Here is a 114,813-nt window from a genome sequence, read left to right on the forward strand (position 1 = left end):
GCCTCCTGAAGGGCTGTTCGAGACTAGAACGTTGATAGGCAGGGTGTGTAAGCGTTGTGAGGCGCTCAGCTAACCTGTACTAATTGCCCGTGAGGCTTAACCATACAACACCCAAGGGGTTTTACGGACTCCATGAGCACTTGAATGTCGTGCTGAGAACACTAGTTAACTTTCCAGAATTGTGAAAATATCCCACCTGCTCAGGTAGCGCCGGGATAAAGCTTGATAGCAAGGCAAGTTGTGAGTCGAGGGAGGGAGTTTAGTACGCTAAATGACCGAACGAGAGAGCCACTTAACGCCGATAGCGAGCTTTATAACCAGCGGGATGTTTTCAAACAGAATTTGCCTGGCGACCATAGCGTTGCGGACCCACCTGATCCCATGCCGAACTCAGACGTGAAACGCAGCAGCGCCGATGGTAGTGTGGGGTCTCCCCATGTGAGAGTAGGTCATCGCCAGGCTTTAATTGCCAATTTGTCTACTGTAGCTTGCCGCTTTTGAGTGTTGAGATGCTCATGTACTGAATGTACACTGCGCTTCTCGCATTAAAATCGTCATCGCACAGCGACAAATTACTCAAACAAAGCATTGTAAGAGTAAGACTTTGTTTGAAAGATATTTCCTGGGAAACGCAGGAATTTTTGATGCGCTCAAGGCATTCAAAAGATGAACGAAGGAGCATACATAAAGTATGTGACTGAGTGAAGAATGCAGAATAACGACGAGCACATTGAAAATAACCAGTTTCGGAGCGGTAGTTCAGTTGGTTAGAATACCGGCCTGTCACGCCGGGGGTCGCGGGTTCGAGTCCCGTCCGCTCCGCCACTTATTAGCTAGAAATAGCTTGCAGGGGATTAGTTCAGCCCGGTAGAACGTCGGTCTCCAAAACCGAATGTCGGCGGTTCGAATCCGTCATCCCCTGCCACTTATAAAAAGCCTCGTCTTCGGACGGGGCTTTGTCGTTTCTGAGAGTCAGCGTGTTACGCTGATGTCGGCGGCTGGATCGTCAGCCCGCTGAGGCGCCTGTTCGATCGTCCGTCATCCTTTGCCACTTTGAAAAGCCTCGTCTCCGGACGGGGCTTTGTTGTTTCTGATATGTCCGGTCAGTGTATATGGATACAGATTTGTGAGTCGTATTTGGGTGTTATCTTCTAAGTGGATCTGAGTTACAGAAATTGCGCTTAGGTGTGGAAAATGTCTGATGATAATATGGTCAAATCAGAGATGGATGCAGGTGCAGAATGTTCAGAAAGCTCGCCATTGTTGTTGGTTTAACCCTGCTGGTCGCCGGAGGCGGAACCTATTACTCATTTGATATCCCTGATCAAGCGCAGGTGACAGACGCAGTGCAGGGAAAACAGTATAGTATTCATTGTCTTGATGCTAAGCCGAAAGCGGCCATTGATCGGAATGGAATGCTTCAGGTTACAGTCTGGAATATCTATAAACAGCAACGTGACACTTGGCAGACAGCACTGGAAACATTCAGTGCAGACAGTGATCTGGTGTTGATCCAGGAAGCCAAGCTGAGTGAGTCTTTTCGTCACTATCTGGCGCAGAGTCCATGGCAGGTCACGATGGCAAATGCGTTTGCTTTTCTGGATACGCCTGCGGGCGTGATGAACCTTTCGCGCCATCAGGCGGCACAGACATGCGCTTATCTGGCTGTTGAACCCTGGTTGCGTATTCCAAAGTCTGCGTTGCTAGCCAGATTCCCGCTGACGAATGGGCAGCAGCTGACGGTGGTGAATCTGCATGGGATAAATTTTGCGTGGGGACTGGACGAATACAGGGCACAGTTTAACGCTTTGTCAGAACAGCTTGAACAAGCCAAGGGACCGGTATTATTGGCAGGCGACTTTAATACCTGGCGGCAAGAGCGTATGGCTGTGGTGACCCGTTTTATTGAAGAGTTGGGTCTGCATGAAGTTACCCTTGATAAAGACCTGCGTACCCGGGTTCTAGGTTGGCCACTTGATCATTTATTTTATCGTGGCCTTAAACTGGAACAGGCTGAGGCACCGGGAACCGATGCCTCAGATCATCATCCAATCATCGCCCGTTTCAGGCTGTTAGAATCAAAAGGGGCCAAACAGTAACGACCAGTAACCAAGGTAATGTAGCAATAACAATGGCTTTGGCACGCTCGATACCACACCACAGGCTGACTGCTATATAACTAAGCGCAATATACCAAGGTGCAAGCAAAGGAATGCTAGAGGCAAAAGCGGCCCAGGGATGATTCATCGGCAGTTTGATGAAAGCGTTCAGGCTGTTCAAATCAGCGGCGTTTGGCAGTACTTGCGATGGGTTGAACAGCACATTCAGATAGCTGGCCAGATCGCCAATCAGAGTTGGTAGCATAATAAAGCAGCTTGCAGCCAGCCACTTGCCGAAACTTTGCGGTGCTTTACTGTTCTTGGTCGCCAGGTTCAACCAAAGTGCCAGAAGCAGGAGGTTGGCAGTGCGACCGAAAATATCACTGAACACTTCTCCTGCAAGCAGCACTTCCCGTGATAGCCAATCAAGCTGATTTTCTTCCGTAAGCTGGGCTAACTGGTTGCGAAGTGTGTCTTGCAGCCAGGCCAAATCGACCTGATTAAAGTAACTGCCCCACAAACCAAAGGGGGTGAGTATCAATAACAGATAAGGTAACAGCGCCCATTTAGGGCGCTGGTGCAATGCAGTAAAGCAATCTACCGGTGAGCGAAACAAGTCCAGTAAAGCGATAAATGGATTGCTGGACGGCATCATACGCTCACCTTAGTGACATCAACAAACAGCTTCAGTTTTTGACCCGGCTTGAGGTACTTTTGGCTCCCCAGTTGATTCCATTTAATCACATCTGCCAATTTTACATTGAACCGATCCGCGATAGCACTGAGGTTGTCACCGGTTCGGACTTCATAATAAACCGTTCTGATCACACCGCCGTTTTGGCTGGTTTTCCAGATGTTCAGCTTCTGTCCGACGCGAAGCGTTGATTGCTTGCTTAAGCCGTTCCACTTCATCAGCTCTTTAATACTGACTTTCTGCTTTTTCGCGATGGTCCACAAACTATCACCGGATTCCACCTTGTAAATCGTGCGGTATCCGCTGCCATGGCTAACCTGGGAGCGAACTTCGGTCAGGCTTGGAAATGCATTTTCACCATTCATAGCAACAGGGATAAGAATATACTTACCCTCTCTGATGCCTGAACCTGCCATTTTGTTAGCCCGCTGAATAAGATCAACCGAGGTATGGTGCTTCTTGGCCAGTACGCTCAGGCTGTCCCCGGCTTTGACCTGGTAGCGCACGACTTTCATGCCCTGTCGGCCATTCTCTTCAAAGGATTGATTGAACGTCGCGACATTAGCGACCGGTAGCAGGAGATGCGTTTGACCTTCGGGGGCTGTTGCCCACTGATTATAAGCAGGATTGAGCGATTTCAGTTCCGAAAGAGAAAGTCCTGCATATTTAGCGGCCATGGCTAGATCCATTTGGGTTTTTGGATCGACGGTTTCAACCGCAGGCTCATTGGCAATGAAGGGAATATCGACGCCGTATTTGCTTTGATGACGGACAATGTCAGCAACAGCTAGCAGCTTGGGAACGTATCCGCTGGTCTCTTTGGGCAGATCCAGTGACCAGAAGTCTGTAGGTTTACCGGCTTTCTTATTTTCACGAATCGCCCGGAATACTCTGCCTTCTCCTGAGTTATAAGCGGCCAGAGCATGAAGCCAGTTACCATCGAAACGGCGGTTGAGGTACTCAAGCAGGTCAAGGGCAGCTTCGGTTGACTGGACGACATCACGACGGCCGTCGTACCACCAGTTTTGCTTCAGGCCAAACTGACGGCCAGTACCTGGGATGATTTGCCACAAACCGGCCGCGCGGCCATGTGAATAGGCAAACTGATCAAATGAGCTTTCTACGATAGGCAGCAGTACCAATTCCAGCGGCATGCCACGTTTTTCGACGGCGTCAGTAATGTAGTAGAGGAAGGGTTCTGCACGTGAAGCGACAATAGTGAGATGCCCGGGGTGGCGAAGATACCAGTTGCGGTAGTAATTGACACGTTTGTTATCCGGGACATCGAGCTTGAGCTGCATGGCAATGCGTTGCCATGCATCATCCTGTTCCTGTGGTGTCACCACGGGTGCCGGCGGCGCAACATCAGCCATTGGTGTATCCAATGCGGTCACTGGCTTGTCTGCTGTGCCTGTATCTGTATTGTTATTATTTTGCGCTGCAGCTGAACTTTCCTGATTAGTTGCCACAGGCTCTTGTTGAGAATTTCCTGTTATTTGGCAACCAGCCAGAAGCAGCGCACTCGCTAAAAAAAATCGGTATTTCATGTAACCTGCCTTTAGCCAAAATCGCAGGTGATAATACTTGGCGAAAGGTGCTGGTTACAAGTGACCGTCCTTCAAAAATTGTCCTTCCAACGTCTGAGGGCTGCGAAGGTTTCCAGGTCACTGTCGTTAACCGCTTTATCTGAAACAGCTTTTTTGATACTTGGCTGATCACAACGTAAAAACGGATTGACGCGTTTTTCCAGCCCTAAAGTCGTTGGAATCGTACTTATTCCACGGGCACGTCGCTGACTGACCTCTTCACGGTAACGCTGCAGGTGAGGATTATCCTGCTCAGCAACTAACGCAAAGGCCAGGTTACTACTGGTATATTCATGCGCACAGAAAACTTCAGTTTCGTCTGGCAATGCGGTTAATTTTTGTAACGAACTGTACATCTGGGCTGCTGTGCCTTCAAAAAGGCGGCCACAGCCAGCCGAGAACAATGTATCGCCGCAGAAAAGTTTGCCATCGCCAACGTAGGCAATATGTCCCGAGGTATGGCCGGGCAAGCCTAACACCATGAAACGTTCGTCGAAAATATCGACCTGATCGCCATCTTCGACAGACTGTGTCAGTCCGGGAATGGCCTCAGATCCGGGGCCGACTATTTTACAGGCAGGAAAAGCTCGCTTAAGTTCACTGATTCCGCCAACATGATCATGATGGTGATGGGTAATCAGGATTGCTTCAAGTGTCAGATTGCTGGTGTTTAAGCAATCCAGAACAGGAGTGGCGTCACCCGGGTCAACAACAACGCAGCGATTATCCGGCCCTTGAACTAGCCAGATGTAATTGTCGTTAAATGCAGGTATGCTCTTAATAGTTAGCATGAAATTGTCTCCAGTCCTTGATGTGTGAGTCATCATTTATGAAGCCAGCCCGCACGATAAAAGAAATCGACACACCCTATTCCTGGTCTCAGCTGGTTCAGGGAGAATGGGCGGCACAAATGCTTCAGGCTCAGCTGGATGAATGGTGGCCGAGACTCTTTGGCTACCACATGCTGAAGTTGGGCGGCCTGAGCTGCGAATTTGTCAGTGGCCATTGTAACATCCGCCATCAGGTTTGTATTGATCGCGATAATCCGCTTCGGAATCTTGAAGCCGATCCGATGGCATTACCTTTTCTGGAAAAGTCCTTTGATGCCTGTGTGTTAGCGCATCAGCTGGATTTCTGTGGTGATCCCCATTCACTGCTTCGGGAAGTTGACAGGGTACTGGTCGATGACGGCTATCTGCTGATCACAGGTTTTAATCCACTGAGCTTGCACGGTATGCGGGGGCTGCTGCCCTGGAACCGGAAACGTGCGCCTTGGTCGGGACGCATGTTCATGCCTATCCGGGTCAAAGACTGGCTGGGGGTGCTGAATTACGAAGTCGTGTTTCATGAAAACCTGGCGATATTACCGCCCACCCGATATCCGGCGTTTTCTGCCTGGGCAGAAAGTATGCTATCGGGCTCCTTCTCCGGAGTCGGCGGAATTTATCTGATTGTGGCCAGAAAGCGAACCTTTCCACTCAAGCCGATCAAGCCAAGCTGGAAGCTGCGGCGACAACTCACGCCAATCAGTGTGAATTGCCGCACTCAGGCTAATAAGAAGCAGTCGGGATAATACCGACTGAGAGCAGTCAGCTTTCCTGGTAACCGGTATCGTCTTTCGAGGGGGATTCGGCCGCCTGGCGGGCCAGCTCGTCACAGCGTTCATTTTCGGGATGGCCGGCATGGCCTTTTACCCAGTGCCAGCGGACTTGATGGCGTTGCGTTTCCTGTTCCAACTGCTGCCACAGATCAGCATTTTTGACCGGTTTTTTATCTGCCGTTTTCCAGCCACGCTTTTTCCAGTTGTGGATCCACTGTGTGATACCCTGACGCACATATTGGCTATCAGTGGTCAAATCAACGTCGCAAGACTCTTTGAGGCTGGCCAGTCCGACTATGGCTGCTAACAATTCCATGCGATTATTGGTGGTCATGAAGAAGCCATCATTGAGCTCTTTGACATGGCCTTTATAACGTAAAATTGTGCCATAGCCGCCTGGGCCTGGGTTGCCGAGGCAAGAACCGTCGGTGAAAATCTCTACCTGCTTGGTCATCTTTGGTAGTATTCATCTTTATTAAAACTCTAGTCTGACATAACCGATACTATGAAAGCCACCAATGAACGCATAATTGTATTTGATACCGAAACCACAGGTATGAATATGACCGGCCCTCACTATGAAGGGCATCGCATCGTTGAAATCGGTGCTGTGGAAATCGTTAACCGAAAATTCACCGGACGGACTTTTCACGTCTACATCAAACCGGATCGGCCGATTGATCCAGAAGCCGTTGCCGTTCATGGTATTACGGATGATTTTCTGCGCGATAAGCCGTCTTATGCTGACATCCATCACGAGTTCATGGATTTTATCCGCGGTGCTGAGCTGGTCGCACATAACGCCCCCTTCGATATCGGCTTCATGGATTATGAATTCAGGAAGCTGGATCCTTCTATCGGAAAAACCACCGACTTTTGCTCGGTGACCGATACCCTGGACATGGCGAAGAAAATCTTCCCGGGTAAACGCAACAATCTGGACATACTTTGTTCGCGCTACGGTATTGATAACTCTCACCGTACGCTGCATGGCGCTTTGCTCGATGCTGAGATCCTGGCCGACGTTTATCTGATGATGACGGGCGGGCAGACCTCACTGGCATTAAATGCCGCCGGTGAAGAAAGTGACAGCGGTTCAGAAAGCGGGATACGTCGTCTTGCCTCGGGAAGGAAAACATTAAAGATTATCCGTGCTTCTGCCGATGAACTAGAAGCGCATGAAGCGCGTTTAGATATCATCGAGAAAAAAGGTGACGTCACACTCTGGCGTCGATAGGAGAAGCATGCGAAGGCTAGCGTTACTGTCTACATTGATCCCGGTGCTGCTTGGTACGCAAAGCGTGCAGGCTGCGTCCTGGCTGGACAACCGATTCCGGGTTGATCCTACCATCAAGCAAGTGGCCTTCGTGGTAGAAAGAGAATCCGAGAACCAGAATGTGGTCTTGGTCAGGCCGGACGGGGAGAAATACTATCCGTGGCGGCATCCGGATAATGTCGCCTGGCACGAAGAACCGGGCAGGGACATCATTACGATTGAAAACCCGATGCCGGGCCCCTGGCAGGCGGTTGGCCGGGTCAGTGATAAGAATCAGGTCAAGGTGCTTTCAAACCTGAAGCTGGATGTGGCACCGTTGCCGGAAAGATTATATCAGAGCGAATCTTACAAATTCACTGCTCGCCTGACACAAGATGGTGAGTTGCTCACTGACCGGGATTTTCTCGACAGCGTCAAGATGTCGGTGAACTTCTTTGAATATGTGGACGAGCCTGAAACGCAATCTGAAGATGCTTTGCCCACCCCTCTGTCATTGGGCGAGTTTGCCGATGATGGGCTGAATCTTGATGAAGCCCCCGGAGACGGTGTGTTCACCGTCGCCCTGCCGGTACATATCCAGCCGGGGCGATACCGGGTGAATATCACCTCTGGCAATGGTATTTTTCTCCGTACTCATGAGCAGCAGGTCATGGTTTACCCGCCACCGGTATTATCCACCTTCATTCAGGCGAGAGCGCAGGAAGATTCCCATAAGTTGGTGGTGACCTCTGATGAAGGCATGATTGAGCCGGGCTCTGTGTCGGTGCATGTTGAGCAGGATGCACCGGATGGCAGCGTGACTATCAGCCAGGAACAGTCTCAGCCAGAGACAACCAATGTGGACGTTGCCGTTCCTAACCTGCAACAGCCTGGAAGCTATGCCTGGTCTGGGTGGGTGTATGCTACGGATACTTATCAAAAGCGGCCTTTGGTTTTCCCGTTAGAGAAAAGTCATTTTGCCATTACGTCAGTTCTGCAATTAGATAAGAACCTGGCAGAGTACCGTGCCCGACAAGAAGAAAAAGCCAGACTTGAAGCTGAAAAACAGCGACTTGAGGAACAACTGGCCGCCCGCAGTCAGGCATGGAAGGTGATTCTGGCGGGTAACGGTGTGATGGTATTGATGGCGCTTGTCTTTGTGATGCTGAGAAAAAGGCGAACAAAACCGGTTGCTGCAGAACCGGAAGCGCCTAAATTGGAAATACCACCGGATGTCAAAGTCTAGCCGCGTAAAGGAAAGGTGCGGTGAATCCTGAACTCGGCTTTATACTAATCAGGCCAGCGAATCAGATGAAAAGAAAAAGGGAAGCGCAATGCTTCCCTTTTGGTTTGTGCTTTCAACAAGCAGATGTGTTTACGCAAGCAGGCAGATACGTAAGCAAATAGTTACGCAGCATTTTCAATGTTTTTCTGCGTATCGGCCATGCCTGCGACTAAACGCTGGGGGTCGAAGTCATCCACATTGATGGTGCGCAGACGACCAGTTTCAGCACGTCGCAGCAGCTCAGCTTCATCTTCGTTGATAGCTTTCAACTCCAGGCCGGTGTCGGCCACTTTATCCAGCTGCATGAACGGCAGTTTTTTACCTGCAGCCTGGCACACTCGGTCGTATAAAGGCTCAGCAGCCAGAATGTCTTTCAGCGCTTCTTCCATCATACCCACGGGGTTAGTCTCAATGGCTTCAAGGAACTGGCCGCGGCCTAACCGGTCACGGGTTTCACTTGGTGTTTGCAGCATAACGGCCAGCTTGTGATCCAGTTTGTCGCTAGGTTGAACACGAGACAGACCACGTGGCAAGATCAGCACGCGTAGCAGCCCGGCAACGGCACGGTTAGGGAAGTTGCGCAGGAACTGGTCGATGGCTTGCTCGGTCTGATACAGCGCATCCTGCAGGCCCCAGTGAACCAGCGGCAGATCTTCTTGCTTACTGCCGTCATCGGCATAACGTTTCAGGGTTGCAGAAGCCAGATACAGCTGGCTCAGGATATCACCCAGACGCGCCGACAGGCGTTCTTTACGCTTCAGTGAGCCACCCAGAACAGCCATGGACATATCAGACAGCAAAGCCATGTTGGCACTGTAGCGGTTCAATTGCTGGTAATAACGTTTAGTGGCGTCTTTACGCGGCGAAGAAGATCCGCGACCGTCGGTCAGGCCCAGCCAGAATGAGCGCATCAAATTACTGATCACAAAGCCAACATGCCCAAACAGCGCATCGTCAAAGTCGATCAGTGCCTGACGCTGGTCTTCGTTGTAGGCGGCATTCATTTCTGTCAGCACATAGGGATGACAGCGAATGGCACCCTGACCATAAATAATCATGGAGCGGGTCAGGATATTGGCGCCTTCCACAGTGATCGCGATAGGTGCCCCCTGATAGCCACGCGCCAGGAAGTTACTTGGACCCAGGCAGATGCCTTTACCGCCGATGATGTCCATCGCGTCTATGATTCCGCGCTGGCTGCGGTGAGTACAGTGGTATTTCACGATGGCAGAAATAACCGACGGCTTTTCACCGAGATCAATACCGGAGACAGTCAGGCTGCTGGCAGCGTCCAGCACATAAGCATTACCGGCAATACGTGCCAGCGGCTCTTCAATACCTTCCATCTTACCGATAGGCAGCTTGAACTGACGACGGATACGTGAGTAGGCGCCGGTTGCCAGGGCTGTTGTTTTCAGGCCACCTGTGGTGTTTGATGGCAGTGTGATACCGCGGCCAACCGACAGGCATTCCACCAGCATACGCCAGCCTTGCCCTGCCATTTCCTGACCACCAATGATGTAGCTCAGCGGAACGAAGATTTTATCGCCCTGAGTCGGACCATTCTGGAACGGCACGTTGAGTGGGAAGTGGCGGCGACCTATCTTCACGCCGTCTAAATGCGTCGGGATCAGGGCACAGGTGATACCCAGCTCTTCTTCATCGCCCATCAAATGCTCTGGATCGTACAGCTTGAAAGCCAGACCCAGAACCGTGGCCACGGGAGCCAGCGTGATATAACGCTTGTTCCAGGTCAGCTCCATACCCAGGATTTCTTCGCCCTGCCACTGGCCTTTTTTGACAATACCGAAATCTGGAATCGCGCCGGCATCAGAGCCTGCTTCCGGACTGGTCAGAGCAAAACAGGGAATTTCTTTGCCTGCCGCGAGGCGAGGAAGGTAGTGATTTTTCTGCTCTTCTGTACCGTAGTGTTGCAGCAGCTCGCCCGGACCTAATGAGTTAGGCACGCCAACGGTTGATGACATCACCATAGACACACTGGACAGCTTTTGCAGCACCAGTGATTGCGCATAAGCCGAAAACTCCAGGCCACCAAACTCTTTTTTGATGATCATGGCAAAGAATTTCTTGTCTTTCAGGTATTGCCAGACTTCCGGAGGGAGATCGGCCATGTCATGAGTGACTTCAAAGTCATTGACCATGCGGCAGACTTCATTGACCGGGCCTTCCAGGAAGGCTTTCTCTTCTGCACTCAGGCGTGGTGCAGGAATATCATGCAGCTTGTTCCAGTCCGGCGCGCCGCGAAACAGATCCGCTTCCCACCAGACAGTGCCGGCGTCGATCGCTTCTTTTTCCGTCCGCGACATTTCCGGCATCACGCCTTTGAAGGCTTTCAGTGCCGGTTTGCTGAGTAATTTCTGACGGATTGCCTGCAGATTCAGCGGCAATGCAATAATCAGGAAAGCCAGCCAGCTGTATTCGCCGGTGATATCCAGCACAGTACCAACAGCAAGCGCTACGGCGAAAACAAGGGTGAAGGTTCTGAGGCTGGCTCTGTGATAAGCGAGCACTCCGGTTATCCCCAACAACCCCAGCAGGTACACGAGTGTAGCCATTGTTTCTTCTCCTTATTAGAGATATTCCCTTAGGGTATTTTTAGTGAGTTCTGTATTCGGGTAAGAGGTCATACCACTTGATTTGATTGTAAGGTAATCTTTAGCGAAATGTAAAAATCTTTTTTTGATTTTGCTGAGTAGGTTCTCATCGCCATTGGAGGACAGGGGCGACAAAAAGGCGGAAAAAGTGGCAGGAAATCGGTTTCCCTGTTCGCCGGGACGCTGATATGAGGGGAAAATCACTGCAATTGCTGCCCGGTCAGTCGACACTTCCTAGTGTTTGTGGGTAAACTGCCTGTCAGGGCATATCCGGCAGGGAATTCCTTGCTTTACACAACAAATCACAGAGAAAAGCCTATGTACCAAGATCTCATTCGTGCCGAACTGACTGAAGCGGCGGACGTACTGAACCGATTCATCAGCGATGAAAAAAATCTGGCGGATATTCAGGCTGCCGCGAAGCTGCTGGCAGATTCTTTCAAACAAGGCGGTAAGGTTTTGTCCTGCGGCAACGGCGGCTCGCACTGTGATGCGATGCATTTTGCCGAAGAGCTGACGGGCCGTTACCGGGATAACCGTCCTGGCTATCCGGGCATTGCGATCTCTGATCCCAGCCATCTGTCTTGTGTCAGTAACGACTTTGGTTATGAATATGTGTTTTCCCGTTACCTGGAAGCGGTTGGTGCGAAAGGCGATGTACTGTTTGGTTTGTCAACGTCCGGTAATTCAGCGAATATTTTGAAGGCCATAGAAGCGGCAAAAGCGAAAGGCATGAAAGTGATTGCACTGACAGGCAAAGACGGCGGCAAAATGGCCGGTATTGCGGATGTGGAAATTCGTGTGCCGCATTTTGGTTATGCTGATCGTATTCAGGAAATTCACATTAAGATCATCCATATTCTTATCATGCTGGTTGAAAAGGAAATGGAAGGGGCCGAGTAATTCGGTAACCTGACTGAGGGACAAGGAAACATGTGTGAATTGCTTGGCATGAGTGCCAACGTACCTACTGATATTTGTTTCAGTTTCACCGGTCTGATGCAACGCGGTGGGCGCACAGGCCCGCACGCAGACGGCTGGGGCATTACCTTCTATGAGGGTAAAGGGTTTCGTACATTCAAAGATCCCAAACCCAGTTGCCATTCTAAAATTGCTGAGTTGGTGCAACAGTATCCGATTAAAAGTTGTGCAGTGATCAGCCATATCAGACAGGCGAACCGGGGTGGGGTGTGTCTGGAAAATACCCATCCCTTTACCCGTGAGCTATGGGGACGCTATTGGACCTTCGCACATAATGGCCAGCTGACAGGGTATGAAACCCTGGAAGCGGGGCGCTATCAGTCAGTCGGAGATACAGACAGTGAAATTGCCTTTTGCTGGTTGATGAATCAGATTGACAGCAAATTTCCTCAGCCACCGGATGACTGGAGCCAGATTTTTGAGGTGGTGGCTGAGTGTTGCGATGAGCTGAGGAAGCTCGGTGTATATAACATGCTGCTCAGTGATGGTGAGTTTGTACTGGCTTATTGTACTAATAACCTGCACTGGATCACCCGGCGGGCACCTTTTGGCAAAGCTTCGCTGATTGATGAAGATGTCACCATTGATTTTCAGAAAGAGACCACACCGAATGATGTGGTGACTGTGATTGCGACTCAGCCGCTGACTAATGATGAGCGCTGGCACAAAATGGCAACGGGCGAATTTGCGGTATTCCATTATGGCGAACTGATCAATAAGCGCGTGCTGGACGTACCGGAAGATCCCCCGCCGTCACTAACTTAACCTTGTTTTCTGGATATAAAAAATGCGGCTCTATAGCCGCATTCTTGTATTCAGCACCTGAAAGATCACTCTTCTGAGGCGTAACCCTGTTGTGGCAGACGTTTGCCGTCCAACAAGGCAGCATCATCTTGCATGATCACTCGTCCTTGCAGGAACCACTGACACACCAATGGGTAAATTCTGTGCTCTTGCTGCTGAACCCGCGCCATAACATCTTCAGCCGTATCATCTGAAAAAATCGGCACTTTGGCTTGCAGAATAACCGGGCCACCGTCTAACTCTTCCGTGACAAAGTGCACACTGGTGCCGTGTTCCTGATCGCCGGCATCCAGCGCACGCTGGTGAGTGTGCAGACCGGTATACTTAGGCAGCAGGGAGGGGTGGATGTTCAGCATACGGCCATGGTAGTGACTGACAAAGTCGCCACTCAGGATACGCATGTAGCCAGCCAGCACCACTAAGTCCGGCTGATACCCATCGATGAGATCTGCCAGCGCGCGATCAAAGCTGTCGCGGTCGGCGTAATCTTTTGCAGCGAGATGGGCCGTCGAAATACCGGCCAGTCGCGCACGCTCCAACCCGTAGGCGTCCGATTTATTGGAGATAACGGCTGCAATGCGGCCGTTATCTATCACGCCGTTTTCACAGGCATCTATGATGGCCTGTAAATTAGAGCCGCTGCCTGATATGAGGACAACAATGTTTTTCATTGTTTAGCGAATCTCCACCTGGGCTTCACCCTCGGCAGCATCCGCAATGGTTCCCAGCAGCCAGGCGCTCTCACCTTCAGCGTTGAGCAGGGCAACAGCTTGCTCCGCCTGTGTCTGAGGCAGGGCAATGACCAGGCCAACACCACAGTTAAAGGTACGGTACATTTCATGCGTTTCCACATTGCCCGCGGTTTGCAGCCAGTTGAATACAGCCGGCCACTCCCAGCTTTTGCCATCAATGATCGCTTTTGTACCTTGTGGCAGTACGCGTGGGATGTTCTCCCAAAAACCGCCACCGGTAATGTGAGAGATGGCGTGCAGTTCGCAGCTTTCCATCATCTTCAGTACGGATTTCACGTAAATGCGGGTTGGCTCCAGCAGGTGGTCAGCTAAAGGTCTACCTTCCAGATCCTGAGTCAGATCGGCTTGAGACACTTCAAGGATTTTACGGATCAGAGAATAGCCGTTTGAGTGCGGGCCACTGGATGCGACGGCAATCAGTGCATCGCCTGCTTTCACTTTGGTGCCATCGATGATCTCAGACTTTTCCACGACACCGACACAAAATCCGGCTACGTCGTAATCTTCACCATGGTACATGCCCGGCATTTCTGCCGTTTCACCACCGATCAATGCACAGCCAGACTGTACACAACCTTCACCGATACCGCTCACTACGCTTGCTGCTGTGTCTACGTCCAGCTTACCCGTTGCATAGTAGTCGAGGAAAAACAGTGGTTCTGCACCCTGTACGATCAGATCGTTCACACACATGGCGACCAGGTCGATACCAATGGTGTCGTGCTTTTTCAGATCCATCGCCAGACGCAGCTTGGTTCCTACCCCGTCTGTGCCAGAAACAAGTACAGGTTCTTTGTACTTGGTCGGCAGTGAGCACAGGGCGCCAAATCCACCCAGACCACCCATGACTTCAGGACGAGTTGTGCGTTTGACTACACCTTTGATTCGATCAACCAAGGCATTCCCTGCATCAATATCGACACCTGCATCTTTGTAACTAAGAGAAGAATGATTACCGCTCACAACAGATCCTCACCGGTTAAATCGCAAAATCCGCAGTATGATAACAGCAGTCAGGGCGGAAAGGAAAACGTTTGCGTCAAATATTCCTGGTGGAGGAATGCTAAGCAGATAAGCTGCTATTCCCTACCTGTAAGACTATGGACTAGTGTATAATAGATCGATTTTTTTGAAATTTTGTTGTGTAGGAGTCCAAGATGAAAGTCGTTGAGGTAAAACATCCGCTGGTGAAGCATAAAATTGGCCTGATGCGTGAAGCCGACATCAGCACCAAGCGGTTCCGCGAGCTGGCGACAGAGGTGGGAAGCCTGCTGACTTATGAAGCGACGTCTGACTTCGAAACAGAGACAATTACCATTGAAGGTTGGAATGGCCCGGTTGAGGTTGATCAAATCAAAGGTAAGAAAGTGACAGTGGTGCCGATTCTGCGTGCCGGCCTGGGTATGATGGACGGTGTGCTGGAACATATGCCAAGTGCCCGCATCAGTACTGTCGGTATTTATCGTGATGAGGAAACGCTGGAGCCTGTGCCTTATTTCCATAAGCTGGCATCAAACATTGATGAGCGTATGGCGCTGGTGGTTGATCCTATGCTGGCGACCGGTGGTTCTATGATTGCCACTATTGATTTGCTGAAAGAGCACGGCTGTAATGCCATTAAAGTGCTGGTGCTGGTGGCAGCGCCTGAGGGCATTGCGGCTCTTGAGAAAGCGCACCCGGATGTAGAGCTGTACACAGCGGCTATCGATCAGAAGCTGAACGATAAAGGCTATATTGTCCCAGGTCTGGGTGATGCCGGTGACAAAATCTTTGGTACTAAGTAACAGCAGTTAACGCGCATAAAAAAACCGGCAGTTCGCCGGTTTTTTTGACTCTGTCTATTGGCTCAGAATAATGGGATCAGACGTCGTTAGAACCCATTTGTGCATTATCCACCACTTTGCTTTCACCCAAGTCTTTCGGCAGCACCAGGTTCAGGACAATGGCAACGATACCGCACAAGCTGATGCCCTGCAGGCTGAATTCGCCAATGCCAAACGCCATACCGCCAATACCGAACACCAGAGTCACAGCCACAATCACCAGATTGCGTGATTTGTGCAGATCGACCTGATGCTTAATCAGAGTATTCAGCCCTACTGTCGCGATAGAGCCGAACAGCAAAATCATGATACCTCCCATCACAGGCACAGGTATGGTTTGCAGTGTGGCGCCCAGCTTACCGACAAAAGCCAGAATGATGGCAGTGACAGCGCTCCAGGTCATGATGGCCGGGTTGAATGCTTTGGTCAGCATAACGGCACCTGTGACTTCTGAATAAGTGGTATTAGGCGGCGCGCCAAACATGGATGCGGCAATGGTTGCCACGCCGTCACCGGCCATGGTGCGGTGCAGACCCGGTTTTTTGAGATAGTCTTTGCCCGTCACATTCGAAATGGCCAGCATGTCACCGACGTGTTCAACAGCCGGGGCAATCGCCACAGGGATCATGAACAGAATGGCATTGATATTGAATTCTGGCATGGTGAAATTCGGCATGGCCAGCCAGCTTGCTTGCTGTACCGGTGTGAAATCGACCACACCGAATGCCAGGCTGGTGGCATAACCGGCCAGAATACCTGAGATGATAGGCACGAGCTTGAAAATGCCTTTGGCGAGTACGCTGACCAGAATAGTCACGAGCAGCGAGATACTGGCAATCCACAAAGCCACATCGCCGTTTACAATCTGGATGGCGCCATCACCACTTTTTCCCAGCGCCATGTTGACTGCCGCAGGTGCCAGCCCTAACCCGATCACCATGATGACGGGGCCGACCACCACAGGCGGAAGCAGTTTATGGATAATGCCGACCCCGCGGACTTTAATCACACTGGCCATGATCAGGTAGATCACCCCGGCCATCATCAGGCCACCGAGTGTCGCAGGGATCCCCCAGGTTTGGACGCCGTAAAGGATGGGAGCAATGAAAGCAAAAGAGGAAGCAAGGAAGATGGGGACACTGCGTTTGGTGATGACCTGGAAAAGTAAGGTGCCGATACCGGCGCCGAACAGCGCGACGTTGGGATCCAGTCCGGTTAAAAGCGGCACCAGAACCAGCGCACCAAATGCTACAAAAAGCATCTGCACACCTTGTAATATCTGCATCATTGTCACGAATCTCCCTTGGTATAAAAAAATCGCGCAATGCTAGCACAAGCGCAAACGTTTCCCCAATGATCCTGAATATTAATTTTATAGTCTTGTTATTAGTGTGGCGTGAAAGGCTAAAGCTGGCGGACTGTCTATGATTTCATCTTGCGATACGCGTAGTAAGTTTGTTCAGGACGAGAACCTCTGATGCAAGGTTAATCTGTCTGAAGAAAGAAAGCTAACTTGTCCCCGTTTTTGGTATTTTTTTATGGTAAATAACGTCATTTGTCGCTAGCTAAGGTATAGTGAGCCCTGTCAATTTGCTGACGTCAGGTTATGGCTCACTGCAGTCATAACTCTCACAACAGGATGATTCTCATCCTTTATTTACAATGATATTCGACGAGTGATTTATGTGGCGTGTTGCTTTTTTTCTTGTAGCGCTCATGGCTTTGCCGCTGCAGGCGGCTACAGTGAATACTTTATATCAGGCGCAGGTGCCTCTGCCTGATTCCGACCGGCAAACGGAGCGAACCGCACGGGTTGCCGCCTTACAACAAGTGCTGGTGAAAGTGTCCGGGCAGCGAGACATCGTCAGCAATGACGTCATCCGGAAAGCGCTGGAAAACAGCAGCTCTTATGTCAGCCAGCTGGGTTACGGCAATGAGCAGGGACAGCCGGTGCTGGAAATCAGTTTTGACAGCGAGAAAATCCGTACACTGCTGACTCAGGCCAGTGCCACGTTTTGGTCCGAGCAACGACCCACTGTGCTTGTCTGGCTGGTGGAAGAGGCTAATCGTGATCGCGCGATAGTGTGGGATCAGTCCGGTAATAGCCTGCAAGCTAGTCTGAACCTGGCGGCGGCGCACCGTGGTGTGCCAGTGCTGCTGCCCATCGGTGATTTTCAGGACGTGACCGCTATTAGTGTGCCGGATTTGTGGGGCGGATTTTCGCAGCCAATTGCGAATGCCAGCACTCGTTATCAGCCCGATGCAGTACTGATTGCGCGTGTTCAGCGTCGCAGCGACAGCATGCAGCTGGCCTGGCAACTGTATCCGAGTTCACCGGCAGCCATGCTGGATGGCAACTCAGCATCACTCGAGGGGCGTAACAGTGGAGACAGTGTGGCGGCCATTACGGCGATGATGGATCAGGTTGCCGACAATCTGGCATCACGCTATGCCGTGCAGCTGGGTGGTGCCACCGAAGGCGGTTTTGCCATTGACGTGGCTAATGTGCGCCGGGTTGAAGACTTTTTTCAGCTTGAGAAACTGCTGAAAGATCTCAGCTCAGTGGCCTCTGTGAATGCCAGCCATTTGCAGGGTGATAAGGTCCGCTTTGCGATTCAGCTGTTGAGCAACGAACAGGTGTTTGCCCGCGAGTTGAGTATGGAACCCAGGATTCAGGCACAGCCGGCTGCGTCGCTGGTGCGTGATGTCGCCTTTGATAATCAATCCGCAGAGGATACAACTCCAGCGAAGCAGGAAGGTATGATAGTGCCGACCTCCAGAGAAGGATCGGCGTCTGAGCCCTTGTCTCAGCTGGATGTGTCTGGCACTCAGGCTGCAACATCCAGCATCGGTTTGTATTACTGGAACCCAAACGCCTGATACTATTGCAGAAAATTATCGTAAAAAAGCCCCCAGGCTGAGTGCCGGGGGCTTTTTTCATCTCATTGTCTTTACTTATCGCCGTGGGCTTCCCGCTCTTCCCGCTCAACCTGAGACAGTTTTTTAAGCTTGTTGCCCAATTCCCGGCTCCGTGTCCGTGCAAACAGAATGTTGGCGAAAAAAGCCGCGGTGGCCAGTCCGAGTTCAATCAAGGCCAGCCAGCGCTCTCCGCCGTCAATCCAAAGCAGCGTCAGGGCATGCAGAAAATAGAACATCAGAATGAAGTTTGCCCAGGCGTGGGTGTAAGGCTTACCTTGCAGCATTCCTTTGAGAGGCAGCAGCAAAGGCAGTATCCACATCCCGGCAACCACATAGTTGTTCAGGTGCGGGTGGGGCGAAATCACGCTCTGCCACAGAAAAACCCACAGTAGCAGAGACAGGTTGGCTGTCAGTGCGAAGTAGCGTAATTTCTGTGTTGAAGGGCTCATCGGTTTCATATTGGTATCCGTATCCTAAAACTGCGCAGGTGCGACTGGATAATACTTATTGATGTAATTGCCTGGCCGTTTGTGCCAGCCTTTTGCCTAACGCTTGCGCCAGAGCGGCTTCATCTGGTGTCAGTCCGTCGTTCTGATTGAGGTGTGAGGCACCATAGGGAGTACCGCCAGACTGGGTGGTATGCAGCAGTGGTTCGGAGTAAGGCAGTCCTAATACCAGCATGCCGTGATGCAGAAGCGGTAACAGCATGGACTGCAGTGTTGTCTCCTGTCCGCCATGCATTGAAGACGATGCGGTAAACACGCAGGCAGGTTTGCCAATCAGGCTGCCCGAGAGCCATTGCGCACTGGTACTGTCGATGAAGTGTTTCAGTGGCGCGGCCATATTGCCAAAGCGAACAGGGCTGCCCAGGGCCAGCCCCTGGCACTGCTCCAGATCAGCGACAGTCACAAAGGGATCGCCGTTGTCCTGAGCGTTTTCCAGCTCGCCGTTTGCACGTATCTCAGGGACGGTACGCAGTACCGCCTCACACCCCTCAATCTGGCCAATGCCGCGTGCTATCTGTCTGGCGAGCTGGCGGGTGCTGCCATGGCGGCTATAGTAGAGCACCAGAATGGGCAGCATCAGAGGATATCCAGTACTTGCTCAGGCGGACGGCCAAGCGCCGCTTTGTCACCTTTGACCACGATAGGGCGCTCAATCAGTTTGGGGTGGGCAACCATAGCGTCACGCAGCGCCTGCTCAGAGACTGAGTCGTCGGCCAGATTCAGTTCTTTGTAGATGTCTTCTTTGGTGCGCATCATCTGGCGGGCAGAGTCAAATCCCAGCTTTCGCTGCAGCTCGGCTAATTGCTCAGCGGAAGGCGTCTCTTCCAGATACTTAATAATGTCTGGCTGGATGCCTTTGCTTTCAAGCAGGTTTAAAGTTTCCCGGCTTTTTGAGCAGCGTGGATTGTGATAAATAGTGACAGACATAATAGCTCCAGGATTGTCGGTATCTAATTGTTAGGTAAAGTTGTTAAGGTAAAGCCCGCCAGAATCAGCGGGCTAAATAACGGATATTAAGGTGACGTGCCGCTTTGATCAGAGATCGGCAAATCTGGCTCGTGCCAGACGCAGCTGATCGATGCGTGCGTCATATCTGGCCTGATCCAGCGAGCCGACATCGACTATCTGGCTGGCCTGAATATAATTCTGGATCGCTTTTTCCCAGTCGCCGCGTAATGCCATTACTTCCGCACGTGCTGCCAGCTCACCGTCTCTGCGTCCGATGCCGGCATAAGCCTCGGCCAGCATCCCCCAGCCGTTGATATCGGCTGGATTATCATAGGTAAAGCGGCTTAACAGCGACAGGCTGTCTTTCGCCCGGCCTGCTTCAAGGAGGGCGTGGGCCAGGTTGAGCCTGAGGACGGCATTTTCCGGGTTGGACTTAAGCGCGTGCTGTAACCGGTTAATGGCACTGTCATAGCGTTTCTGGAACAAATCTAAATCGGTTGCAGAATCAATAAAGAAACGGTTACCTGGCTCGGCCTGCAGCAGCGGCATCAGCAATTCACGTGCCTGGTCATATTTTCCGCTGTCCATATACACTACAGCCTTGCCGTAATTTACTGCCATCAGGGTGGCGCCGCGTGCCTCTTTTCCTTTGCGGTTGAACCAGTCCAGCGCATTTCGGCTGTCCAGATTGGCATATCGCGCGATGATTCTGGCCTGAGCCAGCAGATAGTTTTCCGAAACGGCTACACGGCGAGGCGGATACTGAGCAGCGCGGCTTCGGGTATCAGCAATACGGGATTCCGGTAATGGGTGAGTCAGCAACATAGCAGGTGGCGTACTGGCGTATCGGTACTGGTCGGCTAAACGGCCAAAAAAGCCCGGCATAGCCTGAACATCAAACCCGGCTTTGGCTAAGGTCGCAATGCCAATGCGGTCTGCTTCCATCTCATTGCTGCGAGTATAGTTTATCTGGCCTTGCACTGAGGCGGCGGTGGTCGCCTGCATGGCAGCAATACCTGCTTCCGGTGAGGCAATCGCCAGCATGAGTGAGCCAATCAGAGCAGCCATAGTGGCAGGTGATTTCTTGGCTTGATCTTCCATGCTTCTGGCCAGATGGCGCTGAGTGATGTGGGCAATTTCGTGCGCCATCACAGAGGCCAGCTCACTTTCACTTTGGGCATGCAAGAACAGTCCGCTGTGCAGGGCAACGTGGCCGCCAAAAAAAGCAAAGGCGTTCACTTCCCGGTTCTGAATCAGAAAAAACTCAAACGGAGTGCGCACATCCTGCGCATTGGCCACTAATCTGTGCCCCAGATCTTTGACATATTCGGACAGTAAAGGGTCATTAATGATAGGTTTACTGGCTCGCAGCAAGCGCATATAAGCATCACCGTACTCCAGCTCTTTTTCGATGGTCAGTGTCGCGGCGGCCGTTGTTCCGATCTCGGGCAGATCTTCCAAAGAAGCCTCAGCCCAGCTCACTGGCACTGTGCTAAGCAGAGCACACAGCAGCAAACAAACTGGCTTTTTGACAAATCGAAGCTTAGAAAAGGTGATCATCTTCATTCGTATGTTGATATTCCGGTTGCTGCGGGATTTGCAGTTAATCAATCTGCGCGCTTACAGGTATGACAACAAAAGCTCCAGGGTGTTTCTTTCTTGTCGTCATAATGTTATTTACAATAACTTGTTGGATAATAACCGCCTGTGCCTGAGAATGGAAATACCTAAGCTGGATTTAACCGATACCCGTTGCCCGCTGGCCTTACTGACGGCAAAGCGCACTTGCCGTCTGCTCAAAGCCGGGCAGCCGTTGGAGATACATATCTGTGATGCCGGCTCAAGAAAAGATATACCACGCTATTTGTTGAATCATGGGTTTCAGGTTCATATTCAATCAGATAACCCACAGTTACTTGTGATTACCGTTACTAGAAGGTTGTGACGCTCATATGCTCGAAATGATTAGTCGCTGGTATCAGCGCAGATTTTCTGACCCCCACGCGGTCAGTTTGGTGGCGATCCTCTTGGTGGGCTTCATCACCATCTATTTTTTCGGCAACCTCATCGCGCCTTTGCTTGCTGCAATAGTGCTCGCTTACTTACTGGAATGGCCGGTGATGTATCTGACCCGGATGAAAGTGCCACGAACGCTGGCCGTCACTCTGGTCATATTGCTGTTCGCCGGGTTAATGGTGATGGCCGTTTTCGTGTTGATTCCTGTTATTTGGCATCAGATCAGTAATTTGCTTTCTGATATGCCGAGTATGTTTAACGATCTGCAGCATTATGTGTCCAGCCTGCCAGAGCGATACCCTGAACTGGTTCAGCCGGAGCAGATAACGACTGTGATGACCAGCCTTCGTGCAAAAGTGCTGGGTATGGGCGAGAGTGCTCTGAAAGGCTCAGTGGCATCGCTGTTGAGCCTGGCGACACTGGCTGTCTATCTGATTCTGGTGCCCTTACTGGTCTTTTTCTTGCTGAAAGACAAGGATGAGATGCTCAGTGCTTTCAGCCGCATACTGCCTCGCAACCGTCGCCTGGCCAGTAAGGTCGGCGCTGAGATGAACCAGCAGATTTCGAATTATATCCGCGGTAAGGTCACTGAAATTTTTATTGTCGGTACTGTCAGTTACATCACTTTTGCGCTGCTTGATTTGCGTTATGCCTTGTTACTGGCTGTGCTGGTGGGTTTCTCGGTATTGATTCCATATATAGGCGCGGCAGCGGTGACTTTGCCTGTCGCTATGGTCGGGCTGTTCCAGTGGGGGCTGACGCCAGACTTCTGGTGGCTGCTGGTGGCCTACGGCATTATTCAGACGCTGGATGGTAATGTGCTGGTGCCTGTCCTCTTTTCTGAAGCGGTGAATCTTCATCCGGTCGCTATCATTATTTCCGTGCTGGTCTTTGGCGGGTTATGGGGCTTCTGGGGGGTGTTCTTTGCGATTCCGTTAGCCACACTGGTGAAGGCCGTTTGGAATGCATTACCGGCCACAGATCATGGCGAAGAAACCGATTAACCATCACTTAGCTAGTCAGCGCACAGCTAGTCATCGCACAGGGAAGTTACGTGAATATATCCGTGAAGATATTACTGCTGACCGGGCTGGCGATGCTGGCCTTTGCTGCCAATTCACTGCTTAACCGGGTGGCCTTGTCTGACACGACAATTGATCCCGCCAGTTTTACTCTGATTCGTTTACTGGCGGGGGCTCTGTTTTTATGGCTCATTCACGCTTACCGTCATTCAAGTAAGAAACACAGAGCGAGTGTGGGCGGCAACTGGCTGTCTGCGCTGGCACTCTTCATCTATGCAGCCGGCTTTTCTTTTGCTTACCTCAGTCTGACAGCAGCGACTGGTGCATTACTGCTGTTTGCCGCGGTGCAAATCACCATGATGGCCGTTGCGCTGAGCAAAGGTGAAAGGCTGACCTCCTTGCAAGTGATTGGTTTTACACTTGCCTTGGCAGGGCTGGTGGTACTTTTGTTACCCGGGGTGTCAGCGCCTTCCTGGCAGGGAGCTGTTCTGATGCTGATGGCGGGGGTGGCTTGGGGAGCCTATACCCTGCGAGGTAAAGGTGCCACAGATCCGCTCCAGACGACGGCAGGGAACTTTTTGCGTGCTGTGCCATTTGGTCTGGCATGCTGGTTGATATGGGGGAAAACTGAGCTGGATGTGCTCGGGGTGTGGTATGCCGTGCTTTCTGGTGGGCTAGCCTCAGGCGTCGGTTATGCGATTTGGTATACTGTCTTACCTTCGCTGAGCGCAATGATAGCGGCTACCGTTCAGCTCAGCGTGCCTGTTTTGGCGGCTGTCGGTGGTGTGCTGATGTTATCGGAGCCCGTGACACTACGATTGCTGGTCGCTTCGATGGCGATTCTGGGAGGGATAGCCATGGTTATCGGGGCCCGAAAAGTGACCAATTCAGGGCAATGACGCTGAAAGCACAAAGGCCGAGCTGACGGCCTTTGCTGAGTGTCCGCAGGACTAGCTGTTACCGTTCAGATAAGCCAGCACGACTTCGTGGTGATCTTTGGTTTTGAATTTATTAAAGACATGTTCAATGACACCGTCTTCGTTAATCAGAAAGCTGATACGGTGCAGGCCATCGTACACTTTGCCCATGAACTTTTTCTCGCCCCATACGCCAAACTGTTCGGCAACAGCATGATCTTCATCAGAGAGCAGAGTGAAGTTCAGGTTGTCGCGCTCAATGAATTTAGGCAGGCGTTTGACCGGATCAATACTGATACCCAGTACAGCGACGTTCAGCGCATCCAGCTCCGATTTGCTGTCGCGTAATCCGCAGGCTTGTACGGTACAGCCCGGGGTCATGGCCTTAGGATAAAAATAAGCGAGTACTTTTTTACCTTTGAAGTCTTTCAGGCTGACAGGCGCACCATTCTGATCTGGCAGAGTGAAGTCAGGCGCAGGAGTACCTGCAGTCAAGGTTTGCATGTGTCGTTCCTTATCATTCGGAGGTTACTTGGGTAAATGGCCGGTAAATGTCACTGTGCCTGTGACTTGCACTGTCTGGCACAGGGCTTCAAATTCTTCCTGCAAAGACATCAGATTGCAACCTTCAGGCAGATTAGTACTGAGCTGTAAGGTGAGCTGGTCTTCTTCACCTTTACCTACTTCTTCCTGGGAGTGAGCACTGAGTGCTGAAATGTCTATTTGGCGGCTGGCACAGAAATGGGTGAACTTTTCTATCAGACCCGGGGCATCATTGCCTTCAATGTGGAAGTCGGCGGTATAGGGATAAAAGCGGTGCTCGTGCTTGGTGGTTCTTTTCATCACGGTCAGCAGATCAAACTGCTGGGCCTGAAGCGGCAGGGTTGCTTCAACCTTGGCTATCGATGCTGCCGTTCCTGACAGTAAAAGTATGAAGGTAAATTCACTGCCAAAAATAGCCAGTCGGCTGTCTTCAATATTGCAGCCGCTGAGTGAGATATGTCGGGTAATTTCATCAGTAATACCCGGGCGATCTGAGCCGATTGCGGTGATGACGAGGTAGTGTTCCATACAGTTTCACATTGATGACCTTTATGTTTGCATGGTAGCACAGCCAACTTATCTCCTGCCATGAAGTTACCTGCGCAAATGATGATATTGTTATGATTGGTATATTTTGTTGTTAAATTCGCTGGCAATGGTGCAAGCCACTGGTTTAATCCACTTTTGACAGGGGATCACAGGACAGAATTAACGAACAGGATATGGCCAGCCATGACAGCTATTTTACATTCTACTTGCTTGTGTTTACTGCCACTGAAAAGTACCATGAGAAATCAATAAAAAAGGGAGATCGACATGTTTACTGGTAGCATGGTAGCGCTAGTTACGCCCTTGGATGAAGTCGGCGAAGTTGATTACGCCAGCCTGAAATCCTTGGTTGAATATCATATTGCAGCGGGTACAGACGCGATTGTCGCTGTTGGTACCACAGGTGAGTCAGCGACTCTGACTGTTGAAGAGCACGTCAAAGTCGTGCTGAAGACAGTCGATTTTGCTCAGGGACGTATCCCTGTTATTGCCGGTACAGGCGCTAATGCCACCCATGAAGCCATCACTTTTAGCAAACTATTCTCGGGTACGGGCGTAGCAGCTTGCCTGACCGTCACACCGTATTACAACAAACCGACTCAGGAAGGTTTGTATCAGCATTTTAAAGCGATTTCAGAAGCCACCGATCTGCCTCAGATTCTGTATAACGTACCAGGTCGTACGTCGGTAGACATGTTGCCTGAAACGGTTGCCCGCCTGTCTAAGCTGGATAACATTATCGGCGTCAAAGATGCGACAGGTGATTTAGCCCGAGTGGAAAAAACACGGGAACTTTGTGGCAAAGATTTCCTCCAATTCAGCGGTGATGATGCAACAGGTCTGGAATTTGTGGCACGCGGCGGTCACGGCGTGATTTCTGTGACGGCGAATATTGCAGCACCAGATATGGCAACTATGTTCCAGTTGGCCTTAAAAGGAGAACTGGACGAGGCGAAAGCCATTGATGCTAAACTGATGCCGCTGCACAAGCACCTGTTTGTTGAGTCCAATCCCATTCCGGTGAAATGGGCAGCACAAAAGCTTGGACTGATTCAGCACGGCACACTGCGTTTGCCATTAACGCCACTGAGCAAAGAGGCTGAACCTGTGGTGTTGCAAGCGTTGAAAGATGCGAAACTGCTGCCTTCACTGGCTACCGCATAGGAACGTAAGAACTCTACATGAATGTGAATTACAGGCTGGCAGTTACAGCTGTCATGGTGGCTGCTTTGGCTGGCTGTTCTGGCAGTGCAGAGCGACGCCGACAGGCTAACCAGGATTTTAATTATCTGGAAACAGCGCCGTTAAGCAGCTGGAACAGCCCTAGCGGCTCAGCAGCGACGCTGTCGAACGAGTATGCGATACCGTCTAAAGAATACCCGGGCGCGATTGGCAGGGCTGTAGATATTCGTCCTCCTCAGCAAGTTCTGGCCCTGATCCCTGGTGCCAGAACTGTGCACAACAGTGATGGTACCGTTAGTTTGCAGTTAGTGAATTCGGCTGAACTGGACGAGTTGTGGACTCTGACCAAACGTATGGCAACTGAGCGTAATATTGCTCTTGATGTGAATACGGCCCGGACGCTTGAAACCGGGTGGGTGAACTGGAACAACGAAGATGAAGATACTGAGATAAGCAGTCGCTATCGGATTTCTCGTGACAGTGCCAACGACCAGAACCTGTATACCATCAAACTGCTCGACTGGCGTGAAGCCGGTGTAGAGAAACCTGTCAGTATGGTTAATCAGGAGCGTTACAGCATTCTGATGACCAACCTGGTGATGGCCAAGTACGATGCTTATGAGCGAGAGAAAGCAAGATTACGTGCCGAGGAGCTGGTGAAGCAGATCCCAATCACTATGGGCCAGGATCGTAGCGGCTTGCCTGTGATTATCGCCCGCGCGCCTTACAACGTGTTCTGGGAACGCCTGCCAAGTCTGTTGCAGACCCTGGGCTTTACTGTCGACGGGCGCAATCGCTCACAAGGCACGATCGATGTGAGCTTCCGTAACCCGGATGACAGCTTCTGGGTCGATTTAGGCATTCAGCCTCTGCAGTTGGAAAACCGCGAATATAAGTTGCAGCTGGGGGATTTGGGTAACCGGACTTCGATCACAGTGACAGATGAAGACGGAAAACCGATCACAGACGAGGCATTAGAAAGTATTGCTCCGGTATTAGCCGCTGTGATTGACAAAGATAATCAGAAGTAATTTTTTTCTGATTCTTATCGCGACAAAAGTTAACTGACAAAACGAGAACGACAAAAAAACGCTTCGGCATCTGAAAGGATTGCCGAAGCGTTTTCTTATGTACGGATAAGAGAAAGGGTATTCTCTGCTATCACGCGTTTTATTTCACTACTTCGCCTTTTGCCTGCAGATCGGCATGGTAGGAAGAGCGAACAAACGGGCCACAGGCAGCATGAGTAAAGCCCAGTTCCAGCGCGATTTCTTTCAGCTCATCAAACTCTGACGGCGGCACATAACGCTCAACCGGCAGGTGATGTCGGCTTGGTGCCAGGTACTGACCCAGTGTCAGCATGGTGACACCGTGAGCGCGAAGATCTTTCAGTACTTCCACAATTTCTTCTTTGGTTTCACCCAGTCCCATCATCAGGCCTGACTTGGTCGGCACTTCAGGATGCATCTCACCAAACTTTTTCAGCAGATCCAGTGACCACTGGTAGTTGGCACCCGGGCGGGCCTTGCGGTACAGGCGCGGTGCGGTTTCCAGGTTGTGGTTGAAGACATCCGGCGGGTTATCGCGCAGGATCTCCAGTGCATGATCCATACGACCACGGAAGTCGGGTACCAGAGTTTCGATTTTGATGTCAGGGTTTTTCACCCGAATCTCACGGATACAGTCAGCAAAGTGTTGGGCACCACCATCACGGAGATCATCACGGTCAACCGAGGTGACAACCACATAGCGTAGTTTCATGTCGGCAATGGTCTGAGAAAGCTGTACCGGCTCTTCGGCATTCGGAGGCAGAGGACGGCCGTGGGCCACGTCGCAGAACGGACAACGACGAGTACAGATAGCACCCAGAATCATGAAGGTCGCAGTACCGTGACTGAAACACTCTGCCAGGTTAGGGCAAGAAGCTTCCTCACACACGGAGTGGAGGTTGTTCTTGCGCATCGCCGCTTTGATTTCCTGAATACGCTGAGTGTCGGCCGGGAGCTTGATCTTCATCCACTCTGGCTTACGCAGCATTTCGCGAGGCTTTTCCTCTGCTTCCATGTTACGTACAGGAATCAGGGCCATTTTATCGGCGTCACGGTATTTGACACCAGGTTCAATTACGATCGGTTTGCTCATGATTAATTGCTTTCCGTTGTCCACTCTATGCTCTGGTAATCGAGCAGTTTCACTAACTCATCGACAAGTACAGGTTGCACGTCAGCCAGTTCTGTAGGGCCATTTAGCCTGGCCAGCTGAGTCATTTCCATACCCGCATAACCGCAGGGATTAATACGCAGAAAAGGTGTTAAATCCATGTCGACATTAAGAGCCAGACCATGAAAAGAACAGCCGCGACGGATACGTAGGCCGAGTGAGCAGATTTTTTTACCGTCGACATACACGCCAGGTGCATCAGGACGGGCGTTGGATGCTACACCGAAGCGGGATAGCGTGTTGATTACGGTGTTTTCAATGTGCGTGACCAGTTCGCGGACGCCAAGTTTATGGCGACGCAGGTCAATCAACAGATACATCATTTGTTGTCCGGGACCATGATAGGTCACCTGTCCGCCACGGTCACTCTGAAAAATCGGGATGTCGCCGGGATTGAGCACGTGTTCAGCTTTGCCAGCCTGACCCTGTGTAAAGACGGGAAGGTGCTCAACCAGCCAGATTTCGTCGACAGTGTCGTCATCACGGTTGGCGGTAAAGTGATGCATGGCCTCATAAGTAACAGAATAGTCTGTCAGGCCCAGATTGCGGACAATGAGATTTCGTTGCACATTTCACCCATGTTGTCTGTCGGTCTCAGTTGAGAGCCATTCGAGACCAATAATGGTGCATTATAAATCGTGGCGGCTAAAATTTCAGCCGCCAATTGCTCGGTAGGACCAGGTATCAGAGCACGACACGAACAATGTCGATTTCACCCAGCTCTTTATACAGGGTTTCAACCTGCTCAATATGGGTCGCTGTGATAGTGATAGACACGGCACTGTAGGTCCCTTTTCCGCTTGGTTTAACGGTTGGGGTATAATCGCCAGGCGCATGACGCTGGACAACTTCCACCACCAAATCAGGCAGCTCAGGCTTGTTAAAGCCCATTACCTTGAAAGAAAACTGACAAGGGAACTCGAGTAAATCTTTAAGTTTTGGCTGTTCTTGCTGTTGCATGCTGAACTCCCAGGAAGGTATGCGGTATATCACAATTTAGGGCAGCATATTAATGGCTCGCAGTCCATAACACAAGTCAAGCATAGGGGCTGGGAAGCAGGCCGCAGCGGCAAAAAGAAAAAGGACAGCGAGGCTGTCCTTTATCAAAAGCGGTGACTTAGCTTAGCCAGCCTTTAAAGAGTAAGACTACGTAGTCAATTAAGCGGCTGAAAATACTGCCTTCGTTAACTTCGTTGAGCGCCAGAAGCGGGTATTCAGCCACGTCTTCATCGCCCAGACGGTAGTAAAGTTTACCTACCACGTCGCCTTTACGGATAGGCGCTTTTAACTCTTTTTCCAGCACAAAGTTAGCTTTCAGATCTTTGGCGGAACCGCGAGGCAAGGTCACGAAAGTATCCTGATTGACGCCCAGGGAGACTTCATCGTTGTCGCCCATCCAGACTTTTTCGGTGACAAAAGTTTCGTTCGCTTTATGCGGCGAAACGGTTTCGAAGAAGCGGAAACCGTAGTTCAGTAACTTCTTACTCTCAGCCTTACGGGCATTGGCGCTTTTGGTGCCCATCACAACCGCAATCAGGCGCATCTGACCTTCAGTGGCGGTACTGACCAGGCTGTAACCCGCATTGTCCGTGTGGCCGGTTTTCAGGCCGTCAACATTCAGGCTTTTGTCCCACAGCAGGCTGTTACGGTTAAACTGTTCAATGCCGTTGTAACGGAATGATTTTTCTTTATAGATGGCAAACTCATCCGGCACATCACGGATCAGACCCTGTGCCAGCAAGGCCATATCATAAGGTGTGGTGTACAGTTTGTCGTTGTCCAGGCCGTGTACATTGGCGAAGTGTGTTGAATCCATGCCCAGCGATTTCGCCCAGCCATTCATCAGATCAACGAACGAGTCTTCTGAACCGGCGACATGTTCAGCCATGGCCACACAGGCATCATTGCCGGACTGAATAATAATGCCGCGATTAAGGTCAGCGACTTTTACTTCGCTGCCCACTTCAATGAACATTTTTGATGAACCCGGGAAATTTTTTGCCCAGGCATTTTTGCTGATCACAACAGTATCATCCATAGAGATGTTACCGCGTTTGATTTCCTGACCGATCACATAACTGGTCATCATTTTAGTCAGGCTTGCAGGTGGAATCTTATCGTATTCTTGTTGCCCGGCAAGAATTTTACCTGAATGGTAATCCATCAGGACATAACCTTTAGCGGCTATCTGCGGGGCTTCTGGAACAACGGCGGGCGCCGCGGCCGCTGAAAGACTAGTCAGTAAAGCGGTTGAAACAGCGACAGAGCGAAAAAATGCAGCAGATTTATTCATGATATATGTTACTTGGGTTACGGATATCAAAAAATTGGAACCACTATATCAGATTGAGCTTGTTTAAACAGTTCTCAACCAGAGGAATAGTGGTTCATTGAGGGATCTTGTGAAATTTTTACATTCTTTTGTCAGACTTTGCCCTGACAAATTAGTTCAACTCACGTTGTTCAGAAACGACAAATGCTTCCGGGAATTGGCTCGCCCTGGCTTTATTTCTTTGTATCTCGGCTTCACCTGAGTCGAGGTACGGACCCAGGCGAAGCCGATAGACGGCGGCGGACTCGGCTTTTTTTACATCAACCTGGGTGTTGAACTCTGATTTGAGCTTCTGAGCGGCGAGTTGGGCTTTATTGAGATCACTGAATGCTGCCAATTGCACAAAGAACCATTTGGGATTTGCGCTTTGCCATTCAGCAGTAGAGTCTGGTTTGGGCATCTGCAGCAGCTCAATTTTGACCGGCGCCGTGCCGTGACCCACCACATCCAGTTTGGTGGCCGCTGCCATGCTGAGATCTATGATACGCCCTTCATGGAACGGGCCGCGGTCATTGACCCGGACAATGGCACTTTTGCCATTGCTGGTGTTGGTGACTCTGACATAGCTGGGTAACGGTAAGGTTTTATGCGCCGCTGTCATCGAATACATGTCATAAATTTCGCCGTTAGACGTTTTGTGACCATGAAACTTTTTGCCGTACCATGAGGCCAGCCCTTCTTCGCTAAAAGGCTGCTCGGCCGGTACAATGGCGTAGGCCTGGCCTCTCAGCGTGTAATCTTTATTGCCGGCCAGACTTTTGGGTTCGTACCTTGGCTGTGCATCTTCAATGTGATCCAGGGTGGGGGAACTCTCTGGCGCGTGGTCATCTTTTATCTGATAGCGATCGGAGTGAGTCGTGCTGCACCCTGCCATGAGCAGGGTGACACTGAGTGAAAAAGCGAGTGATTTGGACACTGTGTGCATCAGTTAGCCTTGGACAACATTTTTCTGTGGGTGTGGATAGACATCAGGATACCGAAACCTGCCATCAGGGTGACCATGGAGGTGCCGCCGTAGCTGACCAGGGGCAGCGGAACGCCGACCACAGGCAATAAGCCACTGACCATGCCAATATTGACGAATACATAAACAAAAAAGCTCAATACGATACTGCCTGCCATCATACGGCCAAAGGCGGTTTGTGCCCGGCTGGCCAGTAGCAGCCCGCGGCCGATAACGAACAGATACAGGGCCAGCAGGCCGATGACCCCGGACAGTCCCCATTCCTCTGCGATGACAGCAAAAATGAAGTCGGTATGGCGTTCCGGCAAAAACTCCAGCTGTGACTGGGTGCCGTGGAGCCAGCCTTTACCGGTAATACCGCCTGAACCAATGGCAATTTTCGACTGAATGATGTGATAACCCGCGCCGAGTGGATCGGACTCAGGGTTAAACAGTGTCAGTACCCGGGTGCGCTGATAATCATGCATCAGGAAGAACCAGAGCACCGGGATGAACGCACCGATCAGCATGCCGGCAAAAATAATAATCCGCCAGCTGATGCCGGACAGAAAAAGCACAAATACCCCGGATGCGGCGATCAGGATCGATGTGCCCAGATCGGGTTGTTTGGCAATTAGAATGGTTGGCACGAAAATCATCAGGGTTGCGATGATAATATTTTTCAGGCTGGGGGGCAGCGGGTGGTTTCCGATAAAACGGGCCACCATTAAGGGGACAGCCAGCTTGATCAATTCAGAAGGCTGGAAACGGACGACGCCCAGATCCAGCCAGCGCTGTGCCCCTTTGGAAATTTCGCCCACCAGCAGTACTCCCACCAGCAGCAGTAAGCCGACCCCGAACAGATAGGGAGCCCAGGCTTCATAGTGGCGAGGGGCAATCTGGGCCAGGATGAACATCACCGCCAGAGACAGCAGCATACGGACCGCCTGGCGTTCCATCATGTCAAGGTTCTGGCCGCTGGCACTGTACATGACGACCAGGGCGAATCCCATCAGCGTTAGGATCCCCAATAATAAAGGAACGTCGATATGCAGGCGATCACTCAAGGTGGCTTTGCTGCCTGCCGCAGCCATGATACTCATTGCGAAACCTCAGCCAATGTCGATTTATCTTTGTCATCTTGATTGAGCAGCATATGGTCAAAAATCTGCCTTGCGACCGGGCCACCATTACTGGAACCGCCACCGGCATTTTCAAGCACCATTGCCACTACGTATTCAGGGTGCTCAAAGGGGGCAAAAGCGGTGAACAGCGCGTGGTCTCGCAGATGTTCTTCAAGCTCTTCGGCATTATATTCTTCATCTTCAGCCAGTCCGAAAACCTGGGCTGAACCGGATTTACCGCCAGCTTTGTATTCTGCGCCGTAGAAAGAGCGTCTTGCCGTCCCGCGGTTGCCATGCAGTACCCGGTACATACCATCTTTGGCGACCTGCCAGTATTTAGGATCGACACCGGAAATGGGCGGAAAAACTTCGTACTTGGCGGGGATTTCTCCATCGGCATCCATAATGCTTTTCAGCAAATGCGGCGCCCGGACAACACCGTCATTGACCAGTACTGTGGTCGCTTTGGCTATCTGCAATGGCGTTGATGTCCAGTACCCTTGCCCGATCCCGACAGGAATGGTGTCGCCCTGATACCAGGGCTGGCGGAAACGTGCCTGTTTCCATTCGCGGGTAGGCATGTTTGCTTTGCTCTCTTCCGCAATATCAATCCCGGTATATTCACCGTAGCCAAACTTGCTCATCCATGATGATAACCTGTCGATCCCCATGTCATAGGCAATCTGATAGAAAAAGGTATCGACTGACTCTTCAATGGCTTTGTGGATACTGACTTTGCCGTGACCCCAGCGCAGCCAGTCACGGAATGGCCGGCTGTTGGTGTTCGGGATTTTCCAGTAGCCAGGATCGTTGCGTGTCGTCCGTGTTGTGATGACGCCTTCGGCTAAGGCTGCCACAGCAATCGCCGGTTTGACGGTTGAGGCCGGCGGGTAAATCCCCAGAGTAACCCGGTTCACCAGCGGCCTGTCTTTGTCATTGAGTAATTCGTTGTACTGTTTCGAAGAAATGCCATGTACGAACAGGTTAGGGTCATAACTCGGGCTGGAAACCATCGCAAGCACGGAGGAATCTTCTGGATCCATCACCACCACAGAACCCCGTTTCAGCTTGGTGTATTCTTCACCGGTTTCCGGGTCGATTTTCTTTTCAGTCAGCAGCTCTTTAACATACAACTGCAGACCAATATCCAGATTCAGGCGCAGATCTTTGCCCGGCACAGGCGGTACATATTTCAGGGTGCGGATGATACGGCCGCGGCTGTTGACTTCGACTTCCTGGTAGCCAGAGGTGCCGTGCAGCAACTCTTCATAGTATTTTTCAATGCCCAGCTTGCCGATATCCCGGGTGGCCTTGTAGTTGTTAAGGCGCTCTTCCCTGTCCAGCATCTCTAGATCCCTGTCATTGATTTTTGCCACATAACCAAGCACATGGGTGAGCGCGTCGCCGTAAGGGTAGTAACGTTTCAGGTAGGCTTTAACTTCCACACCCGGAAAACGGTGCTGATTAACGGAGAAAAGGGCGACTTCTTTTTCGGTCAGCTGGTTACGCAGCGGTACAGAGTTAAAGCGCCGGGTACGGCGACGCTCTTTGTCAAAGCGTTCAACCTCTTCCTCTGTGATCCCCAGCAGTGATTTCAGACGGCCAAAGGTATCATCCAGATCCGGGACTTTCTCTGTGACCACTTCCAGCGAATACACTGGCCTGTTTTCGGCCAGTAATACACCGTTACGGTCGTAAATCATGCCGCGGTTAGGCGAGACAGGGACAATTTTGATGCGGTTGTCATTGGAGCGGGTCTGATAATCTTCAAACTCACGAACCTGAATGTGATACAGGTTCGCAATCAGCACACCAATCAAAGCAAAGATACCGACAAAGGAGAAGACCGCTCGTCTGAAAAACAGAGACGATTCGGCCTGATGATCCCGGATCTGAAGTCGCTTTCTGCGCATGCCGTCTATTCCCTGTGGTATGGGTGGTTGGCTGTGATGCTCCAGGCCCGGTAAAGGCTTTCGGCCATCACAATACGCACCAGCGGATGTGGCAGCGTTAACGGAGACAGGGACCAGCTTTGTTCTGCAGCGGCTTTACAGGCCGGTGCCAGACCTTCAGGTCCGCCAATCAGTATAGACACATCCCGGCCGTCCAGTTTCCAGCTTTCCATCTGATCGGCCAGTTGTTCTGTGTCCCAGCGTTTACCCGGAATATCTAAGGTGACAATGCGGTTGCCTTTGGCAACGGCAGCCAGCATAGCCTCGCCTTCTTTTTGCAGAATACGGGCTATATCCGCATTTTTACCCCGTTTGCCGGCTGTAATTTCAATCAGTTCCAGCGGCATATCTTTAGGAAAACGGCGGCGGTATTCCTCAAAGCCGGTTTCTACCCATTTAGGCATTTTTGTGCCGACCGCGATCAGTTGCAACTTCATCCGTCAGTTAGCCCCAAAGCTTCTCCAGTTGGTAAAGCTGACGCGCATCTTCTTGCATGATGTGCAGCATGACGCTTCCCATATCAACCACGACCCATTCAGCGTCTTCTTCGCCACTGATACCAAACGGCGGGAAGTCTATCAGTTTGGAGGCAGTGTTGACATTGTCTGCAATCGAAGCGACGTGGCGGTTTGAAGTACCGGTACAAACGACCATGAGATCAGTAATGCTGGATTTGCCGCGCACATCCAGAGTGACTATGTCCAGGGCTTTCATGTCATCAATTTTGTCAATGACGAAGTCGTGTAGTTCTTGTAGCTGCAAAGGGGTCTCCCTCAATTCAGTCTTCTCTTGTTATTAGAGTCAGGTGGGCCGATCGGGTTCACATTTTAACGCTGGAGTATACCATGCTCAATTCTGGCTGACGCTTGCGTGGTGCAGTGATGTACAGATTTTTTGAGCATCAGCCAGTTTTAACAATAATTTGCCAGCGGTGTCAGTGGGACTGCAAAGGTAAGCCCTTACTCAGTCCGCACATCATGGCGCATAATGTGCTTAAACCGGGCCAGATACTGGTGTCATAGTCGGTTTTAGCCTGGCGTTCAAGCTGACTGAGTTGTTGGATAGCTGTTAGCAGAGCAGGTAAGGGTAATCGGTGCAAGGCGCCCACATAGAGTTCACGCCGGTTTTGCCAAACCCGAAAATTTTCGAGGATCCGGTTCAGGGGGATTCCCTGTTTACCCATTTCCTGCATGCGGTACAGCTGGGTCAGTTCACGTTGCAAGGTACGCAGAATAATAATAGCTTCCACCCCTTCGGCTTCGAGCTGACGCACAATGCGCTGACTGCGTTTTGCCTGACCGGCCAGTAAGGCATCCAGCAGCTGAAACGGGGTGTAGTGGTTATGGCGGCTAAGCGCCTCCTGAATCCGGGGCACGGTCAGGGTGCCGTCAGGATAAATCAGGGTGAGTTTGTGCAGACTCTGTGCCAGTGCCAGCAGGTTACCTTCATGCCACTGAGCCAGTATCTGTATGGTTTCTGCATCGGCATTCAGCCCCAGTTGCTGACAACGCTGCTGGATGAAGCGGGGTAGCTGACGGGCATCAGGCGTATTGCAGGGCACATATATCCCCTGAGTCGTGAGCGCTTTAAACCAGGCGCTGCTTTCTTGTTTTTTATTGAGACGCGGGCCCTGCACCAGCAACAGGATATCCGGATGTAAAGCATCAATCACTGTTTGCAGTGATTTGGCCTGAGTCGCCGTGATACCGCTGTCCGGCATGGTCAGTTCGATGATCTGGCGTGAAGAGAACAAACTCAGCGCCTGGCAATTATCCAGTACTTCATTCCAGTCCAGCTGATTATCTATGCTGTGGCTGTGTCGCTCGAGAAAACCGGCGTCTTTGGCCTGTTGCCGCACCCGGTCAGCCGTTTCCTGTAACAGCAAAGGTTCGTTGCCAGCAAGCAGATAAGCGGAGGCTAACCCCTGTTTTAATCGCTCAGCCAGCTGTTCCGGGTAGATCCTCATTGCGCCGCGCTGTCCATGGTGTCGAACATCCGATCTGCGGCCTGTTTATCGGCATCGGTTTCTGTCTCAATTGTTGTGACACTGCCATTGGCGTCGCTGGCAGAACGCTCTGCATTGTCAGAGTCTGACTGGTTCAGGTCGGCGGTCAGACGGGCAAGCTGACGCATAATCTGGCGCGAGGCCTGCTGGCGCATTTCATCGAGCAACATATCGCGTTCCACCGACTTTGCCAGTGCGGTTAACGGGTTATCCAGAAAGCTGCGGTTAACTTTAGTGGTAAAGCGCTTGGCCCCTTTTTCAGGCACCACCACCTGATAGTTGACGGTATAGGTCAGTTCGTACTCGGCGGCACGGCTGTTCTGGTATAAGGATAAGGTACGCTCCCCCTGAGATTCACTGATCAGATGCAGATTGGGCACCTGAGACGATGGCGGAACGGCTTCAATACCGTGCAGTTTGAACTGGGATTTCACCATACGGGTCAGCGGGCCGTATTTATCAAAGCTGGTCAGAGACAGGCGGGCAATATCGTCGGGCAGCATGTAGTTACCACGTAAATGGAAGCCGCATGATGCAGTGGCCAGCGCCAGTACGACGACAAAGACCAGACGGAAACGGGACAGTAGGGATGACGCTGCGCTCACCGTGTCTACTCCTTAGTAACAAATTCGAGAGTGAAAGAGAAAACGCCTTCCCACTGGGAAGGCGTTGTTGGTATGCCTGTTAGTTGGCAACAATGTTCAGCAGCTTGCCCGGCACGTAAATCACCTTGCGAATAGTTTTATCGTCGGTGAATTTGGTGACGTTCTCGTCTGACAGTGCCAGCGCTTCTACCTGATCTTTACCAGCATCTGCCGCGACAGTCAGTTTGGCGCGCAGTTTACCGTTAACCTGAACTATGATGAGCTTCTCATCTTCCACCATAGCGTTGTCATCGGCAACCGGCCAGTCAGCATGATCCACCTTAGACTCACCCAGTGCATGCCACAGTTCAAAACAGATATGCGGGGTGATTGGGTACAGCATACGGACAACCGCTTTCAGGGCTTCGTCCAGCAGGGCACGATCCTGGGCGCTGTCTTGTGGTGCTTTACCCAGCTTGTTCATCAGCTCCATGATAGCCGCAATAGCTGTGTTGAACGTCTGACGACGGCCAATATCATCGCTGACTTTGGCGATGGTTTTGTGAACATCACGGCGCAGCGCTTTCTGATCGGCGTTCAGTGCTGAAGCATCCAGTGCTTCGACCACACCTTTTGCCGAATGTTCAAAGACCAGTTTCCAGACTCGTTTCAGGAAGCGGTTGGCACCTTCCACGCCAGATTCCTGCCACTCCAGCGTCATATCAGCCGGCGAGGCGAACATCATGAACAGGCGAACGGTATCCGCGCCGTACTTGTCGACCATTTCCTGCGGGTCGATGCCGTTGTTCTTCGACTTCGACATCTTGGTCATGCCTGAGTGCACCAGTTCGTTACCTTGCTCGTCAGTGGCTTTGGTAATGCGGCCTTTTTCGTCACGCTCCAGAGTCACCTCTGTTGGCGATACCCAGACTTTGGCGCCTTTTTCGCTGGTGTAGTAGAAGGCATCTGCCAGTACCATACCCTGACATAAAAGCTGTTTGAATGGCTCGTCGCTCGTCACCATACCGCTGTCGCGCAGCAGTTTGTGGAAGAAACGTGAGTACAGCAGGTGCATACAGGCATGTTCAATACCGCCGATGTACTGGTCAACCGGCAGCCAGTAGTTGGCGGCATCAGAATTCAGCATTTCGTCCGCCTGAGGTGAGCAGTAACGCGCGTAATACCAGGACGATTCCATAAAGGTGTCGAAGGTATCGGTTTCGCGCAGCGCCGGTTCACCGTTAAAGGTGGTTTCTGCCCAGCTCTTGTCTGCTTTGATCGGGCTGGTCACGCCGTCCATCACCACATCTTCCGGCAGGATCACCGGTAGCTGATCGGCAGGGACAGGATGGACTTCGCCGTCCGGGGTGGTAACCATAGGAATCGGTGCACCCCAGTAACGCTGGCGGGAAACCCCCCAGTCACGCAGGCGGAAGTTGACGGTTTTCTTGCCTTTACCTTCGGTTTCCAGCTTGGCGGCAATCGCATCGAACGCCGCCTGGAAATCCAGACCGTCGAATTCGCCAGAGTCGAACAGCACGCCTTTTTCGGTGTAAGCTGCTTCACTGATATCCAGTTCGCTGCCGTCGGCCGGCTTGATAACAGGAACGATATCCAGCCCGTACTTGGTGGCGAATTCAAAGTCACGCTGATCATGGGCAGGTACGGCCATCACAGCGCCTGTTCCGTAGTCCATCAGCACAAAGTTAGCGACATAGACAGGCACGCGGCGGCCATTGAGAGGGTGAACGGCATACAGGCCAGTGGCCATGCCTTTCTTCTCCATGGTAGCCAGTTCGGCCTCTGCCACTTTGGTGTTCTTACACTCTTCAATGAAGGCAGCCAGTGCAGGATTGTTCTTGGTGGCCAGATCAGCCAGAGGATGACCGGCGGCAATGCCGACGTAAGTCACCCCCATCAGGGTGTCCGGACGTGTGGTATAGACTTCCAGTGGTGTGTCCTGGCCTTCAACGGCGAAGGACAGCTCAACACCTTCAGAGCGGCCAATCCAGTTGCGCTGCATGGTTTTGACCATCTCAGGCCAGCCTTCCAGGTTGTCCAGATCGTCCAGCAGCTCCTGGGCGTAAGCCGTGATCTTAATAAACCACTGCGGAATTTCTTTTTGCTCTACTGGTGTATCACAACGCCAGCAGCAGCCGTCTTCAACCTGCTCGTTGGCCAGCACTGTCTGGTCATTCGGGCACCAGTTTACGGAAGAGGTTTTCTTGTAGACCAGGCCTTTGCTATACAGCTTGGTAAAGAATTCCTGCTCCCAGCGGTAGTATTCCGGGGTGCAGGTAGCAAACTCACGGTTCCAGTCGTAACCAAAGCCCAGTAATTTCAGCTGGTTCTTCATGTAGTCGATGTTTTCGTAAGTCCACGGCGCAGGGGCGGTGTTGTTCTTCACCGCGGCATTCTCTGCTGGCAGACCGAATGCGTCCCAGCCGATTGGCTGCATTACATTCTTGCCCTGCAGGCGCTGATAACGGGAAATCACATCACCGATGGTGTAGTTACGCACGTGGCCCATGTGCAGACGTCCACTTGGGTACGGGAACATGGAGAGACAGTAGAATTTTTCTTTATTAGGGTCTTCACTTACAACAAAGGTTTGGTTGTTGTCCCAATGTGCTTGAACTTTAGGTTCAATGTCCTGTGGACGGTATTGTTCTTGCATCGATGACTTCCGGAATCGTTGTGAGTTAATACAAACACAGTCAAAATAATCGACATAGAATAACTAAAGGTAAAGGTAGCAACAATAGCTGAGGCCGAATAGGCCGGTTATTATCATTATTCAGCCACGGATTGCCCGTGCCGGACTGGTTACTGACCCGGCGCTATGTGTCAGGGTGCCTATGTCCGGCGGATCAAGCCTAGGAGAAACTCACATGGCTAAAGAAAAAGATGCGTATGAATCCATGTTGGAAGAGATCACGGAAGCCCTCAAGCATAGCCCTGATGAACTGAAACATTGGATTGATACCAGTGAAAAGTATCGCACCGCGGCCAGTGACATGACCAAAGATGAACTGGCGCTGATACGTGCATATTTCAAACGGGATCTGAAAGAATTCGGGCAAAACGTGCAGGAAAGCCCGACCCCTTTCTCTGAAAGTCCGTTTTACAAACTGGTGACCGAGACGATTTGGGAAGGGTTGGCTGAGGTGACAGATAAGACACAGCTGGAATGGTTAGAGGTCATGGACGATATCAAGCATCAGGGCATCTATAAAGCCGGTGAAGTGGTTGGCCTGGGTAATCTGGTCTGCGAGCAGTGCGGACATCATGAACAGTACACGCACGTGCGGACGATTGAGCCCTGTACTAAGTGTGGACACACCCAATTCACCCGTCAGCCTCTGGCGCCGTAAAGCAGCTGCCGCTGACAAGCGACAGGGAGCCTGTTGCTCCCTGTCTGGTTGGATCTGTGTTTGATTTAATGGACGCCTTCTTGCGGGGTGGTGTCTCTGAAATCGCCCCGGCGGCGTTTAAGCAGTAGCCAGGAAACAGCAACGGACCAGAGTAAATACAAGTACAATGGCCAGCTGCCCAGCGTCGTGTAGGGCGTCAGACCCTTGGTCGGGGTTACAGTGGCACGCAGTACGCCGGTTTCGAACTGTGGCAGCTCTGCAATGATCTGACCCTGGTGATCGACAACGGCTGTCACGCCCGTGTTAGTGGCACGCAGTAAGGGTTTACCTGTTTCCAGAGCCCGCATCTGGGCGATTTCCATGTGCTGGTGCGGGCCAATGGAGCGGCCGAACCAGGCATCATTGGACAGGGTCAGCAGCATGTCGGTGCCCATGCCCACATTCTGGCGAACCTGCTCGCTGAAGGCGATTTCATAACACAGAGCCGGAGCCAGGGCATAACCCTTGGCTTCCAGATTGGTCTGGACAAAACTGCCGCGGCTGAATGATGACATCGGCAGGTTGAAAAACGGGGCAATCGGACGCAGTAAGTCGCCGAAAGGTACAAATTCACCAAACGGCAGCAAATGGTGCTTGCTGTACCGGCTGGCAGTATCGTAGTGGTATTGACCGTCACGGTTGATACCCAGCGTCAGTATATTGTTGAAAAACTCACCCTGTTCGGTTTTATCTAGCACACCTGTAATTACCGCACTTTGATTTAAACGGGCGGCTTCATCGAGATGACTGAGGAAGGTCTCTACCTGTTTTTCCAGCGCGGGAATTGCTGCTTCCGGCCAGATGATAATATCAGCATCCCAGTTTTCACGGGTGAGATCTAAGTATTTCATCAGGGTTGGCCAGCGTTGCTCAGGTTGCCATTTCAGTGCCTGCGGGACATTGCCTTGCACCAGCGCGACCTTGACCGGTTTATACGGTTCAGTCTGAACCCATTCAATGCCTTTCGCCTGATACGCCAGCAGCAAGACAAGAACCGGCACGGTCAGGGGGCGCCAGTTACGGTAATAGCCGGCGGCAACCAGCGCACCACAACTCAGCACCAGTGCGAGCGTCAGACCTTCAACCCCGAGGATCGGCGCGAAACTGGCCAGCGGGCCGTGAATTTGCCCGTAACCCATCCACAACCAGGGAAAACCGGTAAACAACCAGCCTCTGACCCAGTCCAGCAGCAGCCAGAACACCGGGCCCAGCAACATCAGCTGGTGGAAAGGCCGACCCAGTCCGAACCGGGCAAATAAGGCGCCAAATAAGGCAGGGTAGAGCGCCAGATAACCAACCAGCAGCGCCATAAGGAACAGACCCGCAATGACGGGCATGCCGCCAAAGTCGGCAATGCTGACATGTACCCACCAAACGCCACTGCCGAATAATCCTAACCCCCATGATAAACCTGTCCAGAAGGCGGTTTTAGGGCGTTGATTCTGCAGCAGGGTAAAGAAAATAATCAGGGAGAGCGGGGCGAGATACCAGAGCTTATAAGGGGCGAAAGACAGGGTTGCCAGTGCGCCGGAAGGGACGGCCAGTAGCAGCCGTCCTGTCAGGTTTAGATTGTCGATTCGTCTCATCAGGGCGTCATCGTTGGTTGGTGTGCCTCCTGCGGCACTGTCACTTGTAATTGTATGACCCGGCGGCTGTCTGCGGCGGTGACTTTGAACGCATAGCCTTCCAGTTCGACCACTTCACCACGGGCTGGCAGGTGACCAAAGCTGGTCATGACCAATCCGCCTATGGTGTCGATATCGTTAGCACTGAAGTTGGTCTGGAACAGTTTATTGAAGTCATCGATAGTGGTTAATGCCTTCACATTCCAGGTGTGCTTACTTAACTGACGGATGTCCTGTTCTTCTTCATCGTCGAATTCATCTTCGATTTCACCAACGATTTGCTCCAGAATATCCTCGATAGTGATCAAGCCGGATACGCCACCAAACTCATCGACCACTATGGCCATGTGGTAGCGTTCTTCCCGAAATTCTTTCAGCAGGCGATCTACCCGCTTGCTCTCCGGCACAACAACTGCCGGGCGCAGAATGGCGCTGAGGTCAAATGGCTCGCTGTCCGGGCGCAGGTAGCGCAGCAGATCTTTAGCCAGAAGAATACCTTCAACGTGGTCTTTATCATCACTGATGACCGGGTAGCGAGAGTGCTGGGCATCAACAATGATATCAATGAGGTCTTCAACCTTCTGTGAACGCTCTATGGTGGTCATTTGGGAGCGGGGAATCATGATATCCCGAACCCGCATCTCAGAAATCTGGATCACACCTTCGAGCATGTCGCGTGTGTGGTGATCAATCAGATCATTTTCTTCGGAATCACGGATCACATCGACCAGTTCTTCCTTATTCTGAGGTTCGCCCTGAAAGAGCTGGCCAATACGTTCAAAGAAGGTCTTTCGACTCGGACCGTCAGAATTTTGGGGGTTATCTTCGTTCATTGCTTTCTATTCAAATATGTGGACAGAGCCACGGAAGGTCGGCGTCGCCACAGGCGCAGCCGACAGTATCTTAGCCAAAGACAGCCAGAAGCTGATGTTAGTATTGGTCAGCTTCGTAAGGATTGGCAAACCCTAAACCTTGCATTATCTCGGTTTCCAGGGCTTCCATTTCTTCGGCTTCTTCGTCATCAATATGGTCATAACCTAGCAGATGAAGTGAGCCGTGTACAACCATATGTGCCCAGTGGGCAAACAAGGGTTTACTCTGCTCCCGCGCCTCACTTTCAACCACCTGACGACAGATAATCAGATCGCCCAACAGCTCCAGTTCTACACCCGGAGGCGCTTCAAACGGGAAAGACAGCACATTGGTGGGCTTGTCTTTCCCCCGGTATTCACTGTTGAGTGCCTGGCTTTCGGCTTCATCAACCAAGCGCACAGTCACTTCGGTTTCGGTTTGAAACGGAGTCACCGCCGCTTCCAGCCAGCGCTGAAAGTCAGCCTCAGTCGGCATGCCACTCTCATCAGCGGTGGCAAGCTGTAAATCCAGATAAATAGCCATCTGTATGATTATTCCGTTTCAGGACTGGCCTGACGCGCTTCCTGCTGGTCGCGACGGCGTTGTTCAGCCAGTTTTCGTTGTTTCTGATCTTCGCTCTCCCAGGCTTCATACGCCTGGACGATACGAGCTACAACAGGGTGACGTACTACGTCAGTTGCCTGGAAGAAGTTAAAGCTGATTTCATCCACATCGGCCAGCACTTCAATGGCATGGCGCAGCCCGGATCGCGCCCCGCGCGGCAAGTCGATCTGGGTCACGTCACCTGTGATCACGGCACGCGAGTTAAAGCCGATACGGGTCAGAAACATTTTCATCTGCTCTACTGTCGTATTCTGGCTTTCATCGAGAATAATGAAGGCATCGTTCAGTGTCCGGCCGCGCATGTACGCCAGCGGTGCCACTTCAATGACATTACGCTCAATGAGCTTTTCTACCCGCTCAAAACCCAGCATTTCGAACAAGGCATCGTAAAGCGGGCGCAGATACGGATCGACCTTCTGGCTTAGATCCCCCGGCAGGAAGCCCAGTTTTTCACCGGCTTCTACGGCAGGGCGGGTCAGCAGAATACGGCGGATTTCCTGGCGCTCCAGCGCATCAACCGCAGCGGCAACAGCCAGATAAGTTTTCCCCGTACCGGCAGGACCAATACCGAAGGTGATATCGTGACCAACCATATTGGCAATGTACTGCGCCTGGTTTGGTGTCCGCGGCTTGATGACGCCTTTCTTGGTCTTGATATGAATTTCTTTGCCGTAAGGGATACTTGAGCTCACATCTTGTTCCAGCACACCCGATTCTTTAATGGCGAGATGAATCTGCTCAGGCTCAATATCCGGGATCACGTTGCGTACCGGAGCGGTGTCAACATACAGATTCTTAAGGATATTGGCTGTGGCTTCGGCAGTGTGCGGCTGACCGACTATGCTGAAATTGTGACTGCGGTGGTTAATTTCAACGCCCAGACGGCGTTCCAGCTGCTTGATATTGTCGTCGAAAGGACCGCAAAGGCTGGCCAGGCGGTGGTTATCGGCGGGTTCGAGATTCAGTTCAACAGTAATAATTTTGCTCAAGATTTGCCTCTCTGTGGGCCACCCACTGTGACGGGTGGCCGGAATAGTTGGGCACAGGCAGAAATTTCTGTCCTCTTATTAAGGAGTATAAACGCCTACACCTATTTCATCTTCTTTACGGGTTTTCTCTATGACCTCGCTGGGAGACATAGCGATCCGCAGATTCATGTCTGCTTCAGTACGGACAAGTTCACCACGCAGGGAATTATTGAATACATCCGTGATTCTGACATCAACAAATTGGCCGATCAAATCCACTGAACCTTCAAAGTTCACCACACGGTTGTTCTCGGTACGGCCGCGCAGCTCCATGATGTTCTTTTTCGATGGCCCTTCCACCAGAATGCGCTGTTCAGTGTCCAGCATCTGGCGGGAGTAGCGCATTGCCTGCGCATTGATCTGCTGCTGCAGTTCATACAAACGCGCTTTCTTCACGTCTTCAGACAAATCACAAGGGTAATCGGCCGCTGGTGTCCCGGGGCGGGCTGAATAAATGAAGCTGAAACTCATGTCAAAGTCGACATCGCGGATCAGTTTCATGGTGTCCTGGAAGTCCTGATCGGACTCACCCGGGAAAGCGACGATAAAGTCGGAGCTGATGGTGATGTCCGGGCGAGCTTTACGCAGCTTGCGGATCTTGGATTTATACTCGATGGCAGTATGAGGCCGCTTCATCATCGCCAGGATACGGTCGGAACCGCTCTGAACCGGCAGGTGCAGGAAGCTGACCACTTCCGGCGTGTCTTCATAAACGGCAATAATGTCGTCGGTGAACTCAATCGGGTGGCTGGTGGTATAGCGAATGCGATCGATACCGTCAATTGCTGCCACCAGGCGCAATAACTCAGCAAATGAAGCGATCTCGCCATCGTGTGTCTCACCGCGGAAGGCATTCACATTCTGGCCCAGCAGGTTTACTTCACGTACGCCTTGCTCTGCCAGCTGAGCGATTTCAAACAGTACGTCATCCAGCGGGCGGCTGACTTCTTCACCACGGGTGTATGGCACCACACAGAAAGTACAGTATTTGGAGCAACCTTCCATGATAGACACGAACGCGGTAGGGCCTTCGGCCCGTGGTTCAGGCAGGCGGTCGAATTTCTCGATTTCCGGGAAAGAAATATCCATGACCGGCGCATCGGAAGACTGTGATGTGCTGATCATTTCAGGCAGACGGTGCAGCGTTTGCGGACCAAAGATCACATCGACATAGGGAGCACGATCCCGGATGGAATCCCCTTCCTGAGTAGCAACACAGCCGCCAACGCCAATCACCAGGCCTGGCTTTTTGTCTTTCAGCGTTTTCCAGCGGCCCAGCTGGTGGAAGACTTTTTCCTGTGCCTTTTCGCGAATAGAGCAGGTGTTAAGTAGCAGTACATCGGCTTCTGCTGGTTCTTCTGTTAATTCATAACCGCCATTGGCGTTGAGAAGATCGGCCATCTTGGATGAATCGTATTCATTCATCTGACAACCCCAGGTTTTGATAAGCAGTTTCTTCGCCATGTCTAACTCTTCACTCGTAGTGTTAATTCAGTGCATTTACGTTGCGTTTGCAGCGTCAGAGATCGCCTCTGGGGCCGCCTTAAATAGCAAGCCGCGTATTGTACTGCTTTCGACACGGCGTGACCAGATCATCCATGCTGATTATAAAATCAGCAGCAGGCGAATCTCTGGCCGGTGGCTATTGGCACAGATCAAGCTTCAGTGCCAAAGATGACAGAAAAGCGAGCGCAGAAAGTGTTGAGTGTAGTAAACCCGCGTAAAGCCGTTAGAATGTCGGCAGAGTAATGAGATGAGATACCTGCATGGAACAGTTTGATATTGTGATTGCTGGCGGCGGCATGGTGGGTGCGGCGGCAGCATTGGGAATGGCCCGGCAGGGACGCAGAGTGGCGGTGATTGAAGGTCAGCCTCCGGTGGCTTTTGACTCCGCACAGGAGATGGATCTGCGTGTGTCAGCCATTTCTGCCCAGTCGGTCACCCTGCTGAACCGTCTGGGGGCATGGCCACATATCCAGGCCATGAGGATGTGTCCTTTTCGGCGTTTGGAAACTTGGGAGCACCCGGAATGCCGCACCCGTTTTCATGCCGCTGACCTTGGGTTAGCTGAGCTGGGCTTTATGGTGGAGAACCGTTTGATTCAGCTGGGTCTGTGGCAGGCGTTTGACGCATATTCCAATCTTTCACTGATTTGTCCTGCCCGTTTAGCGCATTTTCAGCGTGCTGATGAAGGGTACCAGGTCACATTGGATAACGGTCAGGTGCTGCAAACCCGCTGGTTGGTTGGGGCCGATGGTGCCAATTCCCGCGTTCGTCAGCAGGCCAATATCGGCATTACAGCCTGGGATTATCGTCAGCATTGCATGCTGATCAATGTTGAAACCGCTTTGCCCCAGCAGGATATTACCTGGCAGCAGTTTACGCCGCATGGTCCTCGCTCTTTTCTGCCGATGCCGGGTCACAACGGATCGCTAGTCTGGTATGACAGCCCTCAGCGGATCAAACAGTTATCAGCCATGTCGGCGGAGCAACTGGAAAAAGCGGTGCGGAGTGAATTTCCTGTTGAACTCGGTGCGGTTCGTGTGCGGAACAAAGGCAGTTTCCCGCTGACACGACGCCACGCCCAGTCTTACTATAAAGACGGGATTGTTTTGCTGGGAGATGCCGCGCATACCATTAACCCGCTGGCGGGGCAGGGAGTGAATCTCGGTTTTAAAGACGTTGATGTGCTGCTTGATGAAATGGCGCACGGTGGAGAACACTGGTTCGGAGAGCCGGTTCTTCAGCGCTACCAGAGGCGGCGCAGACCCGATAACCTGATGATGCAGACCGGGATGGATGTGTTTTACTGTGCCTTTAGCAATGATCTTAAACCCGTTGCTTTGCTGCGAAACCTTGGCCTTAAACTGGCCGAGCATACCGGCCCGCTGAAACACCAAGTGCTGAAGTATGCGCTAGGGTTGTAAGCTTTTTGTTTTTATTCGATTTTATAAGCCACCAATAGCGTGGCTTTTTTACTGCGTGTGTCCCGTCCTAAATAAGGTGACACTTTTCCAACCCATTTCAGGACGGTCAGTGTGAAAAGAGACGTGTTAGGGCGGGCTGTGTTTTTCAGGTATAAAAAAACCAGCAAAAAGCTGGTTTCTTAACAGATATTACAGCGAGTAATACCCAAGTGTTTTACAACTTCTGCCTGAACAGTAAGTTGGTGCGGAGGGAGAGACTTGAACTCTCACGTCCTTGCGGACACTAGCACCTGAAGCTAGCGCGTCTACCAATTCCGCCACCACCGCAACATGGTGAAAGAGACTCAGTCTCTAACTTTTTGACACTCTTGGTCAGCATCAAGATGGCAGGGCTACCTGGATTCGAACCAGGGAATGGCGGCATCAAAAGCCGCTGCCTTACCGCTTGGCGATAGCCCTAAAGTCTCAGATTAATATCAAAAGTCAATTGGTGCGGAGGGAGAGACTTGAACTCTCACGCCCTTGCGGGCACTAGCACCTGAAGCTAGCGCGTCTACCAATTCCGCCACCACCGCGTGTATTGACTCTTTTCCATTTTCAACCATGGTAGGGGATGAAAATGGTGGCTACGACGGGATTCGAACCTGTGACCCCATCATTATGAGTGATGTGCTCTAACCAACTGAGCTACGTAGCCATTTTCAAAACGCTAATTAAACAGCGTGTTGTTAATGGCAGGGCTACCTGGATTCGAACCAGGGAATGGCGGCATCAAAAGCCGCTGCCTTACCGCTTGGCGATAGCCCTGCTGGTGATCTTTTCAGATCTAAGTTGTGTTAACTTTCACTCACAACTAAAAAGTTGGTGCGGAGGGAGAGACTTGAACTCTCACGTCCTTGCGGACACTAGCACCTGAAGCTAGCGCGTCTACCAATTCCGCCACCACCGCACGTGGTATTTCGTTTGCAATATAACTCTGTATCACAGCACCGGCTGACACCCATACTGTAAAATTTGGCAGGGCTACCTGGATTCGAACCAGGGAATGGCGGCATCAAAAGCCGCTGCCTTACCGCTTGGCGATAGCCCTAAAATGGTGCGGAAGGAGAGACTTGAACTCTCACACCTTGCGGCGCCAGAACCTAAATCTGGTGCGTCTACCAATTTCGCCACTTCCGCAAATTGTTTGATGTGTAAACATCTGAAAAGTCACTGGTGCGGAGGGAGAGACTTGAACTCTCACGTCCTTGCGGACACTAGCACCTGAAGCTAGCGCGTCTACCAATTCCGCCACCACCGCATGTGTGACTTTTCTTTCAGGGTGAAATTCACCCGGGTCCCTTGTTACAGGGGAGATTCCGACACATTTATCGAAACCTGAAACATGGCAGGGCTACCTGGATTCGAACCAGGGGATGGCGGCATCAAAAGCCGCTGCCTTACCGCTTGGCGATAGCCCTAAATGGTGCGGAAGGAGAGACTTGAACTCTCACACCTTGCGGCGCCAGAACCTAAATCTGGTGCGTCTACCAATTTCGCCACTTCCGCAAATTCTCTGCCTGTCAAGGCAAGGATGTCATTGGTGCGGAGGGAGAGACTTGAACTCTCACGTCCTTGCGGACACTAGCACCTGAAGCTAGCGCGTCTACCAATTCCGCCACCACCGCGTGGAATGACATCTTTTTCTCACATTGTTGTGAGATTGGTGGCTACGACGGGATTTGAACCTGTGACCCCATCATTATGAGTGATGTGCTCTAACCAACTGAGCTACGTAGCCACTTTGTGTTAAACGCCGGCGTTGCCTACGTCAAGTAATGTGGCAGGGCTACCTGGATTCGAACCAGGGGATGGCGGCATCAAAAGCCGCTGCCTTACCGCTTGGCGATAGCCCTGCAGAATGTCACAAAGAATTGTGCAATTCAAGCAAGAAATGGTTACTTGTCCACTTCTTAACTGTTCACCTCAGAGATTGGTGCGGAGGGAGAGACTTGAACTCTCACGCCCTTGCGGGCACTAGCACCTGAAGCTAGCGCGTCTACCAATTCCGCCACCACCGCAATACGCTGGGTGAACCATTCATCGTCGAATGATGAATTTATGGTGGCTACGACGGGATTTGAACCTGTGACCCCATCATTATGAGTGATGTGCTCTAACCAACTGAGCTACGTAGCCATTCAATTTTTATAACGCCGACAAACATGTCCACGCTGAGTAAGATGGCAGGGCTACCTGGATTCGAACCAGGGGATGGCGGCATCAAAAGCCGCTGCCTTACCGCTTGGCGATAGCCCTAAAATGGTGCGGAAGGAGAGACTTGAACTCTCACACCTTGCGGCGCCAGAACCTAAATCTGGTGCGTCTACCAATTTCGCCACTTCCGCATCTTACTGTTTTTTATCACCATTTCAAGTGGTGATATGGTGGCTACGACGGGATTCGAACCTGTGACCCCATCATTATGAGTGATGTGCTCTAACCAACTGAGCTACGTAGCCAACGTGTCCGAAACAGCCAGCGCAGGCGCTGTCCAATACAGGGTTGCTGTCTCGGGAACGGGGCGCATTATGCGTATACCAGCTTTGAGCGTCAATAGTTTTTTTAATTATCCCCGTAAAATCTGCCTGTTCGATGGTTATTTGGACGAAATGGCCGAATGCCATGCTAGATGTGTGATTTCAAGGGTAAAAAAGAAGTAAGCGGGACAGTGAAAATAAAAAAGCCGGCAGAAGCCGGCCCTTTATCAGATGTTTTGCAGAGGTTTTGACTTCAAGTTATACATTGAAGCGGAAGTGGACGACGTCGCCATCTTTAACGATGTAATCTTTACCTTCCAGACGCCACTTACCGGCTTCTTTCGCGCCGTTTTCACCGTTAAACTCGATGAAGTGCTCATAACCGACTACTTCGGCACGGATAAAGCCTTTTTCAAAGTCGGTGTGGATCTTACCGGCAGCCTGAGGTGCGGTTGCACCAATAGGGATAGTCCAGGCGCGAACTTCTTTGACACCTGCCGTGAAGTAAGTCTGCAGATTCAGCAGTTCGTAGCCCGATCGGATAACACGGTTCAGGCCCGGCTCTTCAATGCCCAGATCTGCCAGAAACTCTTCACGATCCGCATCATCCAGTTCAGCAATTTCAGACTCGATAGCCGCACAGACTGGCACAACAACGGCGTTTTCTTTGCTGGCGTGCTCAGTCACCATATCCAGGAACGGATTGCCTTCAAAACCGTCTTCGCTGACGTTCGCGATATACATGGTCGGTTTCAGAGTCAGGAAGTTCAGGTAATCAATCGCGGCTTTTTCTTCTTTGGCCAGCTCGACTGAACGTGCCATGCCGCCTTCAGTCAGTGTTGGCAGCATTTTTTCCAGCACTGTGATTTCGAATTTGGCTTCTTTATCACCGCCTTTGGCGCGTTTGGCCTGGCGCTGAATGGCACGCTCACAGGTGTCCAGATCTGCCAGAGCCAGTTCCAAATTGATGATTTCGATGTCTGCTAATGGGTTGATCTTGCCCGCAACGTGCACGATATTGTCGTTTTCGAAGCAGCGAACAACGTGGCCAATCGCATCGGTTTCACGGATGTTGGCCAGGAATTTGTTACCCAGACCTTCACCTTTGGATGCACCGGCAACCAGACCGGCGATATCCACGAATTCCATAGTGGTAGGCAGGATACGTTCCGGGTTGACGATGGCAGCCAGCTTATCCAGACGCAGATCCGGTACAGGAACCACACCCGTGTTCGGCTCAATAGTACAGAACGGGAAGTTAGCGGCTTCGATACCCGCTTTTGTCAACGCATTGAAAAGTGTGGATTTACCTACGTTCGGCAGGCCCACGATACCACATTTAAAACCCATGGCTTGAAACCCTTTAGTGATGTTTCCGGCATCCGGCATAGTGCGGGATGATGAAAAAGTCTGTATTAACTTATTCGGCTTTGAATGAATGTAGCCGGTTTTGCGCCTTGGTCAGGCCGTCTTTCAGCCAGATATCAAGACAGCGAACGGATTCGTCTACTGCAGCGTCAATCTGAGATTGTTCGCTGGCGGGGGCTTTACCCAATACGAAGCCAGTCACTTTATTTTTGTCGCCGGGATGACCAATGCCCACCCGAAGACGGTAAAAGCTTTTGTTGTTACTCAGTTTGCTGATGATATCCCTTAACCCGTTATGGCCACCGTGACCGCCGCCTTGTTTGAACTTGGCGACGCCTGGGGGCAGATCCAGCTCATCATGGGCGACCAGAATTTCTTCCGGGGTGATCTGAAAAAAATTCGCCAGTGCCGAAACGGATTTACCAGACAGGTTCATAAAGGTGGTGGGGATCAGTAAACGCAGATCATCACCATTCAGCTGGATCCTGCCGGTTAAACCAAAATATTTGGGATCGTTTTTGAGGCTGATGTTGTGGATCCGTGCCAACTCTTCCACGACCCAGGCCCCCGCATTGTGGCGTGTTTTGGCATATTCCGGACCTGGATTTGCCAGGCCAACCAGTAAACGGATTTTTTGACTCACGCTGGTCTCTCTATGTCATCGGGATCAAATCGCGCGCTATGTTAACATTGCTGCAGAGATAAATAAAAACAAACACGCCCCGCACAGGGCGGGGCGTGTTGACTGTCATCGCGTTTACTGAGCTATCAGTGCTCGAACATCGCAGAGATAGACTCTTCATTGCTGATGCGGCGAATGGCTTCAGCCAGCATGCCTGACAGAGTAAGAACAGAGACTTTGCCTGTATCCAGCATTGCCTGAGACAGTGGGATAGAGTCAGTGACGATCACTTCATCAATCACAGAGTTTTTGATATTTTCCGGCGCGTTGCCTGAGAATACCGGGTGTGTTGCGTAAGCGAATACACGTTTAGCACCACGCTCTTTCAGTGCTTCGGCAGCTTTACACAGGGTGCCGCCGGTATCGATCATGTCATCAACAATGATGCAGTCACGGCCTTCAACATCGCCAATCAGGTGCATAACCTGTGACACATTGGCGCGTGGGCGACGCTTGTCGATGATAGCAATATCTGTGTCATCCATCAGTTTGGCCGTTGCACGAGCACGGACTACACCACCGATGTCTGGAGAAACGACGACTGGATCTTGCAGCTCTTTTGCCAGCATGTCTTCCAGCAGAACGGGCGAACCAAAGATGTTGTCTACCGGCACATCAAAGAAGCCCTGGATTTGCTCGGCATGCAGATCGACAGTCAGCACACGGTCAACACCCACATTGGACAGGAAATCAGCAACAACTTTCGCTGTAATAGGCACACGAGCAGAACGGACGCGACGGTCTTGGCGGGCATAGCCAAAGTAAGGGATAACCGCTGTGATACGACCAGCAGAAGCGCGGCGCAGTGCGTCGATCATAACGACCAGTTCGATCAGGTTATCGTTGGTTGGGGCGCAAGTCGATTGAATGATAAAGACGTCGCTGCCGCGAACGTTTTCATTAATCTGAACACAGACTTCACCATCGGAGAAACGGTTCACTGTCGCGTCTCCAAGTGAAATGTAAAGACGGTCAGCGATGCGTTGGGCTAGCTCTGGTGTAGCGTTACCAGCAAACAGCTTCATATCAGGCACGGGGTAAACCTCAATTGCGTCCAAGTTGTATTTACTGACTTTCCGCAGTATGTCCGCTCAGGGCGGTCATCAAAGGTGAATGATTCACCCCTTTGGCGACAAAACCTTGGAGCCAGTCGGGTAATTTTTTCAGGGTTGCAGTAGCCGCTTGCTGAGAGCTAAATTCAGCAAAAACACAAGCGCCAGTGCCGGTCAATCTCGACGGCGCGTATTCTAACAGCCACGAAAGCGCCTTATCAACCTCAGGGTAAATTCTTCTGACTATTTTTTCGCAATCGTTTTCGTAATTGCCGGCTAATAACACAGATAAAGGCCGTATTGGTGTGTTTCGGGTTAAGTCCGTCGCAGTGAAGATATCTGCGGTTGCAATGGCAACATCAGGCTTGGCGACCAGATACCATTTCTCTTCTGGTTGAGCGGGTTGAAGCTTTTCGCCGATCCCTTCGGCAAAGGCACTAAAACCACGGACAAACACGGGCACATCTGCCCCCAGCGTCAAGCCAATCTCGGCCAACTCGTCAGCGCTTAGTCCGGTTTGCCACAAATAGTTTAATGCGACCAAAGTTGTCGCCGCATTCGATGAACCGCCGCCCAGACCACCACCCATAGGTAAAATCTTTTGGATGTTGATATCTGCTCCGGCCTGCAGACCGGCTTTTTTGCGCAGGGCATCTGCGGCGCGGTAAATCAGATTTTGCGCTAATGGTACGCCTTCGATGGCCGGACTCAGGGTTATCTGATTGTCGGCTCGCGCCGTTATGGTCAAGGTATCACCGTAATCTAAAAACTGAAACAGGGTTTGCAGTTCATGATAACCGTCCGGACGTTGCCCTGTGATGTAGAGAAACAGATTAAGTTTAGCGGGTGCTGGCCAGCTTGTAGTGTGTGTGATCATTTTTTGAATGCGCGTCAATTATTTTTGGGTTTGCCAACGGTTGATTATCAGGGTAACTCGCTGTTTGCCTTGCGAAAGGACTAACCGGGAAGGCAAAGCGGGCGACGTTGTTTCATCATAGGCGTTATAGTCCAGTTGCCATCGCTGATTACCCACTTGTTTGACTAAGTAAGCCACGCGGTTTTCTGCATTTAACTGATAGGTATCTGCGCCTGTTGGCAGGCCGAGCAGCCAGTCCCGCATCTGGTTAACGGGTAAGGCAATATTGGTCAGAGATAAGACCAGCTGAGCCGCATCGCTGCCCTGATGGCGTTGGCCTTCATTATCAATCAGCACCGCACGTCCGGGTTGGGTGTCCAGTTTCAGCAATGTGGTGCCGAGAAAGTTAGTCAGCAGCAGATGATCGGCACCAGGATCGGTTTTCCAGTTCAGGTTAGCACTGAAACGTTGCGCCGGGCTGATGTAGCCCAGCTTGCCTGTTGCCTGATAGGCAGTGACTGCGGACAATGCTTGCCTGTGGCTGTTCCAGTCGGTGACTTTACCCGTGTGCGGCGTCGTGGTACAGCCTGCTACCCACAGAGCCAGCAAGGCCAGAAGTTGTGTTTTATGCTGCTGACATTTTCGCGCCAAGATAGGCGGTAACTGAAACGAGAACAGAAAAAGAGGCGCAAACGCCATTCGCATAACATGTCCTTATTCGACAGGTAAGTGAATAATGTGAAAGTAAAAGAATAATAGCATGACTTGTCTGATGAAATCTCTTTCATGAACGAACGGCGGAATCAGTAAGGGGAAGCAAACTGATTCATGACATTTCCGGTATTTGTCTGTAAAGTCAGGATTTGTTTTGACGTCAGCGCGATAAAATGATGCGCTGGCAGACAGAATCGAGTCATATCCTTTTATTACGCAGGGTCATCAAGTAAAATGACCTGCTGGATCTTTATCATCGGGTAGTAGGTAACACCATCTCCATGACCTTGCTTGCATTAGGAATCAATCACAAAACAGCGTCTGTAGACCTGCGCGAGCGTGTTGCCTTTTCGCCGGAAAAACTGACCGAAGCCTTGCAGACTCTGGCTCAGCATCCGGAAGTCAACAGTGGTGTGATCGTCTCTACCTGCAACCGTACTGAGATCTATTGTGATGTCAGTCACAGCGGGCCAGGTGTGATGATTGATTGGTTCAGCCGCTTTCATAATCTGTCAGCGGAAGAGCTGATGTCCAGCCTCTATTTCCACGAAGAACAGGCCGCGGTGCGTCACTTGATGCGGGTGGCATGTGGTCTGGATTCACTGGTGTTAGGTGAGCCGCAGATTCTGGGACAGGTCAAGCAGTCCTATTCTGAATCCCGCGATCATGACACTATGGATGGCATGCTGGAGAAACTGTTCCAGAAAGCCTTTTCAGTGGCAAAGCGCGTCAGAACCGAAACGGATATCGGTGGCAATGCGGTGTCGGTTGCCTTTGCCGCCTGCACCCTGGCCAAACAGATTTTTGAGTCGATGAGCGAGGCAAGAGTGCTGCTTATCGGCGCCGGTGAGACCACAGAGCTGGTAGCCCGGCACATGGTTGAACACGGTTGCCGCAGTCTGATGATAGCCAACCGCACCCCGGAGCGTGCTCAGGTGCTGGCTGATGAATTTGGCGCTGAAGTTATTAGTTTGCCGGAGATTCCGGACCATATTCATAATGCAGATATCATTATCAGTGCAACGGCGAGTCCTCTGCCGATTGTGGGCAAAGGAATGGTTGAGAAAGCGCTGAAAAAGCGCCGTCATCAACCCATGTTGCTGGTCGATATTGCTGTACCCAGGGATATCGAAGCTGAGGTCGGCGAGCTTGATGACGCCTATTTATATTCAGTGGACGATTTGGAAAGTATTGTTGAACGCAATCGCGAGCAGCGAAAAGTGGCGGCGATCCAGGCAGAAGCGATAGTCAGTGAAGAAAGTGCCGCATTCATGCGCTGGTTACGCTCACTGGAAGCGGTAGACAGTATCCGCCAGTACCGTTGTTACGCCGATGACATTAAAAATGATTTACTGAGCCGCAGCCTGCAAGCGCTGGCTAACGGCAGTGCACCGGAAAAAGTGCTGGCAGAGCTCAGCAACCGTTTGACGAATAAGCTCATTCATGCGCCGACCAAGGCCATGCAGCAAGCCGCCCATGATGGCGAGCCTGAAAAACTGGCCCTTATTCGTGAAACGCTTGGCTTAGGTGCATTGAAAGACCAGTCGGCTGACTGACTCAGCGTTTTTCACATGCATTAATTTTTATGATCGCGCCTTGCCGAACCGGTTTAAGGCGGATCCTTGTTAGGATCTGATGTTGTACACATGATGAAACCGTCCATTTTAGCGAAATTAGAATCCCTGGTTGAACGCCACGAGGAAGTGCAGCATTTGCTGGGTGATGCCACTATCATTGCCAATCAGGATAAATTCCGGGCTTTGTCTCGTGAATATTCGCAGCTAGAGGAAGTGAGTCAGTGTTTTCGTGCTTACCAGCAGGTGCTGACTGATCTGGAAACCGCGGAAGAAATGGCCGGGGAAGAGGATCCTGAATTGCGCGAAATGGCGCAGGAAGAAATCAAGCAGGCGAAAGAGACTATCGAGCGTCTGGAAGACGAGTTGCAGGTTTTGCTGCTGCCCAAAGATCCCAATGACGAGCGCAACTGTTTCATCGAAATCCGCGCCGGTGCTGGCGGTGATGAAGCCGGTATTTTCGCCGGTGATTTGTTCCGCATGTACAGCAAATTTGCTGAAAGCCGCCGCTGGCGGGTGGAAGTGATGAGCTCGAATCAGGCTGAACACGGTGGCTATAAAGAAATGATCGCCAAGATCAGCGGGGAAGGAGCTTACGGTATTCTGAAATTTGAGTCAGGCGGACATCGTGTTCAACGTGTTCCCGCGACGGAATCCCAGGGCCGTGTTCATACTTCTGCCTGTACTGTGGCAATTTTACCTGAAATCCCGGAAGCGGAAATCCCGGAAATTAATGCCGGTGATTTGAAAATTGATACTTTCCGCGCCTCCGGTGCCGGTGGTCAGCACGTTAACACCACGGATTCTGCCATTCGTATTACCCACTTACCAACCGGCATTGTGGTTGAGTGTCAGGATGAGCGCTCGCAGCACAAAAACAAAGCGAAAGCCATGTCTGTGCTGGCGGCCCGTATTATCAAGGCCGAGGAAGAGAAGCGTCATGCTGAAGAAGCCAGCACAAGACGTAACCTGCTGGGCTCTGGCGATCGCTCCGATCGCATTCGTACCTATAACTATCCGCAAGGCCGGGTATCTGATCATAGGATCAACCTGACCCTCTATCGCTTGAACGAAGTGATGGAAGGCGAGCTGGAAAGCCTGATTGATCCTGTTGTGCAGGAACACCAGGCGGATTTGCTTGCTGCCATGGCTGATCAGCACTGATGAATCCCGCCATCGACGTTGCACTTAAGCAAGCGGTAACGCAACTGATGAACGCCGGCTCTGACAGTCCGCAGCTTGATGCTGCGGTCTTGTTGTGTCATGTGCTGGATAAGCCCCGCAGCTACCTGCTGACCTGGCCTGAAAAAGTGCTGACTGACGAGCAGTCCGCTGCGTTTTCAGCGCTGCTGGCGCGTCGTGAATCGGGCGAACCGGTCGCCTATATCACAGGTGAACGTGAGTTCTGGTCACTGCCGCTGAAAGTGGCGCCCCATACTTTGATCCCGCGTCCGGATACGGAACGACTGGTGGAAGCGGCGCTGGAGAAAATGCCTGCAGCGGCGTCGGTACTTGATTTAGGTACGGGAACCGGGGCGATTGCTCTGTCTCTGGCCTCTGAGCGCCCGGATTGTCAGTTCACTGGCATCGACTTGCGCCCGGAAGCGGCGGCACTGGCGGAAGAAAATCGGCGTGCGTTGCAATTGCAGAATGTACGTATTTTATGCGGCAGTTGGTTTAATCCATTGCCGGAAAATGCACGTTTTGATGTTATTGTCAGCAACCCCCCTTATATTGATGCCAACGATCCGCATCTCGCAAGAGGGGATGTGCGATTCGAACCCCGAACCGCATTGGTCGCAGAAGACGCTGGCCTGGCGGACATTCGTCATATTTGTTCACAAAGCCGGACATTTTTAACGCCTGGTGGCTGGTTACTGCTGGAGCATGGCTATCAGCAGGGCGAGGCCGTACGGGGCATTTTTTCTAATTTAGGTTATCAACAAGTGATAACCGTTCAGGATTATGCAGGACAAGACAGGGTAAGCTTAGGCTGCTGGTCTGTCTGAGGCCGTCTGGCCATTCATGATTCGAAGGAAACGATAAAGAGAAAAACCAGATGTACATAGCATTAAAACATTTTCACCTGACCATTATCGCCATGAGCGTGTTGTTATTTGTAGTGCGATTTGGCCTGATGATGGCAGATTCAGCACTGATGCAGAAAAAAGCCCTGAAAGTAACACCCCATGTGGTCGATACCTTTTTGTTGCTGAGTGGCGTCGCACTGGTGGTGTACACTGGCTTTACTCCTTTCACGGCAGGCGCAGGCTGGCTGAATGAAAAGCTGACCTGTGTGCTGGCCTACATTGCGCTTGGCTTTTTCGCGCTGAAATACGGCAAGAACAAAGTGTTTAAAACCTTTGCTTTTTTCGGTGCTTTAGGTTGGCTGGCAATGGCCGGCAAACTGGCGGTGACTAAAATGCCGTTGCTGGGGTAAAGACATGTATTTCTCAGATGAAGACAGAGATTTCGAAGCGTCTGCGCTGGTAGAGGGAGCCATTGAGATCATGGTGGATCTGGAGCCGGATTTTCCGGTTGCCTGGGTACGCCATCAATTACAAAAAATGGCAAAAGATGTCGAGGCGGCACTGATGTCAGAAACCAATCCCCATCTGCGATTAGAAGGGCTGCTGCGCCTGTTTTACCGCGAGTGGGGGTTCTGTGGTGATCGCCATCAGTACTATGCGGCTGAAAATGCCTATCTGGACAAGGTGATTGAGCGTCGTAAAGGCATTCCGGTCAGTCTGGGAGCCATTATGATTTATCTGGCTCAGCATCTGGAGTTACCTGTCACCGGTGTGGCTTTTCCCACTCAGTATATTCTGCGTGTCGACTGGCCCAACAGTGAGCCTCAGTTTATTAATCCGTTTGACGGTGAATTTGTCAGCCGCCAGACACTCAGTGCCTGGCTGCGTGGGCACAAAGGCCCGCTGGCACCCTGGCGCGAAAGCTATCTCACCACCACCAGCCATACGGATGTGCTGGCACGATGGCTGACGGTGCTAAAAAGTGCTTTGCTGCGAGAAGAGCAATACGCTGATGCATTACGCTGCAGCGATCTGGCCCTGTCGCTGCGGCCGGGTGATCCCCATGAAATTCGCGATCGCGGCTATATTTATCAGCAATTAGAGTGTAGTCATGCCGCTGCTATGGACTATGCCTATTTTATTGAGCAGTGTCCGGAAGATCCGGCCGCAGAATTGCTGAAACTGCAAGTGAAAGTCTTGAATGCAAACCCGCAGGTCCTTCACTGATAGCCTGCGGAACAGACTAAATGACAGAGAAGAAGAGTAGCATCATGGAACAGAAAGTGGTTCGTATTGGCGACATTGATGTCGCTAACGACAAAGCCTTTGTGCTGTTTGGTGGCATGAATGTGCTGGAGTCGCGTGATCTTGCGATGCAGATCTGTGAGCACTATGTCAAAGTAACGGAAAAACTGGGTATTCCTTATGTATTTAAGGCTTCCTTTGATAAGGCGAACCGTTCTTCGGTCCATTCTTATCGTGGTCCCGGTATGGAAGAAGGCCTGAAAATCTTTCAGGAGCTGAAAGATACCTTTGGCGTGAAAATCATCACTGATATTCATGAACAATATCAGTGCCAGCCTGTTGCCGAGGTGGTGGATGTGATTCAGCTGCCGGCATTTCTCGCTCGTCAGACCGATCTGGTTGAAGCGATGGCAAAAACCGGTGCCGTTATCAACGTGAAGAAACCTCAGTTTATGAGCCCGGGTCAGGTGGGTAATATCGTTGAGAAGTTTGCTGAATGTAACAACGACCAGATTATTCTCTGCGAGCGTGGTGCGCTGCACGGTTACGATAACCTGGTCGTGGACATGCTGGGCTTTGATGTCATGAAGAAAGCCTCGAAGGGCAGTCCGATCATTTTTGACGTCACCCACGCACTGCAGTGCCGTGATCCACTGGGTGCCGCCTCCGGTGGTCGCCGTGAGCAAACTGTTACGCTGGCGCGTGCAGGTATGGCGGCGGGAATCGCCGGTCTGTTCATGGAAGCGCATCCCAACCCGGATGCCGCTCGCTGTGATGGCCCTTCTGCATTCCCTATGGATAAGCTGGAGCCATTCCTTCACCAGATCAAACAGCTTGATGATCTGGTGAAAAGTTTCGAAGCCATCGACATTGCATAAGGCTGTTACTGGCAGAACCTGATCAGGGTGACTACCGGAGACGACCTGAGACAAACGATCAGAGAAAAACGAAAGGGGGTGTCATGACTGACACCCCCTTTTTTGTTTTCTTTGTTCTATTTGTTTTATCCGCTTAACGGCTCTTATAACTTAAAGCGGCTGATTTCCTGCTGTAGCTCGTGAGACAGCTCTGACAGCTGAGAAGCCTGCTGTGCCGCTTCACTTGCTTCCTGAGCCAGCTCGTTAGAGACATCCCGGATGCCCTCAGTGTTACGCGTGATCTCAGAGGTCACAGAAGACTGTTCTTCTGCGGCAGAAGCTATCTGAGTTGCCATGTCACTGATATTGGTAATTGCCGAGATGATTTGCGCCAGACTGGCAGAAGCGGCATTGGCATCATCCACACTGGTTTCAGCTAAACGGCGACTGTCGCCCATAATGCCGACAGCACGTCCTGTCGTTTGTTGCAGGGTTTCAATCATTTGCTGAATTTCCTGCGTAGAAGCATGGGTACGCTGGCTCAATACCCGCACTTCATCTGCCACTACGGCAAACCCGCGACCTTGCTCACCTGCACGGGCGGCTTCAATGGCAGCGTTGAGCGCCAGCAGGTTGGTTTGTTCAGCAATATTCTGAATGGTCGACAGAATCGTGGTAATGCTCTGCGCATGGGTATTGAGCTCACCAATGACGTCTGTCGCTGTTTCCACTTCGCCGGCCAGATTGGTAATAGAATGCTGGCTTTGGTCGACCTGCTCGGCACCGTGCTCTGCCGCCTGAACCGTTTCGGTCGAGGTACGTGCCGTGTTATCAGCATTACCGGCAATTTCCTGTGTGGCAGCCGCCATTTCATTGATGGCAGTTGCCACCATGTTGATTTCATCCTGCTGGTGGCGGATTCGAGTGCTGCGCTCTTCTGCTTGTGAGGCCGTTTGATGTGCCTGCAACGTCAGAGAGTGAGAAACATCGCGCAGACGCGTTACCATGCCATGCATGTTACCGACAAAGCGGTTGAAGTTATGTGCCAGTTGGCCGACTTCGTCGTCGCTGCGTGGTTCAAGGCGCTGGGTCAGATCACCTTCACCCGTTGCAATCTCGGCCAGTGCATCAGACACACGGCTCAGGTCGCGGAACAGGAATCCGACCAGCCAGGCAACAGCTGCCAGAACGATCAGAGTAATAAGGATGGAGGTGATGATCAGGCGGCTCAGCAGTTGGCTCTGGCTGGCTTCTTCGGTGGCCTTGTCCATTTCCAGGCCAAGAATCCATGGCGTGCCGGGAACTTGCGCAAAGTACAACAGTTTATCCGCACCCTGAATCGTCTGATTCAATACCGTTCTGTTGCTTACCGAGCGTTGAATCTGGCTGATGCTCAGGTCTTCAGTGTAACCATTGATAGGTTTCAGTAGCAAAGACTGGTTAGGGTGGGCCAGGAACGTATTATCCTGGGTGTTGATGAGCATGGCGTAGGCATTTTTACCTGCATCCAGGCTGATCACATCGGAAATCAGTTGATCAATCAGTACATCGGAGCCAATAACGGCTGCAAGCTGGCCATTCTTTTTGACAGGCTCAGCCAGAGTCACCAGTAACGCGTTAGTAATGGCATCACGATAGGCGGTTGTAATAATAGGTTTGTTAGCCGATTTGGCATCTATATACCAGGGACGCTGGCGGGGATCGTAACCTGCCCGGTTTCGCTCAGGGTAGGAGCGGAACATTTCACCGGCGGACGTGCCGAAATACATTTCATCAAAGCCACCGGCAATGCGAGCCTGCTGCAGGTATGGCACAGGATCTGAGGTTTCCAGGTAAGGTTTGATAGCACTGGTGATACTGCGACGGATCTCAATCCAGTCACTGATCCCTTTAGTCGCTGTTTTGCTCAAGCTGTCGGCACGGCTAAAAATGCTGTTTTGTGTCTGTTGATAAAGTTGGTTTGCGGCCAGCCATGTCAGCGCGGTTGCCATAACCACGACGGCAGATAAGCTGGCTCCTATGAGTTTTTGTTTTAGGGTCAGTTTCATGATGAGTCTCAATGGATGGAACAGAAGCTGATATCAATGTTTTTACTTTTCGTTGCACAAAAAATGTGACAAATGAGGAAAAACAGTACGGAGAATTCTATATAGCTATACGACGGTTGTATATGGAAATTTAACTTTTTAACATGACTGATTATTGACGCTTTTTTGGTTGAAAATTTGTCACTTTGAGGTGCTTGCAGCGGGTGTTAAGACGGAAAGGATAAGATGAAGGAGAATATTTTGTTTAACATGAGCTTACAGTTGTAACAACTATTGCATCTGATAAAAAACGTAAAAATGAAACAATATATTATCGGAGCTTTATTAGTGACATGAAACACAGCAAAGTAACTTGTGTTTAAATATCTGATTTCCATGATTATAGTTATTTAATATTTAAATTGTTATCAATGGGTAAAATAACGTCTTAATTATCAATAAGTGCACTCTGTTGACTATTGTCATAGTTGAATATAGCATCCGTTGTTTTGGTCATATAACAAGGATGTAACAATGGATATAAAGACAAATTATGAAGACGGGAAACGCCCACAACTCGTTATGTTTACCGGTGGAAGAGACAGTACTCTTGCCGCCAGTTATTTAATGTTAAACGGCATTCCGGTTCACTTATTTACTGCCAATAGTGGTTGTGGGCTACATAGAAAACTATTGCCTTTACGTGTGGAAGAATTAAAAAACAGATTTGGTGATTTGGTAGTAACACATCAAGTGGTTGATATTAGTGGTAGTTTCAGAAGTATTGCGATAGAGAATATTGAAAGCGATTTTGCCAGGTACAAGAAGAACCTGATATTACTGGGTGAAAAAATGGCGATTCATGCCCACGTTATTGATTATTGTACAAGGAATGGTATTGAAGTGATCAACGATGGCATCGTTGAATATCAAAAAGAATTTCCAGAGCAACGTTTAGTGGCGAAAGACTATTTCGTTGATTATATGAAACGGTTTGGTATTACGTATAACAGCCCTATTTATCATATGGCTCAGTCACAAGATGAAGTAAAGTACCGTTTACTGCAATTAGGACTGTCGACAAAATCACTGGAAGGTGTGTCGATTTTTGGCGATTCAGCGACCATTGCTTCCGATGAAACGATTTTGGAATATTTGGCTGAAAAGGAAAGTCTGTGTGATGACATCATTCATTTTCTGTCAGGTAGCCTTAAAAACTACCAAGAATTGAGACAAGCTTCCTGAATGTATTGATACATCTGTATCCATATGTTTAACAATGCATTATCCATCTAAGAGTGTTGTTAATACAGCACTCTTATTGATTTGCGAAAAGTGACGCTGAAAATGAAAACGATAAGAAAATATGCTGCGGCTATATGCCGGGCAGGACAAATATTACTGGTCAGAAAAAAAGGGACAGATATGTTTATCTCTCCAGGGGGTAAACCCGAAGCCGGTGAAACAAAAAAGGAATGCCTTGAGCGGGAGTTAGGTGAAGAGCTTGGCGTAAGCCTGGTGAGAGCTGAGTATTTGGGTACTTTTACACGAAAGAGTGCTTTTGAAGATGCCTTGGTGGAGATTGATGTTGATACTGTGACAATATTTGGTCTGCCAAAGCCATGTTCTGAAATTGAAGAGATAGCCTGGGTTGATGGAGAACACTTGGCAAATGGCATGGCGGTGGGCAGTATTTTTGCTATTGATGTTATTCCTTCTTTGATCAGAGATGGATTAGTCAGGCAATCAGCAAAGAAAATCAATAAGGCACTTCCCAACATGCTGGTGTTTGATATTGACGGCACGATTGCCGACGGCGGAGTCGTCAGTAACAAAATGAAAGCAGCGCTCCAAAAAATCAAACAAGATCCGTCATCCCGTTTGGCATTTGCTACATCCCGTGCTCCCAGAGGAGCCAGAAAAGCATTAGGCGATCTGATCAGTGAAGTCCCTGTTATCTGCTGTAATGGTTCTATCATATTAGATGAAACACAGAAGCAGACTTTTGTGTCCGGTTTGTCGCAACAAGACGTGAATACAATTGTTCAGTTCCTGGAAGAAAATGGTGTGAGCTACTTTCTGGAGTACGGGGATAAGTTTGCGATTCATGGTGACGAGTCATTGTATCCGGAAATGCTTGCCTATGAAGATAAACTGACGCTGGACAAAGAGAGCCCGTGGTGGGATCAGGGGGTGATAAAAATATCTTGTCGCTCAGCGAATATTCAGAAAAAAATCATGCCACTGTATAAAGATATCAGAGATGGGGTCGCATTTAATTTTCATGGTGATGATACCGCAGAGCTGAATTGCTACTTTACAGATAAATACAAAGCACTGAGTTTAGTCAGCGGAATCGAGCACTCTAACCTTATCTGTTTCGGCAATGATGACAATGATTTTACTTTGTTATCGAATGCTTCTGAAGGTTATGTCATAGGCGATGAGCTGGTTGGATTAGAAAACAGCATGAACGTGTCACGTTTGAGCCGAAATGATGACCTAATTATTGATATTATCAGTCAGCGCTTAGAAGGGCATAAATAAAGTGACTGAGACAATCATGTTGCCAGACTCCTCGTCAGTACACCCGGATCTCGTCAAATCGTTTAGAGCGGATCTGAAAGGAAAAGCATACTATAAAACGTATTACCAACTGAAATTGGATGTTAAGGAAAAACTGAAAAACATATATTGCCCTGAGCATGATGTATTCATGTTTACCAATACAACGGAGTGTCTGGTCAATTTGTTATTTGCTTGCCAGTTAAATAATCTTGGGATCAATATTGATACTAAGGGTGAGCAGCACTATCCGCAATACCATCATTTATTTCAATTGTTCTCTGAAATGAATACGAGCAGTGAGTGTCCTGAGATACAGCTGGTGACGCATCTGTCGCCAGTGACAGGCAATCTTCTGGATTTAAGTCAGTTGAATGGTCATTCAATACTGGCAGTAGATGGTGCGCAGACATTTGCTACCGTGCACCATAGCGATCTTATTAAACACTCTGATGTCTTCTTTGCACCTCTTCATAAGCATGCCGGGTTACATATTGGTATTGCTTTGATAGGTATTAAACGTTCCCATCCGTTAAATCAGGTTCTTAGCAGTACGCTGGAAACAGCCAGCTCAGGGGCTCGTTCATTGCTGGATTTAATCGCGCTGGAAAAGCGGCTGTCCTCCACTTCGCCGCAATGTTTCAATAAGGCTTTTATCCATATCTCACCCAGAATCCAGGCCCTGCTCAATCTGAACGGTGTAACAGTGATTTCTTCCGATAACAGCCACATGGTCGTGATTGAGTGCCAGTCGGCAGTATTAAGGCAGAAGCTGGCTGCATTTTTTTCATGTCAGCCGATAAAAAACACCGATCGCCTTCGTATTTCAGTCAACCACATGACGGATGACAGACATCACAGTGTTGATTTTTCTGAGTTGTTTTATCAGTCACTCAGGTTAATCCTCGATGAGGATAACCATGTTAAGTAAAGGACATTATCTGGGGCAGGCCTGATGCAGCCGACACCTTTTCCATAGCGGTGATTGGCTATCTCATCGCAGACCAAAGCTCAGTCTGTTTGCTCATCTTGATTTATTGCTGATTGTTATCAGTGGATTAATGAATGTAAGGCATAGGACGAGAATGCTAGCTAGACGGGCAAGGCACAGGTGACAGGGATCAGGATAAACATTCTGACTATTAATTGCATATAGATGTTTAGACGTCTGGATGTTGACACGTTTGGATGTAAGTTTTAGGCTATGCGACCAATTCGGAACAATACCCTGTAGAGATAATGTCGCACGCCAAACCACACACACTTTCAGACTCACCGTCTCCTTCTGCTCTGGCACTGCTGCCTTTGGCTGTTTTTCTGTCTCTCTTTATTGGTGTAGGCAGCTACCTGACCTGGCAGGGTGTTGATTTTGCCTTCTATCAGTTACCGGCCCCTGTTGCGGCTTTGCCTGCAATACTGATTGCTATTGTGTTGAGCAAAGAGGCGCTCAATAAAACTATTGAAGATTTCATGCGTGGTGTGGGTCACAGCGATATCATAGCCATGTGTATGATTTATTTGCTGGCCGGTGCGTTTGCGGCAGTGGCGAAAGCAACGGGTGGGGTTGATGCCACCGTCAATCTCGGTTTGTCCTTATTACCACCCAGCCTGATATTGCCGGGTATTTTTGTCATCGCGGCCTTTATTGCCACGGCAATGGGTACCTCTATGGGCACGATTGCAGCGGTGGCGCCTGTGGCGTTGGGTATTGCAGATACGGCCGATCTGGATATCGCTCTGACAGCCGGTGTGGTGCTCAGTGGTGCCATGTTCGGCGATAATTTGTCGATTATCTCTGATACCACTATCGCCGCAACCCGCTCTCAGGGCTGTGCGATGCGCGATAAGTTCCGCGAGAACATCGCGATTGCGCTGCCAGCGGCGCTGGCGGCCATCTTGCTGTTTCTTTTCCACTCCTCACCGTCTGAAGCACCGACTGTCACCAGCATAGAATGGCTCAAGGTCTTGCCCTATATCACGATTCTGGTACTTGCTGTGTCCGGCGTTAATGTTTTTGTTGTACTGAGCCTGGGCATTATTCTGGCTGGCGGTGTGGGTTTATTGTCAGTGTCTGATTACAGTCTGGCTAGCTGGAGCAAAGATATCTATACCGGGTTTGGCAACATGCAGGAAATCTTCCTGTTATCTCTGCTGATTGGCGGTATGAGCGAACTGATGCGTCGTCAGGGAGGGCTGGCATTTCTGACGCTGTTAGTCAGTAAACTGATCGGCGGTTTCAGTAAAAAATCAGGCGGTGATCAGTCGCAAAGAGCGAGCGAAATGGGCATTGCGGGGCTGGTCAGCCTGACCAATGTCTGCACGGCCAACAACACTGTGGCTATTATCGTCGCAGGCGGCGTTGCCCGTGAACTGGCAGAACAAAATGCAGTGACGCCACGTCGCTCTGCCAGCTTGCTGGATATATTCTCATGCGTTATTCAGGGTGTGCTGCCTTATGGTGCGCAGGCGCTGTTGCTGGGTTCTGTCTTTGGGCTGTCGCCATTAGCGGTTGTCAGCCATTCCTATTATTGTTTCTTTCTGGCTGCCAGTGCGCTGATCGCAGTGTTTGTGAAGCATCAGCAGCGCCAGGCCGTAACCGCCTAAACGCAGGCGTATCCTCAAATAAAAACACCCCGATTCGGGGTGTTTTTTTGGAAAGCAACTGAGTCGCAGACTACAGCTTAAAGCGGCTGATTTCCTGTTGTAGCTCATGCGACAGTTCAGATAACTGCGCGGCCTGTTGTGCTGCGACACTCGCTTCCTGAGCCAGATCGTTAGAAACGTCCCGGATACTTTCAGTATTCCGGGTGATTTCTGATGTCACAGAGGATTGCTCTTCCGCAGCCGATGCAATCTGTGTTGCCATATCACTGATATTGGTAATCGCAGAAATTATCTGTGCCAGGCTGGCTGAAGCGGAATTAGCGTCATCCACACTGGTTTCCGCCAGACGGCGACTGTCACTCATAATACCGACGGCACTGCCTGTTGTTTTTTGCAGAGTTTCAATCATTTGCTGAATTTCCTGTGTCGAGGCATGTGTACGCTGGCTCAGCACGCGCACTTCATCGGCAACCACAGCAAAACCACGACCTTGTTCGCCGGCACGGGCGGCTTCAATCGCGGCATTCAGTGCCAGCAGGTTTGTTTGTTCAGCGATGTTTTGAATGGTTGACAGAATCGTGGTGATGCTCTGCGAGTGATGATTCAGTTCACTAATGACCTCTGTTGCCGTTTCTACTTCGCTGGCCAGGCTGGTAGTTGAACTCTGACTCTGATCGACTTGCTCGGCACCATGCTGTGCAGCCTCAACGGTCTCTGCCGATGTTTTGGCCGTATTATCAGCATTGCCGGCGATTTCCTGTGTGGCTGCAGCCATTTCGTTTATGGCGGTCGCAACCATGTTGATTTCATCCTGCTGGTGGCGAATGCGGGTGCTGCGCTCTTCCGCCTGAGAAGCCGTCTGATGTGCCTGAGAGTTCAGTGACTGAGAAACATCCCGCAGGCGCATTACCATGCCGTGCATGTTGCCGACAAAACGGTTGAAATTATGGGCCAGCAGGCCGACTTCATCATCGCTGCGCGGCTCCAGACGTTGGGTCAGATCGCCTTCACCCGTCGCAATTTCAGCCAGTGCTTCAGACACCCGGCCCAGATCACGAAACAGGTAACCGACCAGCCAGGCCACAGCCGCCAGCACAGCCAGCGTAATCACGATTGAAGCAAGGATCAGCCGGGTCAGCAGCTCGCTCTGGCTGGCTTCTTCCGTCGCTTTGTCCAGTTCCAGACCTAAAATCCACGGTGTACCAGGGACTTCGGTAAAGTAGAGCAGCTTCTCCTTCCCTTTGATGGTTTCATTGATAAGGGTTCGGGTGCTGACCGCTTGATGAATGATGCTCATGCTTAATGCCGAATCGTATTTGTTGATGGATTTAAGCAGTAGCGTTTTGTTTGGGTGTGCTAAAAATGTGTTGTCCTGAGTATTGAGCAGCATTGCATAAGCATTATCACCGGCATCCATGCTGATCACATCTGAAATCATCTGATCAATCAGGACATCAGAGCCGATGACAGCAACCAACTGCCCATTTTGCTTCACAGGCTCAGCCAGTGTCACCATAGGCGCATTGGTAATCGCATCCAGATAGGCCGTGGTAATGATCGGTTGATCTGCTTTTTGAGCATCCGTGTACCAAGGGCGGACGCGGGGATCATAGCCAGCGCGGTTGCGCTCCGGATTAGAACGAACCATGTCTCCGGCTGGCGTACCGAAGTAGGTTAAATCAAAGCTGCCGGCATCCCGGGCCTGTTGCAGGTAAGGGACAGGTTCTGCAATGGTTACATAAGGTTTGACGGCACTGGTAATATCACGTCGAATATTAATCCAGTCGCTGATCCCTTTGGTTGCTGTTTTGCTCAGGCTGTCAGCCCGGTCAAAAATGCTGTTTTGGGTTTGTTCATGAAGTTGGCTTGCAGCCAGCCAGGTCAGAGCGGTAGCCATAACAACAACGGCAGATAAGCTAGCGGCTATGAGTTTTTGTTTTAGGGTTAGTTTCATGAGTGGTCTCAATGGATGGAACAGAATCTGATCACCATGGTCTTTCATTATGTTGCATATAAATGTGAAAGATGGGGCAGGGAAACAACATTTGAATTCAATATCTTTAAACGACGGCCATATCCATAAACTTAAATATTAGGTGTGACTAATATTACCGTTTTTTTGGGTTAAAAGTTTGCCGGGAAAGCTTAAATGATAAATATGTGATTAATTATCTTGGTTGATGGCCTGTTTGGTGAATAAAAAGCGGTTCAAACATTTTCGTTTTATTTAGGGGCGTGATGTATGGAAGCCTGTGTTTTTTGGAGAGGTGGGCATGTTTCCTTAGATAGGAGGTATTTATCAGCAATCCTGTAACGTCATGATGCCGGGTTCTGTATGTTATCTCGATTCCAGTGTTTGGGTCAGATACTGAAAGTCGCGTTTTCTGATATGAACCTGGTGTATGCCATTCAAAAATAAAAATGATATCGATTGCATAGTGATCCAATTAACACTATGGTGAAATCGCCTGCCACCTGGCATTTGATTACTTTACACTGAGCACTGTTTTTGGCCACAACCACCGCCAAGGAAAGGAGGTGAGCCATGAGAGTTGACTGTGTAAGGTGATGAAATGAAAAATAAAATGTTTACCCGCACTGCCTTGTCAGCGGGATTGCTAATGGTATTGGCTGGCTGTGCGAGCCAGGAACAAGCCGACACCTGGCAATCAGACCAGACCTACAAGCTGACAATTCTTCATACCAATGATCATCATGGCCGTTTCTGGCACAACCGTGACGGTGAATACGGTATGGCTGCCCGCAAGACCTTGCTGGATGACCTGAGAGAAACCGTGACAGAAGAAGGCGGCACCAGCCTGTTACTGTCTGGTGGCGATATCAACACAGGCGTGCCTGAGTCGGATCTGCAGGATGCGGAGCCCGATTTTAAAGGCATGAACATGCTTGGCTATGATGCGATGGCTGTGGGTAACCATGAATTCGATAACCCGCTTGATGTGCTGCGCAAGCAGGAAGGATGGGCAAACTTCCCTATGCTGTCAGCCAACATTTATGACAAGGCGACAGGCAAGCGTTTGTTCCAGCCGTACCAGATTTTCGAGCAGCAGGGGATCAAAATTGCCGTTATCGGTCTGACGACAGAAGATACCGCGAAAATCGGTAACCCGGAATACATTGGCGGCATTGAATTTCGCGATCCAAAAGCCGAAGCTAAAGCTGTCATCGCCGAGCTGAAAGCAACGGAAAAGCCGGATCTCATTATTGCGGCTACCCACATGGGCCACTATGCCAATGGTAAGCATGGTGTCAATGCGCCGGGTGATGTTGCCCTGGCGCGTTATCTTGAACCGGGCGATCTGGACTTGATCGTCGGTGGTCACTCTCAGGAGCCTGTCTGTATGGAAGGGCCGAATGTGGCGAACCCATCTTTCAAACCGAGTGACGATTGCAAACCGGATCAGCAGAATGGCACCTGGATTGTGCAGGCGCACGAGTGGGGCAAGTATGTGGGCCGGGCGGATTTTGAGTTCAGAAACGGTGAGCTGAATATGGTCAGCTACGATCTGATCCCGGTTAACCTGAAGAAGAAAATCAAGCTGGCTGACGGCCAGTCAGAGAAAGTCTTTATTGAGCAGGAGATCCCTCAGGATGCCACGGTGAAAGCTTTCTTAACGCCATATCAGGAGCGCGGACAAGCGAAACTCAATATCAAGATTGCCCAGTCAAACGGCAAACTGGAAGGCGACCGGAGCGTAGTGCGTTTTCAGCAGACCAATCTGGGACGTTTAATTGCCGCCTCTCACATGCAGCGTGCCAAAGCTGATTTTGCGGTCATGAACTCAGGCGGCGTCCGTGACTCTATTCCTGCCGGTGATATTACTTATAAAGATGTGCTGAAAGTACAGCCATTTGGCAATATGGTGACCTATACCGATATGACAGGGGCCGAAGTGCTGGACTACCTGGGTTCTGTTGCGACTAAGCCCGTCGACTCGGGGGCATATGCGCAGTTCTATGGTGTCACTATGGATATCCGGGACGGTAAAGTCAGCAATGTTAAGATTGGTGGCAAAGCTTTGGTACCAGGCAAAACCTACCGGTTTACTGTGCCCAGTTTTAATGCCGCCGGTGGCGATGGATACCCTAAACTGGTTGATCATTCCGGTTACGTGAATACCGGATTTGTTGATGCAGAAGTGCTGAAAGACTACCTGGAAGCCAGCAGCCCGATTAATGTTCATGCGTTCGATCCTAACGGCGAGATTGTGTACCGTTAATCGGTACTGAAACTCTGCGTTGAAGACTAAAGCTCACTTGTTCTGGCAGGTGAGCTTTTTTATTGCTGTCTGTGCCGGTACTGGCTTGGCGTGAAGATACCTGTTAGCTATAGTGGGTAACGATAATTATGCCGGAGGACAGGATGACACCCGCTATAAATCTCGCGAAAAAGCACAAAATTGCCCATAAAGTCCATCAGTATCTGCATGATCCGAACAATACCAATTTCGGCCTGGAAGCGGCAGAGGTGCTGGGGCAGGATCCGGCCCGGGTGTTCAAAACCCTGCTGTTTTCCTGCAATGGCGATCCCAGGCAACTGGCGGTGGCTATAGTCCCGGTAGCGGGCATGCTGGATCTGAAATCGGCGGCAAAAGCCGCAGGGGCCAAAAAAGCCGAAATGGCCGATCCGGCCATAGCCGAAAAAACAACTGGCTACATTGTGGGGGGGATCAGTCCCTTAGGCCAGAAAAAGCGCTTGCCCACTTTTCTTGATGACTCGGCCAAGGACTATGACACTATCTGTGTCAGTGCGGGTCGGCGAGGATTGGAAATAGAATTGGCGCCCAAGGATCTGTTGCAACTGACCTGTGGTCAACTGGCGGCGTTAGCCCGTTAATTATTCCAGCCACTTATTTAATTTACGACAGGCTGAGTATTGGCCGCAGGAGACAAGGATGACGTTCAGTATCTGGCTTTCATTACTGATGATTTGTATGTTGGGGGCAATGTCGCCCGGACCCAGTTTAGCGGTTGTGGCTAAACACAGTCTGGCGGGCGGGCGCTTACATGGTATTGTCACCTCCTGGGCCCATGCATTTGGCGTTGGCGTGTATGCGTTACTGACTCTGCTCGGGCTGGCTGTTGTCCTCAAACAGTCGCCAGCACTCTTTCAGGTCATGACCTATTCAGGAGCGGCTTACCTGGCGTATTTGGGGATCAATGCCCTGCGTTCGAAAGGGGGAGTGGCGGCAAAACTGGCGGCAGGCGAATCTGCAAGCATGGCTAGTGCAGCCCGGGACGGACTGATGATCTCTGTGCTGAATCCCAAACTCGCGCTGTTTTTTCTCGCCTTGTTCAGCCAGTTTGTGGCCGTTGGGAGTGCTATGAGCGATAAAGTGATTATTGTCGCTACACCATTATTGGTGGATGGCCTCTGGTACACACTGATTGCCCTGGTTCTGTCCCGACCAGCGGTGCTGGAAACGCTGAAAACACGCGCCCAGCTGATCGATCGTTTGTCCGGCGTGGTGCTGATTATGCTGGCACTCAGAGTGGTGTGGCAGGGATAGGCACACTGCCACCCGTTGCTAATGTTAATATTAATGTCAGCTTTGACGCTTCTGATGCCGCTCCCGGTTTTCCAGTTTACGTTCAGGGCTTTTCTTTAGCATGACATACAAGGCTCCGTTTCCGCCATGTTGTCGTAACGCTGAATGATAGCCCATCACATCGCTGATTTGAGTCAGCCAGGTCGCGACATAGCTCTTCATTAAAGCCGGAGGCGTTGAACGTTCACCTTTACCGTGAACGATCAGCACGGTACGAATATCCATTCGCTGACATTGCTTGAGAAAGTGCAACACGTCATCTCTGGCTTCCCTGAGCGTTTTGCGGTGCAGATCAAGCCTGGCCTGAATATCGTACTTGCCCAGTCTTAACTTGCGGATGACGCCATCCTGAACCCCGTCACGTTTGTAATCCAGCATGTCATCCGGCTTGACCATAGTGACATAATCTAGCGATAAATATTCCGGGTCACTGTCAGCCAGGCTCTGCGCTGCGGCTTGTCGGGCGAGCTGGGCGTCAGTAATCTGATGCTTCTTTTCCGGGGGCACTTTATCCTGCTCCAGCGGGGCCACATCGGCCATCATTTCTCGGAACAGGTCCAGTTCATCTTGATCGGACATGGTGTGTTTTTCTACTGCGGACGGTAGGGAAGATTATACGTGGCTAGGCAAGAAAAAAAAGAATCCCGAGCCTGTCAGAGTTCTCAGGATTCAAAGAAGATTGGAGATAACGGAACGGCTAATCTTGTGGCTTTGCATTCATAGCTTTATAGACAAAATAACCACCATAGAAGAGCATTAGCCCCAATGCACCGAAAATCACTATCATTGATGATAGGCCAACCGGATTACCAAAGAGTAAATCTAGCCAAAAATCCATGTGATGTCCTCTGCCAGGGAAACTGAATTCAAGCTTAATGGACCTTGGCGAACGAGCTGATGATCTGGATCAATTCATACTCGAATCATCACTATTGGTGTGTTTTTTTGCGGATCTCAGCAAAATTCTGTGTTAACTGGTGCATTCCTAAGCAAGTAGCAGCAAGGAAAGGAAATTTTCTGTCCATCCTCTTGCGTTCAGTAAATTAGCCAGTATTATAGGCCACCTCGAATCGCATCAGCGTTTCGTTTTTGTCGGCGAATAGCGCAGTTTGGTAGCGCATCTCCGGCTTTTGAGAATAGCGGACCAGAGGGACCCTCTGGAGCAAGTCTCAAAGCGAAACAGAATTATCGGTGAATAGCGCAGTTTGGTAGCGCATCTGGTTTGGGACCAGAGGGTCGGGGGTTCGAATCCCTCTTCACCGACCACTATTTTAAGACGCGGTTTGAGTAACTCAGATAACAAGAGTTATACTTTCAAAAGAAGCAAATCTCGTTTTTAAGACTGTAGTCAGTCTGAACAAATTTCGGTGAATAGCGCAGTTTGGTAGCGCATCTGGTTTGGGACCAGAGGGTCGGGGGTTCGAATCCCTCTTCACCGACCACATTACAGAAGCCCGCTCATCGAGCGGGTTTTTTTATGTCTATTAGCTTTTAATCGCTAGAGAGCGACAGGTTTGGTCCCGTCGGGTCGGGTGCGGAAGCCCGCCGCGTTGAATCCCTCTTCACCGACCACATTACGGAAGTCCGCTCAATGAGCGGGCTTTTTTGTGTCTATTGACTTTTAATTGTCAAGAGAGCGGCAGTTTTAGTCCCGTCGGGTCGGGTGCGGAAGCCCGCCGCGTTGAATCCCTCTTCACCGACCACATTACGGAAGTCCGCTCAATGAGCGGGCTTTTTTGTGTCTATTAGCTTTTAATCGCTAGAGAGCGACAGGTTTGGTCCCGTCGGGTCGGGTGCGGAAGCCCGCCGCGTTGAATCCCTCTTCACCGACCACATTACGGAAGCCCGCTCAGTGAGCGGGCTTTTTTTTGTAAGTGCATAATTTGGCTCTTGTGCCCAGTAACCCCCTCCTGACCTCCCCCTTGAAAAGGGGGAGGGATCGTACAGAGCTTGCTGAAACCACGGATAATCCCTCCCCTTGGCGAGGAAAGAATTAGACTCGGCGACTCATGGCCGATGGCCAGAGGTTTTTTTTGCGATACCGGATTGGCAGGAGGCAGGCTGTGCGCTGTTAATTTGGTGCACTGTGAATCCCTGCTTTTGCAGCAATGCCGGTAGCCCCTCCTCGCCCATCATGTGGTAAGCGCCGACTACCACCAGGAAAGTCCCTTTTTGGTACTGAGGGGAGATGGTGAGCTGTTTAGCCCAGTTGTAATTACGCTGTATCAGCAAGTGCTGTTCGGTCTCTTCAGACAGGGCAACTTGCTGGCTGAGCTCTGTCAGTACGGCATTATTGCCCTGCTGCCAGGCGGTGAGCAGGCAGGTCATTTCTTCTTCCAGCAGAGGCCATTCGTTGAGCGTCGTTTGCAGCAGGTTTAATCCGTGATCAGGCAGTGAAGACAGCAGGCGGAACTGCGCTTCTATCCCTTCCAGCTCGAAAATGGGCAGATTCTCTTTTAGTGCCCGGTTAAACACCACCTGATCAATCCCTTTGTCCGGAGTGAGGCCAAGCGCTAGTGACTGGGCCATTTGCAGATGCATGGCGGTGAGCCAGGGAGGGCTTTCAAGCAGGCTGAAAGGAGACAGTTTGAGCTGAGCGACAAGCTCTCTGAGTGTCCGGATATCAGATGGCGGCAGCAGTTTACGGGTAAAGTGAGCCTCGTCGATGGCCGGCATACTGAATTGTTTTTGGATATTGGCTTCTAAAATCAGACCATCCGCTTGAGGCCAGTAACGGTTAAAGGCATCAGGCAGCGGGTAGAGTGCATCGCTGCCGACATGGATAGATCCCATCAGCACAAACTGTCGCTGGTTGTCTTTGGCCAGCCAGACCTGAGGTTCTGCAGAGGCACCTGAACTGAAGATTGTCAGCAGGATACCGGCTTTGGTGAGCAAGGATTTGAACATGCTGTTTCCATTGGCGGTAGGATGCATACAGCCTATGGAATCTGGTGTGGGCTGGCAAGAAAAAGCGGCTGTAGAAAGCAGCCGCTCAAAAGTCATTATTTTTTTGGATGCAGCCAGAACCACCAGACAATAAAGCCAATGGCCAGTGCAGCAAGTATAGCCATCATATCAGGCCTCCTTCTTCAATTGAGCGTTGTCCTGACTACCAGGGCGGAAAAGTCTCAGTCTGTTGGCATTGCTGACCACAGTGATGGACGAGAGCGCCATTGCTGCTCCGGCTATCACAGGGCTGAGCAGGCTGCCGGTGAAAGGGAACAGGATACCGGCGGCCAGCGGAATCCCTAATGTGTTATACACAAAGGCACCGAACAAGTTTTGCTTCATGTTACGTAACGTCGCTGATGAGAGCTCAAGTGCATCGGCGACGCCGTGCAGAGAATGGCGCACCAGGGTTAATTGCGCGCTTTCAATGGCGACATCGCTGCCGCTGCCCATGGCAATACCAATTTCTGCCTTAGCCAGTGCAGGAGCGTCATTAATGCCGTCCCCGACCATGGCTACGTGTTTCCCGGACTGCTGTAATTGCGCCACCTGCTCGGATTTTCCATCGGGCAGGACACCGGCAATGACGCGGTCAATCCCCGCCTGACGGGCGATCGCTTTGGCTGTTCGTTCGGTGTCACCGGTCAGCATGATCACCTCGATCCCTTTCGCCTGAAGTCTCTCTACTGCCGCTTTAGAGTCTGAGCGCAGCGGATCACTGATGCCTAACAGTGCGGCCAGTGCTCCGTCTACGGCAATGAAAATAGCCGTTGCACCTGCATCGGCCAGCGAGTGGGCATCGTTTTGATGGGCAGAAATGTCGATATTTTCTTTTTCCATCAGCGCACGGTTGCCCAGCAGAACACGCTGTCCGTTAACCTCGCCGCTGACGCCATAGCCAGCCTGAGCGTTAAAATCTCGGGCTGATTGCAAAGACAGTCCTTTTTCCTGTGCCGCCGAGACGATAGCTTTTGCCAGCGGGTGCTCTGCACCCCGTTCGAGGCTGGCCGCCAGAGTCAGCACAGCGTGTTCAGTGTGATCACCATAATAATGGCTGTGTGTGAGCACAGGCTTGCCTTCGGTCAGCGTACCGGTTTTGTCCAGCACCACTGTATCTATGTTGGCGGCCAGTTGCATCGCATCGGCATGACGGATAAGGATGCCGTATTCTGCAGCGCGGCCAAGACCGACTGTCACCGACATGGGGGTCGCCAGTCCAAGTGCACAGGGGCAGGCAATGATGAGTACCGTTGTTGCGGTGATCAGCATGTAAATCGAGACGGGATCCGGGCCAAAGTAATACCAGAGAGTGGCGGTAACAATGGCAATGATCATCACGGCCGGAACAAAAATGGCAGAAATGGTATCCGCCATTTTCGCCAGCTCAGGCTTGCTGCTCTGCGCCTGACGAACCAGACCTATGATCCGGGCCAGCAGGGTTTGATTACCGACCTGCACCGCTTTAAACAGCAGGCTGCCGCTTTGGTTAATGGTACCGGCATGGAGTTTGTCTCCCGGCTTCTTGTGGGCCGGGACGGGTTCACCGGTCAGCATGGATTCGTCAAGATAGCTCTCACCTTGCTCAATCACGCCATCGACAGGCACTTTGGCACCCGGACGTAAACGCAGCACCATACCCGACTGAACTTCAGCCAGAGGGACTTCACGCTCGCCTTGCTGATCCACCAGAATGGCGGTCTGCGGCTGCAGATCGATCAGTTTTTCCAGTGCCCGTGAAGTGCGACCGCGCGCTTTGGCTTCAAGTGCATGGCCCAGTGTGATCAGCCCCAGAATCATGGCTGATGCTTCAAAATAGACATGCCTGGCTTGTGCCGGGAACCAGTCTGGCTTGAGCACCACAAACATGGAATAAAACCAGGCAGCACCTGTCCCCAGGGCGACCAGGGTATCCATACTGGCTCTGTGATGTAAAAAAGCTTTCCAGGCATCGCGGAAAAAGTGGCCGCCACAGTAAATGAGCAACGCCAGCGTCAGCACACCTATGATGCCCCAAGCCCACTGGCTGGTGGCCGACTCTATCATCATACTGCCACCGAATACGCCCCAGGCCATGAGGGGCACACCCAGCGCTAATGCCAGCCCGGCATTGAGCAGATGCTGTTTGTAAGTTGCTGTATTCTGGGCTTGCTGGCGCTCACGTCTTGTCGCTTCATCTTCACTGAGCTCTGCACCATACCCGGCATCAGACACAGCTTGGATCACAGATTCAGGACTGATATCCCCCTGAACCAGCGCTGTCCGTTCGGCCAGGTTGACACTGACAGCTGTAACCGCTGCCACGCCCTGAATGGCTTTTTCAACTGAGGACACACAACTGGCGCAGGTCATGCCTGAAAGCAAAAAGTAGTGGCTGTTATCGGATGATGGCGCGGTTTCAGTAGCGGCTGATGGTGACGGCTCGGGTTGCTCCGTTTTCGCTTGTTCAGGTGCAGTTGCGTCGTGCAAGACAGCTTCTGCCGCATTCGTTTCAACCGCACCAGCTTCAGCCGGTACCTGATAGCCTGCAGATTCAATCAGGGCTATCAGCGCGGATTCGGTCAGTGAGCCCTGCACCTTTGCCCGGGTTTTGCTGACTTCAAACTGCGTGATTTCCGGCTCGTTTGTGAATATGGCCTCCAGCTTGCTGACACACTTGCCACACGACAGACCCGACAGCGGCAAGTCATGGTGGTAACCCCCTTGGTAGCCAAGGCTTTCGATAGTAGCAATCACTTCATTCAGATCGACCTGCCCTGTGATATGGGCTTGCTGGGTATTAATGTCCAGAGATTCGATACCATCAAGCTTGCTCAGTGCCTGTTTAATTTTTCCGACGCAGTTCATACAGCGAACCTTGCCAAGTGGCAGCCTGATATCCATGTTGGCAGCGGAATGGCTGGCTGGGGTGGCGGCGTGATTTGAATTATCCATGGGCTTCCTCTACACCACAGTTATGAGATATGCTAACCCTAAAGCTTCCAGTTAATGGAAGGTCAAGCGGTATTTTAATGAGGTAATGATGAATATCAGCGAAGTGGCAAAACAGACGGGCCTGACTAACAAAACCATACGATTTTATGAAAGCAAGGGCATGATTAGTGAGCCGCAGCGGGGTGAGAATGGCTATCGCCGTTACAGCCAAAAGCAGGTGAACGAACTGTTGATGATAAAACGATCGCGGCTGGTCGGATTCAGTCTGGATGAAAGTCGTGAGCTGCTGGCCTTGTCTCGGGATCCGGACAGAAAAAGTGCTGACGTAAAAGAAAAAGCTGAGCACAAACTGGCTGAGATTGATCATCAGATCCAGGAATTACTGGCAATGAAACAAAGCCTTCAGAGCCTGATCAGTCAGTGTCCGGGTAACAATCAGCCGGGTTGTCCGATCATTGATGCCCTGACCATAGGGGAGGCTGCGGCAAGATAACCGCAGGCAAAGTGGGATTGCCTGCGGCGTGGATGAGATCAGTACAGCAGAGAATAAAGCTGACGACGATACTGACTGGCAAGGGCATTGCCCTGACCGAGTGAGGCCAGGATATCCATCATGGTTTTCTTGGCATTACCGTCGGCGAAGTTCAGATCTTTACGCAGCAGATTCAGCAGGATATCCAGAGATTCCTGATGACGATTGACCTGGCTGTACTGCACCGCAAGCTCATAAGCGAGCTGTCCGTTGCCCGGATCGGTGGCCAGTTTCTCTTCTAACTGGCGGATCTCCGGAGAATCGCTGGCTTGGCGGTGGAGCTCCAGCTTTGCAACCAGCCCTTTGTAATAACCGTCCTGATCCTGCATCGGAATCTGCCCAAGCAGGGTTTCCGCTTCGTCAAACTGTGCCGTTTCCAGCAGGCATTCGGCGGTGGCAAGCAACACCTGGCTGTTACCCGGCAGGCTGCCTGCCAGTTCGCGCAGAATGGGCAGTGCTTCGTTGAAGGCTTGCTGGCTGACTAATTGAATGGCCTGTTCCAGCTGCATTTCTTCCTGGCTGGGTAAATGCTTACTCAGCATCTGACGCAGGCTGTCTTCGGTTTGCGGACCTGCCGCGCCGTCAACCGGCTGACCATTGCTGAAAATGGCGACGGTCGGAAGACTGCGCACACCAAACTGGGCTGCCACCATCTGCTGTTCTTCACAATTGAGCGTTGCCACCACAAACTGGCCAGCATACTGGGCCGCCAGACGCTCAAGCAGGGTGTTGACTTCTGCTGTTTCTGGCATGGATGGAGCCCAGAAGCTGATCACGACCAGCTGTTGCATTGACTGCTCTATCACCTGATGCAGATTGGTTTCATTCAGTTCAATTGCTAATTTGTCATTCATACCGGGCGTTTCCGTGATCGTTTAAGAGTGATGTTCAAGATGTTGGGCTGATTGGCTGGAAAATCAAGGGAAAAGACAGAAAAACGCGGCTGGTAACGGGTCTAAGAGAAAAAAACGGAGAGCAGGGCTCTCCGTTACAGATGGAAGGTCAGAAGCAGAGCAATAGCGACACAAAGACAGAGCGCATTTATCTGGCGTAATGTCATGCCGATCTCTCCGAAAAATGTAGCACGTTTATTTAGGGGGATCGCTGGTTTACCCCTTCTAGCAGGTAAGGACCAACTTACCCTGAAGCCTAGAGTGCTCAGATGACACAATCATGACAGCTGGCTAAAAAAAGCGCATTTTTCCGCTGAGGTTTTGACTCTCGGATCAAGATCAAAGTTTGCCCATTATGAGTGCCAGTTAATCGCTTTTTCCCAGCAGATGATCGAGCCAGCGAACGGGCAACACTCTGCGCAGAAAGCCAAAGATATAGGTCGGCTGGGTGACATAGTACCGGGCTGATGGCCGATCACTGTTGATAATGTGCATCAGCGGTTTGAGTACGGCCTCCGGGGTCAGTGTGAACTTATTGGACGGGGAGGGCTTGCCCAGTCTGTTCAGTGTGTTCTGATAACTCTCTTTGTGCCGTGATGCCGTCATATCAATATGGGCTTCAAACTGACGCTTGGCATTGGCCCGGAACTGACTTTCAATTGGCCCTGGCTCTATCAGGCTGACTTTAATCGGGGTGTTAGCCAGCTCCAGCCGCAGTGTATCTGTGTATCCTTCCAGCGCAAATTTACTGGCGTTATAGGCGCCGCGGTACTTCATGGCAACAAGACCGAGTACAGAGCTGTTTTGCACGATTTTGCCGCCTCCCTGAGCCAGCATGACAGGAATCACAGCTTTAGTGAGCGAGTGCCAGCCAAACAGGTTGGTTTCGAACTGCTCGCGAAGGGCATCGGTGGGGAGATCTTCAAGGGCGCCGGGCTGGCCGTAGGCGCCGTTGTTAAACAGCACATCGAGTTTACCTTCAGTGATACTCAGTGCTTTTGCCAGTCCTTGTTCAATAGACTGGTTGTCGGCGAGATCGAGCCTCACGCAGTGAAGGCCTTCGTCACGCAGGCGTGCGACATCGTCATCGTGCCGGCAGCTGGCCACCACCAGATAGCCAGCCTGATGAAGCGATCTGGCACAGTGGTAACCGATACCGCTGCTGCAGCCGGTAATAAGAATGGCAGTGCTCATTGATAGTCCTTAAATCCGGGCATCATCGCGCCCGTAAAATCTGGTTACAAAAAAGGTGTGATAGTGTCCGTTATGAATTCAGCGATCCAGGGCTGAGCATCGGCTTTGGGGTGCAGGCCATCATCCATCATCCAGCCGTCACGCAGAATGACTTGCTCCAAAAAAAAGGGAAGCAGAGGCAAAGCGTAGTCTGTGCTGAGTCTGGGATAGATAGCTTCAAACTGGCTGGTATAGCGCTTGCCGTAGTTGGGCGGGATGCGGATTTGCATCAACATCGGCTCACCGCCGCTATCCTTAATAAGGTCAATAATGGCTTTGAGGTTATTCTCTATGGTCGCCGGTGGAAATCCGCGCAGACCATCATTCGCACCCAGTTCAATTATGACGTAATCTGGAGCATGCTGTTTCAATAGCTTAGGCAGACGGGCAAGACCATTTCCTGTGGTGTCGCCCGATATACTGGCATTAATGACGTCAATTTTCAGCCCGTTGCCGTTAAGCATGGGTTCCATCAGGCGGGGCCAGCTTTGTTCGGCACGCATCTGATATCCTGCACTCAGGCTGTCGCCAAGCACCATTAAGGTGGCGGCAACACTGCTGAGTGGGGTCATAACAAGTAATAACAGTGCAAGGATCCGCATCATGTCTACATCCGTGATAAAAGCGCAATCAGTAACTAAACAGGTGACAACGGCCACCACGACTCTCACCATTCTGCAGGATGTTTCGCTTGAGGTCGAGCAGGGTGAAAGCATTGCTTTGGTTGGGGTTTCCGGGGCGGGTAAATCGACACTGATGACCTTGCTGGCCGGGCTGGACGTACCCAGCAGCGGCGAAATTGAGTTGCTGGGGCAAGTTTTGTCCCACATGGACGATGAGTCCCGTGCCGCGTTGCGCAGCCAGGCCGTTGGGTTTGTGTTCCAGAGTTTTTTGCTGATCCCGTCGCTGACGGCGCTGGAGAATGTGACATTACCGGCCATTATCAAAGGGGAAACCGGTGATAGCGAGCGGGCAGCAGAGTTGTTGCGCCAGGTCGGACTGCAGGGGCGCGAAGAGCATCTTCCTTCCCAGTTATCGGGCGGTGAGCAGCAGCGTGTGGCACTCGCCAGAGCATTCATGACCGCCCCACAGGTGCTGTTTGCCGATGAACCGACGGGCAATCTGGATCAGCAAACCGCTGCGACCATCATAGATTTACTGTTTGCGCTCAACCGGGATCACGGCACTACCCTGGTGCTGGTAACGCACGACCCGCAACTGGCAGAACGTTGTGATCGGGTAGTGCGTATTCATGGCGGACGGGTGGAGGCGGCATGACAGAGATGAGTGAAAGCCAGAGTCCGGTTAGGCCAAAGGGCCATTCCCTGTTGCTGAAATGGAGCTGGCGTGAACTGTGGCAAGGGCAGTTGTGGCCCGTTGCGGTGGCACTGACTTTGATCATTGCCTGTGTATTTGCACTGGCCTCGCTGGTGGTACGGGTTGAGAAGATCATGATTAACCAGGGGCGCAGCATGATAGCCGCTGATCTGGTATTGAGATCGGCCAATCCTGTGCCTGATAACCTTGTCAGGGAAGCGGAGCGTCTGGGGCTGACGGTCACAGAGCAAACGCGGTTTGGCACCATGGCGTTCAGCGATAATGCCATGCAGCTGGTTAGCGTGAAATCTGTCTCCAGTGATTTTCCATTGCGGGGAGAGCTGGTGCTGCAGGGCACCCGCCGGACCCAGCAACAGGTCAACCCGGGTGAGTTATGGCTGTCTGAGCGGTTATTCTCTCTGCTTAATGTCAGCAATGGTGATCAGGTGGCTATTGGCAACGCTGAGCTGACAGTAGCCGGCACCATAGTGCAGGAACCGGAACTGTCGTTTAACCCTTTCAGTCAGATGCCGGCCGTGTTGATGCATGAAGCCGATCTGGCCGCCACTGAGGCTATCCAGCCCGGCAGCCGGGTACGTTACCGGGCTTATTTTAATGGTACTGAGACCCAGTTAAAGCAACTCAGGGAGCAATCACAGCTGACACCGGATCAGCGCTGGATCAGTGAAACCACCCAAGGCCGGACCGGCGAGATGATCGAGCGGGTGCAGCAGTACCTTTCGCTGACCCTGATACTGGTGATCATGATGGCCACGGCCACTCTGGTGCTGACCTGTATGCACTATACCTCCAGCCGGACGGAAACCGTGGCCATGATGAAAAGCCTCGGTGCCGGTAAAGCCTTCTTGTGGCGGTGGCTGGCGAGGCAGCTGGGGCTGTTGTTTGCCATTGCCGCCTCGGCGGGCCTGGCGCTGGGGCTTTTTCTGGAGTGGTTGTTGCGTCTGCCGCTTACTGATGTGTTACCGCAGCCGCTGCCCGAGATGGGAGCCATGCCCTGGCTGGTCAGTCTGCTGGTGGCGATCCTGGTATCGGTACCGGGCATCGGGATCGCACTGTGGCGCTTGCTGGATGCACCGGCTCTGGCTGTGATGCAGCGCCAGACGGCGGACACCAGTTCTAAGAAACGTTACCTGCTGATTTTGCTGCCTGTTGTTGCACTATTACTCTGGGTCGGTAATAACCCTATGATGTGGCTGACCCTGGCAGGTTTGTTTGTGTTGCTGGTGCTGCTGGCGGGCATGGGATTATTGCTGGTGGCCGGGTTGCGTCGTCGTCAGTGGGGACCGGCGATGACACTGGCTCTGAGTCGTATCGGTCGCAGTCCGCTGGCAAGCGGTGCCCAGTTGGCCGCCCTGACCAGCTCGCTGATGCTGCTGGCGGTTATCTGGCTGCTGCGTACCGATTTGCTGGCGGACTGGCAGCAGACATTGCCGCCGGATGCCCCCAATGTGTTTGCGCTTAATATCAGCCCGGTTCAGCATCCGGCCTATCTCAATGTGCTGGATGAGAGCGGCTTAATGCGTTCCGACAGTTATCCTATAGTGCGCGGCCGGCTGGTAACCATAAACGGCCAGAATCCAAGGGCTGAAGGCGCTGAAAACGGCAGTGAGAGTGATGAGCGTCAGGAAGGGGATGAATCCTTGCGCCGCGAACTGAATTTTACCTGGCGAGATTCCATGCCAGTACACAACACCTTAGTGGCTGGCGAATGGAGCAATGCCCCCGGTGGTGTGTCGGTAGAAACCGGTGTGGCAGAACGGCTGGGGATAAAACTGGGTGATACCCTGGGCTTTAACGTGAACAGTCAGGTGTTCAGTGCAACAGTTACCAGTCTGCGGGAGGTGGAATGGCGCAACATGCGGCCTAATTTCTACTTCATCTTCACACCGGATGTCATGGCTGATTTGCCTGCCACCTGGCTGGTCAGTTTCAGAGTGGCGGCAGAGCAGAGTGAGCTGGTGAACAAGCTCGGCCGAGATTATCCGACAGTCACCTTGCTGGACTTGAGAACCATGGCAACCCGTATTCAGGCCATACTACAGCAAGTGTCCTTGTCATTGTCTGTGCTGGCTTTTCTGGGGGTGTGCAGCGGCTTGTTACTGGTGCTGACTTTGTTACGCCTGAGCCTGTCACAGCGGCAGCAGGAAATTAAGCTCTACCGCACCTTAGGCGCCAGCCGAAGCCGGATCCGTGCCACCATCTGGAGCGAATATGGCCTGATGGCGGTACTGGCGGGGGTGATCGCCGTACTCGGGGCTGAAGCACTGGTGGCTTCTTTGATCAAATGGGGATTTGAGCTGCCTGTCAGCTGGCATCCGGGGTTGTGGCTGGTATTACCGCTACTCTCAATCGTGCTGATCCTGCTGATCATCAGTACCATGATGAAGCAACTGCTGCGTCCTTTGGGCCGATAGCGTTGTTGTGCCGGGTTACTCTACACGGGTAACCCGGCTTTCCTGATCGCTCAGGGCACTTTTCAGCGCACCTTCCAGCTCCGGGTAGCAGAAATGGAAACCATGGGCTTCCAGCTTAGCCGGCAGAGCACGCTGGCTGTCGAGCAGCATCTGGGCCGATTCTCCCATACCGAGGCGCAACAACCATTCCGGTGTGCTCATCACATGCGGACGATGCAGCACTCTGGCCAGTGTCTGGCTGAACTCTTTATTGGTCACAGGTTTGGGGGCCGTGAGGTTATAGGGGCCCTGAGCATTAGTTTGCTTGATCAGAAACAGTATGCCTTTCACCATGTCCTGCAGATGAATCCACGGGAAATACTGCTGTCCATTGCCAATCGGGCCACCCAGGCCCATTTTGTACAGCGGGACCAGTTTTGCCAGCGCCCCGCCGCCTTTGCCCAGTACAATGCCGGTGCGAAGCACACACACGCGGGTTTTTTCTGACTGCGCCGCCAGTGCCCGCTCCTCCCAGGTACGGCAAACCGTATGGGCAAAATCGTCGCGCTTAACATCGAGTGACTCGTCAAAGCCGTTGTGCTGTTGATCGCCGTAGTAGCCTACAGCAGAGCCGCTGATGAAGGTATGCGGCGGGCTCTCACCGGCCTGCAATCTGACCACCAGATCCCGGGTGAGCTGCCAGCGGCTGCGGCAAATCTCTTCTTTCTGTTTCTCTGTCCAGCGCTTATCAGCAATCGGTTCACCGGCCAGATTGATCACCACATCAAATTCATCCAGATTAACCAGTGAATCCAGGCTGGTGATGACTTTAATATGATGGCCCAGACGTTGATAAGCGCGGTTGGGGTTACGGCTGAGAACAGTTACCTGATCATGATTCAGATGAGGAAGTAGCGCTTTGCCAATAAACCCGGTTCCGCCGGTGATCAGAATATGCATGTCTCGTCCGCCTGTCTGACTGATAATTTATCCTTGTTTTGTCTAAATTATAATCAATCGGCGAGCTGTTCTCTGTTTTTCCAGCGCTTTCGGTTTTGACGTCAGTCAATAAACGAGGATCAGCGATCAACATGACCCAGATCGCGAGCGGGATCCAGAATATCCCTGACCCTTTGTTTGAGTTGTTTGGCATCAGGAAAACCGCCATCGATTTTGCGTTCCCAGATGCGAACGTTATTGCAGAAGACTTCAAACCGGCCACCTGTGTCCGGGTGCAGGCTGACGGCGTCCAGATCTTCGCTGAACGTATGCAACAGCTCCTGACACATCCAGCTGGCCCGAAGCATCCAGTTGCACTGGCGGCAGTAGTAAATATCAATCACGGCTTTGCTGGCCGTTTGCGGTGTATTGTCAGACATAAGAATTCTCACATTCCGAATAACAGTTTGGCCCCGATCAGAAACGTCAGGGCTTCGAAACAGCGCTTGATCAGCTTATTGCTCTGCCTGATAGCCAGATGCGCCCCGAGGTAGCCCCCCAGCAATGAACCGGCAATCAGAATCGGCAGCCAGGGCCAGAATATTTCCGCGCCTGCCGCGTACATGGCGACCGCGCCTGTGCCGTTCCAGAATAAACCGACACTGATCATGGTTAACGCGACGGCCTGTTTATAGTCATACCCAAACCAGCGTATCAGAAATAAGGTCACAAACAGACCGCTGCCTGCGGTCAGCGAGCCATTGATCACTCCAATCCCAGCCAGACCCAAGCTGCCGGTGATCAGCCCTTTGGTATCCCGTCGGCGTGCATTTTCGCTCTGGCCCAGGCTGGGTTGATACAGGGAGTATACGCCAAGGCCAATGATGAGGATGCCAAGGGCGGACTCGGCTATTCGGCCCGGTACAAAGAGAATGGCATTTGCGCCCAGGATGACACCTAAGGTACCGGATGCAATGACATAGCCTGTCATTGACCAGTTCAGCTTACCGGATCGGATATGTTTGACGGCTGCACCCAGCCCCAGCGCGACGCTGGCAATTTTATGGGTAGCCAGCGCCACGGAAAAGGGCAGGCCCAGAAAAATCAGCAGGGGAAACTGGATCAACCCGGCACCACCGCCGGACAAAGAGGCCAGAGTGTTGGCAAACAGGGAGCCAATGAAAAGTCCGAGAGAATTCAACCAATCCATGTATCTTGCTGCAATCCTTAATTATTCAGACTTCACAGCATACGGATTATGAATAGTCTGGCAATGAGAATAGGGTGCTGCAAAAAAAATACCCCGGCAATGCCAGGGTATTTTCTTCGTTCGATTAAGTGGAGACTTAAGCGTTTTGCTCTTCAGCCTGCTTGGCCTGAATCGCGGTCAGAGCGATGGTATAGACGATGTCGTCTACCAGCGCGCCACGAGACAGGTCGTTCACCGGCTTGCGCATGCCCTGAAGCATTGGACCGATAGACACCAGCTCGGCAGAACGCTGTACCGCTTTGTAGGTGGTGTTACCTGTGTTCAGATCCGGGAACACGAAGACAGTTGCTTTACCGGCAACCGGTGAGTCCGGCGCTTTAGATTTTGCCACGTTTTCCATGATGGCGGCGTCGTACTGCAGCGGACCGTCGATGATCAGATCAGGACGTTTTTCCTGCGCAATACGTGTTGCTTCACGGACTTTATCAACGTCTGCACCCTGGCCCGAGTTACCGGTAGAGTAAGAGATCATTGCTACGCGCGGTTCAATACCGAAGGCTTTGGCAGAGTCCGCCGACTGAATGGCGATTTCAGCCAGTTGCTCAGCGTTCGGATCCGGGTTGATGGCACAGTCACCATATACCAGAACCTGATCAGGCAGCAGCATGAAGAAGACAGAAGACACCAGTGACGCACTTGGCGCGGTTTTGATCAGCTGCAGCGGCGGGCGAATGGTGTTGGCTGTGGTATGTACCGCACCCGAGACCAGACCGTCCACTTCGTTTTGTTCCAGCATCATGGTACCCAGTACAACTGTATCTTCCAGCTGTTCACGGGCAACCACTTCGGTCATGCCTTTGTTCTTACGCAGCTCAACCAGACGAGCCACATACTGCTCGCGCACAGAGGCCGGATCGATAATGTCAACACCGGCACCCAGTACCACACCTTGCTGTTCGGCAACGCGTTTGATTTCCGCCGGGTTACCCAGCAGCACACATTCAGCAATACCGCGTTCTGCACAGATAGCAGCCGCTTTTACTGTACGTGGCTCATCACCTTCAGGCAGCACGATGCGTTTTGCCGCGCGGCGGGCATATTCTGTCAGTTGGTAACGGAAAGCCGGCGGGCTCAGGCGGCGTTCACGGGCAGAACCTTCGCTCAGGGATTCGATCCACTGGCCATCAATGTGGCTGGCCATGTACTCGTTGACCATCTCGACCCGCTCTTTATCGTCAGCCGGTACTTCCAGGCTGAAGCTCTGCAGGTTCAGAGAGGTCTGCCAGGTGTTCCCTTTGGCAATCATCACAGGCAGGCCGGTTTCGAAAGCACGCTTGCACAGTTTTTCAACGGTAGCAGGCAGTTCATAGCCACCGGTCAGCAGCAACGCGCCGATTTCCACACCGTTCATCGCCGCCAGACAGGCAGCCACAACCACATCAGGACGGTCTGCTGAGGTTACCAGCAGTGAACCCGGACGGAAGTGCTCAACCATGTTAGGGATAGAGCGGGCACAGAAAGTGATGCTCTTAATGCGACGGCTGTCGATTTCACCCGGGTTGATAATGTCAGCATTGAGGTGCTTCGCAATATCGGTTGCACGGGTAGCGATCAGCTCGGCATTGAAGGGCGCACAGCCCAGCACGCGAATCGGGCTGGAGTTGAACACTTGCATCACTTCAACGTGAGTGGGCATCACAGAGTCAGAACCGTCGAAAATTTCAGACAGATCCGGACGGGTGCGGCCTTCAGCATCCACAGGGGCATTGAGTTTGTTCACAATCACACCTGAGATGTGTTTGTTCTTAATACCGCCAAAGTTAGAGCAGGCAATTTCAATGCGCTCTTTCAGCTGGGCTGGGTTGTCTGTACCCGGCGAGACCACGAACACGATTTCCGCGTCCAGTGTCTTGGCAATTTCGTAGTTGATCTGGTTCGCAAACGGGTGCTTGCGGGTGGGCACCAGACCTTCAATCAGGGCCACTTCAGCGCCTTCAGTGGCTTCTTTAAAGCGTGCAACGATATCTTCCAGCAGCACGTCGCTCTGGTCGCTGCGTATCAGCTCATCGGCTTCAGCCATGGACACCGGCTGAGCAATTTGCATGTCGCTGTTGGCACGGATAATCGACGTTGTCAGATCCGGCTGATCGCCGCCGTGACGAGGCTGGGCGATAGGTTTGAAAAAGGAAACACGGACGCCTTTGCGCTCCATAGCGCGAAGCACACCCAGGCTGACGCTGGTCAGGCCGACTCCGGCACCGACCGGAATGAGCATTATGGTACGTGACACAGTCAATTCCTCAAACTGTTAGCAAACGGTAGAAAGGGAGGTCAGGCTGTCGGACAGCAACTCCCGATTATTATCATTCTTGATAGAAAAAGGCCGACTAAGTCGGCCAATTGGTGTTGCTTAGATGTTGGTCAGGCGTGCTGTATCTTCAGCAATCACCAGCTCTTCATTGGTCGAGATAACCATGGCCGGTACGCGGCTGTTGTCTGTCGTGATCACACCTTCGCCACCGAAACGGGCTTTCAGGTTCTTTTCACTGTCGACTTCGATACCGAAGAACTTCAGGCGGTTCAGCACCATTTCACGGATTGGGGCAGAGTTCTCGCCAATGCCGCCGGTGAAAGTGATCGCATCCAGCTGACCGTCCAGCGTCGCTGTGTAGCTGGCCACGTATTTCGCCAGGCGGTGGCAGAATACGTCCATCGCACGGGTCGCTTCTTCTTTCTGACCGTAGTTGTCTTCAACGAAACGGCAGTCAGAAGTGACTTCTGTCAGGCCAGCCAGACCGGATTCTTTGGTCAGCATGGTGTTGATTTCGTCAACAGAGTAGCCCAGAGAGTCGTGCAGGTGGAAGATGATAGCCGGGTCGATGTCGCCACAACGCGTGCCCATCACCAGGCCTTCCAGCGGAGTCAGACCCATAGAGGTATCAACAGACTTACCATTCTTGATTGCGCAAACAGACGCGCCGTTACCCAGATGGCAGTTAATGATGTTCAGTTCGCTTTCTGCTTTACCCATGCGGTTAGCCGTTTCACGGGTGATGAACAGGTGCGAAGTGCCGTGCATACCATAACGACGAATGCTGTGGTCTTTGTACAGCTTATATGGCAGCGCGTACAGGTACGCTTCTTCTGGCATAGTCTGGTGGAATGCGGTATCGAATACTGCAACGTTCTGCAGAGCCGGGAAGGCTTTCTGAGCGGCTTTGATACCAATGATATGTGCTGGATTATGCAGCGGTGCCAACGTAGCGCACTCTTCAATGCCTTTCAGCACGGCTTCATCAATCAGAGCTGATTGTGTGAACTTCTCGCCACCGTGAACCACACGGTGACCAATCGCTTTCAGGTTTTCAGCCAGCTCAGGCTTGGAAGCCAGAATAGTTTCTACCATGAAAGCCAGTGCTTCTTCGTGTGCTGCACCATTACCCAGTTGAGCTTCGTGTTTGGCACCATCAAGTTTCCACTTGATACGGGCTTCTGGTAGGTGCAGACATTCTGCAAGACCTGTCAGGTGCTCATCACCTGATACTGCGTCGACGACAGCAAACTTCAGAGAAGAACTACCGCAGTTAAGAACTAAAACCAGCTTAGACATGTGAGTGACTACCTATATAATCTGTCTGAAAGTTGATATTCAATTGAATAAGCGTTAACCATAGAATAGTCGACCCAGTGTATGGCGAGACTAAACCAGGTATTTTTGCTTCTGTCCGTAGAAGTGAAATGCAAACCTGAGGAGTTAACTTATCCTTAATTTATTGCGATAACAGGGTTATCGGCCAACAATTACCTAAGGCGTGCATAGGATAGCCCTTGTTGGTCGATATAACAAAAAAATTTTTAAAAATTAATTCATGGTAGATTGATTGTTGTTTGTTTTGAAAATTTACAGTATTTGTTGAGGCTGGTGCGATATGAATCAGACAAAAATCTGGAAACAGGTCCAACACGGCCAGCATTACATGTCGGTATGGCCAATGCGCAAAGAGCTGGCTGTATTGTTTCCTGAACAACGCTATATCAGGGCCACCCGATTTGCGGTGCGTGTGATGCCCGCTGTGGCCGTGATGAGCGTTCTGAGCCAGATGGCTTTTCATAATTCCTCTGGTTTGCCACTGGCGATGGCAGTGGCCTTGTTTGCGCTCAGTATGCCGTTGCAGGGCCTGTTGTGGCTGGGGAAACGCAGCCGGACAGCCTTGCCGCCCTCACTGGCGAGCTGGTGCCGTGAAATACACGGCAAAATTTTAAGTGAAGGCTATTCCATGCAGCCGCTGAAAGAGCGGCCTCGCTATCTGGAGCTGGCACAGGTGCTGGACAGAGCCTTTAAGCAGTTGGATAAGGCCTCTCTCGAACGCTGGTTCTGATTGCCGTTTTGCGGGGTGATGTGCTGCGGATTTGCCCTGTGTTCAGTCTGCAAAGGCGATTAGGAAAGGCGAAAAACGGTTAAAGTGAACATGTGGCAAACAAAAAAAACGGACAGGGATATTCCTGTCCGTTTTTTTGTTTGCTATCACCGGCGATTCAGCTGGCCAGATAGCGGCGGATTTGGGCCTCTATGCCCGGACCATCGATTTCCAGTTCAGCATGCAGTTCAGCTTGAGTGCCCTGATGGACAAATTTGTCCGGCAGGCCGATTTGCAGCACAGGCTTAATGCGTTTGTCTTTCATCAAAAACTCGATCACACCGGAACCGGCGCCGCCGGCGATGGCATTTTCTTCCACCGTGACCAGCAGATCATGGTTGTCGGCCAGCTCGCGAATCAAGGCTTCATCCAGTGGTTTGACAAAGCGCATGTCAGCAACAGTGGCATCCAGGGCTTCTGCCGCTTCCAGCGCATAGCTCAGTGTGGTGCCGAAGTTCAGGATCGCCACTTTTTCACCCTGGCGGCGGAGTATCCCTTTGCCCAGTTCCAGCGCCGTCATGGTGGCATCTGGTGTTACACCGGTTCCGCTGCCTCGCGGGTAGCGCACTGCGCTGGGCCCCTGATGCTGATGACCGGTATAGAGCATCTGGCGGCACTCGTTTTCGTCACTCGGTGTCATGATCACCATGTTAGGAATGCAGCGCAGGAAGCTCAGATCAAAGGCGCCCTGGTGGGTCTGGCCGTCAGCCCCGACCAGTCCGCCACGATCTATCGCGAACATCACAGGTAAATCCATAATGGCGACATCGTGGATCAGCTGATCATAACCGCGCTGCAGGAAAGTCGAGTAGATAGCGACAACCGGGTGATAACCGCCAATAGCCATACCGGTCGCCAGTGTTACCGCATGCTGCTCAGCGATGGCGACATCAAAATACTGATCCGGGTATTCTTTGGAGAACCGGACCAGGCCGGAACCTTCACGCATTGCCGGTGTGATGGCCATCAGCTTGCTGTCTTTCTCTGCCATATCACATAGCCAGTCGCCGAAGATTTTCGAGAAAGTCGGTTTGCTGTCTTTGGCTTTCGGCAGCGGGTTCTGGCTCAGATCAAACTTTGGTACGGCGTGATAATTGATCGGATCGGCTTCCGCCGGCGCATAGCCTTTGCCTTTTTTCGTCATGATATGAAGAAATTGCGGGCCTTTGAGGTTGCGCATATTTTTAATCGTACGCACCAGCTCCTGCACATCATGGCCGTCGATAGGGCCGATGTAATTAAAGCCCAGTTCTTCAAACATAGTGCCTGGCACGACCATGCCTTTGAGGTGCTCCTCGGCCCGGCGGACCAGTTCTTTAATCGGTGGTGCGCCTGAGAGAACCTTCTTGCCGCCTTCGCGAATGCTGGCATAGAAATTACCGGACAGCAGACGTGCCAGATGATTATTGAGCGCACCTACGTTCTCGGAGATCGACATTTCATTGTCGTTGAGGATCACCAGCATGTCGCTGTGTACATCACCGGCATGGTTCATGGCTTCGAAAGCCATGCCCGCGGTAATGGCCCCGTCACCGATCACGCTGACAACTTTGCGGCCCGCGCCTTCACGCTCGGCGGCAATCGCCATGCCCAGGCCGGCACTGATTGAGGTAGAGGAGTGGCCGACAGACAGCACGTCATATTCACTTTCTTCCCGCCAGGGGAAGGGGTGCAAACCGTTTTTCTGGCGAATGGTATTTAAACGATCGCGACGCCCGGTCAGGATTTTATGCGGGTAGGCCTGATGACCGACATCCCAAATCAAATGATCGAAAGGTGTGTTGTACACATAATGCAGGGCAACCGTCAGTTCTACGGCGCCCAGACCCGAAGCAAAATGCCCGCTGGACTGACTCACAGAGTTGAGCAGATACGTCCGCAGCTCATCGCAGAGCGCAGGTAAACTGTCCACCGGCAGTAAACGGAGTTCGTCCGGTGTATTGGCTAAGGCCAGATGTGGGTATTTAGAAATATCCAATGTCATAACAAGTCGGCGCTTATACTGTTTTAGTTGTTGCGCTCGATAACGTATCGGGCGAAAACTTCTAATGAATCTGTATTGTAGGGTATAGCTTCCAGGGCGTGTAGGGCTTCCTGGTATAGCTGGCGAGCTTTATCCTGTGCGCCTGCTAATCCTAGCAGGGCAGGGTAGGTGCTTTTTTCCAGAGCGGCATCTGATCCCTGGGGTTTCCCCAGTGTCTGAGTATCGCTGATCACATCCAGAATGTCGTCCTGAACCTGAAAGGCCAAGCCAATCGCCTCTGCGTACCTGTCCAGCTGTGGCAGGATGGCGACCCCTTTTTCACCGGCCGCCAGAGCGCCAAGGCGCACCGCACAACGGATCAGTGCCCCGGTTTTGTGTCTGTGTATCGTTTCCAGCTGCGCCAGACCGACACGCTTGTGCTCTGCAGCTAAATCCAGCATCTGTCCGGCACACATACCGGATGCGCCGGCAGCCTGAGCCAATTCGCGAACCATGGCGATGCGCTGGCTGTTGCCCTCGGCACTCAGCCGGCCAGAAGCCAGTATTTCAAAAGCGAGTGTCTGCAAGGCATCACCGGCCAGAATGGCAGAGGCTTCATCAAAGGCAATGTGACAGGTCGGTTTGCCCCGACGCAGTTCGTCGTCATCCATAGCAGGAAGATCGTCATGGATCAGCGAATAGGCATGAATACACTCTACTGCCGCCGCCGGGGTATCCAGATCATTGATATCCGCTCCCAGCATGCTGCCTGTGACATAAGTCAGGAAAGGCCGGGCACGCTTTCCGCCCAGCAAGGTGCCGTGCCTCATCGCCTGAACCAGAGGCTGATCGGTAAAGGGCAACTGATTCAGCCAGTGTTCCAGCTGATCATTATTACGGGCCGCGTACTCGGCCAGTTGTTGAGAAAGGCTGTTAGTCATCGCTCGGTTCAAAGTCCGTTAGTGGCGCATTGTCGTCAGCTTGCAGCAAAATCTCAACCCGTTGCTCGGCCTGGGTCAGTTTTTGCTGGCTGTTGCGGGCCAGGGAAATGCCACGCTCAAATTTTTTCAGCGCGTCTTCTAAAGGGATATCACCGGATTCCAGCTCGTTGACTATCACATCGAGTTCATTCATGGCCTCTTCGAAGGCCATCTTTTCTGGTTTTTTAGTCGCCATATCCGGTCCATTGATGGGTTGTGAGCGCGTTTGGAGGTGCGCCCGAAAATGAGGGGAAAATAGCGCACAGGCTATGCCGGGTCAAATTATGGCACAGGGAAGTGTGCGCATTACAGTGTTATTTTTATGGTTTTTATACCCTGTGCTGCTTTCTATCGCCCATTGCAAGAGGAATGCAATCACAGATGACAGGCGGAAGTTCGGTTTTTCCCAGCAGAGCACAAAACCAAGGGTTAATCAGTGCTAAACCAAAATCCAAAGGTGCCGATACAGGGTGAGTAAGTTAGAATAGCGCCAGTTTGAGCTGGCCAGAGTAACCCGGACATCCTTGATGTTACTTGGGTTGATAAGAAAAAATTACAGAGGAGTGATCCGTGGATTTGGCAACCCTCATAGGCTTAGTTGGTGCCTTTGCTTTTGTCATTATGGCGATGCTGCTGGGTGGCAGCCTTGATATATTTTTTAATGTGCCCTCTATTTTGATTGTATTGGGCGGGACATTATTTGTTGTATTAATGAAGTACAGCCTGTCGCAGTTTTTTGGCGCCGCCAAAATTGCGGCCAAAGCCTTCATGTTTAAAACAGACGACCCGGAAGATTTGATCGCCAAGATTGTTGAAATGGCGGATGCGGCACGTAAAGGCGGCTTTCTGGCGCTGGAAGAAATGGAAGTCAATAACAGCTTCCTGCGTAAAGGGATTGATTTACTTGTCGACGGTCACGACGCCGACGTAGTGCGTTCGACATTGCAAAAAGACATCGGGCTGACCAACGAGCGTCATGAACGGGGTGTCGGTATTTTCAGCTCATTAGGTGAAGTTTCACCTGCGATGGGGATGATAGGTACCCTGGTGGGACTGGTCGCCATGCTGACCAACATGGACGATCCGAAATCTATCGGCCCGGCCATGGCCGTGGCGCTGTTAACCACCTTATACGGTTCGATCCTGGCCAACATGGTCGCTATCCCTATTGCTGATAAACTGTCATTACGTAAAAACGAAGAGCGCCTTAACCGCCGCCTGATTCTTGATGGGGTACTGGCCATACAGGATGGTCAGAATCCGCGTGTGATTGACGGTTTTCTGAAAAATTACCTCCATGAAAAACAACGCCGTACTGACGTTGATGAATAAGGAGGCTGGTGATGGATGAGACCGAATGCAATTGTAAGAAAGGGACACCGGCCTGGATGGCAACGTTCGCCGATCTGGCGACCCTGCTGATGTGTTTCTTCGTGCTGCTGTTGTCATTTTCTGAGCTGGACGTCCTGAAGTTCAAGCAAATTGCAGGTTCTCTGAAATTTGCCTTTGGTGTGCAGAACATGGTGGAGGTGAAAGACATTCCAAAAGGCACCAGTGTTATTGCACAGGAATTTCGTCCGGGGCGGCCTGAGCCCACCCCGATTGAAGTCATCATGCAGCAAACCATTGACATGACGCAGCGGACGCTGGACTTTCATGAAGGTGAATCGGATAAGGCCGGCGGTACGAAACGCGAAGCCGGTAAGCTGACTGGTGGGCGCTCCGAGCATACCGCCACCCAGATGAACCAGAATACTCAGTCGGAAATGACCCAAGCTCAGCAGCAACTGGCTGATGTCTTGCAAACGGCCCTTGAGCGAGAAATACAGGAAAATCTGATTGAGGTTGAAAACCTGGGTCAGCAGGTGGTGATCCGTATTCGTGAAAAAGGGGCATTTCCGGAAGGGTCGGCTTTTCTGCAACCCAAATTTCGTCCGCTGGTGCGCCAGGTGGCTGATCTGGTCAAAGACGTGCCTGGCGTGATTACCGTTTCTGGTCATACTGATAATCAACGTCTGGATTCAGAGTTGTATCGCTCCAACTGGGACTTGTCGGCACAGCGAGCTGTGTCCGTTGCTCAGGAAATGGAAAAAGTGCAAGGCTTTGATCATAACCGGATGCGTGTGCTGGGACTGGCAGATACCTCGCCGCTGGACAGCAATGACACCCTGGATGGACGTAAACGTAACCGCCGGGTAGAAATTGCCATCATGCAGGGTAAACCGCATTTTACCAATGAACTGACCAGCGACCCGGCAGGGGAATCTGCCGTCCCGTCAAATTAAGCCTACAATCTGAATAAGGACATGATGCGCGTTCGCCTGACAGGGCGAACACGCATCAGGCGGCGAGGGCAAGAGCCATGATGGACCGCGTGTCTGTGAATCTCTGCAATCGCCGTTTTTCTGATAATCCTTTGTATTTCAGCGACCGCTTGCTTGCTGTATAATCCGCGCCTTTAGTTAGGCCCTGTGAAGCGAAGCATGTTATGAAATTTATTGTAAAGCCCCATCCAGAGATTTTTGTAAAGAGTGAATCAGTGCGGAAGCGCTTTACCAAAATCCTGGAGTGCAATATCCGCATTATCCTTCAGCGCCTGTCTGATCAAGTGGCTGTGTACAACCGACGCAGCTACATTGATGTCACAGTGAAGGACGACAGCCTCCGTGATCAGGTTCTGACCGTACTGACCCAGACGCCTGGGATTCATCATGTGCTGGAAGTCAAACAAACCGGTTTTACCGATATGCACGATATCTTCGAGCAGACTCTGGCCCATGTCGGCAACGAGCTTGACGGCAAAACCTTTTGTGTGCGCGCCAAGCGGGTTGGTAAACACGATTTCACCTCCATTGAGCTGGAACGTTACGTCGGCGGTGGTCTGAATCAGGCCTTTGAAAGTGCGAAAGTGCAACTGAAAAATCCGCAGGTGACGGTCAATATTGAAGTGGACGGCGAGAAACTCAACCAGGTGCTTGCCCGCCATAAAGGGCTGGGTGGCTTCCCGCTGGGTACTCAGGAAGATGTATTGAGCCTGATCTCAGGCGGTTTCGATTCCGGTGTGTCCAGCTATCTGCACATCAAGCGCGGCAGTAAAGTGCATTACTGTTTCTTCAATCTTGGCGGTCCGGCACACGAAATTGGTGTGAAGCAGGTTGCTCACTATCTGTGGAAGAAATTCGGCTCTTCGGCCAAAGTGAAGTTCATTGCCATTGATTTTGAACCTGTTGTGGCAGAAATCCTGGAAAATGTTGATGACGGCCAGATGGGCGTGGTGCTCAAGCGTATGTTCATGCGCGCGGCAGGCCAGGTTGCTGAACGTTTTGGTATTCAGGCACTGGTGACCGGCGAAGCACTGGGTCAGGTTTCAAGCCAGACGCTGACCAATCTGCGTCATATCGACAACGTGACAGATTCGCTGATCCTTCGTCCGCTGATCAACTGGGACAAAGAAGATATTATCAATATTGCCCGTGATATCGGTACGGAAGACTTTGCCAAGACCATGCCTGAATTTTGTGGTGTGATTTCGAAAAGCCCGACCGTGAAGGCGGTGAAAGAGAAACTGGAAACCGAAGAAGCCAAGTTTGATTTTGCGGTGCTGGATCGTGTGGTGAGTGAAGCCCGTATCCTTGATATCCGCGACATCGAAAAAGAAAGTCAGGAGCAGGCGCCTGAGATTGAGTTGGTGGATCAGATTGACGGCAACAGCACAGTGCTGGATATCCGCAGCCCGGATGAAGAAGATGAAAGCCCGCTGCATATCGAAGGGGTTGAAATCAAGCATTTGCCGTTTTACAAACTGGCGACCCAGTTTGGCGATTTACCTCAGGATAAAACCTACCTGCTGTATTGCGCTCGCGGTGTGATGAGCCGCTTACAGGCCCTGTACCTGAAAGAAAATGGTTTCGATAATGTGAAGGTTTATCGCCCGTAATCTTCCATTGCTTTTCGTTCCCTCCCCTTGGTAAGGGGAGGGCTAGGGTGGGGTTCGTGAGGCGATCTAGACTTTGCATTTGTGCCTTTTAACCCCCTCTTAACCTCCCCCTTGAAAAGGGGGAGGGATCGTACAGCGATGACTGAAACCACGAATATTCCCTCCTCTTACGAATTATGAAGGGGAGGGAATATCAGCTTTTCCCAAGCACGTCATAACTCATACTTGGCCACATCACCATAGGTTCTGCCACTTTGGCGGTTGTTGCTTTCCCCAGCAGCAGGGTGATGATTTCCAGTGCAAACTCTTGCGAAGTGCCCGGTGCCTGGCTGGTCAGCAGATTATTGTTCACATCAAACATCACGCGACGACCTTCACGGCGACGGTGCTCAGGAATACGATTAACAAAGGCCGGGTGAGCCGTCATCAGCGCGTCCGGATACAGCTGGTGATGTTCCAGCACCACAGCAGGTGCGGCACAGATCGCCGCCACAAGCTTACCGTCGTATTTATGCTGTTTAATGAATTCAACCGTCAGTGTGCTGTCTCTGAGATATTCTGCGCCAGGCAGCCCGCCGGGCAGTACCACGCAGTCGAACGGTTCATCCGCAATCTCAACCAGCGGGCAGTCCGCTGTCAGTGTAATGCCCTGCGAGCCTTTCATCGCCAGTGCCCCATCCTCAGCCACGCTGGCAATGGTGACTTGCATGCCGGCCCTGATCAGAATATCAACCGTGTTGATGACTTCCATTTCCTCACTGCCGGGGGCAATACAGACCGCCACTTTGGGGGGCCGGACTGAGGATTGTTGTGGGTTAGCCATAGTTTTGCTCCAAATGTTTTATCTGTTGCCACAAGGCGACGTTCGCCGGGGTGGCAAGCTGAAAGTGGTGTGCCTGCTCAATCAGAAAGCCGGTAATGGCGTCGATTTCTGTCGGCCGCCGGTTGGCAACATCCTGCTGCATGGATGAGCAGTTGGCCGCCGTGGCTTTGATCACTGTCAGGGTACGTTGCCAGAGAGCGTCTGCGCTGGTGGTGTAGCCGACGGCTGTCATGACAGCCGCAACTTCGCGGCAGACAGCCGTCAGTTCGGCACTAAAATCCGGCGCAGCCAGATCGCCATTGCGGCATTGGTGGATGGCCGTCAGCGGATTGATGGCGCAATTGATCGCCAGTTTCTGCCATTGCGGATAGTGAATATCATCATGCCACTGGCAGGGAGCCAGAGCCGTGTCCAGCATCCCAGCCAGTGCCTGCCACTGATTGCCGGCTGCATTTACAGCGCCCAGCCAGGTCGGGCCAGATCCTGTATGGCGTACGCTGTGGCTGTCGACACGTAACGCCGCCTGAGAGGTGGTTGCATACAGTACCGGGTTATCTGGCAGCAGTTGCAGCACCTCGTTTTCGGTACCCATGCCGTTGTGCATCACAATCACAGGCGTTGAGGCGTCCAGCCAGGGGGCGATGCTCTTTATTGCCTCGGAGACCTGAAAGGCTTTTACTGTGATCAGAACGATATCGCTGCGGCTGAGCTGGTCGGGCTGATTGCAGCAAAAGGTGAAAGCGTCCAGATTCGTCGTATCAATACCTTGCCAGTTCAACGTATAGGTACTGTCAGTCTGGCGGCGCCAAAGGTGTACGGTGTGGCCTTGTCTGGCCAGAGCTCCTGCCCAGAGGCTGCCTATGGCGCCAGCGCCGACTAAGGTAATGTTCACGGTATTGCCTTTTGGGAAAGGGATCACTGAAGCCTATTGTAGCGGCTGTGAAATCAAGGGGTAAAGCAAAAGTCCGGATACCTGAGTACCCGGACCGGATGTTATTCAGAATTTATAGGTGACAGAGAAATAATGGGATGGGCCGGTTGACTCAAAGCTATCTGAATCTTCAATCAGGTAAACATCATAGAAGAGTTTCAGGCCGTATCCGACGGAAAAGCGATCGGAGTGCCAGTAAAGCCCGTTGAACCAGTTCCCGCCATGTGTGGCCTGGGAATTGCCGTTAAACTCATCATCTGCCCCGAACTGGTAATCAATATAGCCCTGATAGGAAATGAATGAGCCATTATCAAAGGTATAGAAGGGTTTAAACCAGTTGGTGGATATCTGGTAGCCGTTCCAGTCTTTCGCGTTGACATCATACAAGCCATACAGATTCAGGCCCACTTTACCAAACCAGGGCACAATGATATCGGAGCCAATCCCCCAGAAGGAATTATTGACGTCATGCGCACCGCCTCCCCAGTTGAACAGGGTGGCAAAATAGAGTTCCTGCACCGGGCCGAATGAGAGATCGGTTTTGGTTAATGCATCGAGCGAAACCCGTGGTGCAAACTTCATGAACATTTTGGGTCTGTCTTTCTTGTCACTGGCATCGCTTTCTGTCAGATCGAAGAAATCCACATAGCCGTAAAGGTCAAAAATACCCGACCGACCACCAAATTCCATTTCCAGATAGTCATGACCGGATGGATCGCTGGGCGCACGGGGATACTCTTCCAGTGCGTACATCAGATTGAACTGAAACCATTTATAGTCATTTTTATGGATATCGCCGTCAGTGTAGTCAGCGGCAAAAGCGGTTCCGGGACATACCAGTGCTGCTCCAAGAGCCAAAGCTAAACGAGTCTGTTTCATGTTGGCGTTCTCACTTATCGTTGCCATTGCTTAGTAACACTTCTGCCAAGAGGCTTGTTTCTTAACAGAAAGACAGTGTCTAACTTAAAAGATTAGTGGATTGCGGATGGGATGCCTTAGAAGTAAGAAAATAATCTGTGCTCTGGAGAGTGATACAGATCGTAACTTTAGAAATCAGTCAGAAAATCAGTCAGATGAGAGGGTTTGGCAGGAGAATAAAATCGTCTCAGGAGTTAGAACGAAAACAAAGGCGCCGGGAAGGCGCCTTTGCAGGATTCAGAGTGTTGCTCAGGGCAAGCCTCAGAACTTGTAAGTCACGCTGACATAGTGGCTGATACCGGTCGATTTGAGGGAATCAGAGTCTTTAATACCGTACACGTCTTTGTAGGCTTTCAGGCCGTAACCCACCGCATAGCGCTCAGAGTGCCAGTAGATACCGTTGAACATGACGCCGCCGTTGCTGGCAGAAGAGTACTCTTCTTTCATCTCAAACTGGTAATCAATGTAGCCCTGGTATGACACGAAGCTGCCGTTGTCCAGGGTATAGAAAGGTTTGAACCAGTTGGTCGAAATCTGGTAACCGTTCCAGTCTTTTTGGTTCATGTCATATAGGCCGTACAGGTTCAGGCCGATTTTGCCCAGCCAAGGTACGTTCACATCTGAGCCAAGACCAACGAAAGAGTTGTTTACGCCGTCAGCGCTGCCATCCCAGTTGAACAAAGTTGCTACATAAAGTTCTTGAACTGGACCAAAAGACAGGTCGGTCTGGGTCAGAGCATCCAGAGAAACACGTGGCGCAAACTTCATGAACATTTTTGGTCTACCAGCTTTATCGCTGTCTGGATCGCTGGTCAGGTTGAAGATGTCGACATAACCGTACAGATCGAAGATACCGGAACGGCCGCCGAATTCCATTTCCAGATAGTCGTGGCTGGATTCGCCTGGCAGCTCGTCAAATGCGTACATCAGGTTGAACTGAGACCATTTGTAGTCGTTCTTGTGGATATTACCGTCGGTGTAATCAGCAGCATTTGTAGCAGCAGACAGGGAAGCTGCCAGTACACTCAGTGCAACAAGGGATTTACGCATCGTCAACTCTCGCTAATTGAATTAAAACACCGGACTTTTTTGACTAGTCCGTATCAATGGCGGGAAGTATATTGTTTGATGTCACTAATGTGAATGTAACAAAAGACCAGTTGTTTTTTGATTGTGAGTTTGATCTTGTGTAATGGATTGCAAAAAAAATCAAAAGTGATTTTGATCTCTTTTTGTTCGCTATTGGATGTAATTTTTCTGATCTAAATGAGTAATAGGTCAGTTATTGCCCATGTCTGGTATGCGGGAAAGTTAACTGAGATCAAATAAAGTCAACTTGAGAGTCAAAATTATCAACAGATATAGAAACAGAGGGGAGAGGGGCAAGCTATCTGGCCTGACATGTTGGAACGCTCAGGCCAGATAAAGTTCCCGGACAAGGTTATTTAGTTCTGATGAGGGGCGTATTTCGCCACCGCTTTGATGAGGATCAGTACAGGTAAGCCGATCAATGCGGTACTCAGAAAGAACATGTTATAGCCCCAGTGATCAACAAACAGGCCTGAAAAACCGGCAAGAAATTTCGGGAACAGCAACATGATGGAGCTGAAAAGGGCATATTGGGTAGCAGAGAACGCCACGTTGGTCAGGCCGGACATAAAGGCAATAAAGGCAGCGGTGGCAATGCCCGCACTCAGGTTATCAATCGAGATCACCAAAGTCAGCATAGGCAGGCTGTTGCCGATATAGGTAAAGGCCATAAACAGCAGGTTAGTGAATGCGGCCAGCACAGCGCCCAGAGCCAGAATCCGCAGCGTGTTATAGCGGTAAATTAATATACCGCCCAGGCCCGCACCAGCCAGTGTCATGATTACGCCGTATATTTTCGAGACAGAAGCTACTTCGGTTTTGCTGAACCCCATATCAACATAGAAAGCATTGGCCATCACGCCCATGACGACATCTGAGATACGGTAACAGCCGATCAGCGCCAGCAGCAGCAGGCCGGCTCTCCCATAGCGCGAGAAGAAATCGATAAAAGGCATGATCGCAGAGGTATAAAACCAGGCACACATACGGGCCAGCCAGTGCGGCATGTTCCCGGCTGCCAGTCTTTGGCGGATCTCCGCTTCCAGCGCATCCATTTCTTTGCCGTTACGTGCTGGTTCATGAATGCAAAGCGCGGTGATCAGGCCGACGGCCATAAAGCCGGCCATGATGAAATAGGCAGTTTTCCAGCCGATAGGGTCATAGCCGGTGTCTGAACCGAATAAAGCGGCAAAAGCCAGTGCGCCAGCGCCAGCCATGATCATGGCCAGTCGGTAGCCTGTCATATAAGCGGCAGCCAGCGCGGCCTGCAAGCGTTCCGTTGCCAGTTCTATCCGGTAAGCATCAATCACTATGTCCTGCGACGCGGAAGAAAACGCCACTATCACAGCAAATACCGCTAACTGGTATAAATCAATCTGCGGATTACTTAGCGCCATACCGCACAGTGAGGCGATGATCAGCAGTTGCGAGAATACCATCCAGCCACGGCGACGGCCCAATAAGCTGGACAGTACAGGTACGGGGAAGCGGTCAATCAGTGGTGACCATATCCATTTAAAGCCGTATGCGAGCGCGACCCAGCTGAAATAGCCAATGTCAGTACGGCTGACTTCTGCTTCACGCAGCCAGAATGACAGGGTACCAAAAACCAGCAAAATGGGCAGACCGGACGAAAATCCGAGTGCCAGCATGATGAGAACTTTTTTTTCGAGATATACGCGCCACCCGGTGTTCGGGCGATCGTCGACGGTATGCTCCATGTGGAGTGGCCTCTGCTACTGATTACTATCTGGTTCCAGATTTAGCGCTATAAGGTAACAGCAAGCGCGGGTGAGAAAAACCATCGGAAAGTCAAAGTGTGGTGAGTTTGGGGGCAAAGTACTGCTTTAGGGGCGAATGCCCTGCATTTTGTCGGGTGCCTCACCGATACCCAGCAGGAATTTAGCGCCGGCAGTGACACGAAACTGGATAAAGCAGTTGCCCAGCAACTGGTGTTCTTCCAGCGACTCCATCAGATGCAGCAGATACCAGTACACGGACTCATAGGTATTGTCAGGCGTACCGCTGGGGATCGACAGCAGCCACCAGTCATGCAGATGCTCTGTGCAGGTTTTTTTTAAGGAGTCGTAGCTGGTATCACCATTAATGGTGCCCAGCATAGAAACAGCCAGAGCGGGTGCGTAATCAGTAATGTGACTGGCAATTTGCTCTGTCGGCACATCCGGCATTGAGGAAACAAGTTTGAGCATAGGCACCACCCTGGCCGAAGATTAACGGCCAGGGGCGTCAATCTACTTGTTGATTAGGTTAATAGCTTTAATAACTATAGGCTGCTGAGGCACATCTTTCATACCTATTGAGCGGACTGTTGTTGTAGGAATCGCGGCCATTTTTTCAATAACTGAGAACCCTTTCACAACTTTTCCGAACACCGCATAACCCGGCTTGCCCGAGCGGCCGTCAAGAAAGGTATTGTTCTGGTAATTGATGTAGAACTGACGAGTGGCTGAATCGGCCACTTGTGTCCGCGCCATTGCTAGGGTGGCTCTTTGGTTGCTCAGGCCGTTATCTGATTCATTCTTGATAGGCTCGTAACTCGGGCGCTGCTGTAAATCGGCATCAAATCCACCACCTTGCGCCATGAATCCCGGAATAACCCGGTGGAAAATGGTGCCCACATAGCTGCCGTCTTCGACATAGCGCAGGAAGTTTTTGGTGGTGACTGGCGCTTGCTCTTCATTCAGCTCAACCACAAATTCGCCCAGACTGGTTTCAATGGCAACCTGAGTGGCGGCAGAGGCTGAAAACGAGAGTGCCAGCAGGGTGGCAGTGATAAAATGTCGCATTACAGGTTTTCCTCCATGTAGCTGTTCAGTTCAGTATCAGACTGGATGTCACGAAGTACGGCATCCATCAGACCCGTCATCGCCACTTCCATTGACTCTGTTGACGCTGTCATCGCGCCTTCCCGGGATGATTTACCCGCATAACGTTTAATGAATTTTCCGTTGGGGGTTGTCAGAACCAGCTGCAGCTGCAACTTGCTGTTCAGGGTGTGGCTGAAGGCGCTCTGTTTGACATTGACTATGGCTTCAAGAATATCCAGTCGCATTGTGTTCTGGCTTTCGTGACCAATTTGAAGGCCCTGAGAGGTCAACTGACGAGAAAGTGCGTCTTGTAATGTCAGGCGCAGGTTTTCTTTCGCGTGCAAGGGGTGAACGTTTTGATTGCCGTTATCTACCACTGCAACGAACTGGGCGGTGCGCAGGTCGCGGCTTTCAAGGGTCAGGCTTTGCCCCTCCAGGTCTGATTGTTTGGCCAGAGAAGGGGAGGGTTGGATAGAAAGCTGGGAGTCAGTCGGTGCCGTACAGGCAGTCAGCGCCAGCAGTGATACGGCGAAAATGAAGGGTTTCATCCGGTTTGTTCCTTATTAAACTGGCTGTCGTCAGCCGCAATGAGCAAAATTATGGGCTTATTTTTCAGCTTGATAAACCACAAATTTATGGTTCTGAGCAATTTTATGTACTTTAGCAAACAGGCGCTTAAGCTTTCCATCATAGCCAAGATGACGATTACCGATCACAATCAAACGTCCATGTTGCCTTAGGCTTTGCTTTGCATCACAGAACATTTGCCAGGCAATATGATCGGTAATGGTATTTTGCTGGTGGAAAGGTGGGTTGCATAACACCAGGTCTGCGTTGCTATTTGCCATACTTTCCAGGCAGTTATCTACTTTAGCCTCGAGTTGAGCCGGGTTAGTCAGATTCAGGTCAGCATTTTCCCGGCAAGACGCCACGGCCATGTAACTTTCATCGACACAAGTCACTGTTGCTTGTGGATTGAGTCTGGCTGCCTGCAAGCCAATGACCCCGTTTCCGCACCCTAAGTCGATAATGTGCTTCAGTGCCTGATCCTGAGGGATATGCTCCAGCAATAATCTGGCCCCGATGTCGAGACTTTCACCAGAAAACACATTGGCATGGTTGGTTAAGGTGAGTTTGTACTCAGGTACCTCCCAGCGCTGGGTTTCCGGCAGCGATGCCGCCAGATTTTTATCCGGCTGACAGAAAATCAGTCGTGCTTTTTTCATTGCCAGTGACGTACTGGTCGGGCCCAGATGTTTCTCGAACAGTTTGAGTGTGGAGGAATGTATGTCCCTGGCTTTAGCGGCAGCAATCACCACACAGTCTTCAGGTAAAGCGGCACAAAGCTGGGTAAGCTGCCAGATGAGCAGCCGGTTATTTTTGGGCAGCTTCAGCAGTACCAGCTGGGTCTGGGGTGGCACAGGAGCCAGGCAGTCAGCGAATTTGACGTCCGGCAGCGTGTTTGCGGCCAGATTGTGCTGGCTGGCCGTTCTTGCAATGTATGAGTCACCAACAGATACCGTCTGTCCCTGGCGGGCGAACCAGCATGCTAAGGCACCAAAGCTGTCATTCATGATCAAAACGGGGCGCTCAGCATCCAGAGTGAGCGCCTGCTTCTGCTTCATGTCTTCAACCTGGTTGATCAGGTATTCATCCGCCGCATCCCAGGCTTGCAAAGTTTCATTTTGACGAATCGGGTATCGGTTCAGTTGCAGGGTCTGGCCGTGCAGGGTGAGCTCAGGTTTCATTCAGGCTATCTTTAGGGTATGTTGTCGGGTTGAATATTTTCGCAGATGCTGACGTAGCTGCAAAGACTAACAGTGAGAAGTGTGTTGTTATGGTGAGCATAACACAGCGATTTTCAGGATATCGCCGAATTTTCATTCGCTACTCTTGCACAGACACCTAGCATGCCAGCGTCAGGAGGCCATATGATCCAGGAACGCATTGAACAGAAACTGCAAGCCGCATTGTCACCGACCCATCTGGAAGTGCACAATGAAAGCTATATGCATAATGTGCCAGAAGGCGCAGAAAGTCATTTTAAAGTGATAGTGGTCAGTAATGAATTTGAAGGTCAGCGTCTGATTGGTCGCCATAGAGCAATTAATACAGTACTGGCAGATGAGCTGGCCAATCACATTCATGCGCTGGCGATTCACACTTACACACCGGATGAATGGCAGGCGCAGCAGTCTGCACCGGCTTCTCCCGCTTGTTTGGGTGGTAGTAAGTTTGGTTAAGATATGATGACTACATCAAGTGATTGAACAGTGGTGAATCGCTCGTTGATCAAAAACCGCATCTTGTTGCGGTTTTTTACAGTCCGAAGTTTGAAGTTGATAGTCATCAATAATTGAGCCATGGCGTAGTATACGCACCGTTAAGTCACAGAGTGTCCTGTGATTGTCCCGCTGCTGGTCTTGTGGCGCAGGGCTGCTTAGTTAGCAAGCCTATTCTCATTTCAGGCGACTATAATGAGTCCCGAATGTGGTGAAATGTTCGGTGATGCCTTAGCTGCCGGATGAAAACATATGTTGCAAATTCGATGCGGTTTTGCGTCGAATTTTACTGTTTTATGACCATCGAATGCGTTAGTTTTACCGACTGTCCTTTGGTGTTGACGTTTTGATACCAATTTGTAAATAGCAGAAAAATACAATTTTCGAGGCGACAAGCAGAAGATTCAGCGCAAGTGTGCGTTGGGTCAAATTTATCTGTTCTCGTGATTATTAGCACATCAGCTATCGCTGAATTTCAGTTCGATTAGCGAGGTTTGCCATAGTAAAAACCTGTTGATTAATGCTAAAATCCGGCCCTCGAAAAAACTCGTCATCTTAATGTGTGATGGAAGAGTTAATAGGATGTTGCGGCGCTGGTTGCTGGAAAACCGGCCTCGGACCAAGGAAAGTCGTGTCTAAGTTGCGCAATAACAAGTTCTTTTTCCCGTTAATGTAGTGCAAGTGCGTATGATTACAATAAAGAAGGGGCTGGATATCCCAATTGCAGGGACTCCTACCCAGGCGATAAATGATGGTAAGTCCATCTCTCGAGTCGCCTTGCTTGGCGAAGAATACGTGGGTATGCGTCCAACCATGCATGTCCGCGTAGGGGATGCAGTAAAAAAAGGTCAGGTGCTCTTCGAAGATAAGAAGAACCCAGGCGTTAAATTTACTGCTCCAGCCAGTGGCAAGGTTGTGGAAGTCAACCGTGGAGCTAAGCGTGTGCTTCAGTCTGTTGTCATTGATGTTGAAGGCGATGATCAAATCACCTTTAACCGCTATGACAAAGCTGGGCTGGCTCAACTGGATCGCTCTGTGATTGTAGAGCAGCTGGTTGAGTCTGGTATGTGGACAGCGTTACGTACCCGTCCATTCAGCAAGGTCCCAGCGATCGATTCTGAAACACAGGCGATTTTTGTCAATGCGATGGATTCCAACCCATTGGCAGCCAACCCAGAAGTGATTATCAACGAACAAGGCGAAGCCTTTGTTGCTGGTCTGTCGCTTCTGTCTCGTCTGAGCAGTGGCAAGGTGTATGTGTGTAAGTCAGGTGCAAGCCTGCCGCGCAGCAGCGAAGCCAATGTTGAAGAACACGTATTTAACGGACCGCACCCTGCCGGTCTGGTAGGTACGCACATCCATACTTTGTTCGGTGCTGACGCTCATAATGTTGCATGGCACCTGAACTATCAGGATGTGATTGCTTTCGGTCAGTTATTCCTGACTGGTGAGCTGTACACTCAGCGTGTTGTTTCTCTGGCAGGTCCTGCCGTTAACAACCCTCGTCTGGTTCGTACTGTTATCGGTGCGTCTGTCGAGCAGTTGACTGAATCTGAGCTGTTAACCGGTGAACTGCGTGTGCTGTCAGGTTCTGTCCTGAATGGCATTCCGGCGACTGGCCCTCATGCTTATCTCGGCCGTTACCACCTGCAGATTTCTGCGCTGCGTGAAGGTCGTGAGAAAGAGTTCATGGGCTGGATCGTTCCTGGTAAGAACAAATTCTCTGTAACACGTGCTTTCTTTAGCCAATTTTTCCCAGGCCAGCTGTACAACATGACAACCACTACCAATGGTAGTGAGCGTTCCATGGTGCCAATCGGTAACTATGAGCGTGTCATGCCGCTGGACATCGAGCCTACACTGCTATTGCGTGATCTGTGCGCCGGCGATACTGACAGTGCCCAGCAGTTGGGTGCGTTGGAGCTGGATGAAGAAGATCTGGCACTGTGTACCTTCGTGTGCCCAGGTAAGTATGAGTACGGTCCAATGCTGCGTGCATGCCTGGACAAGATTGAGAAGGAAGGATAATTCATGAGCCTCAAGAATTACCTCGAGCAGATCGAACACCACTTTGAGCCAGGTGGTAAGCATGAGAAATGGTTTGCACTGTATGAAGCAGTCGCCACCGTGCTGTACACCCCAGGTATTGTAACCCGTACCGGTTCTCACGTGCGTGATAGTATCGACCTGAAACGTATCATGATCATGGTCTGGTTGGCCGTATTCCCTGCCATGTTCTGGGGTATGTACAACGTAGGTCATCAGGCAGTGTTTGCCCTGAACCACCTGTATGCAGGTGATCAGCTGGCTGCCATTATCAGTGGTGACTGGCATTACTGGCTGACCGAGTCTCTGGGCGGCACCTTAGGTGCTGACGCCGGCTGGGGCAGTAAAATGCTGCTGGGTGCGACATACTTCCTGCCTATCTATGCCACGGTATTTATCGTTGGTGGCTTCTGGGAAGTACTGTTCTGTATGGTGCGTAAGCACGAAGTGAACGAAGGTTTCTTCGTGACTTCGATTCTGTTTGCGCTGATCGTTCCGCCAACATTGCCTCTGTGGCAGGCTGCACTGGGTATTACCTTTGGTGTGGTCGTGGCGAAAGAGATCTTTGGCGGTACAGGTCGTAACTTCCTGAACCCGGCTCTTGCCGGTCGTGCCTTCCTGTTCTTCGCTTACCCGGCGCAGATCTCAGGCGATCTGGTGTGGACTGCCGCTGATGGTTTCTCTGGTGCAACGGCATTGAGCCAGTGGGCAACCGGTGGCCAGACAGCAGTGGTTAACACTATCACAGGTGAAGCTGTGAGCTGGATGGATGCTTTCATTGGACGCATTCCTGGTTCAATCGGTGAAGTGTCGACTCTGTTCATTCTGATCGGCGGTGCTTTCATTGTGTATCTGGGCATTGCGTCCTGGCGCATTATTGCCGGTACCATGATAGGTATGGTTGCTGCCGCAACACTGTTTAACATCATTGGTTCCGATACCAACGCAATGTTCGCTATGCCTTGGCACTGGCATCTGGTACTGGGTGGCTTTGCCTTCGGTATGATGTTCATGGCAACCGATCCGGTTTCTGCTGCTTTTACCAATAAAGGTAAGTGGTGGTACGGTGCACTGATTGGCGTGATGGCTGTGATGGTACGTGTGGTTAACCCTGCGTTCCCGGAAGGCATGATGCTGGCGATTCTATTCGCAAACCTGTTTGCACCGCTGTTTGACCATGCAGTAATTCAAGGCAACATCAAACGGAGACTGGCTCGTCATGTCAAATAAGAATGATAGCTTTAAGAAAACGCTGATTGTTGTTGTTGTCCTGAGCCTGGTGTGCTCTATCGTGGTATCAACAGCAGCAGTCATGCTGCGCCCGATGCAGCAAGCGAATGCTAAGCTGGATGTTCAGCGCAATATCCTGTCTGTAGCTGGCCTGCTGCAAGAGGGTGTGAATGTTCCAGACACGTATAACAAGTTCATTGAACCAAAACTGGTTGAACTGAAATCCGGTAACTTCGTCGAGTCTGTCGAAGGTGAATCACCAGCAGAGTATGACCAGCGTGACGCATCAAAAACGCCGGCTCTTTCTGTGAAACTGGATCCGGCTGCTGATCCGGCGAAACTGATTCGTCGTGCGAACGTTGCCAAAGTGTATCTGGTAAAAGATGAAAACGGTCAGGTTCAGAAGCTGATTCTGCCAGTTAATGGTAAAGGACTTTGGTCCATGATGTACGCATTTGTTGCAGTTGAAACCGACGGCAACACCGTGTCTGGCATCGCTTACTATGAACAGGGTGAAACCGCTGGTCTGGGTGGTGAAGTCGTTAACCCGAAATGGCGTGCACAGTGGGAAGGCAAGAAGCTGCTTGATGATAACTTCGAACCTGCCATCCGCGTTGTGAAAGGCGGCGCGCCGGAAGGTGATATTCATGGTATCGACGGCCTGTCTGGTGCAACGCTGACGAGTAATGGCGTTCAGAACACCTTCCAGTTCTGGTTAGGTGACAACGGCTTCGGTCCGTTCCTGGCTAAAGTGCGCAATGGAGGCCTGAACAATGGCTGATACTAAAGAAATGAAAAAAGTCCTGTTGGGGCCGATCGTTAGCAATAACCCGATCGCCTTACAGGTACTGGGTGTGTGCTCAGCGCTGGCTGTAACCACTAAACTGGAAACTGCGTTCGTAATGGCGCTGGCTGTGACCTTCGTTACTGCATTTTCCAACTTCTTTGTGTCTCTGGTGCGTAACCAAATCCCTAACAGCGTACGTATTATCGCTCAGATGGCGATTATTGCCTCGTTGGTAATCGTGGTTGACCAGGTGCTGAAAGCATTCGTCTACGACATCTCTAAGCAGCTGTCTGTATTCGTTGGTCTGATCATCACCAACTGTATCGTTATGGGACGTGCAGAAGCCTATGCAATGAAATCGGCCCCATTGCCATCTCTGTTGGATGGTATTGGTAACGGTCTGGGGTACGGCTTCGTACTGCTGACAGTGGGCTTCTTCCGTGAGCTACTAGGCTCAGGTAGCATCTTCGGTGTTCAGGTACTGCCGCTGATTTCTGAAGGTGGCTGGTATCAGCCAAACGGTATCATGCTATTGGCACCGTCTGCCTTCTTCCTGATTGGCTTTATGATTTGGACAATCCGTACTTTACGTCCGGATCAAGTAGAAGCGAAGGAGTAAGGGAAACATGGAACATTATATTAGCTTGCTGGTTCGCTCGATTTTCATCGAGAACATGGCACTGTCTTTCTTCCTGGGGATGTGTACATTCCTGGCAGTCTCTAAGAAAGTAAAAACGTCTTTTGGTCTGGGTATTGCAGTAACAGTGGTACTGACAATTGCAGTGCCGATGAACAATCTGGTTTATAACCTGTTGCTGAAAGACGGCGCCATTGTTGAGGGCGTTGACCTGACGTTCCTGAACTTTATCACTTTTATCGGTGTTATCGCGGCACTGGTACAGATTCTGGAAATGATTCTGGACCGTTTCTTCCCGCCGCTGTACAACGCGCTGGGTATTTTCCTGCCGCTGATCACCGTTAACTGTGCAATCTTCGGTGGCGTATCTTTCATGGTACAGCGTGACTACAACTTCGCGGAGTCTGTGGTATACGGCTTTGGCTCTGGTGTGGGCTGGATGCTGGCTATCGTTGCCCTGGCGGGTATTCGCGAGAAGATGAAGTATTCTGACGTACCTGCCGGTCTGCGTGGCCTGGGTATCACTTTCATCTCTGTAGGTCTCATGGCGTTGGGCTTCATGTCCTTCTCCGGTGTACAGCTGTAATCAGGATAATAAGGAATAATTCATGGATATTATTCTTGGCGTAGTTATGTTCACCTTGATTATCCTGGCTCTGGTATTAGTGATTCTGTTCGCTAAATCCAAGCTGGTACCATCTGGTGACATTACTATCTCAATCAATAACGACCCGGAAAAAGCAATCACGACCCCTGCGGGTGGTAAACTTTTGGGCGCACTGGCAGGCAGCGGCATCTTTGTCTCTTCTGCTTGTGGTGGTGGTGGTTCATGCGGTCAGTGCCGCGTGAAAATCAAATCTGGTGGCGGCGATATTCTGCCAACGGAACTGGATCACATCACTAAAGGTGAAGCACGTGAAGGTGAGCGTCTGTCTTGCCAGGTTAACGTGAAAGCCGACATGGACATCGAACTGCCGGAAGAAATCTTTGGTGTTAAAAAGTGGGATTGCTCTGTTATCTCTAATGATAATAAAGCGACCTTCATCAAAGAGCTGAAGCTGGGCATTCCAGACGGTGAGTCAGTACCATTCCGTGCTGGTGGTTATATTCAGATTGAAGCGCCACCACACCATGTTAAGTATGCTGATTACGACGTACCTGAGAAATTCCGTGAAGACTGGGACAAGTTCAACCTGTTCCGATACGAGTCAAAGGTTAACGAAGAAACAATTCGTGCTTACTCGATGGCGAACTATCCGGAAGAGGAAGGCATTATTATGCTGAACGTGCGTATCGCTACGCCGCCACCTCGTAACCCGGACGTGCCACCAGGTATCATGTCTTCGTATATCTGGTCACTGAAAGAAGGTGATAAGGTGACTATCTCTGGTCCGTTTGGTGAATTCTTCGCGAAAGATACCGATGCTGAGATGGTGTTTATCGGCGGTGGTGCAGGTATGGCACCTATGCGTTCACACATCTTTGACCAGCTGAAACGTTTGCAGTCTAAGCGTAAGATGACTTTCTGGTATGGTGCTCGTTCTAAGCGTGAAATGTTCTATGTGGAAGATTTCGATATGCTGCAGAACGAAAACGATAACTTTAAGTGGTACTGCGCCCTGTCTGATCCTCTGCCAGAGGATAACTGGGACGGTTACACCGGCTTCATCCATAATGTGCTTTATGAAAACTACCTGAAAGATCATGATGCACCGGAAGACTGCGAATACTATATGTGTGGTCCACCGATGATGAACGCTGCTGTTATCAGTATGCTGAAAGACTTGGGTGTTGAAGACGAAAACATCCTGCTGGATGACTTTGGTGGCTAATCCTGCCTGAGGTCTTCCTTTAAAATGGCTGATCCCTTGGGATCAGCCATTTTTCGTCAAGCCCTGCATAAATTCTTTAGCGCGTATCAATGCCGTGTGAGCGGTAACTGAGTGACATTGTCTGTATTTGGGAGATCCCTGCATGATGAAACTATTCACCCGGGCAGCTGTGCTGCTGGTGATGGCACTGGTTGTCAGTGGCTGTAGCGAGCAACGTCAGTTAATTCACCTGACCGGCTCAACAATGGGGACCTATTATTCGATCAAGTTGATTGAGCAGGAAGGCTTACCGAGCGAAGTGGCACT

105 protein-coding genes, 23 tRNA genes, 2 rRNA genes and 2 pseudogenes (1 of these 132 only partly in view) are annotated in these 114,813 nt (G+C 51.2%); 50 read left to right on the forward strand and 82 right to left on the reverse strand.

The annotated features are described in order from the left end of the window. The 5 genes from IFO68_RS03055 to IFO68_RS03075 form a co-directional block, all read left to right on the forward strand. Window positions 1-104 (forward strand): 23S ribosomal RNA (locus IFO68_RS03055); the annotation flags it as partial. Between the two features lie 241 nt (window positions 105-345). Further along, window positions 346-461 (forward strand): 5S ribosomal RNA (rrf, locus tag IFO68_RS03060). Window positions 462-748: 287 nt separating this feature from the next. After that, window positions 749-825, forward strand: a tRNA-Asp gene (locus tag IFO68_RS03065). 23 nt (window positions 826-848) lie between these two features. After that, window positions 849-925: transfer RNA gene (locus IFO68_RS03070), tRNA-Trp, on the forward strand. Between the two features lie 316 nt (window positions 926-1,241). After that, window positions 1,242-2,099, forward strand: a complete 858-nt coding sequence (locus IFO68_RS03075) for an endonuclease/exonuclease/phosphatase family protein (RefSeq protein ID WP_192014561.1) — start codon at window positions 1,242-1,244, stop codon at window positions 2,097-2,099. On the opposite strand, the gene IFO68_RS03080 is transcribed toward IFO68_RS03075, so the two are convergent. The 3 genes from IFO68_RS03080 to gloB form a co-directional block, all read right to left on the reverse strand. Further along, complete coding sequence (locus IFO68_RS03080; protein WP_192014562.1) at window positions 2,065-2,754, reverse strand: YIP1 family protein; 690 nt, start codon at window positions 2,752-2,754, stop codon at window positions 2,065-2,067. The two genes, IFO68_RS03075 and IFO68_RS03080, sit on opposite strands and share 35 nt — an antisense overlap. Continuing rightward, entirely contained in the window at window positions 2,751-4,340 is a 1,590-nt protein-coding gene (locus tag IFO68_RS03085) for a LysM peptidoglycan-binding domain-containing protein (RefSeq protein WP_192014563.1), read from the reverse strand. The genes IFO68_RS03080 and IFO68_RS03085 overlap by 4 nt, the downstream gene beginning before the upstream one ends. A gap of 71 nt (window positions 4,341-4,411) precedes the next feature. Then, window positions 4,412-5,170 (reverse strand): hydroxyacylglutathione hydrolase, encoded by a 759-nt coding sequence (gloB, locus tag IFO68_RS03090; RefSeq protein WP_192014564.1) that lies wholly within the window; start codon window positions 5,168-5,170, stop codon window positions 4,412-4,414. 38 nt (window positions 5,171-5,208) lie between these two features. On the opposite strand from gloB, the gene IFO68_RS03095 reads away from it, so the two are divergent. After that, complete coding sequence (locus IFO68_RS03095; RefSeq protein ID WP_192014565.1) at window positions 5,209-5,952, forward strand: methyltransferase domain-containing protein; 744 nt, start codon at window positions 5,209-5,211, stop codon at window positions 5,950-5,952. A 16-nt stretch (window positions 5,953-5,968) separates the two neighbouring features. Here the strand turns inward: IFO68_RS03095 and rnhA are convergent, their stop codons facing one another. After that, window positions 5,969-6,433 carry a ribonuclease HI gene (rnhA, locus tag IFO68_RS03100; protein ID WP_192014566.1) on the reverse strand — a complete coding sequence of 155 codons (465 nt, stop codon included), beginning with the start codon at window positions 6,431-6,433 and terminating at the stop codon, window positions 5,969-5,971. Window positions 6,434-6,484: 51 nt separating this feature from the next. Here rnhA and dnaQ point away from each other — a divergent pair, with 51 nt between their 5' ends. Together dnaQ and IFO68_RS03110 are read left to right on the forward strand one after the other, a co-directional pair. Next, the gene (dnaQ, locus tag IFO68_RS03105; protein WP_192014567.1) at window positions 6,485-7,216 is read left to right on the forward strand and encodes a DNA polymerase III subunit epsilon; all 732 of its coding nucleotides are present in this window, start codon (window positions 6,485-6,487) and stop codon (window positions 7,214-7,216) included. A gap of 7 nt (window positions 7,217-7,223) precedes the next feature. Continuing rightward, a complete protein-coding gene (locus tag IFO68_RS03110) occupies window positions 7,224-8,480 on the forward strand; it encodes a TIGR03503 family protein (protein WP_192014568.1) in 1,257 nt (418 codons plus the stop codon). Window positions 8,481-8,641: 161 nt separating this feature from the next. On the opposite strand, the gene fadE is transcribed toward IFO68_RS03110, so the two are convergent. Continuing rightward, entirely contained in the window at window positions 8,642-11,095 is a 2,454-nt protein-coding gene (fadE, locus tag IFO68_RS03115) for an acyl-CoA dehydrogenase FadE (RefSeq protein ID WP_192014569.1), read from the reverse strand. Window positions 11,096-11,452: 357 nt separating this feature from the next. Between fadE and lpcA the strand changes: the two genes are divergently transcribed. Both lpcA and IFO68_RS03125 read left to right on the forward strand, forming a co-directional pair. Continuing rightward, window positions 11,453-12,037 (forward strand): D-sedoheptulose 7-phosphate isomerase, encoded by a 585-nt coding sequence (gene lpcA, locus IFO68_RS03120; RefSeq protein ID WP_120510134.1) that lies wholly within the window; start codon window positions 11,453-11,455, stop codon window positions 12,035-12,037. Window positions 12,038-12,067: 30 nt separating this feature from the next. Next, window positions 12,068-12,880: a class II glutamine amidotransferase gene (locus tag IFO68_RS03125; RefSeq protein ID WP_192014570.1), complete on the forward strand. Its 813-nt coding sequence runs from the start codon at window positions 12,068-12,070 to the stop codon at window positions 12,878-12,880. 65 nt (window positions 12,881-12,945) lie between these two features. On the opposite strand, the gene purN is transcribed toward IFO68_RS03125, so the two are convergent. Together purN and purM are read right to left on the reverse strand one after the other, a co-directional pair. Beyond that, on the reverse strand, window positions 12,946-13,590 hold the full coding sequence (gene purN / locus IFO68_RS03130; RefSeq protein WP_192014571.1) for a phosphoribosylglycinamide formyltransferase: 645 nt from the start codon (window positions 13,588-13,590) through the stop codon (window positions 12,946-12,948). 3 nt (window positions 13,591-13,593) lie between these two features. After that, entirely contained in the window at window positions 13,594-14,634 is a 1,041-nt protein-coding gene (gene purM / locus IFO68_RS03135) for a phosphoribosylformylglycinamidine cyclo-ligase (protein WP_192014572.1), read from the reverse strand. A 194-nt stretch (window positions 14,635-14,828) separates the two neighbouring features. Between purM and upp the strand changes: the two genes are divergently transcribed. After that, a complete protein-coding gene (gene upp / locus IFO68_RS03140; RefSeq protein WP_192014573.1) occupies window positions 14,829-15,455 on the forward strand; it encodes a uracil phosphoribosyltransferase in 627 nt (208 codons plus the stop codon). Between the two features lie 76 nt (window positions 15,456-15,531). On the opposite strand, the gene IFO68_RS03145 is transcribed toward upp, so the two are convergent. Continuing rightward, window positions 15,532-16,782, reverse strand: coding sequence for a uracil-xanthine permease family protein (locus IFO68_RS03145; protein ID WP_192014574.1), 1,251 nt, complete (start codon window positions 16,780-16,782; stop codon window positions 15,532-15,534). A 455-nt stretch (window positions 16,783-17,237) separates the two neighbouring features. Between IFO68_RS03145 and IFO68_RS03150 the strand changes: the two genes are divergently transcribed. Continuing rightward, window positions 17,238-18,374 (forward strand): DUF2066 domain-containing protein, encoded by a 1,137-nt coding sequence (locus IFO68_RS03150; RefSeq protein WP_303460141.1) that lies wholly within the window; start codon window positions 17,238-17,240, stop codon window positions 18,372-18,374. A gap of 71 nt (window positions 18,375-18,445) precedes the next feature. Here IFO68_RS03150 and IFO68_RS03155 read toward each other — a convergent pair whose 3' ends face one another. From IFO68_RS03155 to bepA, 4 genes are all read right to left on the reverse strand, one after another. Then, complete coding sequence (locus IFO68_RS03155) at window positions 18,446-18,871, reverse strand: DUF2069 domain-containing protein (protein ID WP_192014576.1); 426 nt, start codon at window positions 18,869-18,871, stop codon at window positions 18,446-18,448. Between the two features lie 46 nt (window positions 18,872-18,917). Beyond that, a complete protein-coding gene (wrbA, locus tag IFO68_RS03160) occupies window positions 18,918-19,496 on the reverse strand; it encodes an NAD(P)H:quinone oxidoreductase (RefSeq protein WP_192014577.1) in 579 nt (192 codons plus the stop codon). Next, window positions 19,496-19,846 (reverse strand): arsenate reductase (glutaredoxin), encoded by a 351-nt coding sequence (gene arsC / locus IFO68_RS03165; RefSeq protein ID WP_192014578.1) that lies wholly within the window; start codon window positions 19,844-19,846, stop codon window positions 19,496-19,498. Before arsC ends, wrbA begins: the two co-directional genes overlap by 1 nt. A 108-nt stretch (window positions 19,847-19,954) precedes the next feature. Continuing rightward, window positions 19,955-21,427: a beta-barrel assembly-enhancing protease gene (gene bepA / locus IFO68_RS03170; protein WP_192015026.1), complete on the reverse strand. Its 1,473-nt coding sequence runs from the start codon at window positions 21,425-21,427 to the stop codon at window positions 19,955-19,957. Between the two features lie 157 nt (window positions 21,428-21,584). Here bepA and IFO68_RS03175 point away from each other — a divergent pair, with 157 nt between their 5' ends. The 3 genes from IFO68_RS03175 to IFO68_RS03185 are packed head-to-tail and all read left to right on the forward strand — an operon-like array spanning window position 21,585 to window position 23,804. Continuing rightward, window positions 21,585-21,812: a sulfurtransferase TusA family protein gene (locus IFO68_RS03175; protein ID WP_192015027.1), complete on the forward strand. Its 228-nt coding sequence runs from the start codon at window positions 21,585-21,587 to the stop codon at window positions 21,810-21,812. 7 nt (window positions 21,813-21,819) lie between these two features. Continuing rightward, window positions 21,820-22,887, forward strand: a complete 1,068-nt coding sequence (locus IFO68_RS03180) for an AI-2E family transporter (RefSeq protein ID WP_192014579.1) — start codon at window positions 21,820-21,822, stop codon at window positions 22,885-22,887. A gap of 50 nt (window positions 22,888-22,937) precedes the next feature. Beyond that, window positions 22,938-23,804, forward strand: coding sequence for a DMT family transporter (locus IFO68_RS03185; protein ID WP_336510252.1), 867 nt, complete (start codon window positions 22,938-22,940; stop codon window positions 23,802-23,804). A gap of 51 nt (window positions 23,805-23,855) precedes the next feature. Here IFO68_RS03185 and bcp read toward each other — a convergent pair whose 3' ends face one another. Further along, the gene (bcp, locus tag IFO68_RS03190) at window positions 23,856-24,326 is read right to left on the reverse strand and encodes a thioredoxin-dependent thiol peroxidase (RefSeq protein WP_192014580.1); all 471 of its coding nucleotides are present in this window, start codon (window positions 24,324-24,326) and stop codon (window positions 23,856-23,858) included. 24 nt (window positions 24,327-24,350) lie between these two features. Continuing rightward, window positions 24,351-24,893 (reverse strand): glycine cleavage system transcriptional repressor, encoded by a 543-nt coding sequence (locus IFO68_RS03195; RefSeq protein ID WP_192014581.1) that lies wholly within the window; start codon window positions 24,891-24,893, stop codon window positions 24,351-24,353. A 288-nt stretch (window positions 24,894-25,181) separates the two neighbouring features. Here IFO68_RS03195 and dapA point away from each other — a divergent pair, with 288 nt between their 5' ends. Beyond that, window positions 25,182-26,078 (forward strand): 4-hydroxy-tetrahydrodipicolinate synthase, encoded by an 897-nt coding sequence (gene dapA, locus IFO68_RS03200; protein WP_027253793.1) that lies wholly within the window; start codon window positions 25,182-25,184, stop codon window positions 26,076-26,078. A gap of 17 nt (window positions 26,079-26,095) precedes the next feature. Continuing rightward, on the forward strand, window positions 26,096-27,127 hold the full coding sequence (gene bamC / locus IFO68_RS03205; RefSeq protein WP_192014582.1) for an outer membrane protein assembly factor BamC: 1,032 nt from the start codon (window positions 26,096-26,098) through the stop codon (window positions 27,125-27,127). 139 nt (window positions 27,128-27,266) lie between these two features. Here bamC and lipA read toward each other — a convergent pair whose 3' ends face one another. The 12 genes from lipA to leuS all read right to left on the reverse strand — a co-directional run bounded on the left by lipA (window position 27,267) and on the right by leuS (window position 39,933). Then, a complete protein-coding gene (gene lipA / locus IFO68_RS03210) occupies window positions 27,267-28,238 on the reverse strand; it encodes a lipoyl synthase (RefSeq protein ID WP_192014583.1) in 972 nt (323 codons plus the stop codon). A 2-nt stretch (window positions 28,239-28,240) separates the two neighbouring features. Then, window positions 28,241-28,885, reverse strand: coding sequence for a lipoyl(octanoyl) transferase LipB (gene lipB, locus IFO68_RS03215; RefSeq protein ID WP_192014584.1), 645 nt, complete (start codon window positions 28,883-28,885; stop codon window positions 28,241-28,243). A gap of 115 nt (window positions 28,886-29,000) precedes the next feature. Then, on the reverse strand, window positions 29,001-29,276 hold the full coding sequence (ybeD, locus tag IFO68_RS03220) for a DUF493 family protein YbeD (protein ID WP_192014585.1): 276 nt from the start codon (window positions 29,274-29,276) through the stop codon (window positions 29,001-29,003). A gap of 157 nt (window positions 29,277-29,433) precedes the next feature. Next, window positions 29,434-30,609 carry a serine hydrolase gene (locus tag IFO68_RS03225; protein ID WP_192014586.1) on the reverse strand — a complete coding sequence of 392 codons (1,176 nt, stop codon included), beginning with the start codon at window positions 30,607-30,609 and terminating at the stop codon, window positions 29,434-29,436. Between the two features lie 151 nt (window positions 30,610-30,760). Continuing rightward, window positions 30,761-31,573: a septal ring lytic transglycosylase RlpA family protein gene (locus IFO68_RS03230; RefSeq protein ID WP_192014587.1), complete on the reverse strand. Its 813-nt coding sequence runs from the start codon at window positions 31,571-31,573 to the stop codon at window positions 30,761-30,763. Next, entirely contained in the window at window positions 31,573-32,694 is a 1,122-nt protein-coding gene (mrdB, locus tag IFO68_RS03235; protein ID WP_192014588.1) for a peptidoglycan glycosyltransferase MrdB, read from the reverse strand. The genes IFO68_RS03230 and mrdB overlap by 1 nt, the downstream gene beginning before the upstream one ends. Beyond that, the gene (mrdA, locus tag IFO68_RS03240) at window positions 32,691-34,628 is read right to left on the reverse strand and encodes a penicillin-binding protein 2 (RefSeq protein WP_192014589.1); all 1,938 of its coding nucleotides are present in this window, start codon (window positions 34,626-34,628) and stop codon (window positions 32,691-32,693) included. The genes mrdB and mrdA overlap by 4 nt, the downstream gene beginning before the upstream one ends. Window positions 34,629-34,633: 5 nt before the next feature. Further along, complete coding sequence (rlmH, locus tag IFO68_RS03245) at window positions 34,634-35,104, reverse strand: 23S rRNA (pseudouridine(1915)-N(3))-methyltransferase RlmH (protein WP_192014590.1); 471 nt, start codon at window positions 35,102-35,104, stop codon at window positions 34,634-34,636. Window positions 35,105-35,111: 7 nt separating this feature from the next. After that, entirely contained in the window at window positions 35,112-35,429 is a 318-nt protein-coding gene (gene rsfS, locus IFO68_RS03250; protein ID WP_192014591.1) for a ribosome silencing factor, read from the reverse strand. Window positions 35,430-35,601: 172 nt separating this feature from the next. Next, entirely contained in the window at window positions 35,602-36,633 is a 1,032-nt protein-coding gene (gene holA, locus IFO68_RS03255; RefSeq protein WP_192014592.1) for a DNA polymerase III subunit delta, read from the reverse strand. Further along, window positions 36,630-37,277, reverse strand: coding sequence for an LPS-assembly lipoprotein LptE (locus tag IFO68_RS03260; RefSeq protein WP_237794733.1), 648 nt, complete (start codon window positions 37,275-37,277; stop codon window positions 36,630-36,632). Before IFO68_RS03260 ends, holA begins: the two co-directional genes overlap by 4 nt. 79 nt (window positions 37,278-37,356) lie before the next feature. Beyond that, the gene (gene leuS, locus IFO68_RS03265; protein WP_192014593.1) at window positions 37,357-39,933 is read right to left on the reverse strand and encodes a leucine--tRNA ligase; all 2,577 of its coding nucleotides are present in this window, start codon (window positions 39,931-39,933) and stop codon (window positions 37,357-37,359) included. A gap of 214 nt (window positions 39,934-40,147) precedes the next feature. On the opposite strand from leuS, the gene IFO68_RS03270 reads away from it, so the two are divergent. Next, a complete protein-coding gene (locus IFO68_RS03270) occupies window positions 40,148-40,630 on the forward strand; it encodes a zinc ribbon-containing protein (RefSeq protein WP_027253806.1) in 483 nt (160 codons plus the stop codon). A 65-nt stretch (window positions 40,631-40,695) separates the two neighbouring features. On the opposite strand, the gene lnt is transcribed toward IFO68_RS03270, so the two are convergent. The 5 genes from lnt to miaB form a co-directional block, all read right to left on the reverse strand. Then, window positions 40,696-42,255, reverse strand: coding sequence for an apolipoprotein N-acyltransferase (lnt, locus tag IFO68_RS03275; RefSeq protein WP_192014594.1), 1,560 nt, complete (start codon window positions 42,253-42,255; stop codon window positions 40,696-40,698). Continuing rightward, entirely contained in the window at window positions 42,255-43,127 is an 873-nt protein-coding gene (gene corC, locus IFO68_RS03280) for a CNNM family magnesium/cobalt transport protein CorC (RefSeq protein WP_192014595.1), read from the reverse strand. Before corC ends, lnt begins: the two co-directional genes overlap by 1 nt. A 97-nt stretch (window positions 43,128-43,224) precedes the next feature. Then, window positions 43,225-43,689, reverse strand: a complete 465-nt coding sequence (gene ybeY / locus IFO68_RS03285) for an rRNA maturation RNase YbeY (protein ID WP_192014596.1) — start codon at window positions 43,687-43,689, stop codon at window positions 43,225-43,227. A gap of 8 nt (window positions 43,690-43,697) precedes the next feature. Continuing rightward, window positions 43,698-44,762 carry a PhoH family protein gene (locus IFO68_RS03290; protein WP_192015030.1) on the reverse strand — a complete coding sequence of 355 codons (1,065 nt, stop codon included), beginning with the start codon at window positions 44,760-44,762 and terminating at the stop codon, window positions 43,698-43,700. 75 nt (window positions 44,763-44,837) lie between these two features. Next, the gene (gene miaB, locus IFO68_RS03295; RefSeq protein ID WP_192014597.1) at window positions 44,838-46,262 is read right to left on the reverse strand and encodes a tRNA (N6-isopentenyl adenosine(37)-C2)-methylthiotransferase MiaB; all 1,425 of its coding nucleotides are present in this window, start codon (window positions 46,260-46,262) and stop codon (window positions 44,838-44,840) included. 302 nt (window positions 46,263-46,564) lie between these two features. On the opposite strand from miaB, the gene IFO68_RS03300 reads away from it, so the two are divergent. Then, entirely contained in the window at window positions 46,565-47,725 is a 1,161-nt protein-coding gene (locus IFO68_RS03300) for a 2-octaprenyl-3-methyl-6-methoxy-1,4-benzoquinol hydroxylase (protein WP_192014598.1), read from the forward strand. Window positions 47,726-47,965: 240 nt separating this feature from the next. On the opposite strand, the gene IFO68_RS03305 is transcribed toward IFO68_RS03300, so the two are convergent. From IFO68_RS03305 to lolB, 24 genes are all read right to left on the reverse strand, one after another. Further along, window positions 47,966-48,052: transfer RNA gene (locus IFO68_RS03305), tRNA-Leu, on the reverse strand. A 57-nt stretch (window positions 48,053-48,109) separates the two neighbouring features. After that, window positions 48,110-48,184: transfer RNA gene (locus tag IFO68_RS03310), tRNA-Gln, on the reverse strand. A 29-nt stretch (window positions 48,185-48,213) separates the two neighbouring features. Beyond that, a tRNA-Leu gene (locus IFO68_RS03315) sits at window positions 48,214-48,300 on the reverse strand. Window positions 48,301-48,345: 45 nt separating this feature from the next. Beyond that, a tRNA-Met gene (locus tag IFO68_RS03320) sits at window positions 48,346-48,422 on the reverse strand. A gap of 35 nt (window positions 48,423-48,457) precedes the next feature. Beyond that, window positions 48,458-48,532, reverse strand: a tRNA-Gln gene (locus IFO68_RS03325). Window positions 48,533-48,587: 55 nt separating this feature from the next. After that, a tRNA-Leu gene (locus IFO68_RS03330) sits at window positions 48,588-48,674 on the reverse strand. 66 nt (window positions 48,675-48,740) lie between these two features. Further along, a tRNA-Gln gene (locus IFO68_RS03335) sits at window positions 48,741-48,815 on the reverse strand. A 4-nt stretch (window positions 48,816-48,819) separates the two neighbouring features. After that, window positions 48,820-48,904 (reverse strand) — tRNA-Leu (locus IFO68_RS03340). Between the two features lie 34 nt (window positions 48,905-48,938). Beyond that, window positions 48,939-49,025: transfer RNA gene (locus IFO68_RS03345), tRNA-Leu, on the reverse strand. A gap of 85 nt (window positions 49,026-49,110) precedes the next feature. Then, window positions 49,111-49,185: transfer RNA gene (locus IFO68_RS03350), tRNA-Gln, on the reverse strand. Between the two features lie 3 nt (window positions 49,186-49,188). Next, window positions 49,189-49,273, reverse strand: a tRNA-Leu gene (locus IFO68_RS03355). Window positions 49,274-49,305: 32 nt separating this feature from the next. Beyond that, window positions 49,306-49,392, reverse strand: a tRNA-Leu gene (locus IFO68_RS03360). 36 nt (window positions 49,393-49,428) lie between these two features. Beyond that, window positions 49,429-49,505: transfer RNA gene (locus IFO68_RS03365), tRNA-Met, on the reverse strand. 40 nt (window positions 49,506-49,545) lie between these two features. Further along, window positions 49,546-49,620 (reverse strand) — tRNA-Gln (locus IFO68_RS03370). Between the two features lie 78 nt (window positions 49,621-49,698). Further along, window positions 49,699-49,785, reverse strand: a tRNA-Leu gene (locus tag IFO68_RS03375). A 41-nt stretch (window positions 49,786-49,826) separates the two neighbouring features. After that, window positions 49,827-49,903, reverse strand: a tRNA-Met gene (locus IFO68_RS03380). Between the two features lie 45 nt (window positions 49,904-49,948). After that, window positions 49,949-50,023: transfer RNA gene (locus IFO68_RS03385), tRNA-Gln, on the reverse strand. A 4-nt stretch (window positions 50,024-50,027) separates the two neighbouring features. Beyond that, window positions 50,028-50,112, reverse strand: a tRNA-Leu gene (locus IFO68_RS03390). A gap of 37 nt (window positions 50,113-50,149) precedes the next feature. After that, window positions 50,150-50,226, reverse strand: a tRNA-Met gene (locus tag IFO68_RS03395). Between the two features lie 276 nt (window positions 50,227-50,502). After that, window positions 50,503-51,594, reverse strand: a complete 1,092-nt coding sequence (ychF, locus tag IFO68_RS03400; protein ID WP_192014599.1) for a redox-regulated ATPase YchF — start codon at window positions 51,592-51,594, stop codon at window positions 50,503-50,505. A gap of 70 nt (window positions 51,595-51,664) precedes the next feature. After that, window positions 51,665-52,255 (reverse strand): aminoacyl-tRNA hydrolase, encoded by a 591-nt coding sequence (gene pth / locus IFO68_RS03405; RefSeq protein WP_192014600.1) that lies wholly within the window; start codon window positions 52,253-52,255, stop codon window positions 51,665-51,667. Window positions 52,256-52,380: 125 nt separating this feature from the next. Then, window positions 52,381-53,328: a ribose-phosphate pyrophosphokinase gene (locus IFO68_RS03410; RefSeq protein WP_027253816.1), complete on the reverse strand. Its 948-nt coding sequence runs from the start codon at window positions 53,326-53,328 to the stop codon at window positions 52,381-52,383. Between the two features lie 31 nt (window positions 53,329-53,359). After that, a complete protein-coding gene (gene ispE, locus IFO68_RS03415) occupies window positions 53,360-54,223 on the reverse strand; it encodes a 4-(cytidine 5'-diphospho)-2-C-methyl-D-erythritol kinase (RefSeq protein ID WP_192014601.1) in 864 nt (287 codons plus the stop codon). 18 nt (window positions 54,224-54,241) lie between these two features. Continuing rightward, on the reverse strand, window positions 54,242-54,907 hold the full coding sequence (gene lolB, locus IFO68_RS03420; protein ID WP_225445033.1) for a lipoprotein insertase outer membrane protein LolB: 666 nt from the start codon (window positions 54,905-54,907) through the stop codon (window positions 54,242-54,244). A gap of 290 nt (window positions 54,908-55,197) precedes the next feature. Between lolB and hemA the strand changes: the two genes are divergently transcribed. The 6 genes from hemA to kdsA all read left to right on the forward strand — a co-directional run bounded on the left by hemA (window position 55,198) and on the right by kdsA (window position 60,643). Further along, window positions 55,198-56,472, forward strand: a complete 1,275-nt coding sequence (gene hemA / locus IFO68_RS03425; protein WP_192014602.1) for a glutamyl-tRNA reductase — start codon at window positions 55,198-55,200, stop codon at window positions 56,470-56,472. Between the two features lie 93 nt (window positions 56,473-56,565). Then, on the forward strand, window positions 56,566-57,654 hold the full coding sequence (gene prfA, locus IFO68_RS03430) for a peptide chain release factor 1 (RefSeq protein ID WP_192015032.1): 1,089 nt from the start codon (window positions 56,566-56,568) through the stop codon (window positions 57,652-57,654). Continuing rightward, entirely contained in the window at window positions 57,654-58,499 is an 846-nt protein-coding gene (gene prmC / locus IFO68_RS03435) for a peptide chain release factor N(5)-glutamine methyltransferase (RefSeq protein WP_192014603.1), read from the forward strand. Before prfA ends, prmC begins: the two co-directional genes overlap by 1 nt. Window positions 58,500-58,549: 50 nt before the next feature. Next, entirely contained in the window at window positions 58,550-58,930 is a 381-nt protein-coding gene (locus IFO68_RS03440; RefSeq protein ID WP_192014604.1) for a SirB2 family protein, read from the forward strand. A 4-nt stretch (window positions 58,931-58,934) separates the two neighbouring features. Beyond that, the gene (locus tag IFO68_RS03445) at window positions 58,935-59,747 is read left to right on the forward strand and encodes a SirB1 family protein (RefSeq protein WP_046221536.1); all 813 of its coding nucleotides are present in this window, start codon (window positions 58,935-58,937) and stop codon (window positions 59,745-59,747) included. A 41-nt stretch (window positions 59,748-59,788) separates the two neighbouring features. Then, window positions 59,789-60,643 (forward strand): 3-deoxy-8-phosphooctulonate synthase, encoded by an 855-nt coding sequence (kdsA, locus tag IFO68_RS03450; protein WP_192015033.1) that lies wholly within the window; start codon window positions 59,789-59,791, stop codon window positions 60,641-60,643. A 143-nt stretch (window positions 60,644-60,786) separates the two neighbouring features. Here the strand turns inward: kdsA and IFO68_RS22115 are convergent. Continuing rightward, window positions 60,787-61,965: pseudogene (locus IFO68_RS22115) on the reverse strand (methyl-accepting chemotaxis protein); the annotation flags it as partial. Next, window positions 61,960-62,670 (reverse strand): annotated as a pseudogene (locus tag IFO68_RS22120) (PDC sensor domain-containing protein); the annotation flags it as partial. The pseudogenes IFO68_RS22120 and IFO68_RS22115, both read right to left, overlap by 6 nt. 513 nt (window positions 62,671-63,183) lie before the next feature. On the opposite strand from IFO68_RS22120, the gene IFO68_RS03460 reads away from it, so the two are divergent. From IFO68_RS03460 to IFO68_RS03475, 4 genes are all read left to right on the forward strand, one after another. Then, entirely contained in the window at window positions 63,184-63,894 is a 711-nt protein-coding gene (locus IFO68_RS03460) for a hypothetical protein (protein ID WP_218383842.1), read from the forward strand. Between the two features lie 102 nt (window positions 63,895-63,996). Beyond that, a complete protein-coding gene (locus tag IFO68_RS03465; RefSeq protein ID WP_192014606.1) occupies window positions 63,997-65,196 on the forward strand; it encodes an HAD hydrolase family protein in 1,200 nt (399 codons plus the stop codon). A gap of 16 nt (window positions 65,197-65,212) precedes the next feature. Beyond that, on the forward strand, window positions 65,213-66,145 hold the full coding sequence (locus tag IFO68_RS03470; protein WP_225445062.1) for a DUF6024 family protein: 933 nt from the start codon (window positions 65,213-65,215) through the stop codon (window positions 66,143-66,145). Between the two features lie 308 nt (window positions 66,146-66,453). Next, a complete protein-coding gene (locus IFO68_RS03475) occupies window positions 66,454-67,818 on the forward strand; it encodes a Na+/H+ antiporter NhaC family protein (protein WP_192014608.1) in 1,365 nt (454 codons plus the stop codon). 70 nt (window positions 67,819-67,888) lie between these two features. On the opposite strand, the gene IFO68_RS03480 is transcribed toward IFO68_RS03475, so the two are convergent. Further along, entirely contained in the window at window positions 67,889-69,772 is a 1,884-nt protein-coding gene (locus tag IFO68_RS03480; RefSeq protein ID WP_192014609.1) for a methyl-accepting chemotaxis protein, read from the reverse strand. Between the two features lie 619 nt (window positions 69,773-70,391). Here IFO68_RS03480 and ushA point away from each other — a divergent pair. The 3 genes from ushA to IFO68_RS03495 all read left to right on the forward strand — a co-directional run bounded on the left by ushA (window position 70,392) and on the right by IFO68_RS03495 (window position 73,349). Then, window positions 70,392-72,059 carry a bifunctional UDP-sugar hydrolase/5'-nucleotidase UshA gene (ushA, locus tag IFO68_RS03485; protein ID WP_192014610.1) on the forward strand — a complete coding sequence of 556 codons (1,668 nt, stop codon included), beginning with the start codon at window positions 70,392-70,394 and terminating at the stop codon, window positions 72,057-72,059. A 143-nt stretch (window positions 72,060-72,202) separates the two neighbouring features. Then, window positions 72,203-72,676 (forward strand): Cys-tRNA(Pro) deacylase, encoded by a 474-nt coding sequence (gene ybaK / locus IFO68_RS03490; RefSeq protein WP_192014611.1) that lies wholly within the window; start codon window positions 72,203-72,205, stop codon window positions 72,674-72,676. A 58-nt stretch (window positions 72,677-72,734) separates the two neighbouring features. Further along, window positions 72,735-73,349: a LysE family translocator gene (locus IFO68_RS03495; protein WP_192014612.1), complete on the forward strand. Its 615-nt coding sequence runs from the start codon at window positions 72,735-72,737 to the stop codon at window positions 73,347-73,349. Window positions 73,350-73,385: 36 nt separating this feature from the next. Here the strand turns inward: IFO68_RS03495 and smrA are convergent, their stop codons facing one another. Both smrA and IFO68_RS03505 read right to left on the reverse strand, forming a co-directional pair. After that, the gene (gene smrA, locus IFO68_RS03500) at window positions 73,386-73,967 is read right to left on the reverse strand and encodes a DNA endonuclease SmrA (protein WP_192014613.1); all 582 of its coding nucleotides are present in this window, start codon (window positions 73,965-73,967) and stop codon (window positions 73,386-73,388) included. Between the two features lie 118 nt (window positions 73,968-74,085). Next, window positions 74,086-74,226, reverse strand: coding sequence for a DUF3149 domain-containing protein (locus tag IFO68_RS03505; protein WP_027253831.1), 141 nt, complete (start codon window positions 74,224-74,226; stop codon window positions 74,086-74,088). Window positions 74,227-74,577: 351 nt separating this feature from the next. Between IFO68_RS03505 and IFO68_RS03510 the strand changes: the two genes are divergently transcribed. After that, window positions 74,578-74,654 (forward strand) — tRNA-Pro (locus IFO68_RS03510). Window positions 74,655-74,753: 99 nt separating this feature from the next. After that, window positions 74,754-74,830, forward strand: a tRNA-Pro gene (locus tag IFO68_RS03515). Window positions 74,831-75,395: 565 nt separating this feature from the next. On the opposite strand, the gene IFO68_RS03520 is transcribed toward IFO68_RS03515, so the two are convergent. Further along, window positions 75,396-76,295, reverse strand: a complete 900-nt coding sequence (locus IFO68_RS03520) for a TraB/GumN family protein (protein ID WP_192014614.1) — start codon at window positions 76,293-76,295, stop codon at window positions 75,396-75,398. On the opposite strand from IFO68_RS03520, the gene IFO68_RS21975 reads away from it, so the two are divergent. Next, the gene (locus IFO68_RS21975; protein ID WP_255557874.1) at window positions 76,294-76,428 is read left to right on the forward strand and encodes a hypothetical protein; all 135 of its coding nucleotides are present in this window, start codon (window positions 76,294-76,296) and stop codon (window positions 76,426-76,428) included. The two genes, IFO68_RS03520 and IFO68_RS21975, sit on opposite strands and share 2 nt — an antisense overlap. 35 nt (window positions 76,429-76,463) lie before the next feature. On the opposite strand, the gene IFO68_RS03525 is transcribed toward IFO68_RS21975, so the two are convergent. Beyond that, a complete protein-coding gene (locus tag IFO68_RS03525; RefSeq protein ID WP_192015035.1) occupies window positions 76,464-79,181 on the reverse strand; it encodes a copper-translocating P-type ATPase in 2,718 nt (905 codons plus the stop codon). A gap of 175 nt (window positions 79,182-79,356) precedes the next feature. On the opposite strand from IFO68_RS03525, the gene cueR reads away from it, so the two are divergent. Then, window positions 79,357-79,761 carry a Cu(I)-responsive transcriptional regulator gene (gene cueR, locus IFO68_RS03530; RefSeq protein WP_237028844.1) on the forward strand — a complete coding sequence of 135 codons (405 nt, stop codon included), beginning with the start codon at window positions 79,357-79,359 and terminating at the stop codon, window positions 79,759-79,761. 38 nt (window positions 79,762-79,799) lie between these two features. Here the strand turns inward: cueR and IFO68_RS03535 are convergent, their stop codons facing one another. The 3 genes from IFO68_RS03535 to tesA form a co-directional block, all read right to left on the reverse strand. After that, window positions 79,800-80,654: a co-chaperone YbbN gene (locus IFO68_RS03535; protein WP_192014616.1), complete on the reverse strand. Its 855-nt coding sequence runs from the start codon at window positions 80,652-80,654 to the stop codon at window positions 79,800-79,802. A gap of 405 nt (window positions 80,655-81,059) precedes the next feature. Continuing rightward, entirely contained in the window at window positions 81,060-81,887 is an 828-nt protein-coding gene (locus IFO68_RS03540; RefSeq protein ID WP_192014617.1) for an SDR family oxidoreductase, read from the reverse strand. A 44-nt stretch (window positions 81,888-81,931) separates the two neighbouring features. Beyond that, window positions 81,932-82,531, reverse strand: coding sequence for a multifunctional acyl-CoA thioesterase I/protease I/lysophospholipase L1 (gene tesA, locus IFO68_RS03545; protein ID WP_192014618.1), 600 nt, complete (start codon window positions 82,529-82,531; stop codon window positions 81,932-81,934). Here tesA and IFO68_RS03550 point away from each other — a divergent pair. Further along, window positions 82,530-83,204 carry an ABC transporter ATP-binding protein gene (locus IFO68_RS03550; RefSeq protein WP_192014619.1) on the forward strand — a complete coding sequence of 225 codons (675 nt, stop codon included), beginning with the start codon at window positions 82,530-82,532 and terminating at the stop codon, window positions 83,202-83,204. The genes tesA and IFO68_RS03550 overlap by 2 nt on opposite strands. Continuing rightward, window positions 83,201-85,678 carry an ABC transporter permease gene (locus IFO68_RS03555; RefSeq protein WP_192014620.1) on the forward strand — a complete coding sequence of 826 codons (2,478 nt, stop codon included), beginning with the start codon at window positions 83,201-83,203 and terminating at the stop codon, window positions 85,676-85,678. The genes IFO68_RS03550 and IFO68_RS03555 overlap by 4 nt, the downstream gene beginning before the upstream one ends. Window positions 85,679-85,693: 15 nt before the next feature. On the opposite strand, the gene IFO68_RS03560 is transcribed toward IFO68_RS03555, so the two are convergent. The 5 genes from IFO68_RS03560 to IFO68_RS03580 all read right to left on the reverse strand — a co-directional run bounded on the left by IFO68_RS03560 (window position 85,694) and on the right by IFO68_RS03580 (window position 91,416). Further along, window positions 85,694-86,617, reverse strand: coding sequence for a TIGR01777 family oxidoreductase (locus tag IFO68_RS03560; RefSeq protein WP_192014621.1), 924 nt, complete (start codon window positions 86,615-86,617; stop codon window positions 85,694-85,696). A 119-nt stretch (window positions 86,618-86,736) separates the two neighbouring features. After that, entirely contained in the window at window positions 86,737-87,036 is a 300-nt protein-coding gene (locus IFO68_RS03565; RefSeq protein WP_192014622.1) for an Rdx family protein, read from the reverse strand. An 8-nt stretch (window positions 87,037-87,044) separates the two neighbouring features. Further along, on the reverse strand, window positions 87,045-87,806 hold the full coding sequence (locus tag IFO68_RS03570; protein ID WP_192014623.1) for a sulfite exporter TauE/SafE family protein: 762 nt from the start codon (window positions 87,804-87,806) through the stop codon (window positions 87,045-87,047). Between the two features lie 136 nt (window positions 87,807-87,942). Further along, window positions 87,943-90,096: a phosphate acetyltransferase gene (gene pta, locus IFO68_RS03575; protein ID WP_192014624.1), complete on the reverse strand. Its 2,154-nt coding sequence runs from the start codon at window positions 90,094-90,096 to the stop codon at window positions 87,943-87,945. 120 nt (window positions 90,097-90,216) lie between these two features. Next, complete coding sequence (locus IFO68_RS03580) at window positions 90,217-91,416, reverse strand: acetate kinase (RefSeq protein WP_192014625.1); 1,200 nt, start codon at window positions 91,414-91,416, stop codon at window positions 90,217-90,219. Window positions 91,417-91,735: 319 nt separating this feature from the next. Here IFO68_RS03580 and yfbV point away from each other — a divergent pair, with 319 nt between their 5' ends. Continuing rightward, window positions 91,736-92,185 (forward strand): terminus macrodomain insulation protein YfbV, encoded by a 450-nt coding sequence (gene yfbV / locus IFO68_RS03585; protein ID WP_192014626.1) that lies wholly within the window; start codon window positions 91,736-91,738, stop codon window positions 92,183-92,185. 157 nt (window positions 92,186-92,342) lie between these two features. On the opposite strand, the gene dxs is transcribed toward yfbV, so the two are convergent. Genes dxs through xseB form a run of 3 tightly spaced genes read right to left on the reverse strand, consistent with a single transcriptional unit; the run spans window position 92,343 to window position 95,363 of the window. Then, window positions 92,343-94,208: a 1-deoxy-D-xylulose-5-phosphate synthase gene (dxs, locus tag IFO68_RS03590; protein ID WP_192014627.1), complete on the reverse strand. Its 1,866-nt coding sequence runs from the start codon at window positions 94,206-94,208 to the stop codon at window positions 92,343-92,345. Between the two features lie 23 nt (window positions 94,209-94,231). Further along, window positions 94,232-95,128 carry a (2E,6E)-farnesyl diphosphate synthase gene (gene ispA / locus IFO68_RS03595; protein ID WP_192014628.1) on the reverse strand — a complete coding sequence of 299 codons (897 nt, stop codon included), beginning with the start codon at window positions 95,126-95,128 and terminating at the stop codon, window positions 94,232-94,234. After that, entirely contained in the window at window positions 95,121-95,363 is a 243-nt protein-coding gene (xseB, locus tag IFO68_RS03600; protein WP_192014629.1) for an exodeoxyribonuclease VII small subunit, read from the reverse strand. Before xseB ends, ispA begins: the two co-directional genes overlap by 8 nt. 374 nt (window positions 95,364-95,737) lie before the next feature. On the opposite strand from xseB, the gene pomA reads away from it, so the two are divergent. The 3 genes from pomA (at window position 95,738) to thiI (ending at window position 99,104) form a co-directional block, all read left to right on the forward strand. Continuing rightward, window positions 95,738-96,499 (forward strand): flagellar motor protein PomA, encoded by a 762-nt coding sequence (gene pomA / locus IFO68_RS03605; RefSeq protein ID WP_192014630.1) that lies wholly within the window; start codon window positions 95,738-95,740, stop codon window positions 96,497-96,499. Between the two features lie 11 nt (window positions 96,500-96,510). Further along, window positions 96,511-97,452 carry a flagellar motor protein MotB gene (locus IFO68_RS03610; RefSeq protein WP_192014631.1) on the forward strand — a complete coding sequence of 314 codons (942 nt, stop codon included), beginning with the start codon at window positions 96,511-96,513 and terminating at the stop codon, window positions 97,450-97,452. 203 nt (window positions 97,453-97,655) lie between these two features. Next, a complete protein-coding gene (gene thiI / locus IFO68_RS03615) occupies window positions 97,656-99,104 on the forward strand; it encodes a tRNA uracil 4-sulfurtransferase ThiI (protein WP_192014632.1) in 1,449 nt (482 codons plus the stop codon). A gap of 193 nt (window positions 99,105-99,297) precedes the next feature. Here the strand turns inward: thiI and IFO68_RS03620 are convergent, their stop codons facing one another. The 9 genes from IFO68_RS03620 to IFO68_RS03660 form a co-directional block, all read right to left on the reverse strand. Further along, window positions 99,298-99,927 (reverse strand): DJ-1 family glyoxalase III, encoded by a 630-nt coding sequence (locus IFO68_RS03620; protein ID WP_192014633.1) that lies wholly within the window; start codon window positions 99,925-99,927, stop codon window positions 99,298-99,300. Further along, a complete protein-coding gene (panE, locus tag IFO68_RS03625; protein WP_192014634.1) occupies window positions 99,920-100,819 on the reverse strand; it encodes a 2-dehydropantoate 2-reductase in 900 nt (299 codons plus the stop codon). Before panE ends, IFO68_RS03620 begins: the two co-directional genes overlap by 8 nt. Before the next feature lie 105 nt (window positions 100,820-100,924). Next, complete coding sequence (locus tag IFO68_RS03630; RefSeq protein WP_192014635.1) at window positions 100,925-101,737, reverse strand: nucleoside-specific channel-forming Tsx family protein; 813 nt, start codon at window positions 101,735-101,737, stop codon at window positions 100,925-100,927. A gap of 300 nt (window positions 101,738-102,037) precedes the next feature. Continuing rightward, window positions 102,038-102,826, reverse strand: coding sequence for a nucleoside-specific channel-forming Tsx family protein (locus tag IFO68_RS03635; protein ID WP_192014636.1), 789 nt, complete (start codon window positions 102,824-102,826; stop codon window positions 102,038-102,040). 395 nt (window positions 102,827-103,221) lie between these two features. Then, window positions 103,222-104,586 (reverse strand): AmpG family muropeptide MFS transporter, encoded by a 1,365-nt coding sequence (locus IFO68_RS03640; RefSeq protein ID WP_192014637.1) that lies wholly within the window; start codon window positions 104,584-104,586, stop codon window positions 103,222-103,224. A 126-nt stretch (window positions 104,587-104,712) separates the two neighbouring features. Then, a complete protein-coding gene (locus tag IFO68_RS03645; protein ID WP_192014638.1) occupies window positions 104,713-105,075 on the reverse strand; it encodes a hypothetical protein in 363 nt (120 codons plus the stop codon). Window positions 105,076-105,117: 42 nt separating this feature from the next. Then, complete coding sequence (locus IFO68_RS03650) at window positions 105,118-105,672, reverse strand: peptidylprolyl isomerase (RefSeq protein WP_192014639.1); 555 nt, start codon at window positions 105,670-105,672, stop codon at window positions 105,118-105,120. Further along, window positions 105,672-106,241 carry a YajG family lipoprotein gene (locus IFO68_RS03655; protein ID WP_192014640.1) on the reverse strand — a complete coding sequence of 190 codons (570 nt, stop codon included), beginning with the start codon at window positions 106,239-106,241 and terminating at the stop codon, window positions 105,672-105,674. The genes IFO68_RS03650 and IFO68_RS03655 overlap by 1 nt, the downstream gene beginning before the upstream one ends. A 57-nt stretch (window positions 106,242-106,298) precedes the next feature. Next, entirely contained in the window at window positions 106,299-107,441 is a 1,143-nt protein-coding gene (locus IFO68_RS03660; RefSeq protein ID WP_192014641.1) for a methyltransferase, read from the reverse strand. Window positions 107,442-107,624: 183 nt separating this feature from the next. Between IFO68_RS03660 and bolA the strand changes: the two genes are divergently transcribed. The 8 genes from bolA to IFO68_RS03700 form a co-directional block, all read left to right on the forward strand. Next, window positions 107,625-107,936 carry a transcriptional regulator BolA gene (gene bolA / locus IFO68_RS03665; protein WP_161445517.1) on the forward strand — a complete coding sequence of 104 codons (312 nt, stop codon included), beginning with the start codon at window positions 107,625-107,627 and terminating at the stop codon, window positions 107,934-107,936. A 726-nt stretch (window positions 107,937-108,662) separates the two neighbouring features. Next, on the forward strand, window positions 108,663-110,003 hold the full coding sequence (locus IFO68_RS03670) for a Na(+)-translocating NADH-quinone reductase subunit A (RefSeq protein WP_192014642.1): 1,341 nt from the start codon (window positions 108,663-108,665) through the stop codon (window positions 110,001-110,003). 3 nt (window positions 110,004-110,006) lie between these two features. Beyond that, a complete protein-coding gene (locus tag IFO68_RS03675) occupies window positions 110,007-111,251 on the forward strand; it encodes an NADH:ubiquinone reductase (Na(+)-transporting) subunit B (RefSeq protein WP_192014643.1) in 1,245 nt (414 codons plus the stop codon). Continuing rightward, entirely contained in the window at window positions 111,241-112,032 is a 792-nt protein-coding gene (locus IFO68_RS03680) for a Na(+)-translocating NADH-quinone reductase subunit C (RefSeq protein WP_192014644.1), read from the forward strand. Before IFO68_RS03675 ends, IFO68_RS03680 begins: the two co-directional genes overlap by 11 nt. Beyond that, on the forward strand, window positions 112,025-112,657 hold the full coding sequence (locus IFO68_RS03685) for an NADH:ubiquinone reductase (Na(+)-transporting) subunit D (RefSeq protein ID WP_192014645.1): 633 nt from the start codon (window positions 112,025-112,027) through the stop codon (window positions 112,655-112,657). The genes IFO68_RS03680 and IFO68_RS03685 overlap by 8 nt, the downstream gene beginning before the upstream one ends. A 7-nt stretch (window positions 112,658-112,664) precedes the next feature. After that, window positions 112,665-113,261 (forward strand): NADH:ubiquinone reductase (Na(+)-transporting) subunit E, encoded by a 597-nt coding sequence (gene nqrE / locus IFO68_RS03690; protein WP_192014646.1) that lies wholly within the window; start codon window positions 112,665-112,667, stop codon window positions 113,259-113,261. 22 nt (window positions 113,262-113,283) lie between these two features. Continuing rightward, window positions 113,284-114,507, forward strand: a complete 1,224-nt coding sequence (gene nqrF, locus IFO68_RS03695) for an NADH:ubiquinone reductase (Na(+)-transporting) subunit F (protein WP_192014647.1) — start codon at window positions 113,284-113,286, stop codon at window positions 114,505-114,507. Window positions 114,508-114,652: 145 nt separating this feature from the next. Then, window positions 114,653-114,813, forward strand: partial view of an FAD:protein FMN transferase gene (locus IFO68_RS03700; RefSeq protein ID WP_192015036.1) — the 5' portion only. It continues 859 nt past the right edge of the window; only the first 161 of its 1,020 coding nucleotides appear in the window; it begins with the start codon at window positions 114,653-114,655; its stop codon lies beyond the right edge, outside the window.

Source organism: Photobacterium arenosum, assembly GCF_014841115.1.
In the GTDB taxonomy this organism is placed as follows: Bacteria; Pseudomonadota; Gammaproteobacteria; order Enterobacterales; family Vibrionaceae; genus Photobacterium; species Photobacterium arenosum.

Coding starts and splice junctions, on each gene's coding strand:
- IFO68_RS03075 (WP_192014561.1), top strand. CDS start 1,242: ATGTTCAGAAAGCTCGCCATTGTTGTTGGTTTAACCCTGCTGGTCGCC.
- IFO68_RS03080 (WP_192014562.1), bottom strand. CDS start 2,754: ATGATGCCGTCCAGCAATCCATTTATCGCTTTACTGGACTTGTTTCGC.
- IFO68_RS03085 (WP_192014563.1), bottom strand. CDS start 4,340: ATGAAATACCGATTTTTTTTAGCGAGTGCGCTGCTTCTGGCTGGTTGC.
- gloB (WP_192014564.1), bottom strand. CDS start 5,170: ATGCTAACTATTAAGAGCATACCTGCATTTAACGACAATTACATCTGG.
- IFO68_RS03095 (WP_192014565.1), top strand. CDS start 5,209: ATGAAGCCAGCCCGCACGATAAAAGAAATCGACACACCCTATTCCTGG.
- rnhA (WP_192014566.1), bottom strand. CDS start 6,433: ATGACCAAGCAGGTAGAGATTTTCACCGACGGTTCTTGCCTCGGCAAC.
- dnaQ (WP_192014567.1), top strand. CDS start 6,485: ATGAAAGCCACCAATGAACGCATAATTGTATTTGATACCGAAACCACA.
- IFO68_RS03110 (WP_192014568.1), top strand. CDS start 7,224: ATGCGAAGGCTAGCGTTACTGTCTACATTGATCCCGGTGCTGCTTGGT.
- fadE (WP_192014569.1), bottom strand. CDS start 11,095: ATGGCTACACTCGTGTACCTGCTGGGGTTGTTGGGGATAACCGGAGTG.
- lpcA (WP_120510134.1), top strand. CDS start 11,453: ATGTACCAAGATCTCATTCGTGCCGAACTGACTGAAGCGGCGGACGTA.
- IFO68_RS03125 (WP_192014570.1), top strand. CDS start 12,068: ATGTGTGAATTGCTTGGCATGAGTGCCAACGTACCTACTGATATTTGT.
- purN (WP_192014571.1), bottom strand. CDS start 13,590: ATGAAAAACATTGTTGTCCTCATATCAGGCAGCGGCTCTAATTTACAG.
- upp (WP_192014573.1), top strand. CDS start 14,829: ATGAAAGTCGTTGAGGTAAAACATCCGCTGGTGAAGCATAAAATTGGC.
- IFO68_RS03145 (WP_192014574.1), bottom strand. CDS start 16,782: ATGATGCAGATATTACAAGGTGTGCAGATGCTTTTTGTAGCATTTGGT.
- IFO68_RS03155 (WP_192014576.1), bottom strand. CDS start 18,871: ATGAAACCGATGAGCCCTTCAACACAGAAATTACGCTACTTCGCACTG.
- wrbA (WP_192014577.1), bottom strand. CDS start 19,496: ATGCTGCCCATTCTGGTGCTCTACTATAGCCGCCATGGCAGCACCCGC.
- arsC (WP_192014578.1), bottom strand. CDS start 19,846: ATGTCTGTCACTATTTATCACAATCCACGCTGCTCAAAAAGCCGGGAA.
- bepA (WP_192015026.1), bottom strand. CDS start 21,427: ATGATCACCTTTTCTAAGCTTCGATTTGTCAAAAAGCCAGTTTGTTTG.
- IFO68_RS03175 (WP_192015027.1), top strand. CDS start 21,585: ATGGAAATACCTAAGCTGGATTTAACCGATACCCGTTGCCCGCTGGCC.
- IFO68_RS03180 (WP_192014579.1), top strand. CDS start 21,820: ATGCTCGAAATGATTAGTCGCTGGTATCAGCGCAGATTTTCTGACCCC.
- bcp (WP_192014580.1), bottom strand. CDS start 24,326: ATGCAAACCTTGACTGCAGGTACTCCTGCGCCTGACTTCACTCTGCCA.
- IFO68_RS03195 (WP_192014581.1), bottom strand. CDS start 24,893: ATGGAACACTACCTCGTCATCACCGCAATCGGCTCAGATCGCCCGGGT.
- dapA (WP_027253793.1), top strand. CDS start 25,182: ATGTTTACTGGTAGCATGGTAGCGCTAGTTACGCCCTTGGATGAAGTC.
- bamC (WP_192014582.1), top strand. CDS start 26,096: ATGAATGTGAATTACAGGCTGGCAGTTACAGCTGTCATGGTGGCTGCT.
- lipA (WP_192014583.1), bottom strand. CDS start 28,238: ATGAGCAAACCGATCGTAATTGAACCTGGTGTCAAATACCGTGACGCC.
- ybeD (WP_192014585.1), bottom strand. CDS start 29,276: ATGCAACAGCAAGAACAGCCAAAACTTAAAGATTTACTCGAGTTCCCT.
- IFO68_RS03225 (WP_192014586.1), bottom strand. CDS start 30,609: ATGAATAAATCTGCTGCATTTTTTCGCTCTGTCGCTGTTTCAACCGCT.
- IFO68_RS03230 (WP_192014587.1), bottom strand. CDS start 31,573: ATGCACACAGTGTCCAAATCACTCGCTTTTTCACTCAGTGTCACCCTG.
- mrdB (WP_192014588.1), bottom strand. CDS start 32,694: ATGAGTATCATGGCTGCGGCAGGCAGCAAAGCCACCTTGAGTGATCGC.
- mrdA (WP_192014589.1), bottom strand. CDS start 34,628: ATGCGCAGAAAGCGACTTCAGATCCGGGATCATCAGGCCGAATCGTCT.
- rlmH (WP_192014590.1), bottom strand. CDS start 35,104: ATGAAGTTGCAACTGATCGCGGTCGGCACAAAAATGCCTAAATGGGTA.
- holA (WP_192014592.1), bottom strand. CDS start 36,633: ATGAGGATCTACCCGGAACAGCTGGCTGAGCGATTAAAACAGGGGTTA.
- leuS (WP_192014593.1), bottom strand. CDS start 39,933: ATGCAAGAACAATACCGTCCACAGGACATTGAACCTAAAGTTCAAGCA.
- IFO68_RS03270 (WP_027253806.1), top strand. CDS start 40,148: ATGGCTAAAGAAAAAGATGCGTATGAATCCATGTTGGAAGAGATCACG.
- lnt (WP_192014594.1), bottom strand. CDS start 42,255: ATGAGACGAATCGACAATCTAAACCTGACAGGACGGCTGCTACTGGCC.
- corC (WP_192014595.1), bottom strand. CDS start 43,127: ATGAACGAAGATAACCCCCAAAATTCTGACGGTCCGAGTCGAAAGACC.
- ybeY (WP_192014596.1), bottom strand. CDS start 43,689: ATGGCTATTTATCTGGATTTACAGCTTGCCACCGCTGATGAGAGTGGC.
- miaB (WP_192014597.1), bottom strand. CDS start 46,262: ATGGCGAAGAAACTGCTTATCAAAACCTGGGGTTGTCAGATGAATGAA.
- IFO68_RS03300 (WP_192014598.1), top strand. CDS start 46,565: ATGGAACAGTTTGATATTGTGATTGCTGGCGGCGGCATGGTGGGTGCG.
- ychF (WP_192014599.1), bottom strand. CDS start 51,594: ATGGGTTTTAAATGTGGTATCGTGGGCCTGCCGAACGTAGGTAAATCC.
- ispE (WP_192014601.1), bottom strand. CDS start 54,223: ATGATCACACACACTACAAGCTGGCCAGCACCCGCTAAACTTAATCTG.
- lolB (WP_225445033.1), bottom strand. CDS start 54,907: ATGCGAATGGCGTTTGCGCCTCTTTTTCTGTTCTCGTTTCAGTTACCG.
- hemA (WP_192014602.1), top strand. CDS start 55,198: ATGACCTTGCTTGCATTAGGAATCAATCACAAAACAGCGTCTGTAGAC.
- prfA (WP_192015032.1), top strand. CDS start 56,566: ATGAAACCGTCCATTTTAGCGAAATTAGAATCCCTGGTTGAACGCCAC.
- prmC (WP_192014603.1), top strand. CDS start 57,654: ATGAATCCCGCCATCGACGTTGCACTTAAGCAAGCGGTAACGCAACTG.
- IFO68_RS03440 (WP_192014604.1), top strand. CDS start 58,550: ATGTACATAGCATTAAAACATTTTCACCTGACCATTATCGCCATGAGC.
- IFO68_RS03445 (WP_046221536.1), top strand. CDS start 58,935: ATGTATTTCTCAGATGAAGACAGAGATTTCGAAGCGTCTGCGCTGGTA.
- IFO68_RS03460 (WP_218383842.1), top strand. CDS start 63,184: ATGGATATAAAGACAAATTATGAAGACGGGAAACGCCCACAACTCGTT.
- IFO68_RS03465 (WP_192014606.1), top strand. CDS start 63,997: ATGAAAACGATAAGAAAATATGCTGCGGCTATATGCCGGGCAGGACAA.
- IFO68_RS03470 (WP_225445062.1), top strand. CDS start 65,213: ATGTTGCCAGACTCCTCGTCAGTACACCCGGATCTCGTCAAATCGTTT.
- IFO68_RS03475 (WP_192014608.1), top strand. CDS start 66,454: ATGTCGCACGCCAAACCACACACACTTTCAGACTCACCGTCTCCTTCT.
- IFO68_RS03480 (WP_192014609.1), bottom strand. CDS start 69,772: ATGAAACTAACCCTAAAACAAAAACTCATAGCCGCTAGCTTATCTGCC.
- ushA (WP_192014610.1), top strand. CDS start 70,392: ATGAAAAATAAAATGTTTACCCGCACTGCCTTGTCAGCGGGATTGCTA.
- ybaK (WP_192014611.1), top strand. CDS start 72,203: ATGACACCCGCTATAAATCTCGCGAAAAAGCACAAAATTGCCCATAAA.
- IFO68_RS03495 (WP_192014612.1), top strand. CDS start 72,735: ATGACGTTCAGTATCTGGCTTTCATTACTGATGATTTGTATGTTGGGG.
- smrA (WP_192014613.1), bottom strand. CDS start 73,967: ATGTCCGATCAAGATGAACTGGACCTGTTCCGAGAAATGATGGCCGAT.
- IFO68_RS03505 (WP_027253831.1), bottom strand. CDS start 74,226: ATGGATTTTTGGCTAGATTTACTCTTTGGTAATCCGGTTGGCCTATCA.
- IFO68_RS21975 (WP_255557874.1), top strand. CDS start 76,294: ATGCTGTTTCCATTGGCGGTAGGATGCATACAGCCTATGGAATCTGGT.
- IFO68_RS03520 (WP_192014614.1), bottom strand. CDS start 76,295: ATGTTCAAATCCTTGCTCACCAAAGCCGGTATCCTGCTGACAATCTTC.
- IFO68_RS03525 (WP_192015035.1), bottom strand. CDS start 79,181: ATGAACTGCGTCGGAAAAATTAAACAGGCACTGAGCAAGCTTGATGGT.
- cueR (WP_237028844.1), top strand. CDS start 79,357: ATGAATATCAGCGAAGTGGCAAAACAGACGGGCCTGACTAACAAAACC.
- IFO68_RS03535 (WP_192014616.1), bottom strand. CDS start 80,654: ATGAATGACAAATTAGCAATTGAACTGAATGAAACCAATCTGCATCAG.
- IFO68_RS03540 (WP_192014617.1), bottom strand. CDS start 81,887: ATGAGCACTGCCATTCTTATTACCGGCTGCAGCAGCGGTATCGGTTAC.
- IFO68_RS03550 (WP_192014619.1), top strand. CDS start 82,530: ATGTCTACATCCGTGATAAAAGCGCAATCAGTAACTAAACAGGTGACA.
- tesA (WP_192014618.1), bottom strand. CDS start 82,531: ATGATGCGGATCCTTGCACTGTTATTACTTGTTATGACCCCACTCAGC.
- IFO68_RS03555 (WP_192014620.1), top strand. CDS start 83,201: ATGACAGAGATGAGTGAAAGCCAGAGTCCGGTTAGGCCAAAGGGCCAT.
- IFO68_RS03560 (WP_192014621.1), bottom strand. CDS start 86,617: ATGCATATTCTGATCACCGGCGGAACCGGGTTTATTGGCAAAGCGCTA.
- IFO68_RS03565 (WP_192014622.1), bottom strand. CDS start 87,036: ATGTCTGACAATACACCGCAAACGGCCAGCAAAGCCGTGATTGATATT.
- IFO68_RS03570 (WP_192014623.1), bottom strand. CDS start 87,806: ATGGATTGGTTGAATTCTCTCGGACTTTTCATTGGCTCCCTGTTTGCC.
- IFO68_RS03580 (WP_192014625.1), bottom strand. CDS start 91,416: ATGTCTAAGCTGGTTTTAGTTCTTAACTGCGGTAGTTCTTCTCTGAAG.
- yfbV (WP_192014626.1), top strand. CDS start 91,736: ATGAATCAGACAAAAATCTGGAAACAGGTCCAACACGGCCAGCATTAC.
- dxs (WP_192014627.1), bottom strand. CDS start 94,208: ATGACATTGGATATTTCTAAATACCCACATCTGGCCTTAGCCAATACA.
- ispA (WP_192014628.1), bottom strand. CDS start 95,128: ATGACTAACAGCCTTTCTCAACAACTGGCCGAGTACGCGGCCCGTAAT.
- xseB (WP_192014629.1), bottom strand. CDS start 95,363: ATGGCGACTAAAAAACCAGAAAAGATGGCCTTCGAAGAGGCCATGAAT.
- IFO68_RS03610 (WP_192014631.1), top strand. CDS start 96,511: ATGGATGAGACCGAATGCAATTGTAAGAAAGGGACACCGGCCTGGATG.
- thiI (WP_192014632.1), top strand. CDS start 97,656: ATGAAATTTATTGTAAAGCCCCATCCAGAGATTTTTGTAAAGAGTGAA.
- IFO68_RS03620 (WP_192014633.1), bottom strand. CDS start 99,927: ATGGCTAACCCACAACAATCCTCAGTCCGGCCCCCCAAAGTGGCGGTC.
- IFO68_RS03630 (WP_192014635.1), bottom strand. CDS start 101,737: ATGAAACAGACTCGTTTAGCTTTGGCTCTTGGAGCAGCACTGGTATGT.
- IFO68_RS03635 (WP_192014636.1), bottom strand. CDS start 102,826: ATGCGTAAATCCCTTGTTGCACTGAGTGTACTGGCAGCTTCCCTGTCT.
- IFO68_RS03640 (WP_192014637.1), bottom strand. CDS start 104,586: ATGGAGCATACCGTCGACGATCGCCCGAACACCGGGTGGCGCGTATAT.
- IFO68_RS03645 (WP_192014638.1), bottom strand. CDS start 105,075: ATGCTCAAACTTGTTTCCTCAATGCCGGATGTGCCGACAGAGCAAATT.
- IFO68_RS03650 (WP_192014639.1), bottom strand. CDS start 105,672: ATGCGACATTTTATCACTGCCACCCTGCTGGCACTCTCGTTTTCAGCC.
- IFO68_RS03655 (WP_192014640.1), bottom strand. CDS start 106,241: ATGAAACCCTTCATTTTCGCCGTATCACTGCTGGCGCTGACTGCCTGT.
- IFO68_RS03660 (WP_192014641.1), bottom strand. CDS start 107,441: ATGAAACCTGAGCTCACCCTGCACGGCCAGACCCTGCAACTGAACCGA.
- bolA (WP_161445517.1), top strand. CDS start 107,625: ATGATCCAGGAACGCATTGAACAGAAACTGCAAGCCGCATTGTCACCG.
- IFO68_RS03670 (WP_192014642.1), top strand. CDS start 108,663: ATGATTACAATAAAGAAGGGGCTGGATATCCCAATTGCAGGGACTCCT.
- IFO68_RS03675 (WP_192014643.1), top strand. CDS start 110,007: ATGAGCCTCAAGAATTACCTCGAGCAGATCGAACACCACTTTGAGCCA.
- IFO68_RS03680 (WP_192014644.1), top strand. CDS start 111,241: ATGTCAAATAAGAATGATAGCTTTAAGAAAACGCTGATTGTTGTTGTT.
- IFO68_RS03685 (WP_192014645.1), top strand. CDS start 112,025: ATGGCTGATACTAAAGAAATGAAAAAAGTCCTGTTGGGGCCGATCGTT.
- nqrE (WP_192014646.1), top strand. CDS start 112,665: ATGGAACATTATATTAGCTTGCTGGTTCGCTCGATTTTCATCGAGAAC.
- nqrF (WP_192014647.1), top strand. CDS start 113,284: ATGGATATTATTCTTGGCGTAGTTATGTTCACCTTGATTATCCTGGCT.